The organism is Vibrio sp. 1CM7H (assembly GCF_023161645.1).
In the GTDB taxonomy this organism is placed as follows: domain Bacteria; phylum Pseudomonadota; class Gammaproteobacteria; order Enterobacterales; family Vibrionaceae; genus Vibrio; species Vibrio diabolicus.
Genome location: NZ_JALNTV010000005.1, coordinates 115,344 through 206,466, shown reverse-complemented (window position 1 = coordinate 206,466; position 91,123 = coordinate 115,344). Strand labels below are relative to the sequence as shown.

83 protein-coding genes and 1 tRNA gene (1 of these 84 running past the window's edge) are annotated in these 91,123 nt (G+C 45.3%); 37 read left to right on the top strand and 47 right to left on the bottom strand.

The window, feature by feature from the left end:
• Window positions 1-504: 504 nt before the first annotated feature.
• Window positions 505-1,377 carry a Tim44 domain-containing protein gene (locus MSG33_RS18390; protein WP_046874203.1) on the bottom strand — a complete coding sequence of 291 codons (873 nt, stop codon included), beginning with the start codon at window positions 1,375-1,377 and terminating at the stop codon, window positions 505-507.
• Window positions 1,378-1,755: 378 nt separating this feature from the next.
• Here MSG33_RS18390 and MSG33_RS18385 point away from each other — a divergent pair, with 378 nt between their 5' ends.
• From MSG33_RS18385 to MSG33_RS18375, 3 genes are all read left to right on the top strand, one after another.
• On the top strand, window positions 1,756-2,346 hold the full coding sequence (locus MSG33_RS18385) for a TetR-like C-terminal domain-containing protein (protein ID WP_006743255.1): 591 nt from the start codon (window positions 1,756-1,758) through the stop codon (window positions 2,344-2,346).
• A 13-nt stretch (window positions 2,347-2,359) separates the two neighbouring features.
• On the top strand, window positions 2,360-4,234 hold the full coding sequence (locus MSG33_RS18380) for an MFS transporter (RefSeq protein ID WP_248381682.1): 1,875 nt from the start codon (window positions 2,360-2,362) through the stop codon (window positions 4,232-4,234).
• Window positions 4,235-4,350: 116 nt separating this feature from the next.
• The gene (locus tag MSG33_RS18375) at window positions 4,351-5,286 is read left to right on the top strand and encodes a putative sulfate exporter family transporter (protein ID WP_006743254.1); all 936 of its coding nucleotides are present in this window, start codon (window positions 4,351-4,353) and stop codon (window positions 5,284-5,286) included.
• On the opposite strand, the gene MSG33_RS18370 is transcribed toward MSG33_RS18375, so the two are convergent.
• The 7 genes from MSG33_RS18370 to MSG33_RS18340 form a co-directional block, all read right to left on the bottom strand.
• Entirely contained in the window at window positions 5,276-5,464 is a 189-nt protein-coding gene (locus MSG33_RS18370) for a hypothetical protein (protein ID WP_012842016.1), read from the bottom strand. The two genes, MSG33_RS18375 and MSG33_RS18370, sit on opposite strands and share 11 nt — an antisense overlap.
• A 100-nt stretch (window positions 5,465-5,564) precedes the next feature.
• Entirely contained in the window at window positions 5,565-6,992 is a 1,428-nt protein-coding gene (gene menE, locus MSG33_RS18365) for an o-succinylbenzoate--CoA ligase (protein ID WP_248381680.1), read from the bottom strand.
• Window positions 6,977-7,966, bottom strand: a complete 990-nt coding sequence (gene menC / locus MSG33_RS18360) for an o-succinylbenzoate synthase (protein WP_248381678.1) — start codon at window positions 7,964-7,966, stop codon at window positions 6,977-6,979. The genes menE and menC overlap by 16 nt, the downstream gene beginning before the upstream one ends.
• Before the next feature lie 126 nt (window positions 7,967-8,092).
• Window positions 8,093-8,959 carry a 1,4-dihydroxy-2-naphthoyl-CoA synthase gene (gene menB, locus MSG33_RS18355; protein ID WP_012842018.1) on the bottom strand — a complete coding sequence of 289 codons (867 nt, stop codon included), beginning with the start codon at window positions 8,957-8,959 and terminating at the stop codon, window positions 8,093-8,095.
• Window positions 8,952-9,779, bottom strand: coding sequence for a 2-succinyl-6-hydroxy-2,4-cyclohexadiene-1-carboxylate synthase (menH, locus tag MSG33_RS18350; protein ID WP_248381677.1), 828 nt, complete (start codon window positions 9,777-9,779; stop codon window positions 8,952-8,954). The genes menB and menH overlap by 8 nt, the downstream gene beginning before the upstream one ends.
• The gene (gene menD, locus MSG33_RS18345; protein ID WP_248381675.1) at window positions 9,766-11,484 is read right to left on the bottom strand and encodes a 2-succinyl-5-enolpyruvyl-6-hydroxy-3-cyclohexene-1-carboxylic-acid synthase; all 1,719 of its coding nucleotides are present in this window, start codon (window positions 11,482-11,484) and stop codon (window positions 9,766-9,768) included. Before menD ends, menH begins: the two co-directional genes overlap by 14 nt.
• Complete coding sequence (locus MSG33_RS18340) at window positions 11,481-12,788, bottom strand: isochorismate synthase (protein ID WP_047009476.1); 1,308 nt, start codon at window positions 12,786-12,788, stop codon at window positions 11,481-11,483. The genes menD and MSG33_RS18340 overlap by 4 nt, the downstream gene beginning before the upstream one ends.
• 217 nt (window positions 12,789-13,005) lie before the next feature.
• On the opposite strand from MSG33_RS18340, the gene MSG33_RS18335 reads away from it, so the two are divergent.
• The 3 genes from MSG33_RS18335 to MSG33_RS18325 all read left to right on the top strand — a co-directional run bounded on the left by MSG33_RS18335 (window position 13,006) and on the right by MSG33_RS18325 (window position 16,233).
• Window positions 13,006-14,220, top strand: coding sequence for a pyridoxal phosphate-dependent aminotransferase (locus MSG33_RS18335; RefSeq protein ID WP_005390543.1), 1,215 nt, complete (start codon window positions 13,006-13,008; stop codon window positions 14,218-14,220).
• A 90-nt stretch (window positions 14,221-14,310) separates the two neighbouring features.
• Complete coding sequence (yfbR, locus tag MSG33_RS18330; RefSeq protein WP_248381687.1) at window positions 14,311-14,895, top strand: 5'-deoxynucleotidase; 585 nt, start codon at window positions 14,311-14,313, stop codon at window positions 14,893-14,895.
• A gap of 15 nt (window positions 14,896-14,910) precedes the next feature.
• Window positions 14,911-16,233 (top strand): anti-phage deoxyguanosine triphosphatase, encoded by a 1,323-nt coding sequence (locus MSG33_RS18325; protein ID WP_248381673.1) that lies wholly within the window; start codon window positions 14,911-14,913, stop codon window positions 16,231-16,233.
• Window positions 16,234-16,239: 6 nt separating this feature from the next.
• Here MSG33_RS18325 and MSG33_RS18320 read toward each other — a convergent pair whose 3' ends face one another.
• On the bottom strand, window positions 16,240-16,854 hold the full coding sequence (locus tag MSG33_RS18320; protein WP_005390535.1) for a DTW domain-containing protein: 615 nt from the start codon (window positions 16,852-16,854) through the stop codon (window positions 16,240-16,242).
• A 3-nt stretch (window positions 16,855-16,857) separates the two neighbouring features.
• Between MSG33_RS18320 and rrtA the strand changes: the two genes are divergently transcribed.
• Entirely contained in the window at window positions 16,858-17,409 is a 552-nt protein-coding gene (rrtA, locus tag MSG33_RS18315) for a rhombosortase (protein ID WP_005390532.1), read from the top strand.
• Window positions 17,410-17,507: 98 nt separating this feature from the next.
• Here rrtA and MSG33_RS18310 read toward each other — a convergent pair whose 3' ends face one another.
• From MSG33_RS18310 to tig, 7 genes are all read right to left on the bottom strand, one after another.
• On the bottom strand, window positions 17,508-17,792 hold the full coding sequence (locus tag MSG33_RS18310) for a ComEA family DNA-binding protein (protein ID WP_031780151.1): 285 nt from the start codon (window positions 17,790-17,792) through the stop codon (window positions 17,508-17,510).
• A gap of 225 nt (window positions 17,793-18,017) precedes the next feature.
• Window positions 18,018-19,877, bottom strand: a complete 1,860-nt coding sequence (gene ppiD / locus MSG33_RS18305) for a peptidylprolyl isomerase (protein WP_248381671.1) — start codon at window positions 19,875-19,877, stop codon at window positions 18,018-18,020.
• A 201-nt stretch (window positions 19,878-20,078) separates the two neighbouring features.
• On the bottom strand, window positions 20,079-20,351 hold the full coding sequence (locus MSG33_RS18300) for an HU family DNA-binding protein (RefSeq protein ID WP_005382341.1): 273 nt from the start codon (window positions 20,349-20,351) through the stop codon (window positions 20,079-20,081).
• A gap of 191 nt (window positions 20,352-20,542) precedes the next feature.
• Entirely contained in the window at window positions 20,543-22,894 is a 2,352-nt protein-coding gene (gene lon / locus MSG33_RS18295; protein WP_005390529.1) for an endopeptidase La, read from the bottom strand.
• Between the two features lie 129 nt (window positions 22,895-23,023).
• Entirely contained in the window at window positions 23,024-24,304 is a 1,281-nt protein-coding gene (gene clpX, locus MSG33_RS18290; RefSeq protein ID WP_005390528.1) for an ATP-dependent protease ATP-binding subunit ClpX, read from the bottom strand.
• A 70-nt stretch (window positions 24,305-24,374) separates the two neighbouring features.
• A complete protein-coding gene (gene clpP, locus MSG33_RS18285; RefSeq protein WP_005382347.1) occupies window positions 24,375-25,001 on the bottom strand; it encodes an ATP-dependent Clp endopeptidase proteolytic subunit ClpP in 627 nt (208 codons plus the stop codon).
• A 105-nt stretch (window positions 25,002-25,106) separates the two neighbouring features.
• Window positions 25,107-26,414 (bottom strand): trigger factor, encoded by a 1,308-nt coding sequence (gene tig / locus MSG33_RS18280; RefSeq protein WP_005390526.1) that lies wholly within the window; start codon window positions 26,412-26,414, stop codon window positions 25,107-25,109.
• Window positions 26,415-26,940: 526 nt separating this feature from the next.
• Between tig and MSG33_RS18270 the strand changes: the two genes are divergently transcribed.
• From MSG33_RS18270 to MSG33_RS18260, 3 genes are all read left to right on the top strand, one after another.
• Window positions 26,941-28,746: an ATP-binding protein gene (locus tag MSG33_RS18270; protein WP_248381669.1), complete on the top strand. Its 1,806-nt coding sequence runs from the start codon at window positions 26,941-26,943 to the stop codon at window positions 28,744-28,746.
• A 4-nt stretch (window positions 28,747-28,750) separates the two neighbouring features.
• Entirely contained in the window at window positions 28,751-30,088 is a 1,338-nt protein-coding gene (locus MSG33_RS18265; protein WP_005390512.1) for a sigma-54 dependent transcriptional regulator, read from the top strand.
• Window positions 30,089-30,166: 78 nt separating this feature from the next.
• Window positions 30,167-30,349, top strand: a complete 183-nt coding sequence (locus tag MSG33_RS18260; protein WP_046874352.1) for a hypothetical protein — start codon at window positions 30,167-30,169, stop codon at window positions 30,347-30,349.
• A 42-nt stretch (window positions 30,350-30,391) separates the two neighbouring features.
• Here MSG33_RS18260 and MSG33_RS18255 read toward each other — a convergent pair whose 3' ends face one another.
• From MSG33_RS18255 to MSG33_RS18215, 9 genes are all read right to left on the bottom strand, one after another.
• Entirely contained in the window at window positions 30,392-31,753 is a 1,362-nt protein-coding gene (locus MSG33_RS18255) for a TRAP transporter large permease (protein ID WP_005390510.1), read from the bottom strand.
• 3 nt (window positions 31,754-31,756) lie between these two features.
• Window positions 31,757-32,431, bottom strand: a complete 675-nt coding sequence (locus tag MSG33_RS18250; protein ID WP_005390505.1) for a TRAP transporter small permease — start codon at window positions 32,429-32,431, stop codon at window positions 31,757-31,759.
• Between the two features lie 70 nt (window positions 32,432-32,501).
• Window positions 32,502-33,500 carry a TRAP transporter substrate-binding protein gene (locus tag MSG33_RS18245; protein WP_005390503.1) on the bottom strand — a complete coding sequence of 333 codons (999 nt, stop codon included), beginning with the start codon at window positions 33,498-33,500 and terminating at the stop codon, window positions 32,502-32,504.
• Window positions 33,501-33,712: 212 nt separating this feature from the next.
• On the bottom strand, window positions 33,713-35,182 hold the full coding sequence (locus MSG33_RS18240; RefSeq protein ID WP_248381667.1) for a protein adenylyltransferase SelO: 1,470 nt from the start codon (window positions 35,180-35,182) through the stop codon (window positions 33,713-33,715).
• A 176-nt stretch (window positions 35,183-35,358) separates the two neighbouring features.
• Window positions 35,359-36,171: a hypothetical protein gene (locus tag MSG33_RS18235; RefSeq protein WP_005390499.1), complete on the bottom strand. Its 813-nt coding sequence runs from the start codon at window positions 36,169-36,171 to the stop codon at window positions 35,359-35,361.
• A gap of 174 nt (window positions 36,172-36,345) precedes the next feature.
• On the bottom strand, window positions 36,346-39,330 hold the full coding sequence (locus tag MSG33_RS18230; protein WP_248381665.1) for a M6 family metalloprotease domain-containing protein: 2,985 nt from the start codon (window positions 39,328-39,330) through the stop codon (window positions 36,346-36,348).
• A gap of 356 nt (window positions 39,331-39,686) precedes the next feature.
• On the bottom strand, window positions 39,687-41,054 hold the full coding sequence (locus MSG33_RS18225; protein ID WP_248381663.1) for a TrkH family potassium uptake protein: 1,368 nt from the start codon (window positions 41,052-41,054) through the stop codon (window positions 39,687-39,689).
• Window positions 41,051-41,713 carry a TrkA family potassium uptake protein gene (locus MSG33_RS18220; RefSeq protein WP_074191034.1) on the bottom strand — a complete coding sequence of 221 codons (663 nt, stop codon included), beginning with the start codon at window positions 41,711-41,713 and terminating at the stop codon, window positions 41,051-41,053. Before MSG33_RS18220 ends, MSG33_RS18225 begins: the two co-directional genes overlap by 4 nt.
• A gap of 253 nt (window positions 41,714-41,966) precedes the next feature.
• Window positions 41,967-43,175 (bottom strand): DEAD/DEAH box helicase, encoded by a 1,209-nt coding sequence (locus tag MSG33_RS18215; RefSeq protein ID WP_248381661.1) that lies wholly within the window; start codon window positions 43,173-43,175, stop codon window positions 41,967-41,969.
• Window positions 43,176-43,351: 176 nt separating this feature from the next.
• On the opposite strand from MSG33_RS18215, the gene MSG33_RS18210 reads away from it, so the two are divergent.
• Window positions 43,352-44,656, top strand: coding sequence for a hemolysin family protein (locus MSG33_RS18210; RefSeq protein ID WP_248381685.1), 1,305 nt, complete (start codon window positions 43,352-43,354; stop codon window positions 44,654-44,656).
• A 9-nt stretch (window positions 44,657-44,665) separates the two neighbouring features.
• On the opposite strand, the gene MSG33_RS18205 is transcribed toward MSG33_RS18210, so the two are convergent.
• The 4 genes from MSG33_RS18205 to MSG33_RS18190 form a co-directional block, all read right to left on the bottom strand.
• Window positions 44,666-45,406: a transglycosylase SLT domain-containing protein gene (locus MSG33_RS18205; RefSeq protein WP_079855598.1), complete on the bottom strand. Its 741-nt coding sequence runs from the start codon at window positions 45,404-45,406 to the stop codon at window positions 44,666-44,668.
• Window positions 45,407-45,626: 220 nt separating this feature from the next.
• Window positions 45,627-46,871 (bottom strand): NAD(P)/FAD-dependent oxidoreductase, encoded by a 1,245-nt coding sequence (locus MSG33_RS18200; protein WP_248381659.1) that lies wholly within the window; start codon window positions 46,869-46,871, stop codon window positions 45,627-45,629.
• A 7-nt stretch (window positions 46,872-46,878) separates the two neighbouring features.
• Window positions 46,879-47,946, bottom strand: a complete 1,068-nt coding sequence (locus MSG33_RS18195) for a methyltransferase (RefSeq protein WP_237283712.1) — start codon at window positions 47,944-47,946, stop codon at window positions 46,879-46,881.
• 27 nt (window positions 47,947-47,973) lie between these two features.
• Entirely contained in the window at window positions 47,974-48,372 is a 399-nt protein-coding gene (locus MSG33_RS18190; RefSeq protein ID WP_005390458.1) for a hypothetical protein, read from the bottom strand.
• Window positions 48,373-48,448: 76 nt separating this feature from the next.
• Here MSG33_RS18190 and MSG33_RS18185 point away from each other — a divergent pair, with 76 nt between their 5' ends.
• The 17 genes from MSG33_RS18185 to MSG33_RS18105 are packed head-to-tail and all read left to right on the top strand — an operon-like array spanning window position 48,449 to window position 63,663.
• Complete coding sequence (locus MSG33_RS18185) at window positions 48,449-49,177, top strand: beta-ketoacyl synthase chain length factor (protein WP_248381657.1); 729 nt, start codon at window positions 48,449-48,451, stop codon at window positions 49,175-49,177.
• A complete protein-coding gene (locus MSG33_RS18180; protein WP_006742871.1) occupies window positions 49,174-49,941 on the top strand; it encodes a lysophospholipid acyltransferase family protein in 768 nt (255 codons plus the stop codon). The genes MSG33_RS18185 and MSG33_RS18180 overlap by 4 nt, the downstream gene beginning before the upstream one ends.
• A 13-nt stretch (window positions 49,942-49,954) precedes the next feature.
• Window positions 49,955-50,215, top strand: a complete 261-nt coding sequence (locus MSG33_RS18175) for a phosphopantetheine-binding protein (protein ID WP_005382278.1) — start codon at window positions 49,955-49,957, stop codon at window positions 50,213-50,215.
• A gap of 15 nt (window positions 50,216-50,230) precedes the next feature.
• On the top strand, window positions 50,231-50,488 hold the full coding sequence (locus tag MSG33_RS18170; RefSeq protein ID WP_248381655.1) for an acyl carrier protein: 258 nt from the start codon (window positions 50,231-50,233) through the stop codon (window positions 50,486-50,488).
• Complete coding sequence (locus tag MSG33_RS18165) at window positions 50,488-51,048, top strand: hypothetical protein (RefSeq protein ID WP_145474319.1); 561 nt, start codon at window positions 50,488-50,490, stop codon at window positions 51,046-51,048. The genes MSG33_RS18170 and MSG33_RS18165 overlap by 1 nt, the downstream gene beginning before the upstream one ends.
• Window positions 51,049-51,052: 4 nt before the next feature.
• A complete protein-coding gene (locus MSG33_RS18160; protein ID WP_248381653.1) occupies window positions 51,053-52,453 on the top strand; it encodes an AMP-binding protein in 1,401 nt (466 codons plus the stop codon).
• 10 nt (window positions 52,454-52,463) lie between these two features.
• Complete coding sequence (locus MSG33_RS18155) at window positions 52,464-52,832, top strand: 3-hydroxyacyl-ACP dehydratase (protein ID WP_248381651.1); 369 nt, start codon at window positions 52,464-52,466, stop codon at window positions 52,830-52,832.
• Complete coding sequence (locus MSG33_RS18150; RefSeq protein WP_248381649.1) at window positions 52,825-54,528, top strand: glycosyltransferase family 2 protein; 1,704 nt, start codon at window positions 52,825-52,827, stop codon at window positions 54,526-54,528. The genes MSG33_RS18155 and MSG33_RS18150 overlap by 8 nt, the downstream gene beginning before the upstream one ends.
• Window positions 54,515-56,068, top strand: a complete 1,554-nt coding sequence (locus MSG33_RS18145; protein ID WP_248381647.1) for an aromatic amino acid ammonia-lyase — start codon at window positions 54,515-54,517, stop codon at window positions 56,066-56,068. Before MSG33_RS18150 ends, MSG33_RS18145 begins: the two co-directional genes overlap by 14 nt.
• A complete protein-coding gene (locus tag MSG33_RS18140) occupies window positions 56,068-56,514 on the top strand; it encodes an acyl-CoA thioesterase (RefSeq protein ID WP_005388315.1) in 447 nt (148 codons plus the stop codon). Before MSG33_RS18145 ends, MSG33_RS18140 begins: the two co-directional genes overlap by 1 nt.
• Window positions 56,514-57,134 carry an outer membrane lipoprotein carrier protein LolA gene (locus tag MSG33_RS18135; RefSeq protein ID WP_248381683.1) on the top strand — a complete coding sequence of 207 codons (621 nt, stop codon included), beginning with the start codon at window positions 56,514-56,516 and terminating at the stop codon, window positions 57,132-57,134. Before MSG33_RS18140 ends, MSG33_RS18135 begins: the two co-directional genes overlap by 1 nt.
• Complete coding sequence (locus tag MSG33_RS18130) at window positions 57,106-59,448, top strand: MMPL family transporter (RefSeq protein WP_248381645.1); 2,343 nt, start codon at window positions 57,106-57,108, stop codon at window positions 59,446-59,448. Before MSG33_RS18135 ends, MSG33_RS18130 begins: the two co-directional genes overlap by 29 nt.
• A complete protein-coding gene (locus MSG33_RS18125; RefSeq protein WP_104969184.1) occupies window positions 59,445-60,056 on the top strand; it encodes a DUF3261 domain-containing protein in 612 nt (203 codons plus the stop codon). The genes MSG33_RS18130 and MSG33_RS18125 overlap by 4 nt, the downstream gene beginning before the upstream one ends.
• 20 nt (window positions 60,057-60,076) lie before the next feature.
• Entirely contained in the window at window positions 60,077-61,264 is a 1,188-nt protein-coding gene (locus MSG33_RS18120; protein WP_213903594.1) for a beta-ketoacyl-[acyl-carrier-protein] synthase family protein, read from the top strand.
• Window positions 61,257-61,721, top strand: coding sequence for a hotdog family protein (locus MSG33_RS18115; protein WP_248381643.1), 465 nt, complete (start codon window positions 61,257-61,259; stop codon window positions 61,719-61,721). The genes MSG33_RS18120 and MSG33_RS18115 overlap by 8 nt, the downstream gene beginning before the upstream one ends.
• The gene (gene fabG / locus MSG33_RS18110) at window positions 61,718-62,443 is read left to right on the top strand and encodes a 3-oxoacyl-ACP reductase FabG (RefSeq protein WP_029837311.1); all 726 of its coding nucleotides are present in this window, start codon (window positions 61,718-61,720) and stop codon (window positions 62,441-62,443) included. The genes MSG33_RS18115 and fabG overlap by 4 nt, the downstream gene beginning before the upstream one ends.
• Window positions 62,440-63,663, top strand: a complete 1,224-nt coding sequence (locus MSG33_RS18105) for a beta-ketoacyl-ACP synthase (RefSeq protein ID WP_248381641.1) — start codon at window positions 62,440-62,442, stop codon at window positions 63,661-63,663. The genes fabG and MSG33_RS18105 overlap by 4 nt, the downstream gene beginning before the upstream one ends.
• 95 nt (window positions 63,664-63,758) lie before the next feature.
• Here MSG33_RS18105 and MSG33_RS18100 read toward each other — a convergent pair whose 3' ends face one another.
• A complete protein-coding gene (locus tag MSG33_RS18100) occupies window positions 63,759-65,450 on the bottom strand; it encodes a class I SAM-dependent methyltransferase (RefSeq protein ID WP_248381639.1) in 1,692 nt (563 codons plus the stop codon).
• 163 nt (window positions 65,451-65,613) lie between these two features.
• Window positions 65,614-65,690 (bottom strand) — tRNA-Arg (locus MSG33_RS18095).
• Window positions 65,691-65,893: 203 nt separating this feature from the next.
• On the opposite strand from MSG33_RS18095, the gene folD reads away from it, so the two are divergent.
• On the top strand, window positions 65,894-66,754 hold the full coding sequence (gene folD, locus MSG33_RS18090; protein ID WP_053807108.1) for a bifunctional methylenetetrahydrofolate dehydrogenase/methenyltetrahydrofolate cyclohydrolase FolD: 861 nt from the start codon (window positions 65,894-65,896) through the stop codon (window positions 66,752-66,754).
• A 67-nt stretch (window positions 66,755-66,821) separates the two neighbouring features.
• Here the strand turns inward: folD and MSG33_RS18085 are convergent, their stop codons facing one another.
• The 4 genes from MSG33_RS18085 to MSG33_RS18070 form a co-directional block, all read right to left on the bottom strand.
• Window positions 66,822-68,021, bottom strand: coding sequence for a NupC/NupG family nucleoside CNT transporter (locus MSG33_RS18085; protein WP_248381637.1), 1,200 nt, complete (start codon window positions 68,019-68,021; stop codon window positions 66,822-66,824).
• A gap of 257 nt (window positions 68,022-68,278) precedes the next feature.
• Window positions 68,279-69,223, bottom strand: a complete 945-nt coding sequence (locus MSG33_RS18080) for a LysR family transcriptional regulator (protein ID WP_203342194.1) — start codon at window positions 69,221-69,223, stop codon at window positions 68,279-68,281.
• A gap of 91 nt (window positions 69,224-69,314) precedes the next feature.
• On the bottom strand, window positions 69,315-70,286 hold the full coding sequence (locus tag MSG33_RS18075; RefSeq protein ID WP_048626139.1) for a lytic murein transglycosylase: 972 nt from the start codon (window positions 70,284-70,286) through the stop codon (window positions 69,315-69,317).
• Between the two features lie 48 nt (window positions 70,287-70,334).
• Window positions 70,335-70,616 carry a YcgL domain-containing protein gene (locus MSG33_RS18070; protein ID WP_005382303.1) on the bottom strand — a complete coding sequence of 94 codons (282 nt, stop codon included), beginning with the start codon at window positions 70,614-70,616 and terminating at the stop codon, window positions 70,335-70,337.
• A 197-nt stretch (window positions 70,617-70,813) separates the two neighbouring features.
• Here MSG33_RS18070 and minC point away from each other — a divergent pair, with 197 nt between their 5' ends.
• Genes minC through minE form a run of 3 tightly spaced genes read left to right on the top strand, consistent with a single transcriptional unit; the run spans window position 70,814 to window position 72,572 of the window.
• A complete protein-coding gene (gene minC / locus MSG33_RS18065) occupies window positions 70,814-71,476 on the top strand; it encodes a septum site-determining protein MinC (RefSeq protein ID WP_005382304.1) in 663 nt (220 codons plus the stop codon).
• Window positions 71,477-71,493: 17 nt separating this feature from the next.
• Window positions 71,494-72,306 (top strand): septum site-determining protein MinD, encoded by an 813-nt coding sequence (gene minD, locus MSG33_RS18060; protein WP_005388331.1) that lies wholly within the window; start codon window positions 71,494-71,496, stop codon window positions 72,304-72,306.
• Window positions 72,307-72,308: 2 nt separating this feature from the next.
• Entirely contained in the window at window positions 72,309-72,572 is a 264-nt protein-coding gene (minE, locus tag MSG33_RS18055) for a cell division topological specificity factor MinE (RefSeq protein ID WP_005396037.1), read from the top strand.
• A gap of 76 nt (window positions 72,573-72,648) precedes the next feature.
• Here minE and rnd read toward each other — a convergent pair whose 3' ends face one another.
• The 7 genes from rnd to MSG33_RS18020 all read right to left on the bottom strand — a co-directional run bounded on the left by rnd (window position 72,649) and on the right by MSG33_RS18020 (window position 80,142).
• The gene (rnd, locus tag MSG33_RS18050) at window positions 72,649-73,767 is read right to left on the bottom strand and encodes a ribonuclease D (protein WP_248381635.1); all 1,119 of its coding nucleotides are present in this window, start codon (window positions 73,765-73,767) and stop codon (window positions 72,649-72,651) included.
• A gap of 79 nt (window positions 73,768-73,846) precedes the next feature.
• Window positions 73,847-75,538 carry a long-chain-fatty-acid--CoA ligase FadD gene (fadD, locus tag MSG33_RS18045; protein WP_248381633.1) on the bottom strand — a complete coding sequence of 564 codons (1,692 nt, stop codon included), beginning with the start codon at window positions 75,536-75,538 and terminating at the stop codon, window positions 73,847-73,849.
• Window positions 75,539-75,644: 106 nt separating this feature from the next.
• Window positions 75,645-76,499 carry an alpha/beta hydrolase gene (locus MSG33_RS18040; protein ID WP_248381624.1) on the bottom strand — a complete coding sequence of 285 codons (855 nt, stop codon included), beginning with the start codon at window positions 76,497-76,499 and terminating at the stop codon, window positions 75,645-75,647.
• A gap of 6 nt (window positions 76,500-76,505) precedes the next feature.
• The gene (locus MSG33_RS18035; RefSeq protein WP_248381622.1) at window positions 76,506-77,063 is read right to left on the bottom strand and encodes a Slp family lipoprotein; all 558 of its coding nucleotides are present in this window, start codon (window positions 77,061-77,063) and stop codon (window positions 76,506-76,508) included.
• A gap of 41 nt (window positions 77,064-77,104) precedes the next feature.
• Window positions 77,105-77,410 (bottom strand): chromosome partitioning protein ParA, encoded by a 306-nt coding sequence (locus MSG33_RS18030; RefSeq protein WP_248381620.1) that lies wholly within the window; start codon window positions 77,408-77,410, stop codon window positions 77,105-77,107.
• Between the two features lie 60 nt (window positions 77,411-77,470).
• On the bottom strand, window positions 77,471-78,172 hold the full coding sequence (gene tsaB / locus MSG33_RS18025) for a tRNA (adenosine(37)-N6)-threonylcarbamoyltransferase complex dimerization subunit type 1 TsaB (RefSeq protein ID WP_005396049.1): 702 nt from the start codon (window positions 78,170-78,172) through the stop codon (window positions 77,471-77,473).
• A 29-nt stretch (window positions 78,173-78,201) separates the two neighbouring features.
• Window positions 78,202-80,142 (bottom strand): ATP-dependent DNA helicase, encoded by a 1,941-nt coding sequence (locus tag MSG33_RS18020; RefSeq protein ID WP_248381618.1) that lies wholly within the window; start codon window positions 80,140-80,142, stop codon window positions 78,202-78,204.
• A 218-nt stretch (window positions 80,143-80,360) separates the two neighbouring features.
• Here MSG33_RS18020 and purU point away from each other — a divergent pair, with 218 nt between their 5' ends.
• The 3 genes from purU (at window position 80,361) to MSG33_RS18005 (ending at window position 83,387) form a co-directional block, all read left to right on the top strand.
• Window positions 80,361-81,194, top strand: coding sequence for a formyltetrahydrofolate deformylase (gene purU, locus MSG33_RS18015; RefSeq protein WP_005382206.1), 834 nt, complete (start codon window positions 80,361-80,363; stop codon window positions 81,192-81,194).
• A 203-nt stretch (window positions 81,195-81,397) separates the two neighbouring features.
• Window positions 81,398-83,014 carry a trypsin-like serine protease gene (locus MSG33_RS18010; protein WP_248381616.1) on the top strand — a complete coding sequence of 539 codons (1,617 nt, stop codon included), beginning with the start codon at window positions 81,398-81,400 and terminating at the stop codon, window positions 83,012-83,014.
• A 4-nt stretch (window positions 83,015-83,018) separates the two neighbouring features.
• The gene (locus tag MSG33_RS18005) at window positions 83,019-83,387 is read left to right on the top strand and encodes a hypothetical protein (protein ID WP_104971400.1); all 369 of its coding nucleotides are present in this window, start codon (window positions 83,019-83,021) and stop codon (window positions 83,385-83,387) included.
• A 72-nt stretch (window positions 83,388-83,459) separates the two neighbouring features.
• On the opposite strand, the gene MSG33_RS18000 is transcribed toward MSG33_RS18005, so the two are convergent.
• Window positions 83,460-84,056, bottom strand: a complete 597-nt coding sequence (locus tag MSG33_RS18000) for a VOC family protein (RefSeq protein WP_248381614.1) — start codon at window positions 84,054-84,056, stop codon at window positions 83,460-83,462.
• A 220-nt stretch (window positions 84,057-84,276) separates the two neighbouring features.
• On the opposite strand from MSG33_RS18000, the gene argS reads away from it, so the two are divergent.
• On the top strand, window positions 84,277-86,010 hold the full coding sequence (gene argS / locus MSG33_RS17995; RefSeq protein WP_114322595.1) for an arginine--tRNA ligase: 1,734 nt from the start codon (window positions 84,277-84,279) through the stop codon (window positions 86,008-86,010).
• 126 nt (window positions 86,011-86,136) lie between these two features.
• The gene (locus MSG33_RS17990; protein WP_012842045.1) at window positions 86,137-86,565 is read left to right on the top strand and encodes an HIT domain-containing protein; all 429 of its coding nucleotides are present in this window, start codon (window positions 86,137-86,139) and stop codon (window positions 86,563-86,565) included.
• A gap of 93 nt (window positions 86,566-86,658) precedes the next feature.
• Here the strand turns inward: MSG33_RS17990 and MSG33_RS17985 are convergent, their stop codons facing one another.
• From MSG33_RS17985 to MSG33_RS17970, 4 genes are all read right to left on the bottom strand, one after another.
• Window positions 86,659-86,889, bottom strand: a complete 231-nt coding sequence (locus MSG33_RS17985; protein WP_005396058.1) for a FeoC-like transcriptional regulator — start codon at window positions 86,887-86,889, stop codon at window positions 86,659-86,661.
• The gene (feoB, locus tag MSG33_RS17980; RefSeq protein ID WP_065645451.1) at window positions 86,886-89,162 is read right to left on the bottom strand and encodes a Fe(2+) transporter permease subunit FeoB; all 2,277 of its coding nucleotides are present in this window, start codon (window positions 89,160-89,162) and stop codon (window positions 86,886-86,888) included. The genes MSG33_RS17985 and feoB overlap by 4 nt, the downstream gene beginning before the upstream one ends.
• The gene (locus tag MSG33_RS17975; RefSeq protein WP_005382190.1) at window positions 89,162-89,389 is read right to left on the bottom strand and encodes a FeoA family protein; all 228 of its coding nucleotides are present in this window, start codon (window positions 89,387-89,389) and stop codon (window positions 89,162-89,164) included. The genes feoB and MSG33_RS17975 overlap by 1 nt, the downstream gene beginning before the upstream one ends.
• Window positions 89,390-90,218: 829 nt before the next feature.
• Window positions 90,219-91,123, bottom strand: partial view of a helix-turn-helix domain-containing protein gene (locus MSG33_RS17970; protein ID WP_248381612.1) — the 3' end only. The gene runs 2,473 nt beyond the window's last position; only the last 905 of its 3,378 coding nucleotides appear in the window; the start codon falls outside the window, past its right edge — the gene reads right to left on this strand; it ends in the stop codon at window positions 90,219-90,221.

Sequence of the window (91,123 nt, the reverse complement as noted above, 5' to 3'; positions counted from 1 at the left end):
GAGTGGCCAAAGGGAGCAGACTGTAAATCTGCCGGCACTGCCTTCGATGGTTCGAATCCGTCCCCCTCCACCATATTGAAAAAGCCAGCTCATTGAGCTGGCTTTTTTCGTTTCGGACTCTTGATAAAGTAAAGTAACAAGCCCTTCCTTATTTAACCCAACTTCTTCGCTATTCTACCTCTGTTTGGATCCTACTTTAACAACTGGGCCGAAGCGAATCTCCGATGGACAAAGTTCGGATCTGGTAGTTGTAATACAAACAATGAACTAGCACTTTGTCCTTGTTTTATCGCAATGACCATAATGTGAATGCTAAAAACATTCAGTAAAACACTTGAGGACTGACTAGCAAAAAGATATTCGGCAGAGTTAAGCGCGAGCCATGATGAAGTCTCCATCTGGCAGGTTTTATAAAAACACCTTTCGTAAATACAAACGACAGATACAAAAAATCCCGCAGGGGGCGCGGGATTTTTATTAGTGACTAAATTGGTTTAAAGGTGACTAGCCTTGAATACCAACGATTAACCATGGTGCATTAGGCACAGTCAGGTCACGCTCTAGGTGCCAGATATCTTCGATTTCTTCTTCAACACCTTCTACTGTGTCACGGTAACGACCGCTAAACTGCAGGCTAAGCTGTGCTTTATTTGCATCGTAATCGGCACGGACGATCTCTGCATCAACGTACATTACATCAGTATGCTGCTCACCGTCGAGCTTCGCGCGCTCTGCTTTCAGATCTTCAAACAAGCTTGGAGAAACATATTCTTCAATGGTTTCCAGTTGATTGTGATTCCACGCACCTTGCAGGATTCGGTAGTGTTCACGAGAGCCGTTAATAAACGCTGCTTGGTCAAAGCCCGGTGGGTAGTTATGTGGTACGTCCGTTTGAGCGCCGAAACCACCAAAGCCACCATTATTTGTGTTTGGCTGTTGCTCAAAGTTTTGCATGTTTGGTTGCTCAAACTTAGATGCGTTACCACCAAATGCAGGTTGCTGACGATGCTGGTTCATACTGCCCTGCTTCGCACCTAGCATACCGCGCATTAATTTAAAGATGACAAAGGCAATCAAACCAATAATTAGGATATCCATAAATTGGATACCTTCAAAAGCACCGCCAAAGAATGCAGCAAGTAGACCACCAGCAAGAAGTCCGCCTAGCAGACCGCCCATTAAGCCTTTTTTACTTGAAGACTTCGCCGTCTGATCTTTGCCTACCGTATTGGTGTTTTGTTGCTGTTGTTTTGGTGCTGGCGCTGTTTTGTAGCTCTTACCGAAAGACTTACTGCCACCAAACTTCTTCGCTTCCGCGATAGGCGTTACAGCAACGGTAAACATCAACAGAGCAACAATAGAAAATAAACGTTTCATCGTTATCCTTAAAGTTAGCTATCTAAGATTGTGCTCTATCAGACGAAACAACGATTGTTTCAAACAGTAGCACGCCAAAGATGATTGTTGCGTCATCATACTCTGTATGCCTGTTGATGAAAACAGCTTACAGAAGCTGACATGTATCAGAATATTGCCAACGATACAGACCGCTCTCGGTTAACTTCGAGATACTTGGTTCGTTTAGAAATGCTGGGAATGAACTCGCTACTACTCGGGGATGTTTTACTTGAATTAGAATCAGTGACACAGCTCAGAATCCTGGACCTTGACGTCACTTGAGTATATTGCCTTGTTGACGGTTAATAGGTAGCTGACTATCATATTGAACGATGTTCAATAAAGCAGTTTGAGAGTATGGCGCGCAGAAACGATCACACCAGAGAAGAGTTAGTGAATTTGACTTTAACAACAGTCAAAAACTTTTTAGATGAGAATTCTTACCACGAACTCAGTCTTCGTAAAATAGCTAACATGATTGGTTACGTGCCAAGCACATTAGTCAACATTTTTGGCAACTATAACCTGTTACTTTTACACGTAGTCGCGCAAACTTTAGACGAACTCTCCCAAGAAGCATTGAAGGCGACCAATAGTAGTAAAGACGCTCATCAAGCTCTATTTGAACTGGCTTATTGCTACCACGATTTCGCTCAAAAGCACCCTTACCGTTGGCAGTTAGTCTTCGAGCACAACATGAATGGTGCAGAGCTTCCAGAATGGCATGCCAAACGTATCGACGGGATGACAGGAATGCTGGAGTCACTATTGGCTCAAATCGCACCACATCGTACCGAGTCCGAAGTGATTCAAGCGAGTCGAGTGCTTTGGTCTGGCGTACACGGCATTACTTTACTCAGTGTTGATGATAAATTTTTCTCTAGTGAACCAATTGATGGTAAAGAATTAATCAGTAACCTGCTTTCTAACTACCTCACAAACTGGTAACAAAGGATTATCCATGTCGTCCGACAGACAGCCGTCCTTACTTACGCAAAGAAAGTTCCTACCCTATTTCATTACTCAGTTTTTTGGCGCTTTCAACGACAATATTTTTAAAAACGTTTTGCTGCTGTTTGTCGCCTTCGCGGGATCCAGCGCACTACCTATTTCGAGCAACTTGTTCATCAATTTAGCGGCTGGCTTGTTCATTCTACCGTTCTTTCTATTCTCCGCTTCAGCTGGCGTATTAGCCGATAAATATGAAAAATCATGGTTTATTCGCAAGGTAAAGCTGTTTGAAATCGCCATCATGCTTTTGGGTGCCATTGGTTTTATAACCGAAAGTTATGGTGTACTTTTGCTGCTACTGTTCTTAATGGGCACACAGTCAGCATTCTTTGGACCGGTTAAATATGCCCTTTTGCCCCAAAAATTAAACGCGAAAGAGTTAGTGCCAGGCAACGCACTTGTTGAAGCTGGTACCTTTATCGCCATCCTTATTGGTACCCTAGGTGCTGGAATTATCGCCTCAGCAGACAACGCAAAATACCTTGCCGCATTTTGTGTCGTACTCTTTGCATTGTTGGGATACTTGTCGAGCCGATCAATACCCTTTGCAGCCGCCAGCGCACCTAATCTTTCTTTTCGTTGGCAACCGTACAAACAAACTAAACACACGCTATCCATCGCAAAATCAGATCGTGTTGTTTTTCAATGTATTATGGCGATAAGCTGGTTTTGGTTTTTAGGCGCCGCCTATCTAACCCAGTTCCCGAATTTCACCAAGATTTACCTAAATGGCACCGAGAGTGCGGTGTCTTTCTTACTTGCTCTGTTTTCTATTGGTATCGCGCTAGGGTCGCTACTTTGCAATTGGATCTCGAATCATCGTATCGAAGTCGGTATTGTGCCTATTGGCGCACTTGGCATTACGGTATTTGGGTACTTGATGGCAACCTCCATTCCAAGTGACCTACCTATCTTCCATGACTTTGTAGACTTCTTTAGATATGAGCCTTTTTGGCCATTATTTTTCTATCTATTGATGATTGGCGCCTCTGGCGGACTGTTTATCGTACCGCTTTACGCATTAATGCAACATAGAGCAAAGGAAACCGAGCGTGCACAAGTCATCGCAGGGCTCAACATCTTTAACTCTCTGTTTATGGTCGGCAGTGCTGTCTTAGGTATTGTGTGCCTGAGTGTAATCAAGATGACAATTCCTCAGTTGTTTGCATTGTTAGCCATTTTGAATTTCTTGGTCGCCGCTTACATTTTTTTGCAAATACCGATATTCGTTGTCCGTTTTGTGGTTTGGATGCTAACTCACACTATTTATCGAGTGAAACATAAAAACCTACATAACTTGCCAGAACAAGGCGGTGCGTTGATCGTATGTAATCACGTGAGCTATATGGACGCCTTGCTACTTAGCGCAGTATGCCCAAGGTTGATTCGTTTTGTGATGGAGGAAGATTACGCCAACCTACCTCCACTAAGACGCTTTTTACGCAGAACTGGGGTAATTCCAATTTCAGCGAGTAACAGAAACTCCATCAGGCGTGCATTTAATGATGTAGAAACTGCATTAAGCGAAGGACATATCGTCTGTATTTTCCCTGAAGGAAAATTAACTTCGGACGGTGAAATGAATGAATTCATGCGTGGCATTGATATTATTCTGCGTCGCAGCCCGGTACCTGTCATACCCGTGGCACTCAAAGGCTTATGGGGAAGCTATTTCAGCCGCGCGAAAGGCCGAGCATGTTGTGGCTTACCAACTCGATTTTGGTCAAAGCTAGAAATTGAAGCCGGACAGCCGGTTCCACCAAATGAAGCAACGGCAAAAACGATGTTCGATAGAGTGCATCAACTCAGAGGCGACTGGCGATAAAAATACATTTGAACACATGTTTAGAATAACTGAACATGTGTTCAAATCATTAAGACAAACTGACCACACTCAGTGCGATATACTCGCGCTTTCATTCATAACAGCGAATAAAAACCTTGAATAGAAACTACCTCTTGTTTGGATTGGCGTTACTCTTTTGCTTAACCCCTTTTGTCTCCTCTCCTATTGCCCTAGTTATTGGTTTTCTACTCGCAAGTTTTGGTTTTGTGCCTTCAGAACTGCCCATTGCTTCTTTTACTAAAAAGCTGTTGTCCTACTCGATTATTGGTTTAGGCTTTGGCATCAACTTTGAGCAAGCACTCTCTGTTACATCGGATGGTATCGGTCTGATTATCGCCACGATTACGGGCACACTGATCATAGGCACTATCATTGCCAGAATAATTAAGTTGGAGCGAGTAACCGCATACTTAATCTCGTCAGGTACAGCAATTTGTGGTGGTAGTGCAATTGCCGCGGTGGCACCAGCGATTAAAGCAAAAGACGAACAGATTGGATTAGCACTGGCAACGGTATTTGTCCTAAACTCCATCGCACTATTCGTGTTTCCTGTGGTTGGGCATGCTTTAGGGCTAGATCAACACACATTTGGTACATGGGCCGCGATTGCTATTCATGACACTTCTTCTGTTGTTGGGGCTGCCTCAGCGTACGGTGAAGAAGCACTAACTACAGCAACAACGTTAAAACTCGCACGAGCTTTGTGGATCATCCCTGTTGCACTGATCAGTGCCGTGATCTTTTCGAGAGACCAGAAAGAGAATGGAACGAAAAAGTTAGTTATTCCTTATTTCATTTTTTGGTACTGTGCAGCCATCGCGTTTAGCGACTTCTTCCCTCAATTTGAAATGGTCTATCACGGTATTTTCGTTGGAGCGAAACAAGCTTTGGTGGTGTGTCTGTTCCTGATTGGTTGCAGCATTTCAATTTCGAAGCTGAGGTCTGCTGGAGCTAAGCCACTGTTGTTTGGTGTAACTCTGTGGGTGTTAATTTCAACCACTTCTCTAAGTTGGTTATTGTTTAGATATTAGTGGTCTTCTCATCGTGTTGAGATGACGACGGCTCAAGTTTGCTGTTTTTGTATGTAACAACCAATGCGATAGCGATCAAAAAGGCCGTCAGCTCTGCAAGAGAGCGGGCGAGCCCTTCACTACTTATTGCAATACCAATTTGTAGTGCTACCGCCGTAATTAATACTAGCTTTACCATCCTGAACCTTATGCCTTTTCTCTCTTCGAAGAAGCATAATTATGATTCAGAGTTATAAGGATACGAAATTCCCTTTCTGACTAATACATAGCAAAATTGACTAATGCTGAATTGATGGCAATAGCCACTCCTTCACTACCTTCCGAGAAACTTTGATCCCACTTTCTAGTAGCACTTGTGGCATTAAATGGTATTCCACTGGCCATTTAAACTTCTCTAATTTGGATTGCAAATGCAGGTCATATTCCGCTTTGCTGCGCAAATCATTGGTCTGAATCACAGCAACAGGGCGATGACCAAATTCCGCATCTTCGACTGGAACCACTATGCTCTGCACCACGCCATCAATTTGGTTCAATGCTGCCTCAATCTCTTCACAATGAATGTTCTCACCACCAGAGATAAATTGATTGTCGGCACGGCCGATGATCTTTAACTCGTCACCTTGCCACTCACCGAGATCCTTGCTATCGAACCAGCCTTTCTCATCCAGAAACGGAGTAACATGACCTTGATGAAAATACCCTGCCGCCAATGTTTTACCACCGACAAAAATGCGTTGGTCAACCAACTTTATCTTACGGTGATTCAATACGTGTCCAGCATTACTGGTACTGTCAATTCTCTTTGCGGTAACGGTAGAGGCTGCTTCCGTCATCCCATAACCTAACCACGCCTCAATCCCTCGTCCTGTTGCTCGCAACGCCAACTCGTGAGCAACGTGGCTGCCGCCCAATAGCACATGCGTCAATGACAAGTGAGCATCATCATCCAATAGCCGTTTGAGTTGCGTTGCAACCAAAGAGGCGTGTGACACGCCCTGAATATCTTCGACAAGTTTTCCTGTACCGATTTTCAATGTCGCTCCGACATATAGCCAACGATATACAATCGCCAATCCAGAGACGTGATAAAGCGGAAGCGACAATAGCCAAGAATCTTGCTGAGTGAAAATGAACTCTTGCAACAAGCCTTCTGCGGATGCAAGGTGTTGTCGATGTGTATGAACCACAGCTTTAGGCTCCCCTGTCGAGCCAGAGGTAAATACCACAGAAGCGAGCCTGTCATGGTGATAGGCATCTTCAATCACCGCATCACGCTCTTGTTGTGAAACTAAGGGCGGTGAAAGCAATGTTGCCTTGAGTTTTTGTATATCATGTTCAGAAAAGGTCGAAGCGCACTCCTGAGCAAACCAGATAAACCGAGTTTGTTCAGGTTTATAAAGGGTCGCAAGTTTACTCTGTAACGTATCGAGTGGTTGTACCATGGTCAGCGCGGCAAGTGCGCCTAACTGCTTGGAAGCAAGATAAAACAGCAGAGTTTCGACTTGGTTTTTACCTACCAAAGTCAGCACATCTCCCCGCGTTACGCCCAAGTCATTCAAATAGTGAGCGTATTGGTCAATACGTACTGAGAGTTGTTGCCAGTTTAATGTTTCTGTTGGTGTCTTGAGCGCAATAGAAAAAGGGCTCGTTTGAGCCCAATATTTCCACGGTGCCTTCGCAACATTGTCTATGCAGAATGCCACACAATCTCCTGATCTTTCAGAGGAAGAACGGGAAGTTCACACTTAGGCCAGCCTTGCTCTAACTGAGCTTTGAATAGGCCAATCGTATCCAAACCTGGAACTTCATCAGGCAGCTGCCATTGGGCAAAGCGCGCTAATTGCGTTAAACCGAGACTGGATTCAATGCTCGAGCTAATAACCGCTTTCATCCCCAGTGACTTCGCCTTCTCTATCAGTGTAATACAAAAATCCACCGAACCAATGAGTGTGGGTTTGATGATGATCGTTTTCACACCAGTTAGATCTTCAAGACGGAAATCCTCTCGACGAACCGCATCTTGCAACGTTTCATCCCAAGCAATCGCAATACCAGTATTGATAGCAAAAGAGAGACTATCGCCAGGAGAGCGGCACGGCTCTTCCAAAAAGGTAATGCGCTGACGCAGAGACGGAGTAATGTATTTAGCAAACTGCTGCGCTTTTTCTGGTGTCCAAGCGCGGTTTGCATCAAGTCGAAGCGTTAATTGAGGGATAGATTCAAGGAAAAGGTTCACAAGCATGCCATCGCGAATTGGCTCATAAAGCCCGACTTTTACTTTCGCGACTTTCTCGCCTTCCATTTCGTTCAGCTTTGGAATGAGCTCGTCTGGGTCACCAGTACACAGCGGCGCTGTTTGATACTTACCTTGTTGGGGTAAGCCACCAGCTAACTCTAACTGTGCCATCGATAAACCAAACGCGACCGATGGATACATGTTGTCGTAATCCACATCCAATCCTGCTACCCAACGCTCCGCTTGTTCTTGTAGCTGAATACCAGCATCTTCGGTGCTCTCTAAACTAAAACCAGGAAGAGGAGCGACTTCTCCAAGCCCTATTTGGTCACCTTCAGAAAGCGCAACAACATAACCAACACGTTCAGTTAGCTTATTGTCTCGCAGGATGACACCACTATCCATGGGCAAGCTATAACGATAAATTTTCGCTTCACGCATAATTCGAGTCCTATGTAATGCCGTATATTTGAGCGTTCTGGCGAGCAATCCCACCAGCCTCCCAGAGGGCGAGGCGCTCAGGAAAAATGGAACAGAGGAGCTAAAACACTCCTCTTTTTATACGGATTATGGGTTACGAGGGAATTTGTCGAAGTCTGGGCGACGTTTCTCATTGAATGCGTTACGACCTTCTTGTCCTTCATCGGTCATGTAGAACATCATCGTTGCGTTACCCGCAAGCTCTTGAAGACCTGCTTGACCATCACAGTCCGCATTCAATGCAGCTTTCAGACAGCGTAGCGCCATTGGACTATGCTGAAGAACTTCACGACACCAACGAACGGTTTCTTTCTCTAGCTCTTCTAGCGGCACAACCGTGTTGACCAAGCCCATGTCTAACGCTTCTTGAGCATTGTAGAAACGACATAGGAACCAGATTTCGCGAGCTTTCTTTTGGCCTACGATACGAGCCATGTAAGATGCGCCCCAACCGCCGTCAAATGAACCCACTTTAGGGCCTGTTTGACCAAATTGAGCGTTGTCAGCCGCAATCGTTAGGTCACACATCATGTGCAGTACGTGACCACCGCCCACAGCCCAACCTGCTACCGATGCGATCACTGGTTTTGGACAAGTACGAATATCACGTTGGAAGTCCAATACGTTTAGGTGGTGTGTACCTTGGTCGTCTTTATAGCCGCCGTAGTCGCCACGGATCTTCTGGTCGCCGCCAGAACAGAATGCGTCTTCACCTAGACCTGTCAGAATGATCACGCCAACACCAGAGTCGTAACGCGCATCTGCCAACGCATCAATCATCTCTTTTACTGTTTGAGGGCGGAATGCATTACGCACTTGTGGGCGTGCAATGGTAATTTTCGCGATACCATCTTCAGATTTATGGTAGTGAATATCCTCGTATTTCTCGCTGCAATCTTTCCATTGAACCGGAGCGTAAAGTTCTTCTTCAGAAATGCCTACTGTTTTAGCCATGGTGATTCCCATTGTTCTCGTTACTCTCACCAAAGTGAGATTGAATTATTTGCTTAATATGCATCGCAAATTGTTGGGGCTGCTCTTGATGAACGTTATGTCCTGCGCCTTCAACTTGTCGATACGCCAACCCGCTACGTTGTGCCAGTTGGCTAAATTTTTGGTCTCTCGCGCCACACAAGTAATACATCGGTATATTCTGCTTTTTCAGTGTGGGCAACAAATACGCCTGCTTGGCTAACGATGTTGTCATCAGCATACTCGCGACCGCCGAGCCAAGATTATCACTTCGCTTCGCAATTAATGTTTGTCTTTGCTCATGGTTTAGTGAAGAAAACACCGCTTGCTGATACCAATCGTTCAAAACACGTTCAAGTGGTTCAATTTTGAAACGCTTTGCCCAGCGAACATCATTCTCCAATCTCACCTGTTTCTCTGACTCAGTTTGAAGCCCGAAGTTTCCCCCTTCCACAATTGCACCCACAATATTGAGATCTGGGAAGCATTGATTGGCAATACCATGCATCGCAATACGACCGCCCATCGAGTAACCAATCAAAATAAGTGGTTGTTGCGGAGGAAATAATAAAGATAGTGTGGAATTAAGAAGTTTGCAGCAATCATCGAGATCGTTGCACTTTGTAAACTGACTGCGACCATGCCCAGGAAGGTCTATAACGACTCGTTCAAACTGAGTCAGCTCATCCAAACAAGCTTGCCAATCAGCACCACTTCCTAAAAAGCCATGCAAAAACACCAGAGTGGGAAGATCACCACTTTGGTGTTTTTCAGTTGAAGAGAGACGCTCAGAGTGAAGCATGCAGGCTCTTATTAAATGCCTTTATCAACTCTGCGGCTTGGCTTGGTGGGGTTTGAACTTCCACCAGCAGTGTGCCTTGACCGCTCGAAAGGTGCTCGGCAACCATTGCTTGATACATTTCTAACGTAGTTGGCTTCTCATACTTTAAACCAAACTGTTTGGCTGCATGTTCAAACTGATAACCGTGGGGCATTTGGTAGTACGCAGTGCGATGCTCCTGAGGCACCGGTAACATATCGAAAATTGCGCCACCATCATTGTTTGTGACCACAAGCACCGTCGGCAGTTTATTGTGAGAAAACAGCGCTAGTGAATTGAGATCATACAGTGCTGATGTGTCACCAATATACATCAGTAACGGATTACCTCTTGCTCGCTGCACACCAGATGCGGTAGCAAACAAACCGTCAATTCCTGACGCGCCTCGGTTAGTGAACACTTCTACATCATCAAGTTTGCCGTACATATCGACAAGTCGAACAAACAAACTGTTACCCAAAAAGACATCAGCGTTTTTATTGCGCTCGTTGATGTCTACTGCCAACGCGATTTCATCAATGGCAGACGCTGAATCAGATAGGAAGGCTTCTTCGATACGTTGATGAACTCGCTTAACTCCATTCGCTAACCTATCAGCCCACCCAGCAAATATTGGCTTCTCAAAGCTAATGCGAGAAACCCAAGTTTGAGGAAGTTCAACCCAGTGCATTTGCGCCAGATGATTTTGGTTATTACGGTCCATACGCGGTGAGATATACCAGTATTGAACGTCTTTACTTTGTTGATTTTGCGAAACTTGTTTATCAATCCACTGGTTCAAACGTTTGGAGATGATTCGGCTACCAAATTGGATAATAAGTTCACAAGATTCAAGCTCGTTTGCGAACTCGGGAAGTTGAAGCCATACATCGTAATGCGCCCAATCCGAATTGAGACCACTTTGCGGGTCTGCAAGTACTGGCCATCCCATCTTTTGTGCAAATGCCTGCGCCGACTTCGCTTGTTCAAGCGGTAAGCTGCCAATCACAACCAAGCCTTTTTTATCCGCACAAGACGTGATGTGCGCCTGTGACAAGTGGCTAAAACGCTGGGTATAACTACCACTTCCTTTTCGCCATCCGGCTACCGAGTCTAAGTAGGTTTGATAATCCGCTTTTGCACCGTTGGAATACAAAGGCTCTGGAAATGCACAGTTAATATGAACAGCACTGCCTTGCAGTTGCTGAGTAAACATCACTTCGTCAACAGAGGTCAGCAACCAATTAAGCGATGTTGTTAAAGTTGGGCTTGGTAAATTCAAGCTGGCCGAGACATGATGTGAAAAAATACCCAACTGGTTAATCGCTTGGTTTGCGCCACAGCCAACGAGCTCCATCGGACGATCCGCAGTGAGCAGCACCAGCTTTTCACCAGTAAGCCTAGCCTCCGCAACGGCTGGTAATAAGTTCGCCACTGCCGTACCAGAGGTAACGATGATTGCCACTGGCTCTTGAGTAGCTTTCGCTAAGCCAAGAGCCATAAAGCCGAGACCACGCTCATCAAAGTGAGTATGAATAGAAAAATTGGACTGTTCTGCCGCCTCTAAAGTTAAAGGAGTAGAACGAGAGCCAGGAGCGATACAAACATGCTTAACGCCAAATCGCTGAAGCTCAATCAATATGGTTTCTGACCAAATTCGATTGAGCACCGCTTGGTCATGGTTCATGATGCAACTCCCAACGGAGGGTGATCAGAAATCAGCGTAAGTAACGTCGACATTTTCTTATCAAGTTCCGCCCACTCATGCTCTGCCACAGAGCCTGGCACAATACCTGCGCCCGCAAACAGTTGTACTTGGTCACCGAGCACAAGCGCGCTTCTGATCGCGACACAAAACTCTGCTCGTTCATGGCTTATGTACCCCATTGACCCCGCGTACCAGCCGCGTGCAAAGGGCTCATTATCAAGAATAAACTGCATGGATTCTTGTCGAGGTAAGCCAGCAACCGCCGCCGTCGGCTGAAGCGCCGATAACAACTGAACACCGTTTATGCCCGTCTTTAAGCTCGCGTGAATATTTCGCTTGAGATGTTGCACTTTTCGTAGCCTAACCAAACTTGCCTCGGCCTCCACTTCAACCGCTTCGGAATGCGGTGATAGGCGATCAATAATGTCATCAACTACGTATTGGTTTTCATTGAGGTTCTTTTCATCTTGGGATAACCAATTCGCCAACTCCATATCGTGAGTGGCATTGTCCCCTCGACCAATCGTGCCTGCTAACGCTTCGGTATGAAGTTCGTGCCCTACGCGAGAATACAAACGTTCTGGCGTAGAACCCATAAAGCTGTGTTTGCTGTCTAAGCTCAGCATGAAATGGAAACTATGATGGTTGTTTAAGTAACTCGCTTTCAGCAATTGTGCAGCGCTTAATGTGTTATCAAGCTGCACGGTAGAGCGACGCGCCAATACCACTTTCTTAAAATCATCATTCTTTATACCAGTCAGAACTTTATGAACTAACTCATTCCATTGAGGCTGACTTGGCGTATGAACAATAGAGCGGATGTGAGAAGAAATCGGAGCTAAGGTCGCGACCTCACAAACCAGTTTATTCAGTCCTGCTAGGGTTCGTGCTTTATCTTCTGAAATATTAACTGCGAGAGACCATTGTTGGTCAAAACGAATTAACTCAATTTGAGGCAAAAAGAAGAAAGAAGGCATACAGCGACGATTCTTCTCATGCTGGCCGTCAAAAGAGCGTCCGCCCCAGACTCGTTGCCCTTCACCTAGAATGGTATAAGCAGGGCCTGGCTCAACAAAAGCGTGTAATTGCCCTAGTGCAACGACCTCTTCACGAGTATCGCGGGACTGCCAGTAGAATTTAGGGAAAAGTGGTTGTGCATCAAGCCAATCAATAAATGAGAAATTAGGTTTCTCGCTCAGGGGCTCGACCAGACGTGTTTGATTGCCTTCCGCTTGCTGAACTCGCTCGATAATTCTCTTTACGGCTTGATGGAACTGTGACAAATCAACCTCGTAGTATGTGAGGATAAATGGTAACTGACGGCTACTCTAAGTTTAGACCCAAAGCAAATCAAGGTCGTATGCGATCTTTTGCAAAATCCTGTGATAGCAAACGAGCAAAACTTAACCAGCAAACAGATAATTTACAGATATATATTCTAATAAAAAACAAATTATTGTATTTTAATAAAGAAATTAACGAATTTTTAGGAATTATACAATGCAAAATATCGGGATGTCGTCAAAACTCGATAATGTCTGCTACGACATTAGGGGTCCTGTACTCAAACATGCTAAGCGCATGGAGGAAGAAGGGCATAAAATCCTAAAGCTAAACATTGGTAACCCTGCCCCATTTGGTTTTGACGCCCCTGATGAGATTTTAGTCGACGTGATTCGTAATCTGCCGACTTCTCAAGGCTATTGTGATTCCAAAGGCATTTACTCTGCTCGTAAAGCCGTGGTCCAACACTATCAACGTAAAGGTATCCGCTCTCTAGATGTCGAAGATGTGTATGTGGGTAACGGCGTGTCTGAGCTGATCGTGATGGCCATGCAAGCGCTATTAAACAATGGCGACGAAATGCTGATCCCAGCACCTGATTACCCGTTGTGGACAGCTTCAGTTGCACTATCAGGCGGTAAGCCGGTTCATTACCTATGTGATGAAGGTGCAGACTGGTACCCTGACCTTGAAGACATCAAAAAGAAAATCACACCGAAGACACGTGGCATTGTTCTGATCAACCCGAACAACCCGACAGGTGCGGTATACAGCCGTGACTTCCTACTTGAAGTGATTGAAATCGCGCGCCAGCACAAACTGATCATTTTCGCAGATGAGATCTACGACAAAGTGTTGTACGACGGTGCAACACATACCTCAGTCGCAACACTCACTGAAGACGTGCTAGTCATGACATTCAATGGCCTTTCAAAAGCCTACCGTGTTTGCGGTTTCCGTGGTGGCTGGATGTTCCTAACGGGGCCTAAACATCTAGCTCAAGGGTACGTGAATGGATTGGAGTTGCTTTCATCGATGCGTTTATGTGCAAACGTACCAATGCAACATGCGATTCAAACTGCGCTAGGTGGATACCAAAGTATTAATGAACTGATTTTACCTGGCGGACGCTTATTAGAGCAGCGCAACCGAGCGTATGAACTGATCAATCAGATTCCTGGTGTTTCTTGTGTCAAACCTAAGGGTGCGATGTACCTCTTCCCGAAAATCGACACTAAAATGTACAACATCAAGAACGATCAGCAGATGGTTTTAGATTTCTTAAAACAAGAGAAGGTCTTACTGGTGCAAGGTTCCGGCTTCAACTGGCCGAAACCAGACCATTTCCGCATCGTGACACTGCCGCACGTTGAAGATCTAGAAATCGCCATTGGACGTTTTGAGCGATTCCTATCAACCTACAGCCAGTAATGAATCACTGGTAGTAATTAGTGCTGATCTCTCATATGCTTAGAGGAACTCCTAGTGAGTTCCTTTTTTACACCAGAAACGGAGAAAGCCATGAAAGAAAGCCATTTTTTCGCTCACCTGGCTCGAATGAAGCTGATCCAACGCTGGCCTTTAATGCGGTCCGTCTCACCAGAAAACGTTTCAGAGCATAGCTTACAAGTTGCTTTTGTCGCTCATGCCCTTGCCCTAATTAAAAACAAAAAGTTCGGCGGCAACCTTAATCCAGAACGCATCGCGATTCTTGCCATGTACCATGACTCTAGCGAAGTATTAACGGGTGACCTTCCAACCCCAGTGAAGTATTACAACCCTGAAATTGCCAAAGAATATAAGAAGATAGAATCAGCAGCGGAACAAAAATTACTCTCAATGTTACCGGAAGAGTTCCAAGATGAATTTGCCCCCTACCTTCTTTCTCACTCTGCACACGAAGAGGACGCAAAAATCGTCAAGCAAGCCGACTCCATCTGTGCCTATTTAAAATGTCTCGAAGAACTAAGCGCAGGCAATCATGAGTTCGCTTTGGCAAAAAAACGCTTAGACATCACTTTGCAAGAACGTAAAACGCCTGAAATGGATTACTTCCTCAATACCTTTGCCCCAAGTTTCGAATTATCGTTAGATGAAATCAGTTAGCTTACGGAGATAATCGTGTCGTTTGAATTACACCCGCAATGGCAAGAGCGCCATGATGATGAGCATAAAATCCGTCGTGACGACCATCGGAGCCCGTACCAACGAGACCGAGCGCGCATTCTTCACTCGGCTGCATTTCGACGCTTACAAGCAAAAACCCAAGTACACGGCAATAGCTTGGAAGACTTTCACCGCAGCCGGTTAACACACTCCTTAGAAGCGTCACAACTCGGGACCGGTATCGTCGCCCAGTTAAAGAAAAAACAACCAGAGTTCCGTGATCTATTACCATCAGACAGCTTAATTGATTCATTATGTTTGGCGCACGACATCGGGCATCCTCCATACGGTCATGGGGGAGAAGTCGCTCTAAACTACGTAATGCGCGAACATGGCGGCTTCGAGGGGAACGCCCAAACCTTTCGTATCGTCACTAAGTTAGAGCCTTATACCGAGCATTTCGGAATGAATTTATCACGCCGCACACTGCTTGGTTTGATTAAGTACCCTGCCCTCATTAGTCAAACACGCTCCGTCAAGTTGCCTCAACCAGCTGAGCATCAACGTAAACTAAAAGCAAAAGATTGGAGCCCAGCTAAAGGCATTTATGATTGTGACAAAGACTTATTTGATTGGGTAATTGCGCCGCTTTCTGACAACGACAAGGCATTGCTTAGCTTAATGCGCTCAAAACCAGAATCGGAGTTTGAGCACAGTAAAACGCGCTTTAAATCACTCGATTGCTCAATCATGGAGCTAGCGGACGATATCGCCTACGGCGTTCATGATTTAGAAGATGCAATCGTGCTTGGTATGGTGACACGTCAGCAATGGCAAGAAGGCGCAGCAAGTCAATTAGCGGACTGTGGCGACCCGTGGTTTGAAGCACATATCGATTCCATCGGACAGATGCTATTTAGTGGTAAGCATCATGAGCGGAAAGATGCCATCGGTGGTATGGTTAACGCCCTGCTGACCAGCATTTCAATTAAGGCGGTGGATGAGCCTTTCAATAATCCATTACTGTCTTGGAATGCGTGTTTAGAGCCACAAATGGCACGTGCACTTGACGTACTCAAGCACTTTGTCAGTGCCTTTGTTATCCAAGTCCCGCAGGTCCAGATCGTTGAGTATAAGGGTCAGCAAATTATTATGGATATTTTTGAAGCGTTAACAGCAGACCCAGAGCGATTACTACCCGTTCATACAAAAGATCTGTGGTGTCAGGCGAAGAGCGAGAGCAATAAGATGAGAGTCATCGCCGATTACATTTCTGCTATGACCGATGGTCACGCGCAAAAGCTGCACCGCCAACTTTTCTCTTCCATCGTTCTTTAGTAACACTCAACCTTTCAGGTAATTCTTTTCAAATACGCCCGGCGGCATCTGGGCGATTTGGAATTCGATCATCTTTTCAAAGGCATGCATAAGCGGTGTAAAGTCTCTCTCGGGTTCAAGCAAGCGAAGCGAATGATAACCTGCCTCGACTGTCGATAAGCTATTCTCAGAGGGCGCTTTACGAATGGTGTAATGCCCTTGTAATTGCTTCGGTAATTGCACGGTTGGGAGTGGATGTAAATTGCTAGAAAGCTGCCACATTTTGTACGCTTTTTTCCACGTCCCATCGAGCAAAATCAAACGTATTTTCTTAGATACACTACGGCTCGCTTGATTAATTTCAGAGATGCATCGTGACTGTTCCGATGGGTAAAGAACAAAATGTTGATATGATTCATCCGCCAACAAGTGATTTAAGACATCATCACCAGAAAAGTCCTCTCCTATCAGACAAATACAGTTATCTAAACTCAAATTGAGAATCCGTGCCGTACCAAGCGGACGATGTTCTTCACTCGTGTGCTGAAGAATGATAAGTTCTACCTCGCTTGCCAACGGTACAATCCATTGGCAAATACACGCTTTTTGCGATTTTCCACAACGAGAACAATAACGAGACATAGAGTGAACCTTTATACCTTGCTGAGTATTATCAGCGTGATCTGTTTGATACTTCAATTCGAACCAATGGCAAGCCTAACCGAGTGGCACAGCTACAATATACGCCATGGCGAATGGTGGCGAATCGTAACAGGAAATCTCACACATACCAACTTTGCGCACTTAGGGATGAACCTGGCAGGATTGTGGATCATTACTTTTATTTTTCGTCCAAGCACTCGCAACTTCCTTATCGTTTTCTCACTCTTGTGCGCATTTGTTGGCGCAATGAATTTGTTTACCAACATGTCGGTGTACGTGGGATTATCTGGCGTACTACACGGACTATTTGGATTCTGGGCACTCAGAGAAGTCTTTGAAAGCAGAAGAAGCAGCTTGTTGTTGGTCGGCGGGCTTATTGCCAAAGTAGCATGGGAGCAGATCTATGGTCCATCAAGCAGCACTGCTGCGCTTATCGGCGCAAACGTTGCTATTGATGCTCATTTATTTGGCGCACTCGGTGGGTTAACAATGGCTCTAATGGAAAAAGGCTTTCGCCGTCGTTTATTCGGTTAAAAAATCCCGAACCACGAAAGAGGGGTTGGTTCGGGAAAGCAGTAATAGGGAAACAGATATTGTTCTGAATTCAGACTCAATATCTGAAATACATCAAGCTACAGTAAAATGCGGTCTTCGTTTTTCTTAACTGTCGCTTCACCAATGCCTTTTACGCTCTTCAAATCTGCTGCCGTTTTAAAAGGGCCATGCTCCTCGCGGTAGTCCACGATACTCTGCGCTTTCTTCTCACCAATACCTTTCAACATGGTCGCTATTTCTTCAGCAGAGGCCGTGTTGATATTTACGGTAATTTCAATTCCTTCATATTTGTCAGTGGCTGAATCCGCAGCCATGCTAAAAGGCGCAAAAACAAATAAGCACAATGTCAAAATCCATTTCATATTGAACATACAATCTCCAAAATAGTAGGCTAAAACCAGTCACCAGTAGCAAGTCACTATCCTGTTAACAAACCTAGATGACCCGATATTCGCAATGACTGGTATCACTTAAACGCGCACTAATTTAAGTAATGCTTATTGATGATTGAAGTTAATAAAGACAAAAATAAAACGGACCGCTTATGCGGTCCGTTTTAGTTAACATGCAAATTACACTAATTGTGCTTAGTTGCTCACAATAAAGTACTCAATGTCAGTGTTTGCGCGCAGTACAGCTAGCACAGATGATAGGTCTTGCTGAGAAGATGCTCGCTGCATTTGCATCGCAACTTGCTCTTCTAAATCACTATCTAGCTCAGCATTTACAGCATCAAGCTCGATGATAACAATGTTACCTTCAAGATCTTTAGACTGACCATATACTGGCTTACCATCGACTGGTTTTGCCATCGCGAATACCGTTGTTGCCAACGGAGAACGGCGATCTACTGTCTCTTGTTCACCAAATGCAAGGTTGTTTTCAGTAAGCACATCTGTCTTACCTTCTTTCAATGCAGCAACAACCTGTGTACCAAGTTCCATCGCATCTTGCTCACCCTTAACGCGAGATAGCTCTGCAATAACCTGATCTTTCACTTCTTCTAGTGGAAGAACCGTCTCATCACGTGCGTCTTCAACACGAACAACAATAATATGCTCAGGTGCAACTTCGATAGCTTCAGAGTTCAAGCCATCTTCTTTTACTTCAGGGCTAAGGATAGCTTGCATTACCGCAGGGTTACGAAGCACTTCAGGTGCGTCAACTTGAGAAATAAAGTCCGTTGTCTTCACTTCTTGGTTAACGGCTTGAGAAGCGTCATACAATGAGTCTGGGTATTCAAACGCTACGCGCTCAAGCTCACTTTGTAGCTCGTAGAATTGATCAACCGCTTGTTGGTCAACCATTTCTTGTTTGATTTCAGCGGCTACTTCTTCAAATGGCTTCGCCACAGAGTCTTTTAGCTCTTCAAGCTTGATAATATGGTAACCAAAGTCCGACTTTACTAGACCCGACGTATCGCCTGGATTCTTCAACGCGAATGCCGCTTCTTCAAAAGCAGGGTCCATCACATCACGCTCAATCCAACCTAAGTCACCGCCGTTTTCAGCGCTGCCAAAATCGTCAGATTTCTCTTGAGCAAGCGTTGCAAAGTCTGCACTCGCATTTAGCTCATCTAGGATAGCCTGCGCTTTTGCTTCATCGTCCCCTTCTACAAGAATATGAGCGACACGGCGCTGCTCTTCTGAAGAGTATTTGTTTAAGTGCTCATCGTAGTACTTTTTCACCTCAGCATCAGAAACATTAACTTGTTCCTTTAGCGCTTCAGCAGACAGTTCGATATAAGCGACTTTAACCTGCTCTGGGCGAGTAAAGTTGTCAGGGTTTGCTTTGTAGTACTGTTGAATTTCTTCGTCAGTCAATTCAATGTTTTTCGCAAACTCTGCTAAGTCGATTTTAATCGTGCGAATATCACGAGTTTGAGTGAACAGCTTACCTTCTGCCTGTACTTCACCTGGCAGAATAAATTCACTGTTTTGTAGTGCATTCAGCAGTTGTTCACGAACCAATTCACGACGCATGTACTCAGCAAAAGAGTCTGGCGAAAAGCCTGCACGACGCAGAGAAGCTTGATAGATCTCTTGATCGAACTGACCATTAGATTGGAATTGAGGCATGTCTAGAATCATGCTGCGAACTTGGGTGTCGCTGATTCGCAGACCTAAAGCTTCTGCTTGTTGGTCAAGCAACACGTCATTGATCATTCGATCTAAAACGGATTTGCGGAAAGATTCAACATATGCAGGGTCAGCCAGCATTTGAGAGAAGTAGTCACCCAACTGAGCTTGCATACGGTTACGCTCATTTTGGTATGCCATCTCGAACTCACCACGAGGAATCTCAGTGTTACCGACTTTCGCTGCAGAGTTGTTGTTACCACTAACGATGTAGCTACCCACACCTGCAAATACGAAAGACAGGATGATAAGCCCAAGGATAATTTTGACCGCGATGCTATTCACGCCTTCGCGTAGTCGATCCATCATAATTTAACTGCTCTCCACAATTGAAGCCTACTGCTTCTATCTAATAGAAATAATGGCGCAATAATATCAGAAAAAGAAATGCGCATCAGTATGATGCGCATAATTTAAGAAAGTTCGGCTCGAAGTTTGTAAATTTTTGTTCGAAACTTATTGTTTGAGCAAAAGTTAAGCAAATGGCCGGTTACAGAATTAACGCTGTGATTAGTTACAAGCGTCTTTCAGTGCTTTACCAGCTTTAAAAGCTGGTACTTTTGCTTCTGCGATTTGGATTTCTTCACCAGTTTTTGGGTTACGACCAGTACGTGCAGCACGAGTACGAACGCTGAATGTACCAAAGCCAACTAGAGCAACTTGATCACCAGACTGAAGAGTACCGCTTACTGCTTCGATGAATGCATCTAGAGCACGACCCGCTGACGCTTTAGAAATGTCTGCATTTTCTGCGATTTGTTCTACTAACTGAGTTTTATTCACTGTAATTTCCCCTTTGTGTCATCTGTGATTATTTTTGTGATGACTTTCGTTCCATTGTTAAGAAAATATGCTCCATCCCTTATTCGTCAAGGGCTGGCAGCTATCGAAACTAACTTAGCGCCCAAAAAAAACGCTGACAAGCCTTTTTAGACTTATCAGCGTAAACTTTTACTTATTTTTGCTGCACATCACTATTTTTGAGACTCAAACTCAACGCCCGTCGGGTCTCGCTCTAGTGCGACTTTCAGTACTTCATCAATCCACTGTACAGGGATGACTTCCAGATCAGCGATAACATTATCAGGAATCTCTTCCAAATCACGCTCGTTGTCTTTTGGAATTAGCACAGTCTTAATGCCGCCACGGTGTGCCGCAAGTAACTTCTCTTTTAGGCCACCGATAGGTAGGACTTCACCACGCAGTGTTATTTCACCCGTCATCGCTACCTCTGCTTTCACAGGGTTACCTGTCAGAGCAGAAACCAAGGCAGTACACATTGCAGTACCCGCACTTGGGCCATCTTTTGGCGTCGCGCCTTCCGGTACGTGCACGTGAATATCTTTCTTCTCGTAGAAGTCAGTATTGATACCCAGTTTTTCTGCACGAGAGCGAACTACTGTCATTGCGGCTTGGATAGACTCTTGCATCACGTCACCAAGAGAGCCCGTTTGCGTCAGCTTACCTTTACCTGGCATAGATTGAGTTTCAATCGTTAGCAGATCACCACCCACTTCTGTCCAAGCTAGACCTGTCACTTGACCAATTCGGTTACTTTCATCCGCTTTACCGTAATCGAAACGTTGAACACCCAAGTACTCTTTTAGGTTGTCCATCGTTACCGTTACTGACTTGATGTCTTTATCCAGCAAGATGTTCTTCACGGCTTTACGGCAGATCTTAGAGATCTCACGTTCTAAGTTACGGACACCCGCTTCACGAGTGTAATAACGGATGATGCCAATAATCGCAGAGTCTTCAATGATGATCTCATCCGGTTTTAGACCATTGCGCTTCACTTGCTTATCAACAAGGTGACGTTTTGCAATGTTCAGCTTCTCGTCTTCGGTGTAACCAGATAAACGAATAACTTCCATACGGTCTAACAATGGACCTGGAATGTTCATCGAGTTCGAGGTTGCAACGAACATAACGTCAGAAAGGTCGTAATCCACTTCTAAGTAGTGATCGTTGAACGAGTTATTCTGTTCAGGATCAAGTACTTCTAGTAGCGCTGATGCCGGATCGCCGCGCATATCTGAAGACATTTTGTCGATTTCGTCCAATAAGAACAATGGGTTCTTCACGCCAACTTTCGACATCTTCTGGATTAATTTACCTGGCAATGAGCCAATGTAAGTACGACGGTGACCGCGGATTTCTGCTTCATCACGTACACCACCCAGCGCCATACGAACGTACTTACGACCTGTAGCAGAAGCAATTGAACGACCAAGAGACGTTTTACCCACACCTGGAGGACCAACAAGACAAAGGATTGGACCTTTTAACTTATTGATTCGGTTTTGAACCGCCAAGTATTCAAGAATACGCTCTTTTACGCGCTCTAGACCGTAGTGGTCTTCATTAAGAATCTCTTCTGCTTTCGCTAAATTTTTCTTAACTTTTGAGCGTTTAGCCCAAGGCACGCTGACCATCCAATCGATGTAGCTACGAACCACTGTTGCTTCGGCAGACATCGGAGACATCATCTTAAGCTTTTGCAGCTCTTGCTCAGTCTTTTCACGTGCCTCTTGAGGCATTTTTGATTCGTCAATCTTCTTCTGCAGCGTTTCGAACTCGTCTGGTGCGTCTTCCATCTCACCAAGTTCTTTCTGAATCGCTTTCATTTGCTCATTCAGATAGTACTCACGCTGAGATTTTTCCATTTGCTTTTTAACGCGACCACGAATGCGTTTTTCAACTTGCAGCAAATCGATCTCTGATTCCATCTGGCCCATTAGGAATTCCAGACGCTCAGTGACATCAACAATTTCAAGTACTTGCTGCTTATCCACCAGCTTCAACGGCATATGAGCTGCAATAGTATCCGCTAAGCGAGCCGCTTCGTCGATACCGTTGAGTGAGGTGAGAACTTCTGGTGGAATCTTCTTGTTTAGCTTAATAAAGCCTTCAAACTGATTGATCGCACTGCGAACAATCACTTCTTGCTCACGCTCATCCAATTCTGGCGTAACCACAAATTCCGCTTCCGCTAGGAAGAAGTCACTCTCTTTAAAGTGATTGATTTTCGCACGTTGCTGGCCTTCAACCAGTACTTTTACTGTGCCATCCGGAAGCTTCAGTAGCTGGAGAATGGTGGCTACCGTACCTACTTCAAATAGGTCGTCAACCGTAGGCTCATCAGTATCAGCTTGCTTTTGTGCCACAAGAAGAACTTGTTTGTTGGTTTCCATCGCCGTTTCTAAACAGCTAATCGATTTCTCACGACCAACAAACAATGGAATAACCATGTGCGGGTAGACCACTACGTCACGTAGAGGTAGTACCGGGATCTCGATACGCTCGGAACGTTCCAAGTTCATATAATTCTCTCTTCCGCTTTCACGTTTACGTATTACTTATCGATTTATATGGGGGCTAATTGTTTGGATTCAATAAGAGAAATAAAAAAAGGAGGTAATTACTTACCTCCCTTTTCATTACGGCTGAATTTATTCTGCTCCAGCGGCCTGATTGTCTGAGTTGCTATAAATAAGCAATGGCTCTGACTCACCATTGATGACGGACTCATCAATCACGACCTTACTTACGTCTGTCGCAGATGGCAGTTCGTACATGGTTTCCAGTAATACGCCTTCAAGGATCGAGCGTAAACCACGAGCACCTGTCTTACGCTCCATTGCTTTCTTAGCGATAGCGCGCAGCGCATCTTCTCGGAACTCAAGTTCGGCGTTTTCAAGCTCAAACAATGCTGCGTATTGCTTGGTTAATGCGTTCTTCGGTTCACATAGGATCTGAATCAACGCTTCTTCATCAAGCTCAGTCAGTGTTGTTGTCACAGGAAGACGACCAATGAATTCTGGAATGAGTCCGTACTTCACTAAATCCTCAGGCTCAACCTGAGTAAATAGCTCACCCACGGTCTTCGATTCGTTTTTAGAACGAACTTCAGCACCGAAGCCAATACCTGTACCTGTTGCAACACGCTGCTCAATCACCTTATCTAGGCCAGCAAATGCACCACCACAGATGAACAGGATCTTCGACGTGTCCACTTGTAGGAATTCTTGCTGAGGGTGCTTACGACCACCTTGAGGTGGAACCGAAGCAACCGTACCTTCGATAAGTTTTAGTAGCGCCTGCTGAACACCTTCACCAGATACGTCACGCGTAATAGATGGGTTTTCAGCTTTGCGTGAAATTTTATCAATTTCATCAATGTAAACGATGCCGCGTTCAGCTTTAGCTACATCGTAATCACATTTTTGCAGAAGCTTTTGGATGATGTTTTCAACGTCTTCACCCACATAACCGGCCTCGGTTAGTGTGGTTGCGTCTGCCATTGTAAATGGCACATCCAAGAATCGAGCTAATGTCTCAGCAAGTAGTGTTTTACCGCTACCTGTTGGGCCAATTAGAAGGATGTTACTTTTACCAAGCTCTACACCTTCACTCGTTGTATCACCATTGCGTAAACGCTTGTAGTGGTTATATACCGCAACTGCGAGCACTTTTTTCGCGTAATCTTGCCCGATCACATAGTCATCAAGGTGTTCACGGATCTGTTTTGGCGTTGGTAACGCTTCAGATTCTTTCTTAGGGAGAACATCCTTGATTTCTTCGCGAATAATATCGTTACATAAGTCGACACACTCGTCGCAAATGTACACTGACGGACCTGCGATTAGCTTGCGAACTTCGTGCTGACTTTTGCCGCAGAAAGAACAGTACAGCAATTTACCGCTGCCACTTTCTTTGCTTTTATCTGTCATTCGCTAACCTCTTAGCCTTTACTCTTCATGAATGAGTGTATATCAATTTTTGCCAAAATGCGCTGGCTAATTACTCGCCGCGGTGGCTTAACACTGCATCCACGATACCGTATTCCACAGCCTGCTCTGATGACATGAAGTTATCACGATCAGTATCGCGCTCAATGACTTCAAGAGGTTGGCCAGTATGTTCTGCTAACAACTTGTTTAGCTTCTGCTTAATGGTCAGGATTTCCTGAGCATGGATTTGGATATCAGAAGCTTGACCCTGGAAACCACCCAATGGTTGGTGGATCATTACACGAGAGTTAGGCAGTACGTAACGCTTACCTGGCGCACCACCCGCTAACAGGAAGGCACCCATTGAACATGCTTGACCCATACATACAGTGCTCACATTTGGCTTAATAAACTGCATGGTATCGTAGATAGACATACCAGCTGTTACGCTGCCGCCTGGCGAGTTGATGTATAGGAAAATATCTTTATCTGGATTTTCAGATTCTAGGAAAAGTAGCTGAGCCACGACAAGGTTTGCCATGTGGTCTTCCACTTGACCCGTTAAAAAAATCACGCGCTCTTTCAGCAGACGTGAGTAGATGTCGTAAGAGCGTTCGCCGCGGGAAGTTTGTTCAACCACCATTGGTACTAGCGCGTCCATAATTGGCGACATTGCATTTTTTTCTTGGTAGCTCATATTCTTATGTCCCTAAAATAAATGGCCCGGATGATGACTATCATACGGACCATTGTTAGCAGAATAGTTAACGTTAAGTCAACCTTCTACGCAAGATATTGCTTATTAAGCAGCAGGTTGTTGTTGGTTAAGTAGCTCGTTGAAGCCTACTTCTTTCTCAGAAACCTGTGCTTTAGCGATGATCGCGTCGATTGCTTGCTCTTCTAGAGCTACATTGCGCATGTTGTTCATCATTTCTTCGTTTTGCTCGTAGTAAGCAATAACTTCTGATGGATCTTCGTATGCAGTAGCCATTTCTTCAATTAGAGCTTTAACTTTCTCGTCGTCCGCTTTTAGCTCTTCAGACTTGATTACTTCACCTAGTAGAAGACCAACTACTACGCGACGTTTAGCTTGCTCTTCGAACAGCTCACGTGGAAGCTGAGCAGCAGCTTCTGGGTTACCACCGAAGCGTTGTGCAGCTTGTTGACGTAGAACTTGGATTTCTTGCTCGATAAGCGCTGATGGTACGTTGATGTCGTTTTGCTCAACTAGACCGTCAATCGCTTGCTCTTTGATGCGGTTCTTAACAGCTTGCTTAAGCTCGCGTTCCATGTTTTTACGAACTTCAGCTTTAAGTGCTTCAACACCGCCTTCAACAACACCGAACTTAGCAACGAACTCGTCGTTTAGTTCTGGTAGTTCACGAGCTTCAACTTTGTTCACTTTGATTGCGAACTTAGCTGCTTTACCTTTTAGGTTTTCAGCGTGGTAATCTTCTGGGAAAGTCACATCGATGTCGAATTCCATACCTGCAGTTTTACCTGCGATACCGTCTTCGAAACCAGGAATCATGCGACCAGCGCCCATTTCTAGTGGGAAGTTCTCAGCTTTACCGCCCTCGAATTCTTCACCGTCGATAGAACCAACGAAGTCAATGCTTACGCGTTTGCCATCTTCTGCTGCTTCTTCAACTTCAACCCAAGTAGCTTGTTGCTTACGTAGAGTATCGATCATCTCTTCTACGTCTGCGTCTTTAACTTCAGTTAGCGGTTTTTCAACAGTGATGTTTTCTAGGCCTTTAAGCTCAACTTCTGGGTAAACTTCAAAAGTTGCAGTGAAAACTAGGTCTGAACCTTCTTTGTTTTCTACAGGAGCGAAAGTTGGAGCGCCAGCTGGGTTGATTTTCTCTTTAACGATAGCTTCGATGAAGTGGCGTTGCATAACTTCACCAAGAACGTCTTGACGTACTGCTTTGCCGTACATCTTAGCAACCATTTTTAGAGGCACTTTACCCTTACGGAAACCATCGAAACGACGGTTTTTAGCGATGTTGCGTAGTTCAGCTGTTACAGCGTCTTCGATGTTTGCAGCTGGAACAGTAATGTTTAGACGGCGCTCTAGGCCCTCTAGCGTTTCAACAGTAACTTGCATTATATATAAACCTCTAAAGTGGCTCGGTTTTCCGAGCGTATGAGCGAAACTCAGCGGAGCTTACGCTTCATCCTTGTGTAGTGTTCTGTCCGAACACCTAATTTAAATCGAGTATCGATACTGTTTGTCAGTACCGGACTAATCAGTGATATCTTCGATAAAATTACCAAAGGTATCTCCTATTAGCCTCAGGACAGAATTTTTAGACGCGACATTCTAGCGATCTGTCGCAACCCTGTCGAGCCAATAGCCACTATGTGGACATTGTCTGCGCTAAATTCTCGAATGCTGACCCATTTTTTCTTCAAAAATGCGATTCAAACACCGTCTAAGTATCGTCAGCATATCTAGAATGGGGACAATAGCGACTTTTTCAAGAGAATCGACCGGTTTTTTTATCGAAAAGCCTAAAAAGAGATCTTGCTCTTGTTTTACTCCACAGAGTTGAAAACTAAATCCCTAATCCTCCCTACAAACTATTAACATTTTCTTACGTGACCAAAGGAAAGGGTTAAGGAGTGTAATGATGTCGCAAAAAAACCGGATTCTGCTGACTTTTTTTGCCTTCTATTTCCTTTGCGCAATCATAGGTGGTCATTGGGTTTGGCAGACTAGTTATCAATCATTGCTTGATAAACACCAGTCCCAACTTGAGCAATTTTCTAGTCATATTAAAAACAAACTCGATAAATACGCCCATATCCCTAACCTTCTGGCCAAAGATGACCCTCTCCATCAAGCGTTACTGCATCCAAATAACAGTGCCCAACTGGAACTCACCAATCGGTATTTAGAATCCGTTAATGACGTGATTGAAGCGGCAGATACCTATTTAATCGATCAATGGGGTACGACGGTCGCGGCCAGCAACTGGCGTAAAGAGCGATCTTTTATTGGACGAAATTTTGCGTTCCGCCCTTATTTCAAACAAGCAATCGTTGGGGAACGAAGCCAATACTACGCGCTGGGTTCGACTTCGGGTAAGCGTGGCTACTACTATTCTTATCCGATCATATACGCGGGCGGCGTCCTTGGTGTGGTCGTGGTTAAGATGGACTTGAGTAAGATAGAAGACAACTGGCAGCAGCCAAATAGTGTGTTCGTCGCGAGCGATCCGCACGGGATTGTTTTCATGAGCAGCCGAAGCGATTGGCTACTCAAAAGCTTACAACCACTGACTGAGAATGAAAGAAAACAAGTTTGGGCAAGCCGACAATATCTTGATGAGCCAATTGAAACTCTAGGATTGGTGGGCAATGTGGAGGAAACGCATTCTGAGCTTAAACAAGGTTACCCATATAACAAAGGGACCTTGGTGGTCTCTTCGTTGCCCCTACCAGAGCTCAAGCTGACCATCCGTGTACTATCTCCCAAGCAGTCTATCGTCTGGCTCACAATGGGTTACATTTTTGTACTTACTCTTGCATTCACCGTATTGTTTTTAATTGGCCAGCTCATCTATCACCGTCAACAACGCCACTTACAACTTGAGAGAATTCAACAAGAGGCCAATCAAAAACTTGAATATCAAGTCATGGCTCGCACCGCAGAATTGCAAGCAGAAATCGCCCAGAGAATAGAAACCGAACAAACACTTCGCCTAACGCAAGACGAACTCGTTCAAGCTGCGAAACTAGCAGTATTAGGGCAAATGTCAGCCAGTATCAGTCATGAACTGAATAATCCACTTGCGGCCATTCGCAGCTTTGCTGAAAACGGCAAGCTGTTCCTCCAAAAAGAAAAATATGAGCGAGTGGAAGATAATCTAACTCGTATCTCAGCCCTCACTGATCGTATGGCAAACATCAGTCAGCAGCTTCGTTCTTTCGCTAAAAAAACCAGTGGAAACGAGCTGGCTCAATCTCGTTTGTTTCCAGTAATTGCCTCAGTCAAAGAGCTGATGAAACCCGCACTTAAATCTGCACGTGTCACGCTAGAAACTCAGGTACCAGAGCACGATGTTGAAGTTCAGATCAATATCATTCAACTTGAACAAGTGTTGGTTAATTTACTGACCAATGCGATAGAGGCTCTCAAAGAGCAACAAGACAAACAAGTACAGTTATCCATAGAGCAAGACGAACATGCCGGTTTGGTTTGGATTCATGTAGATGACAATGGTCCAGGGCTTGGAGATTTCTCACTTTCGGACTTATGTGAGCCTTTCCTAACTACCAAACAAAATGGGTTAGGTTTAGGACTCTCTATCTCGCAACAAATCTTAGCCAGTATGAACGGAAGATTATGTGCCCAAAACCGAGAACAAGGCGGAGCTCGATTTTCATTGTGTTTACCTATCGCTCCTAACAACACAGAAAAATCAAAAGGATGAGATCATGTGTCAGGTGTTTTTTATTGATGATGAAGCCGATCTTAGACTGGCAATAGAACAAACGTTTGAATTGGCAGATATCGATGCCACATTCTTTCCAGACGCTGAATCTGCCTTACTAGCCATTAAGCAGGGAGCCGAGCCAGGTGTGGTGATTACCGATATTTGCTTACCCGGTATTTCAGGGATGGATTTACTGAATACCCTTGTACGAAAAGACACCCATCTTCCCGTGATTATGATTACTGGTCATGGCGATATCTCAATGGCAGTTAATGCGTTACACCAAGGAGCGTATGATTTTATCGAAAAGCCATTCCCACCTGAGCACCTAGTTGAAACCGTCAAGCGCGCCATTGAGAAGCGCCAATTAACGGTTGAAAACGAGAAGTTACGCCTGTCTCTCAAGGCAAGTAAAACGCTCGGACCTCGTGTTATCGGAGAAACGTCTAGCATTCAAATGTTACGCGAAACCATTGCTCACATCGCCGATACTGATGCAGATATCTTATTGTTTGGCGAGACTGGTACAGGTAAAGAGTTAATCGCCCGCTCTTTGCATGAGCAAAGTTCTCGACGGAACCAAAACTTTGTCGCAGTAAATTGTGGTGCAGTACCAGAGAATTTGATTGAGAGCGAACTCTACGGGCATGAAAAAGGCGCATTTACTGGCGCAGAAAGCCGCCGTATCGGTAAGTTTGAATTTGCTCAAGGCGGTACACTTTTCTTGGATGAAATCGAGTCAATGCCAATCCAAGCCCAAATCCGTTTACTGAGAGTACTGCAAGAGCGTGTGATTGAGCGTGTCGGCTCGAATGAACTCTTGCCCTTAGATATTCGAGTAATTGCCGCAACCAAAGTCGATTTGAAACGCGCTGCTGAAGAGGGAACCTTTCGCCAAGATCTTTACTATCGACTGAATGTGGTTACCTTAGATCTCCCGCCACTGCGTGAACGGAAAGAAGACATCCCTGCCCTCTTCCATCATTTCCTATTGGTAGCGGCTTCACGTTACGGTAAAAGCTCTCCTAGCTTGTCATCCCACGACCTCGCCCAACTGATGAACCATGACTGGCCAGGCAATGTTCGCGAGCTAAGAAATGCAGCAGAGCGTTTCGTGCTATTGGGTAAATTAATTCAGTTAGGAGAATCGACTCCGGTTGCCAAGCCTTCTTCAAGTCTTGCAGAACAAGTTGCAGAGTTCGAGAGAGCAGCCATTGAAGGTGCATTACTGGAAAATAACGGCAGCATTAAACAGACAATGGCGCAATTGAATGTGCCTCGAAAAACTCTGTATGACAAAATGCAACGCTATCAAATAGATAAAGAGCTCTATAAATAAAACGATTCTCAAGGATTGGTATTATATCCAACTTGAATCATAATTTTTAATAATTGATTCATCATGGTTGTTACGGATATGAACGAGAAAGTGAGAATACCGATCATTACAGATACCGTGATGGTAGACGGGCAATATCAAGAAGAGAGACGTTCAGGCGAGGAGCGGCGCAAGAATAAAAAGAAGTGGCGAAGCTACGAGCGGCGAGTCCACCCAGACCCTCGTAGGCCTAACTACAAACCCATAGACGAAGAGGTGTGAATCATCACACCTCTTTTGTTTTTCTTCAAATATCTGGTGCCATTACTTAGTAATGATTTCTGGCCCCATCAAGGTCGTTGGTAACCAAGTCGACACCCATGGCACGTACGTTACAATAATGAGGAATAGGAACATCACCGCCACCCATGGCAGTGCGGCTTTTACTACATTCATCATCGACATTTTGGCGACACCTGCAGTAACAAACAAGTTAAGCCCAACAGGTGGTGTTATCATACCTATCTCCATATTCACCACCATCATAATACCTAAGTGAATTGGGTCGATCCCCAGTGCTATCGCAATTGGGAACACCAGTGGTGCAACAATGATCAATAAGCCTGATGGCTCCATAAATTGACCACCAATCAACAGCAATACGTTCACCACAATCAAGAAGGTGATTGGTCCTAAACCAGCTGACATCATTGACTCTGTGATCATTTGCGGGATGCGTTCTTCCGTGAGAACGTGCTTCAAAATTAACGCATTGGCAATAATGAAAAGCAGCATGATGGTGAGTTTACCCGCTTCATACAGCGTGTGTTTGGTGTCTTTATGAACGAAGGTGTGAAAAATTTTGACTAATGCAGGCTTAGTATTTTGCTTATCAGCAAATGGCCCCATGTCTTTGTATACAAAGTTGGCAATAAAGAACGAGTACACAGCAGCAACTGCAGCGGCTTCTGTTGGGGTGAAAATACCGCCATAAATACCACCGAGAATGATCACCACCAGCAACAAGCCCCAGCTTGCATCCTTAGCTGCATCAAACGTCTCTTTCCAACCGACAAATGGTTGTTTTGGCAGGTTCTTAATACGGGCAGCAATATAGATCGCTATCATCAGCATGACGCCAGCCAACAAACCCGGTATCACACCACCGAGGAACATACGTCCAACTGATACATCAGTCGCGGCAGCGTAAACTACCATAACGATAGACGGCGGAATCAAAATCCCTAGCGTACCTGCGTTACAAATTACGCCGGCCGCAAACTCTTTTGAGTAACCGTTTTTGATCATACCTGCGATAACGATGCTACCTATGGCAACAACCGTTGCTGGAGATGAACCTGATAGCGCGGCAAACATCATACACGCGACAACCGAAGCCATCGCTAAACCACCACGGAACCAGCCTACAATAGCAATCGCGAAACGAATGATCCGTTTTGCTACACCACCTGTCGACATAAAGCTTGAAGCTAAAATGAAGAATGGAATTGCTAATAGAGTGTAGTGTCCAGCAAATGCATTAAACAACGTTTGAGCAACAGACGCCAAAGACGCATCCGAATGAATCAAAAGGAAAAGAATACTGGAAAGACCCAGAGAAACTGCGATTGGCACGCCGACGAGCATGAAACCAATCACCATCAAAAATAGAAATAAGATATCCATGGCTTATTGCTCCTTGCTCTTAGAATTGTCTGAGGCCTTTGGAGCCATAAGATCACCGGCATCACTCATCTCTTCTTGAAGCGCCTCTAGCTCTTCTTCCGCTTCATGCCCTGCAATCAGTCGATCGAGCTTTCCGGTAGCAATTTGCCATGTTGCCTGAGCAAATCTCAGCGTTAGCAACGCCATACCAAGCGGCAAAGCGAAATAAGGAATAAAACGTGGCAGCTTTTCGTAACGCTCTCCCTCGTTTAACCAATCCGCCATAAACTGAAGCATTTCCGGCATTGGAATATCATCCGTTTCATACCACGCTCGGTCTGTGGCGAACGGATACCAGTAGTTCCAAGAGCCAATTAAAAGCAAAATAGAGAAGGCTAAACAGCATATTGCAGCGAATAACGCCAAGGCTTTTCGTTTGCCCTCTGGCACTATGTTGATAATCACATCAACACCAATATGAAAGTGTTTTTTCACACCGTAAGAAGCGCCGACCAACACCATCCATGCGAACATAAAGACGGTGAGCTCAAGCGCCCAAAGAATATTGTCGTTAAAGACATAACGAAAGATGACATTGGCAAAGGTTAACAAGGTCATGGCACCTAGGAAGAAAGCAATCAAAGTCTCTTCAATGGCATCGGTGATTCGTCCAGCCTTGGCAAAAAAAGTCTGTTCCATAATTACATCACGTCGTCTGTAGGGGAAAAGAGCCCCCTCTAATCGAGAGGGCTAAGCGTGCTAGGCGTTATTATTTTTGGTTAGAAGCCAAAGCGGCTTCGATTAGGTCAGAACCAATGTCTTTTTCAAACTTCTTCCATACTGGCTGAAGTGCAGTGACCCATTCTTGGCGCTGTTCTGGCGTTAACGTGCGAACCACACCACCAGCTTCGATGATGTTGTTTTTGTTCGCAAGGTTCACTTTGGTCGACTCAGCATTACGCTGCGCTGTCACCTCTTGGATGATTGTGTTTAGCTGCTCGCGCTGATCGTCTGGTAAGTTTTTCCAGAAGTCGTTTGACGTCACTACTAGGTAATCCAGAATCCCGTGGTTCGTTTCCGTAATGCCATCTTGAACTTCGAAGAACTTTTTGCCGTAGATGTTTGACCAAGTATTTTCTTGACCATCAATAACCTTAGTTTGCAGGCCACCGTACACTTCTTTGAATGACATTTTTTGCGGGTTTGCGCCTAGCTGTTCAAACTGAGCAACGAGAACGTCAGAAGCTTGAACACGGAACTTAAGCCCTTCAGCATCGGCTGGAGAAATGAGCGGCTTGTTGGCTGACATTTGCTTCATGCCATTATGCCAAAACGCAATACCTTGTAGGCCACGTCGTTTCATTGAGTTTTTCAGCTTTTCACCGGCTTCAGAGTTTTGGAAGCGGTCAACAGCGTCGACATCGTCGAATAAGAAAGGCAGATCGAAAAGGCGGTACTTTTTGGTGAATTTCTCAAACTTAGAAAGAGAAGGTGCAGCGAGTTGAACATCACCATTTAGTAGTGCTTCCAACACCTTATCATCATCGTAAAGCGTTGAGTTCGGAAACACCTGCATACAGACTTTACCGTTCATCTCTTCGTTAACGCGTTTTTCAAGTAACGAAGCCGCAATACCTTTTGGGTGTTTGTCCGCGTTCGTTACATGGCTGAACTTGATGACCGTTTCACCTGGGTCACAATTCGCGGCAGCGTTAAAGCTCGTTACAGCAAGCGCAGAGACAGATAGTAGAGTTAGAGGCTTAAACATTATTATTCTCCTTGTTGAATCACATCCCATCCCGTCCATGAATAACTAGGTATTAGGCGATGGGTACGGATGTTCAACAAAGAGCAATTAATGGACCATGTTAAAATTCATATGCATTTCAATAAATTAACAAAGCCCATTAACATGAACACAGAGTATAACGAGTGAATTCCACCCAAGAAAAAGATTCAAATGGGTGGGAAATGACCCATTTATGAAGAACAGCTTATCTCCATTTTCTTCCCCCATTCCGGTGGCAATTTCGCGTAATCATCAAACTCGGGTTGCTCATCAAATGGGCGCTTTAACAGTTCGGCCAATCGGTGTAATTCACTAAAGTCCCCTTCTTCCGCTTTATCAATGGCCAACTGAGCCAAGTAGTTACGCAAGATGTATTTGGGATTGGCTTGACGCATCTGTTCGCAACGCTGTTCGGCTGAAATCAGCTCCCCTAGTTCATCAACCTCTAGCTCACATCGAGCTAAGTACAGATCAAGCCAAGCTCGCGCAGCTTCTCGGTCTAGAAACAAGTCGATTACGGCTTGAGAAGAATCAGTATCAAGATTTGAAAGCGTTCTAAAGAAGCGAGTGTAATCCGTTTTATTTTGGTGAAGGAGCTCAAACATTGCTTCAAATAAACGTCCATCTTCCGCGATCTTGGTTTTTAAACCCAACTTCTCACGCATTAGGCGGCTGAACTGCTGACTCAACCGGACTTCAAATTGACTCAACGACGCTTCTAAATCTTCTCGCTCAACGAGTGGCGATAGCGCATGCGCGAGTGCTGATAGGTTCCAAAGCGCAATTCTTGGCTGTTGGTCAAATGCATAACGACCTTGGTAGTCGGAATGATTACAAATATATCCCGGCTCATAATCATCAAGAAAACCAAACGGGCCGTAATCAAACGTTTGACCAAGGATCGACATGTTATCGGTGTTCATTACCCCATGAGCAAACCCATACGCTTGCCAATAAGCAATCATGTCCGCTGTTTTCTGAACAATTTCACCAAACATTGCAGCGTATGGCTTCTCTGCCGATGCACAATCAGCAAAATGCCACTCGATCACTTTGTCCGCCAGCAACTTTTGCTCTGCCAATTGATTGGTATAGAAAAAATGCTCGAAATGGCCAAAACGCACGTGGGTCTCCGCCATACGAATCAACATTGCGCCGAATTCTGTTTTCTCGCGATAAACCGGCGTGTCACTGACCATCATGCCAAGAGCACGAGTCGTCGGGATCCCAAGCCCCACCATGGCTTCACTACATAAATACTCACGAATGGTTGAGCGCAACACCGCCCTGCCGTCCCCCATTCGCGAGTAGGGGGTTAGCCCCGCGCCTTTAAGGTGAATATCAAACCAAGTGCCATCTTGATGCTCAATTTCCGCCAACAGCAATCCACGTCCATCGCCCAAGTCTGGGTTGTAAACGCCAAACTGATGTCCTGCGTATTTCATCGCCAAAGGACGAAACGGTTCGAATTCGCTTTGCCCAGAAAAAACCGCCAATAGCTCATCGCTTTGCTCTGCTGGTAAACCAAACTGCTGCGCAAACTCACTATTCCAAGCGACCCAACGAGTATTATCCAAGGGTTGCGGCTCGACCAAAGTATAGAAAGCTGACGGTAATTGACTAAAGCGATGGGTGAAACAGACCCGTTGCCAAATGGACATGTGGGGTTCCTTAATAAAAAGAAGTACTGCTGTCAGTATACGTGTGAACGTCACTGTCATTCAGCCATGAAATGGGCATGGGTATTTTGCGTGAATAACGTGAAGGCGGTAGGAAGGTATTAACCCGCTGCATACCACCTCACAAACGGAAGTGGCATGTAAAAGCGATCAAATGATTAAGCGGAAAACTCTTCACCCGTTTTTGGTGGCTCTGATGGTGTATCAAAACGAGCGCGTTCAATATCCACGACCGTTTTATAGCTCAACGATAACAAAGCCAACTGGTACGCACCGAAAATACCATAGGCAACCCCCACAAGACTCAGCATGAAGAGGTTAGTAAAGTGACTAAAGATAAGCTGACTGAGCAATCCCGCGCCCAATGGAATTAAGCCCATCAAAATGAATACTTGTTTGTTGTATGGTCTGCTTTGGTTCCACGAACGACGCAAGCTGCGCGGCTGATGATCCATTGCGGTCGCTGGCAACACGAACGACCAGCGCGCCATCACCCAATAGCCCGGAATGCTTGCAACCGTTGTGATAAACGCCATGGCGACAAAATCAGGTTCACCACTTTCTGCAATATAGAGAAACGACAACACAAAGATTGGGATACCAATGACGAGCATCATCATCAACCCAAATAATATCCACCAGCCAATGAAACGGAATTCTCTGGCTGACAAGCGAAATACATCCAACGCTGAGTGCATGTAATCGCCAACCAAATAAATTCGGTGTACACGCACAGCCGCCATCGCGGCAACAAGTGGGTATAAAATGATTGTGACGAAATAAAATCCCGCGATGTTTCCTTCTTGAGCGTTCGCTTGATCTTGCCCCGTCATTTCAGGATACATAAACACAAAAATTGAGTGCACGATGATCAATGGAATACAAGCAATGACAATTGCGAGTAGGTTCCTTCTGACCATCACTGCTGCTTCTCGGCATATTGCCGAAACAGAAAAGTCCTCGGTTGACATACAACATCCTTAATTTATAAAAATCTGCCCATAGGGTAACCGCTGAATAGAAAAATCGCTTTAAAAATAATGAGAAACACATCTCATAAGATAATGAGAGATACTAGGAAGTAAAACAGGCACAAAAAATAAGCCACTCAATGTGAGTGGCTTATACCGTAATTCGATACCGTTTTAGACGCGGCGTCGCCAGCCCAATGCAACGAGTAACATCAGAGCCCAATAAGAAACACTGCCGCTACCTTCAGAGTTCTTGAATGTCGTTGTTTTCAAGGAAGCGACAACCGTAACGGTCACTTCACCTATTGCGGTAGCACCGTTGCCATCTGAAACCGTGTATTGCAGCTTGATGTTATCAACCGCACTATCCGGAGCTTGAAAACGAATTTTACCATTCTCTACACTCGCACTTCCCACGCCCGTTAGGTTCTGTACGCTTTCTACAACCAGTTTATCGCCATTCACATCCGAATCATTGCCAGCAGCATCAATCACAATGCTTTCACCAACGGCAACGGTCGCCGTATCTGCTAACGTGACTGGCGCTGCGTTTTGCATGGTTAAATTGACGGTAGCACTGGAGGTTTCATTACTTGGATCAGTAACAGTTAGACGGAATGTCAGAACCTCACCCGCTTTTATACCTTGAGGCACTGTAAAGCTTGCCGTAGCACTGGTCGAATTTCCGATAGAAACTGAAGTACCAGCCAATTGCTCCCATCGGTAGTTCAACACATCGCCATCCGCATCTGTGCTGTTTGCCGCCGACAATGTTACTTTCTGTCCAGCAGTAATCTTTTGGCTATCCACATCGATGAGCGCTTTTGGTGCTTCATTACTACCAAGTACTTCGACCTGCACGCTCACAACCGAAGACGAATACACGCCGTCCGTAGACAGCAAACGATATTGGAAGCTGTCCAAACCAACGAAGTTAGCTTCAGGTTGGTATTGGTTGCCAGAAATGGTGCCGTGCTCAGGCTTCTGCACAATGTCCACATTGAACTGATATCCTATGGCCATGAAATCATTGTCCATCAGGTTCAGATCGATTGGCGTATTCTTATCGGTTTGCAGTGAATCAGCTTTCGCTTCAACAATGTTGTTCGCCTCCACATTCAAGAGTGCTGCGAACGGAACATAAGAGAATCCGGCTTGCTCTAAACCAAACGTACCTATCTCGTTGTAATTACCAGTCCACATTACAGGCAGAGATGATTTTTCAGTTTTTAGTAAGCGGCCAAAGTCAAAGTTCGATTCAAATTCACCGCCTTCTAATTCCACTACTAACAGGTGCTGACCCGCACTTAATTGGCTTGGTTGAGGGAATAAAATTCGGGATGGCTTTTGGAAGCTACCTTGCTGTAAAAGTTCAGCATTGTTCTGATCCAATATTAATCGGTAGCCCACGTTACCTGAGAATGGGAATCGCCATACTCGATAAGTCATGTCACTTTGAGCGCTATTGCTTTGCGCGTAAAGTTGAAGACCATCAAGCTTTGTCTCAGCATTCAAATCCAATGATACCGCCAGAGTGTTACTGCCACTTGCGTACACATAACCTTGGTGAAGAGAGTTCAACCATGCCGATTTATTTGGCTCGTTTATATGCTCAAGAGAAAAACTGCCGCCGTTGGTATTGCTGGCAATGTTGGAAATACGAACCCCAGTATCAAACCCGGCGATCGCTCTCAGATCCGGGGTCGATGTATCTGAAATGACATTGCCACCATTAGGATACAAATCGCCGGCATCACTGCTTCCATCATGTTCTAACTCATCCAGACCGTCGGCCTGCATGATTTGAACCTGCATCGCGCCAACATCGTTAAAGCGATTTTGGACATTAACCGACGTCGCTAGTATGCCTTCTGCCGCCAATGCTCGGTCGTAACCGCTAAAGGTACGGTTTTCCAAATAAACGCGTGGGCCAAACTCTTTCAAGTACGGGTCGAGATACACCAGTTTGACATCGTCGTTATTCACGGAAATAGGCATCGGGCTTTCATGAGTGATCGTTGGTACAACGAAACCAGCGGCGTGTTTACTCCAGGCGCTCATGTTCACTGGCGTGTCTCCTGCGTATGAGTCTCCCGGTTTCTGTGCCCATGAACCACCACCCATCACGCCCCAAGAACCGATCGAGGCATCACTGTTCCTTGCGTACAAATCCGGCAAGCCAAGCATTAAATGGCCAAGCTCATGTACGATCACGCCTAACGTCGCTTGATGATCAACTTGGTAGTCAGCAAACACACAGTAATCGGCAATTTTTTTGCCATCTAAGGTCACATCATCGTGAGAGAATTTATGCGGCCAAATAGAAGGACGATCAAGGAATCCGGTTGAACGGTCGCCACCAGCAAAAATAAACATCACTGACAACTCTGACGGTTCTACGGTACCATTTTGATTGCTGTCGTAAGCCGAAAGATTAAAGTACGGATCCAGTTTTTGATACGCTTCGGTGAAGACCGCATTCAACTTGGCAGTACAAGTCTTGTCAGTTGAGCTAGAGTGGCAATTTGGGTGGCTTTGCGCCACGGTCACATTGATCACACCATCATTCGCGGTACCATAACTCTCAATCGCAGGGACAACTTTGAATTTCCCTTGAGAGTTTTTATCAAAATAATCGACAACGCTTTGGCCATCGGTATTAAACACACGTTGTTCGAAGTCATGCACCATTGCTTGGTCATCAAAGGAGACTTGCACAACCAACAGTGGTTGTTGCTTCACCGATGAGTTACTCATCGCCTGATAACCTTGCGCCGAACGCAATAGATTTTGGCGCGCCATCGGTTCAATGGTTTTTAGAGAAGATAACTGCGGCTTAACTTGTAGATCCGGGCGAAACTTCGCCGATTCAGGCGCATCACTCGATTGAGTTTTAGCAACACCCGTCGAGCGTAACGTTGGGATGTCTGACTCGCGCTGAATCTGTGCAAAAAACCAAATGCCATCTTCATGAACCAAGGCATTACCTTGTTTATCTTCAAACCAGTGGAAATCGGCAGTACCGCGCAAAATTGCCTCACTAGAGGTACCATCGCTCAACGCAATAGTATGCCAAACTGGTGATGGCGGAGTAGTTGCCATGCTCTTACCTGCAAGAAGCGCAGTTAGCATAGTCAAGGCGAGTGTGTTGAATTTCAAAGTACGGCTCCATCTTTTCGATTCGTTTAATACCAAGCACAGCCAGTACACAATAGCCCATAAACATAGAATTAGGTTGAGTGGCTAACGACTAAGGCTGGTATCAATTCGCTCAGATAACACAATATTATTTAGCATCACGTTACAAAAGCGTCGGATGCCCAAATGCTTTTGTAAGTGTGGCTTCCGAGGGTATAAATTGAGTGAATGAATAGTATCGAAACAAAAGGAAGAAGAAATAAACTTCTGCGACTTTGTAGATAAAATTGGGCAACGTCCCACATATTTTATAAATGTACGAGCACTGCTATTAATCAGTGCTCGTTATGGTCGGTGGGGTGCAGATAAACACTACTTTACCCTGTAAGAACGGCGTCTTCTGGGTATTTGATTAAGGTAGGTTCAGGGCGGGCCAACATGTAGGCAAGCGTGAGTGGCCCGATACGACCAATGATCATTACCACGATCATAATGTACTTGCCAGGTTCAGAAAGCTCTGCCGTCAAACCAGCGGTAAGTCCTACCGTCGCAAATGCGGAAATGGTTTCAAACATGACCTTATCAAAGCTTGCCTTCTCTGTGAGCATCAATAAAAACATCGCGCTTGTCAGAATGGCGCCGCTCACAACGATAATGGCAAGTGACTTAGTCACGGTTTGCCAGTTTACGGTTCGTTTAAACATAACCACATGTTTCTTTTGGCGCAAAAAGGTCCACGTAGCCATGAACGCAACGGCAAATGTGGAAACCTTAATGCCGCCCCCCGTTGAGGTGGACCCAGCACCAATCGACATCAGAACAATCATGATCAATAAAGCTGGCTGGGTAAACTGCGCCAAGTCGACACTGTTGAACCCGGCCGTCCGAGCACTAGCGGATTGGAAGAATGCCGCCAACCATTGACCAGCCAAAGGTAACGATTCCATTGTATTTGGATTACTCCGCTCGAGTAACCAAAACATCACCGTCCCAACAAAGAGCAATATCGGTGTCGCGATAAGCATGATTTTGGTATGAAGATGCAAAAAGTGGAAACCTTTACGCCAGTTCAGCCAGATGTCTCCGACAACAGTAAAACCAAGCCCACCAAAAATGAATAACCCGGCCAGGGTAAAGATAACCAGCGGGTCATTCACAAAGCTCATCATACTGTCTGAAAACAGAGCAAACCCTGCGTTGTTAAACGCAGAAATCGCATGAAATAACGCGTAAAACATGCCAGTTTGCCAGCCCATTTCAGGAACCCAACGAACGGAAAGGAAAATAAACCCAATAGATTCCGCGACAAGCGCAAAAATCACAATCCGCTTCACCAGTCGGTTTAAATTGACCTGTCGGTCTTGCCCTAGTGCTTCTTTCGCTAACGCCTGCTGGCGTAAGCTTAAACGCACACCAAACATATAGAGTAAAACCGCCGACAACGTCATCTGCCCCAATCCACCGATTTGCATTAAAAACATCAGCAAGATTTTCCCGGCTAACGTAAAGTGTTGCCCGGTATCGACAACACCAAGCCCTGTCACACTGATGGCGGATGTTGCGGTAAACAAAGCGTCCGTTATCGAAAGGCCTGTAACAGAAAAAACTGGCAAGGTTAACAGCACGGCAGAAGGCAGCAACACACCGAGAAAACTCAGCAATATAATCCGCGGCTCGTTACCCTTTGCTTTTTCTCGTTTACCATCTGGCGCGTAAAAAACGCCTTTTTGATGAAACTGCGTCATAGTGATTTTAATTTATTTGCCAGCGCATCTTGCGGGCCAACCACAATAATGAGATCGCCAATTTCCAGCTTGGTATTAAGGTCTGGCGCCTTGGTAATTTCTGGGCCCCGTTTAAACCCGAGTACTTGCACACCGTCGACTTTGCACAGTGCTAGGTCACTTAATGTCTTACTCATCCAACGAGATCCAATCACAAACTCCGTCATGGCTAAGCCACTACCTAAAGGGTGGAACTCAAGAACCCGTTTATCGAGCATTTTACGCGCGACACGTATCCCCATGTCACGTTCAGGCATGATAATGTGGTCCGCACCAATCTTTTGCAGGACACGCGCTTGAAATCGATCGTTGGCTTTAACCCATACTGACTTCACTCCCGCTTCTTTGGCGATCAGTGTGGCGAGAATACTAGCGTTAACGTCCGCTCCGATAGCAATCATCACCATGTCGTAATCATCAAGCTTAAGCTCAGCAACCGTCTCTTCGTGAGTACAATTAGCCACAATTGCCTGACTAACAAAACTGGCAGCTTCTTTAACTCTGTCTTCGTTGATATCAACCGCTAAAACTTGAGCTCCTGAATCTTGTAGCTCTTTACATACTGCCAAACCAAATCGGCCAAGACCAATAACGGCGAATTGCTTATCACCTGTTTTCATTTATGCCTCATCTTATGCATTCACTAGCAAGCAAAAAAGTCTGCGCCCATTCCTAACCTTGTGCAAACCTGAGGACAGAGAATTGACAAAAGCTTTACGAAAGCTGACTCACTTTGAGTGTTAAGCGTATGACATAAATTAACTTTTTTCCTCATTACGGCATAAAAGCCAACACTGTCAACCCATGAGTGAATCTCCCTAAAACGCAAAAAGCCGCAACAATGCGGCTTTTGGATCGTAGAGATAAAACAGACTATTTTGATTCGCGCTTATCGTGCGGTTTACGCTTGTTCTTAGGTACGTAATTTAAAATAGAAATCGGCACTGGCTTTCTTGGTGCAAAGCCGTCAATTTCCACTCGCTCTAGCAAGTGCCCTAAACGGCTCTCGATCATACAAAGGTTTTTAAAGTCATCTTTTGAGACTAATGAGATCGCTTCACCTTGTGCGCCAGCACGACCAGTACGACCAATACGGTGTACATATTCATCTGCTGGATACGGTAAGTCGTAGTTAATAACAACGGGCAAGTTATCGATATCAATACCGCGCGCTGCAACACCAGTTGCGACTAGGTACTGGATTTCACCGGCTTTGAACTTTTCTATTAATTCTTGGCGAACACGCTGATTACGGCCACTGTGAAACGCTTCAGCCACAATGCCGCGCTTTTCAAGTTGGCTAACAAGCTTGGCAGCACCGTGTTTGGTTTCAATAAATACCAGTACTTGTGACCAGTCGTTTTCTTTGAGCATGAGACTTAACAGCGACGACTTCATGTCCTTATCGACGGTGGTGATCCACTGTTTGATGTTCGACTTAGATGCACTGTGTTTTGCAATCGTGATCTCTTCAGGATCAATAATCGCGTTTTTCGCCAAATCACGAACAGGGTTAGATAGCGTTGCCGAGAACAGCAGACTTTGAACATGTTCTGGCATGCAATCAACGATCTTATCGATCGCATCGATGAATCCCATGTCCAACATTTTGTCCGCTTCATCAAGCACTAGCATTTCCACTTCATCAAAGTGAATAGCGCGTTGACCGTACAGGTCAATCAAACGTCCCGGCGTACTTACCACAATATCGACACCCTCGATCAAAGCTTGTTTTTGTGGCGCATAATCCACACCACCAAACATCGCCATTGAGCGCAGCGGTAAGTTTTTACCATAAGCTTCAATGCTTTGATGAACCTGAAGCGCGAGTTCGCGTGTGGGCGTAAGAATAATAGCGCGAGCGCGTTTTTTACGTTGCGTTTCGCCTTGACTAAGCTTTTCTAAGATTGGTAGAACAAAACTGGCCGTTTTACCTGTCCCCGTTTGTGCTGCAGCAATTAAGTTGCTACCACGCAGTACGATTGGAATGGCTTTTTGCTGGATAGAGGTCGGTTTTTCATAACCTAGCGCTTTTACTGCATCAGTAATCGATGCGCTTAAACCAAGCTTAGAAAATGGCATAGAAACGTCTCAACAGAGGAAATGGGCGCGTAGTGTATCAGAATCCCAGTGAAGTAACAGAAGGATTCATGCACGTAGAGCCCGATATTAGAGCGCTGCATGATTTACTCGCAACATCACATTTCTTGCGCGTGAATCTAGTTATGCTGCTAACGTGTACATTACTGGGAAACGTTATGGACGTATTACTGCTGGTTGGATTAATCGCACTCAATGGCGCGTTTGCTATGTCAGAGATCGCTCTAGTCGCAGCCAAAAGCGGAAGGCTAAAATTAATTGCAGAACACAACGCCTCTGCCGCTTTAGCGCTCGAACTTAAAAACAATCCGACTCAGTTTCTTTCCACGATCCAAATAGGCATTACCGTCATCGGGCTATTAAGTGGTATTTTTGGTGAAGCAACGCTTTCAGTACCATTCGAAAATTGGTTAGTAACCCAAGGGCTAGAAAGAGAGATAGCCACGGTACTTTCAACGATGAGCGTCGTGCTCATGATCACCTACTTCGCGATTGTGGTGGGAGAACTCGTTCCCAAGCGCTTTGCACAAAACAACGCAGAAACCATCGCTATTATCGTAGCTTATCCGATCCACTGGCTCGCCAAGCTCACCACTCCTTTTGTCTTCTTATTGACGTTTTCAACCGATACTTTTCTCCGATTATTGCGCCAAAACGACAGCAACGGTGAGATTGTTACCGAGGAGGATATTTTTGCTATTGTTAGCGAAGGCTCTGAGTCCGGTGCGATTGAGCCACAAGAGCAATTGATGATTCGCAACTTACTCCACCTTAACGATCGTTTAGCATTATCGCTAATGACACCACGGTGCGATATCCATTACCTGGATGCCAACCAACCTATTGATGTCATCCTTACTGACCTTCGCCAAACCCAACACTCCGTATGGCCAGTCTGTAAGGGTGGTTTGGACAATATTATTGGCACCATTTCATCCAAAGTCCTGCTCGATGAATATGACGAATTGTCTATCATTAAACTGGCTAAACAGCTCAAGCGTCCGCGTTTTGTACCCGAGTCTATGAAAGGGTTACCTCTCCTTAACTACATGCAACAAACCAGTGCAGAAATGGTCTTTATTGTCGATGAGTATGGTGATGTACAAGGCCTAGTAACCCTTTACGACTTGTTAAAGTCGATTGCTGGAGAACTGGGCATGGCGCCACAGCAAGTGTGGGCCAAACAACAAAAAGATGGCAGTTGGTTGATGGACGCGTTGATCCCGCTCAATGAGCTCAAGAATAAACTCGAACTGAGCAGCATAGAAGGCGAAGAGCGAGAAGGCTTTCAAACATTAAATGGGCTTTTGACATGGCTTTATGGTCGAGTCCCAAATGTTGGGGAGCACATTCACTACCAAGGTTGGCGATTTGACATACTCCTCGTTAAAAAACATCGCATTATGCAAGTCAGAGTCACCAAAGACACCGATACATCAACCAACAATAGCGAAGTGGAATAAAGCACGGCCCTATCCCATCAAATTGGGCTGTAAACCTTTCTCTAGTTTTTTCCGTACTTTATAGGAAACATCATTAAGCGTGATTTTTCCTGTATTGTGACGATCGATACCCGCATTTTGTCGGTATGCAATCGAGCCTTGCTTGAACAAAACGAAAGAAGACGGTTTGCCAATCGCAGCAGGATAGAGAATTGCCATATACGCATCTTCCAAGCTATTGATTTTATGGCGATATGGCCAGTAATAGGCTTTTACATAGTCAAGTTGCTCAACCGCGCTCATCCTCGCAAGAGTTTTCGTACTCACTCCTAATGACTCAGCGGTAGAGGGCATAAATTGAATTAACCCTGTCGCCCCACTTCCTGAACCATTTTTGATGCTTGGACTGAAGGTTTCAGCGGTTTCAAATGCCATGCAGGCCATCAGATGATTAGGGTTGATCTCCAGCTCTTCACTAATACGGATGACTTTGCATTTGAACTCTGGAGAAACTTTGCCTCCCCACGCCACCGCGTTCTCGGGATCAACAACCGAAGAGACCGTTGACGCGTCGTGTTCTTTGACAATTCGAGAAAGTAAAGGAAGTGTTTGGCGCAGTCGATGGTTCGAACTCACCAAGCGAATTGATTTGGCAAGAAACTTATCTTTTTTTTGGTGCAGTTTTTGGAACTTTACTAATTTATACAGTTGCTTATAAACCGTTTTCACAACGAAGCCGGATTTAGGGAACACTCCCAAAATGTAATCCATTTCCTACACGTTTAATATAAATATCAGCAACAATGAGTATGTATGTGATCATAATCACTATAAATTTTCTCAAATTCGATACACCTCGAAACAAGTGGTCAAGATGTCTCCAGTAAGCTCGAAGTACAAATAAAAAGGTATTGTCGAGAATAAAAAAGGTCTTACCAATTTCTCGGTAAGACCTAGGTTTACGCATCCTCAGCTAAGAGAATTTATACTCTTACAGTTCCGCTTCTCGAACCAGCTCAGCGAGCGTCGACAAACGTTGTTCGCTTTGTTTTACGTAAGGGTTGTTTGTATCCCAAGCGTACCCAGCCAAAATCGCGCTAATCATCTGCTTAATACGTGGATTCGGGTTTTGGTAGAAAATCACATCTTGCAATGTGCCGTTGTACCACCCCTCCACATAAGTACGGAATGTGTTCACCCCCACCATCAAGCGTTCCGAATACTCTTCTTGCCAGTCAACCACTTCACCATTTAATTGACGAGCTACGCAATCGGCCGCAAATTCCGCCGACTTCATGGCAATGGTGACACCAGATGAAAACACAGGATCAAGAAACTCGCCGGCATTACCAAGCAGCGCGTAGTTTTCTGTCGCTAAGCGTTTGACGTTCGCTGAATAGCCACCCAACTCTCCTGCTGGATTTGGGTACTTCGCGTTTCGCAACAAAGAAGCCAACCCCGGCTCTTCATTCGCCAACTGCTGCAAAGCTGCAAGCTTATCTTCTGGGTATTGCTCGAAAAACTCAGGCTCACCCACCACACCAAACGAACACGTACCATTCGAGAATGGAATTAGCCAGTACCACACATCGTGATTTTCAGGATGCACGGAAATCAGAATTTTATTACGATCGTACTCTGGCTCTTGTGGAGAGATACGATCTTCAATGTGAGTAAATATCGCTTTTCTTGGAGGAAGACAAGAAGGCTCTTCAAGATCCAACAAGCGTGGCAAAACACGGCCAAAACCACTCGCATCCAAAACAAAATCAGCTTCGATTTGATAGGTCTGTTTATCCGGCCCAACAACTTCTAAGCGCGATTTTTTGCCTTCAAACGCCAAGCTAACTAGCTCATGTTGATAACGAATATCGACGCCCTGCTCTGCGGCACTGTCGGCGAGCACTTTATCAAAACTGGCACGTTGCACCTGAAACGTCGTACCTGGCCCTGGGGTATATTTGTCCGTAAAATCGAACTGGGTGTAAACACCATTGCGACGAAATGCAGCGCCATCTTTATATTGGAAGCCAAACTGCTTTACCGCATTGGTCATTCCGGCTTGCTCGACAACCTCCATACATGCAGGAAGCAGGCTTTCTCCGATAGAGAAACGTGGAAAGGTGGCTTTTTCTATGACAACGACATCTATGCCACGCGATTTTAATAACGCAGAAACGGTGGAGCCAGATGGGCCCGCTCCTACGACGACAACTTGCTTGAGCTCTGTTTTCATTCTGAATTTAGTTTGCTTGTAGTTTTAATAAGGTGTGACCAAGGCCAATGTTGTCGGTTCTTTCGGCGACAGATAAACCGGCCGCTTCGACAATTTCTAAGAAATCATCACTGCGATAAAAACGACTATTGCCGTTGGCTAAACAGGTAAAGTAGAGAGAGGTTGCATTAAGACTATAGGAAGCACCCGCGTATTTTTGGGCATCCCAAAATAGCTCCAATACGTAAATAGTATCTCCCTTCGTTAACTGGGCTTTGACTTTTTTAAGGATATTTAGGATCTCAATTGGTGAAAAGCAATCCAAGAACTGGCTCATCCACCATACGTCAGCATGCTCAGGCAATGTTTGTGCTTTATCAAGCATGTTGGCAGGGTATGGACGTACACGCTCGGCGAACTGGTTTTCAGAGACATTTGACATCGCCACTTCTAATTGCTGCGGCAAATCGACAATAGTAACTTCAACATCAGGATCATGCTTACAACACTGAATAGCCCATTTCCCGGTATTTCCACCAATATCCACGAGGTGCTTTGGCTTGCTTGCAAACACTTCTTTAAGCAGTAATGGAAACGAGCGATCCGAATAGAAGTGATCGAACTTAAACCAACTCTGTTTGGCTTGGTCTGGCAGCGTCGACAGACCTTGATAAATCGTCTCCCAATTGCCCAACTCTTTCAAACCTGAAGGCTTACCTTCTTGAATCGCTTCCGTCAAATGCATCATCGCGGCGTAACAGACATCAGCCGTAAAATCCATGTTTGCGTTCGTCATACCATCGTGAAGAAGGTAAAAACCAAGGTTCGCAAGCGAATAGTTAGGTCTTTCCCATAAAACAATATGTGCGCTAATCGCCATATCCAACAATACTTTGACACCATATTCTGACACGCCCGTTTTCTCGGCAATGTCCGTGGCACTCATGCCTTGTGGACCGGCGCTGTCTAGCGCGGCTAAAATACCTAAATCTCGGAGCGTTCTGGCGGTCTGGAACACGATTGGTGCAAAAGATAACTTCTGAGCTTCTGTTTTTGCTTCAAAAGCATTAAAAGGGTCATTATTTTGATTTAACACGGAAAAACCTAACTGCAATTAATATTTTTATTGTTTAGACTGAGAGCCTAACAATGCAATAGCTCGTTGAATATCAACATTCAAGTTGTTTATCCAACGATTGTAATTGCGATGGATTTTGCCATCACTGGCTTTTAGATTTACTGAGTTGAGATAAATAATTGAGTAATATTTGTTGTTATATGGAATTTTTACTTCTGCAAAGTGTTTACGAACGTGAATTTTTGCAATAAGAACGCCTGGGCTTACTTCTTCAATCGTCCAACCTCGGTTGGTTGCCGATTGCACAATGGCCATTTTTACTTGTTTATTTTGAAGATCATAAGCAACTGGAGTATCCTCCACATTCATTACAGGTTGTACTCGTCCACAACCGACAAGAAGCAAAGTTAATAATAACGAGACATACAGCTTAAAACGCGACATGATAATTTCCTTTTTATTATGACTTTGGGTAAAGCCCAATTTGTATCGAGCTGTAAAATAAACAATTTAACCCAATATGCCAAACTCGAAGATCAACATTTCGTTCAATATTGATGCGTGGACAGCGAATTCATTCGGTTTATCCGAATCCAATGAATGGAAACAATGGGCAACAGAGATAAAATGGCCAGAAGATGGCAAAATCAATGTTGCAGATATTCCTGCGATGATGCGCAGAAGAATGAGTCCACTTAGCAAACTGGCAGTGCAAACGGCAATCGAATTGCTTAATCAACATCAGGTTGATTACCTCGTATTTTCGAGTCGTCATGGCGAATTGCATCGCAGTGTTGCGTTAGTTAAAGATATTATTAACGGTGAAGAAGCGTCTCCGATGGCTTTTTCTCAGTCAGTGCATAATACCGCCGCAGGGCTTGCCACTATTGCAACCAAACAGCCCATCCCCCTAACTTCGATCGCTGCGGCAGAAAACACATTCCAAAGTGCAATATTAGAAGCATGGCTGTTTTTGTCCGACAATCCTGACAAAAAAGTTCTGCTTGTTGATTTTGATGAGCCTATGCCTGACTCTTATTTAGAATATGAAAACCAACAATACCAAGGGTTTGGACTCGGCTTGATACTTTCTCATGGAGATGGCTTCACGGTGCAAAGCGGCATCAGTACAAAATGCTCAAACCACCCGTTGCCACAAGGCTTAGCGTTTTTGCAACACTACTTGTCAGATGAAAATAAGTGGACTATTCACGCTCCGCAACAAATTTGGGAATGGCAAAAGCAATGAGTCGCTTAAATCAGTATTGGCGTGTGCTAGCAACCGGCTTTTGTTTTTCAGTATTTGGGTTAGGTGGTTTAGCACTGAGCTTCATTGTTATTCCGACCATTCGTATTTTCGTTTCGGATCAAACGGAACGTGAATATAAAGTTCAAGGTGCCATTCGATATTCATTCAACACCTTTTGTAAATTGATGAAGTTAAGTGGAGCAATCGATTACGAAATTATTGGTGCCGATATTCTTCAACAAGATCGTAATTGTTTAATTGTTGCCAACCATCCTAGTTTAATCGATTACGTTCTCATCGCTTCACAATTAAATCGCTGCGACTGTTTAGTAAAATCGGCAATATGGTCGAATCCTTTTATGAAGCACATCGTAAAAGCAGCCGGATATATTCCCAATGAAGCGCCGGATGATTTATTAGCACTTTGTGATGAACGATTTAACAAAGGCAACGTGTTGCTTATATTTCCTGAAGGGACAAGAACAACACCAGGTGTAGAACCAAAATTACAACGCGGCGCAGCACAAATTGCGGTAAGAACAGAACGAGATTTAAGGGTTGTCCATATTACGGTAACGCCAAGTTTCCTCACAAAAGAGAAAAAATGGTATCAAGTACCGGCAACAAAGCCTTTTTTCAGGGTTGAAGTTAAGGATAAAGTTGAGATTGACCCTTTTATAAAGCAAACTACGTCGCCGACAATAGCGGCGCGACGCTTACAACAGCACCTAGCTGAAAACATTTTTCCAGAAAACTTTTATTAATAAGCAGGTCCCAGTGGAACAGTTACACAACGACATTAAGCAACTTATTATTGATGCTTTAAACCTTGAAGATTTAACCGTAGATGATATTGAAACGGATGCACCACTTTTTGGTGATGGACTTGGCTTAGATTCTATCGATGCACTTGAGCTTGGACTCGCAATTAAAAAACAATACAACATCGTTATTGATGCCGACGACTCAAACACGCGCGAACACTTTGCTTCTGTAGCAAACCTAGCGAAATACGTTTCTTCTCAAACTAATGAATAAGTTGTAGGTATATTCATGACTGATGTAAATAAAGATCAAGTATTTGAACAAGTTAAAGATGCGCTTGTTGAGCTGTTCGAAATTGACGCAGCCGACATTCAGTCAGATGCGCACTTATACCAAGATCTCGACCTTGATAGCATTGACGCCGTTGATTTGGTCGTACACCTACAGAATGTCACTGGCAAAAAAATCAAGCCAGCAGAGTTTAGTGCTGTAAGAACCGTTGACGATGTGGTTAACGCCGTCACTAAGTTATTGAAGGAAAGTTAATGCGCCAATTGCTGACTGGTCTGTCTGCAATTGTACTGTTTGCCTACCCCTTCGCCGTCTATTTCGGTATAGATAAATTTGGCTTGAACTTAGTCGGGGGCTTGTTAATTGCTGCGTTACTTTTGCGTGTTTTCGTCGCAAATAAGACCCCACTAAAAGAGTTTAAATTCTTGGCGCTCGCTACGGGCGCTGTTGGCATTGTTCTAATTACACTTGGCATGGTGTTTAAACAACACGGGTGGCTTCAGTTTTACCCTGTGGTTGTCAATGTATGTATGCTGTGTGTCTTTGGACTGAGCTTAAAACAGCCGCAATCAATCATTGAAAGGCTTGCTCGCTTGCAAGAGCCTGACCTTCCGGCTAGTGGCGTGGCTTACACACGCAAAGTCACGATGGTTTGGTGCGTTTTTTTTGTACTGAATGCCGCTTTTGCGCTCTATACCTGTTTCCTACCAGTAAAAATATGGACGCTTTATAACGGCCTCATCAGCTACTTACTTGCTGGTGGCTTGTTCGCTGGAGAATGGATCGTGCGTCAATTTGTTCGAAAGGAACACTAATCGTATGAATACAACGTATTCGAACTTTACCTCCCTAGCGACCTTGTTCATCGCAGAGCGGTCTGAGCAATCCCCTGTCTCTTACGATCGCGATACGGTTATCACTTGGGGTGATTTCCAGAAGCACGTCGTAACGCTTGCTCAGCAGTTAGAAACCCAGCCAACGCAAAACATTGCGTTGTGTTTTGGCAACAGCTACCTGTTTGCCGTTGGCTTTTTTGCTTGTTGCCACGCAGGAAAATCCATTGTATTGCCTGGTAATTACCAACCAGAAGCACTCAAAGAACTCAGTGAGCACTACGATTTATTGCTGCACGATGCCGATGTCTCTGTTCCAGAACAGGTGAGTTCACTCCTAGTAAAAGCTCAATCATTGGTAGACATCACCTTGATTCACGAGCAACAGGTAGACCAACCTTATGTTTGGCGTGAATTGAATCTGGCACAAATACCAGTGACGCTATTCACTTCTGGTTCAAGCGGCAAACCAAAAGCCATTGAAAAAACGCTGAAACAGCTCGATGTCGAAGTGTCTATTCTAGACAACCTATGGGGCGACACGGTTGCCAACACACGCGTTGAAAGCACCGTCTCTCATCAACACATTTACGGCTTGCTGTTCCGCGTATTGTGGCCTTTGTGCTCTGCACGTCCATTTTCAGCACACAACCTTGAGTTCCCAGAGCAAATTGTCCATCACGCCGATGCTGACACCACGCTAGTAAGCAGCCCTGCGTTACTAAAACGACTCAGTGAAGAGCATAATCCGGTTGCGATTCGGTGCGTATTTTCTTCTGGTGGCCCCCTGCCAAACCAAGCCGCGCAACACAGCCAGCTGTTGTTTGGGTCACTTCCTATTGAAGTCTTTGGCAGCACAGAAACCGGCGGCATCGCTTACCGTCAGCAGCACGTAGCCAGCACTCCTTGGACGTTATTCCCTGGTGTTGAAGCCGAGCTTAACCATGAAAATTGTTTAAAGCTCCGCTCGCCACACATTGATGAAAACACTTGGTACCAAACTGCGGATGAATGCTATTTCCATGATAGTATTTCTTTTGAATTGCGTGGACGCACTGACCGAATCGTCAAAGTCGAAGAAAAGCGTATTTCCCTTGTCGAAGTGGAAAAACGTTTAGAGCAACTGCCGTGGGTTCAAGAAAGCGTGGTGATCCCAATGGAAGAATCTGGTCGCCTCACATTAGTCTCGATCATCGTACTTAACGATAAAGGCGGTGATGTGCTTAATGAACTTGGTAAAGGCAAGTTTTGGCTTGAGCTTCGCAAGGCACTGCGCAATTGGTTAGAACCGATCGCTATCCCGAGAAAATTCCGAGTGGTCGACGAAATTCCATTGAACAGCCAAGGCAAACGCCAAGTTGCTGAAATTGAAAAATTATTCCAATAAAGCTAGTAACATGGAAAAAAGAAAACCAACTATTCAGAATATTGAAGTGAGTGACCACACCGCAGAGCTGTCGCTGCGTGTGGATGCTGACATCTTAGATTTCCAAGGTCATTTCAGTCACTTTCCTCTTTTACCCGGCGTCACTCAAATTGACTGGGCGTTGTTCTACGCCGTTCAACATTTGAACACCCCCAAGGTATTTAAAGGAATGGAAGTCATCAAATTTCAAGAGCCGATTCTGCCAAACACCGACGTTTGTCTCTCACTCTCTTGGGACAATGAGCGCGAGAAATTGACCTTTAAGTACACATCGAAAAACGGTGAAACCTTGGTGACTCACTCTTCAGGCAAAATGAAACTGGGTGAGTCACGTGAGTGATTACCGTCCCTGCTTTTTAATTCCTTGCTACAACCACGGCAGCACAATTGCAGACGTGGTTGCATCGTTATCCTCTTTCGATTTGCCAGTGCTGGTCGTGGACGACGGCAGTAATGAAGACACCAAACAAGCGCTTTCAGCGTTGAGTGAGCAAGGGCTGATAAAACTGATTAGTTTGAGTGAAAACCAAGGCAAAGGTGGCGCGGTGATGGCTGGCCTACATCAAGCTCACCAACTTGGTTTTACGCACACCATTCAAATCGACGCAGACGGTCAACACGACCTAGAAGCATTGCCGAAGTTGCTCAGCGCCAGCAAAACAAAACCAGATAACCTGATTTCGGGCCAACCGATATACGACGAGAGCGTACCTAAATCCCGTTTGTATGGTCGCTACGCTACGCACGTTTGGGTGTGGATAGAAACCTTGTCACTGTCTATCAAAGACAGCATGTGCGGTTTTCGCGCCTACCCAGTGGCGAAAACGGTCGCCGTGTTGAACAAGTACAACATCGGCAAACGCATGGATTTTGATATCGAAATTCTGGTGCGAATGTACTGGGAAGGCGTCGATATTGATTTTGTTCCAACTCGCGTGATCTACCCTGAAGGTGGCATTTCCCACTTCGACGCATTGTGGGATAACGTCAAGATAAGCTGGATGCACACTCGCCTATTTTTTGGCATGTTGCCGCGCATTCCTTCGCTACTCGCCAAAAAGCGCCGTCACACAGATGACAGCAATACCCACTGGTCGAAACGAAAAGAACAAGGCACAATTTTAGGCATCAAAACCTTGCTCGCGGTTTACCGCTTGTTCGGTAGAAAAGCGTTCGACCTGATTTTAAAGCTAGTCATGCGCTACTACCACTTCACGGGTAAATCAGCCCGCGAAGCGTCTGAGATTTACCTGCAAAACTTGCAGCGCTACGCAGCGCAGCAGAACATCGCGCTACCAAAACAGTTGGACAGCTATCATCATCTGCTTTCTTTTGGGCGAACCATGCTCGACAAACTGGCAGCATGGCAAGGTGACTTTAACGTCGATAACCTAACCATTCACGGCCAGCATCATTTCGAAGAGATGGCGCAGAAAAAACAAGGCGTGCTCATTTTAGGCTCGCACCTTGGCAATATCGAACTCTGCCGCGCGCTTGGTCGTCGACACTCTCATGTCAAAATCAATGCCTTGGTATTTACCCAACACGCTGAACAATTTAATGCGGTAATGAAGGCGGTAAACCCAAATTCGGAACTGAATCTGATTCAAGTCAGCTCAATGGGACCAGACACCGCGATTCTGCTTCAACAAAAAATCGAGCAAGGCGAATGGGTAGTGATCGTTGGCGATCGCACTTCCACCAGCAAAGAAAATCGTGTCATTTGGGCAGATTTTCTTGGTAAACCCGCACCATTCCCGCAAGGCCCATTCATGCTGGCCTCGGTATTAAAAGCGCCGGTTTACCTACTCTTCGGCCTACGCGACGACGAAGCAAACACTCCGCATTTTAATGTGTACTTTGAACACTTTAGTGACCAAATCACGCTACCACGCAAGGAGCGTCAGCAGGCACTAGAACGCGTTGTTCAACAGTACGCACAAAGATTAGAACACCACACACTGCAAGCGCCGTTACAGTGGTACAACTTTTTTAACTTCTGGACTTTAAGTAATCAGCCACATGACAAACAATAATAATCACAACATCACTTTTGGTGCCCAATCTTTAACCATCGAAGATGTCGTTGCCATTGCTCAAGGTGCAAAGGCAAACATGAACACCTCGCCAGAATTTACCGCGAAAATTGATCGTGGCGTGGCGTTTCTGGAACGATTACTGAAAGAAGAAGGCGTTATTTACGGCGTGACTACGGGTTACGGCGATTCATGTACTGTGGCGATTCCACCTGCTCTTGTGGATGAACTTCCGTTGCACCTTACGCGCTTCCATGGCTGTGGCTTAGGTCAAATCCTTTCTCATGAACAAGCTCGCGCGGTGTTGGCGACACGTTTATGTTCATTGTCGCAAGGCGTATCTGGCGTGTCTCACGATCTGTTGAACCAAATCGTTACGCTTATCAATCACGACATTGCGCCGCGTATTCCACAGGAAGGCTCGGTGGGCGCAAGTGGCGATTTGACGCCTCTGTCGTACCTAGCGGCGACCTTAATTGGCGAGCGTGAAGTGCTTTACAAAGGCGATGTGCGACCAACACAAGAAGTGTTTGCAGAGCTGGGCATTGAGCCAATTCGCCTAAAACCAAAAGAAGGTTTGGCGTTAATGAACGGTACATCCGTGATGACTGCCCTCGCCTGTCTTGCCTACAAACGCGCAGAATACCTAGCGCAGCTTTGCACCAAGATTACCGCGATGGCCTCTGTGGGTATGCAAGGTAATGACTTCCACTTTGATGAAGCGTTGTTTGCGGTAAAACCTCACCCTGGTCAACAGCAAGTTGCGGCTTGGCTGCGTGATGATCTCAATGCTGAACGTCCGCCACGCAATAGCGACCGACTGCAAGATCGTTACTCGCTGCGTTGTGCGCCACACGTGATTGGCATGGTTCAAGACTCACTGCCTTGGCTACGTCAATTGATTGAGAATGAACTAAATAGTGCCAATGACAATCCAATTATCGATGGCGACAACGAGCGCGTTCTGCACGGCGGTCACTTCTACGGTGGTCATATCGCAATGGCGATGGACACATTGAAAGTGAACATTGCCAACTTAGCTGATTTACTGGACCGTCAGATGGCGCAACTGATGGATTACAAGTTCAATAACGGCCTGCCGTTTAACTTAACCGGTGCAGAAGGCGAACGTAAACCGATCAACCACGGCTTTAAAGCGGTTCAGATTGGTATCTCAGCTTGGACGGCAGAAGCGTTGAAAAACACCATGCCAGCGAGCGTTTTTTCTCGCTCAACCGAATGTCACAACCAAGACAAAGTGAGCATGGGCACCATTGCGGCTCGTGATTGTCTACGCGTACTTGAGTTAACAGAGCAAGTTGCTGCGGCTTCACTCCTAGCAAGCGTTCAAGCGGTTGAGATTCGTCGCCGTCATAACGAATTGGACGAACACCACATGAGTCAGAGTTTGCGAGTAATTCGTGACGCCGTACTGAGCGAGTTTGAATTTGTGATTGAAGATCGCCCGTTAGAACAAGATTTGCGTCATTTCATTGAACGCATTCAGCAACGTCATTGGCCACTCTACGCGGAGGTATAATGCAAGAGCAGGTTCTCTACCCATTAGAAGCGGAGGTGACTATGGTCACCTCATTCCAAGATGCTGACCCGATGGGCGTGATATATCACGGCAACTTCTTTCGGTATTTTGAAGAAGCGCGTCGTGTGCTGATGGAGAAGATCCAATACAGCTATCGCGATATGCAAGACTCTGGGTACATGTGGCCGATCATCGACACGCGCGTTAAATACGTGAAGGCGATTCCGTTTAATCACACCATTCGTATTACCGCGCAACTCACTGAGTGGGAAAACCGCTTGCGTGTGGATTACGTGATTTACGACGCCGAAACGAATCAACGTATGTGCAAAGCGCATACAACGCAAGTCGCCGTATCCATTGAAAAGCAAGAGATGTGCTTTGTGTCTCCAGCAGTCTTTTTAGATAAAGTAGAGCAATGGCACAACCATGGGAGCCTGAACTAATGCAAAAGTGGTTACTCTCTTTTTTGCTGATATTTTCTGTTCCAGCACTGGCCACACCTACAGCAAATGTAACGGATTTGGCATCGCTTCAACAGCAGTTGTCTCAGCATGAAATCGTACGCGGAGATTTTACGCAGCAGCGTCATCTGGAAATGTTTAGTCAACCTTTAACCTCTAAAGGTCAGTTCACACTGAGCAAAACACATGGCTTGTTGTGGCAACAAACAGAACCTTTCGCAGTCAATTTGGTATTGACGGAAAACAAACTTCGTCAGACTTTTGCCGACCAAGCACCGAAAACGATCTCTGCACAAGAAAACCCAATGGCGTTCTACTTTAGCCATGTGTTTTTATCCGTGTTCCACGGGGATACTTCTGCACTGCAAGAACAATTCGCACTCGATTTTTCAGTTGAGAACAATCAGTGGCAGCTCGTTTTAGTGCCAAAACAGTCGCCATTAAATGCGGTGTTTCAATCCATCACCCTTTCCGGTAAAACGCATATTGATAGCCTAACCCTGCAAGAGCTGCGCGGCGATAAGACCGAAATCACGTTTACGAACCAGACCTCTCTACCTCAGGAACTCACGGATGCCGAAGACGCTCAATTCCGTTTCTAAACTCAGTCTCGGCACTCATACCTTTGCTCTGGTTTGGCTCAATCTCGTTGTTTTAGCGGGCGCGTTGCTACTCAAACAATGGGTTTGGAGTGCAGAATCTCCGATTGAGACCAACATTTTAAAACTGCTGCCTAAGAACCAACAAAACCCGGTGGCTGAGCAAGCCTTTGAGTCGGTCTCGGCAAGTATGAGCGACAAAGTCATTTTCGTGATCACAGCGCCGGACAAAAATGCCCTTTTTGCAGCGGCCGCTGAATTTGATAAGGGGTTACGCCAAAGTAATCATTTTCGCGATGTGGTGGGAAAAATCTCACCTCAAGAACAGCAAGCTTGGGCGAGTTACTACTTTAAGCACCGCTTCCAATTGCTGACGCCTGAACAACGAGAGCGTTTAAGCCAAAATCCAGAACAGCAAGTGCAGCATGTGATTCAGTCGCTGTACAACCCGTTTTCTGGAGTGACCGGGCAAGAGTTACAAAATGACCCTTTCTTGCTATTTCGTGATTATTTAAGCCAAGTTACCCAGCAATCGTCCTCTTTCCGATTGGATAACGGCTATCTGTCCGTCGAAAAAGACGGTGCTCAATACTTGCTTATTACTGCCGAGCTAAAAGACTCACCTTATAGCCTAACTGGGCAGCTTGCAGTCCCTGATATTCAAGCGCTAGAACAAGGCGTCGCGCAGAAATATGGCGCTGAAGTCGCACATACTGGCGTTCTATTTTACGCCGACTTTGGTACGCAAAGTGCAAAATCGGAGATCAGTACCATCGGTGTATTCTCTCTACTCGGTATCATTGCATTGTTCTTGCTGGTCTTTCGTAGTGTAATGCCTCTGTCTCTCGCACTGCTTTCCATCACCATTGGTTTGCTCGTTGCGTTGTCCGTTACGACGTGGATTTTTGGAAAAGTCCATCTGTTCAGCTTAGTGTTTGGCGCAAGTTTAATCGGTGTGTCTATCGACTACGCATTCCACTACCTAACGGAACGTCTTGCGGCGGGAAATGAATGGGATAGCGAGCAAGGGTTAAAGCATATTTTCATAGCGATCACACTTGGCTTAATCACCAGTTTGATCGGCTATTTGGGCATGTTAGTGGCACCGTTTCCTGGTTTGCAGCAGCTTGCGCTGTTTTCATCCATTGGTCTGATTGCGGCTTACATCACCGTGGTGGCTTGGTATCCGATACTGGCTCGTAACCCATCGCGCACCATTTCGACTTTACCGGGACAATCACTGTTGGCGAAATGGTTAACGCTTTGGAATCAACCTCGAATTAAAGTCGGATTACCGATGTTATGTGTGGTTGCGAGTGGCTTTTTCTTGCTGCAATTGAACTACGATGACGACATTCGTCTGCTGCAAACGATGCCGAACGATCTCAAGCAGCAAGAAACCTTGATTACGACGCTCAGTGGCATGCAATCTTCGCAGCAAATGTTGGTCGTTACCGCCGACGATGACGAAAACCTAATGAAAAAGCTGGAGTCTTTGACGCCAACTTTAGAAGCGTGGAAAGCGGACAGCACCATCGAAAGCTACCAGAGTCTGAGTCGCTACTTGAGCTCAGTGGAACGTCAGCAACAAGACTATCAATTGATTCGCGATCTTTACGCGACACAATCCAGCCCACTTGCTTCCGGGCTGAGCTTAAGTAAAAAGCCTAAAATGGACGCCGACTTTATCCCTGTCACGGTTGAGCAGTACTTGCAAAACCCGGTATCAGCACCTGTACGTTTTCTTCATTTGGGTAAGATCAAAGGAAAATCGGCAACGGTTGTGGTGTTAAACCAATTGCAAGACTCCGCCGTTGTTAAGGCATTTTCCAAATCACAGTCTGATGTTGTCTACCTAAACAAAGCTGAAGAAATATCCACCCTATTTGGTGAATACCGAATCAAAATCATGGAGCTATTGGTAGCCGCCAGTGCTGTGATCGTTCTGGTGTTAATCAAGCGGTACGGTCTGCAACACAGTTGGCGAGTTTTACTGCCATCATTGATTGCTTGCGCCTGCGGTCTGGCAACTGCTGTCGCGATGGGAACAGCGTTAAACCTGTTCAACTTGCTTGGCTTGGTGCTCATTCTTGGGATCGGAATCGATTACACTCTGTTCTTTGCCGAGAAAGCCCGCAGCGTGAGCACACTATTGGCGATCACCCTTTCGGCAATAACTACTGTGCTGTCATTTGGGTTGCTGTCACTAAGCCAAACTCACGCGATTCACAGTTTCGGCATTACGGTGTTAAGTGGTATTTTTGTCGCTTGGCTGCTCTCTCCGATTGCGATTAAAACAGAGGAAACGACGTCATGATTTTTAACCATGCTTTTCGCTGCGCGACGTTAATCGCACTGAGTCTGTTTTTAAGTGCATGTAGCTTGGTACCTCACCAATCGACGCCTCAGGTCGATATTGCCGAGCACACCCAAGTTAGCTTGCCCACTCCCGCCAGCTTGGGTTATCAGTTGACTGCCAGTCAGTTGATTACGGCTTCTTGGGCAATAGATGGCAAACCCACATCTGAGCAACTTCCGGTACAACTGCAAGTGACCAACAACGAAGTGGTGCTGGCAGGCTTCTCATCCTGGGGGACGAGAGTACTCTCACTGTCTTACGATGGAGAACAAATTCAAACCGAAGTGCTCAACGGTTTACAAGGTTCGCTACCGCAGCCAGAACAGGTATTATTTAACCTGATGATCACGCTCTGGCCGAGTTCCGCTTGGGAAGGCTCGTTAAATGAGGTAAGGTGGCGAATTATTGATAAAAATAATTCTCGCGCCATCTTTGATAGCGACGGTGAAAAGATCATTGAGATTCAATACAGCTCTTCTAACAAGTTAGAGGGTAAGATTGATTTTCATCACCTCAAACATCAGTTTTCAATTTCTATTCAAACACTGCAACATCAGATTAATTAAGAACAATTTAGAATAACAATATGCCTATTCGCTCTTCTCAACCTTTGTATATTCAGGCCTGTGGCTTTCACTCTGCCATGGGACAAGATGACGCGCTCATCCACCAGTGTTTATCGGGAGCGAAGCCATCCAACATGGTGGTTGACCGAGATATTTTAAATTCAGGCCGCCAAACAGTAATCGGTCGAATCGCACAGACGTTACCGCAATTACCACCCGCACTCAGCCAGTTTGATACGAGAAACAACCGCCTCGCACTTTCGGCTTTGCAGCAAATCGAAGGCGACGTGCGTGACGCCATTGCTAAATATGGCCGTGACCGTATCGCAGTCGTGATCGGCACCAGCACATCTGGCATTTCAGATGGCGAAATCGCATTTGGTGAAAAGCTGGCAAAGGGTAATTTTCCTGCCGACTACCATTACACCAAACAAGAGCTTGGCAACTGCAGCGATTTTATTGCCGCCTACTTTGATTTGAGCGGCCCACATTACTCAGTTTCAACCGCCTGTTCTTCTAGTGGTCGTGTCTTTTTAACCGCGCAACGCCTGATTCGCTCTGGCATTGTTGATGCGGTTATTGTAGGTGGTGTGGATACCATTTGTCGCCTCACACTAAACGGCTTTAACGGTTTAGAAGCACTATCCGATACTCTTTGTAAACCGTTTGACCAACATCGCAACGGCATCAATATCGGCGAAGCCGCAGCATTAATGTTGCTAAGCAAAACACCTGCGCCCGTTGCTCTTCTCGGAGCTGGCGACAGCTCAGACGCACACCATATTTCCGCACCACATCCAGAAGGGTTAGGCGCAGAAGAAGCGATGAAAAAAGCGTTGGCCAATGCAGGACTTACAGCGCAAGACATTGGTTACATCAACGCGCATGGCACAGCAACGCCGTTAAACGATGCGATGGAAAGCAAAGCCATTCATCGCTGCTTTGGAGACTCCGTTCCCGTAAGCTCGACAAAGCCACTTACCGGACACACATTAGGCGCAGCAAGTGCAACGGAAGCCGCTATCGCTTGGCATATTCTCAAGTACAACCTTGATTTGCCAATACAACACTGCGAAACCAAAGCAGACGATATCCATATATCGTTAGTTGAGACGCCAACCAAACTGGGTAACAAAGCGATTCTCAGCAACTCTTTTGCTTTTGGTGGCAATAATATTAGTCTTATTTTTGGTTACGCTCATGACTAAACTTCCTCCCATCGAACAACTTTTGCCACACGACAAACCAATGATCTTGGTCGATCGTGCTTTAGATGTTCAACAAGATACGATTCACTGCCAGGTTGATATCGCAGAACACAACCCGTTCTTCGACTCGGCCTCTCAAACTGTGCCAGCTTACGTTGGCATTGAGTTTATGGCGCAATCTGTCGCGGCGTGGTCTGGTTACCACGCATTAATGAAAGAACAAGCGCCACCGATTGGCTTTTTACTTGGTAGCCGTCGATACACGTCTGAATGCGATACGTTTTCTCGCGGACAGATGCTCGATGTGTATGCTGAAAAAGTTATGGAAGATAACGGTATGGCGGTTTTTTCAGCCCGTATTGAGCTACAAAGAACTGTTGTAGCGACTTGCCAATTGAACGTTTACGTTCCATCAGAAGAAAAATTACAAGAAATGAAAATCAGGAGTCAACAATGACCCGACAAGTCCTCGTTACAGGTGCCAGCAAAGGCATCGGTAAAGCCATTGCCGTTCAATTAGCCAAAGATGGTTTCCAAATCATTGTCCATTACATGGGCGATCAACAAGGCGCGCAAGACACCCTAAACACCATCGAACAGCATGGTGGTAGCGGTCGTCTTATCCAATTCGACATCAGTGACCGTGCAGATTGTCGTGAGAAGCTAGAAGCCGATATCGCCGAACACGGCGCTTACTATGGCGTCGTAAACAACGCTGGCATCACAAAAGATACCGCTTTCCCTGCGATGACCGAAGAAGAATGGGATGGTGTGATTCATACCAACTTAGATAGCTTCTACAACGTTCTTCACCCTTGTGTTATGCCAATGGTGCAAAAGCGCAAAGGCGGCCGAATTGTTACCCTTGCATCAGTCTCTGGCCTAATGGGTAATCGTGGCCAAACCAACTACAGCGCAGCAAAAGCGGGCGTAATTGGTGCGACAAAATCACTCGCACTTGAACTGGCAAAACGCAAAATCACCGTTAACTGCGTTGCACCGGGACTTATCGACACAGGCATGGTAGACGAACACGTAAAAGAACACGCGATGCCGCAAATTCCTTTGCGCCGCATGGGAGAGCCAGAAGAAGTTGCTGGTTTAGTCAGTTACCTTATGTCTGACATCGCAGGCTATGTAACTCGCCAAGTCATTTCGGTAAACGGAGGCCTAGTATGAGCCGTCGAGTTGTTGTAACCGGAATGTCAGGTGTGACTGCGTTTGGTAACGATTGGCAATCTGTCGAGCCAAAACTGCGTGACTGCCAGAACGCGACGCAATACATGCCTTCTTACGAACAGTATGATGGCTTGAACACCAAGCTCGCGGCACCCATTTTAGATTTTGATCTGCCAAAGCACTACAAGCGCAAACAAGTACGTGGCATGGGGCGCGTTTCCAAATTAGCGACCGTCGCGACAGAAAACGCACTAAGCCAAGCAGGTTTGATTGGTAACGACGTGCTAACCAACGGTCAAACGGGTATCGCATACGGCTCATCAACAGGTAGTACCGACGCAATCGGCGCATTTGGTGTCATGCTGAATGAGAAAACCACTAAAGCGATCACCGCAACGACTTACGTGCAGATGATGCCGCACACTACGGCAGTGAACGTTGGTCTATTTTTCGGTTTGAAAGGCCGAGTGATCCCAACCAGCAGTGCATGTACCTCTGGCAGCCAAGCAATTGGCTATGCCTACGAAGCGATCAAACACGGCTACCAAACGGTCATGGTTGCTGGTGGCGCTGAAGAATTGTGCCCAACGGAATCCGCTGTCTTCGATACCCTTTTTGCTACCAGTCTGAAGAATGAAGACCCGAAAAGCACACCAAGACCTTATGACTCCGATCGCGATGGTTTGGTGATTGGTGAAGGTGCGGGAACGCTGGTTCTGGAAGAGTACGAACACGCCGTCGCTCGTGGCGCGAAAATCTATGCAGAAATCATCGGTTTTGCCAGCAACTGTGATGCCGCACACGTCACTCAACCACAGATGGAAACCATGCAAATCTGTATGGAAATGGCTTTGCAAAACGCGGGGATTACTGCTGAGAAGATCGACTATGTATCTGCTCACGGCACTGCCACCGACCGCGGCGATATTGCAGAAAGCAACGCAACAGCGAATGCTCTGGGCAAAGTGCCAATCAGCTCACTCAAGAGTTACTTTGGCCACACACTAGGCGCGTGTGGCGCAATTGAAGCGTGGCTAGGTTTAGAAATGATGCACACGGGTTGGTTCAACCCAACGCTCAACCTAGAAAACCTCGACGAGCAATGTGGCGATTTAGACTACATTGCCGGACAAGGCCGAGAGCTGGACGTGAGATATTTGATGAGTAACAACTTCGCCTTTGGCGGCATCAACACCTCCATCATCTTTAAAAAGATGTAATGCCCTTAGTAAATGCAAAAGCGCTGGTTAACCAGCGCTTTTTTGTTAGTTACCAATCAAACTTCATTTATCACGAGGTAATAGCAAACGAGATATTACCATTCCGCGATACACAGGCGACTTTTAACACCACGAATTTGTAATCCCATCGCTTCAAAGACATGCTCAAAATCTTGGCAAGATGCTGGCACATTAGGTAGCGACAATGAAGCCTCGGTAAAAAATGTCCGACTCAAATTATCCGCCTCTCCCCAAGCTAACTGCCACCAATCCAAAATTCGCGGCTTGGATGCGTTTAATCGATAGCTAGCAGGAATACGATCACGCTTGTTTAGGTTTTCAACCTTAGATGTTGGTAGTAAGTTCCACTTATCATTGTTGGGCCAATAAGCAAATGGCAAACAGTGATCAACGTGATACTCATTTCGTAATTTGCTTCCACTCCATACACTGACAATGTCGCAATGGCTGAGCTTCAACTGTTCAATTCTCTTTCGCACGACTCGCGTATCATGGTCTTTATCAATCCAGACCAAACAATCGTGATACGTTTGCAGTGGAATACCCCGCTCTTGATTAGACTGAAATCGTTGCATTTCCATAATCCATTGGTTGACTACCAGCGGCTCAATCCAAGAGTTATACAATCGAAAACAATCCCAAAGGCTTTCATCCAACACAAACAGCCCATAGCTTTCGAGGAACTCACTATCCACAACAATTGAGCCTTTAGGCTTTTTAGCTGAACGAATCATTTCAAAGTAAGGGTTTGATTTATCGCCCTGATAGGTAAAGGCGACGGGGCCATCTTTTATGGTTTTTAAGCTATCTTTTATTGCTTTATCCAGCGCCACTGCGTCTTCGCCAAAAAATGTCGCGCCTATAGCAAGATCATCAGGACTTAAATGGGAAAGCCTGCCCCAACCTTCCGGCTTGATAAATCCTAGCCCTTTAGACGAGTTCGAGCTTTGCTGGATGTTCTCTTTATCGATTAAACGCTTAAATTGACGAATCCAATATAAGCCAACTAACCCTAATGGGATGGCAACTTTACCTTCGCTGCGATCAACCACTGCACCAGAATGAGCGTCTGCAATACGTAGTAAAGTACGCAGTAGTGCGAGTTTATAGGTAGCCGATTTGGAATCATTGACGATAATGTGGCGAACCTTATTCAGATCACCAGAACCATCATCAGGCAAAGACATCACTACCGTTTGCCAAGATACGCCCGTTCGCTTTAACTGATCATCATCGAGAGATACGTTTCTCACCATTAACGCGCTATTCTTTGCAAACTTTTCGAGCTCTTCAACCGATACCGGATAAGCTTTACGACCGTCAGAAAAGTCACCGTGACGGAGGCTAATCACCAATCGACCATTAGGCGCTAACAAATTTGCAAGTTTGCGAAATGCACGTTCACGGTGCGTAGGCGCAAGATGCATCCATACCGCACTGATAAGAATTAAATCGAAGCGAAAGCCAAGATTAATGGTTTTCTCAAGCTTAGGTAATGCATCTTCAAGCCAAGTAACGGAATCGCCACAGTATGACTTACCAAGCCTTAGAAGTGCTTGAGCAGGCTCAATCGCAATAACTTCACACCCATGTTCAGCCATCCATTTCGCGTCTCGACCAGAGCCCGCGCCAACATCTAACACGCGATCTCCAGCCTGGGGCCAGAAAACTCTCCAACTCGCGTGGACATCCTCAAACTGGAGCGATGTGTATTGCTTCGCGAAAGAGTCGGCGTGTTGGTCATAAAAATTAGAAGTGGCAGGCATAAAGACTAACGAAAGATAATTAATATGCGTCCATATTAATTGCTAGAAATTGCAATGGCTAGAATACCATTCAAAAGTTGTAGATAGAGTGGTAATTACAGCCAAAAACCTAAAAACGACAAAGCCCCGACAACTCAAAGAGTTATCGGGGCTTTTGAATAAATGGCACGCCCTATTGGATTCGAACCAATGACCACATCCTTAGAAGGGACGTGCTCTATCCAGCTGAGCTAAGGGCGCGCTACAGGGACAGGATTATACGAGTTCAAACGGGTAAATCAACGGGTTTTCATAACATTCTGATCTGAATGCCTAAAAAAAGTCCATCAAAACGCTTAATGTTCAAAAACACCACAAGGCAAACGTTTGCGTATGGATGTTAATAAGAAATTCTGCGACAATGCGCCGCAGATAATTTGCCTTCTTAATTTATAAGGAAAGTCATGACTGCTCAAAATATAGACGGAACTCTCATTTCCCAAACTGTTCGCTCCGAAGTGGCTGCACGTGTTAAAGCGCGTGTTGAAGCTGGGCTACGTGCTCCTGGTTTAGCAGTGGTTCTAGTTGGTGAAGATCCTGCTTCTCAGGTTTATGTCGGCAGCAAACGCCGCGCATGTGAAGAAGTTGGGTTTGTTTCTAAGTCTTTTGACCTTCCTGCGTCTAGCTCAGAAGAAGAGTTACTAGCGCTGATTGATGAATTAAACAACGATGATGAAATTGACGGAATTCTAGTGCAATTACCCCTTCCTGCGGGCATCGACACAACACATATTTTAGAGCGCATTCACCCAGAGAAAGACGTGGATGGCTTCCACCCTTACAACGTTGGTCGTCTTGCGCAACGTATTCCAAAGCTTCGCTCTTGCACGCCAAAGGGCATCATTACCCTACTCGACCGTTACAACATTGAGCTACGTGGTAAACATGCTGTTGTGGTCGGTGCATCAAACATTGTTGGTCGTCCAATGACACTTGAGCTGCTGCTTGCGGGCTGCACGACAACAACATGTCACCGTTTTACCAAAGACCTAGAGAGTCATGTACGTCAAGCTGACGTTGTCGTGGTTGCGGTTGGTAAGCCAAACTTCATCCCTGGAGAGTGGATTAAGAAAGGTGCAGTGGTTATCGATGTCGGCATTAACCGTCTTGATTCAGGCAAGCTAGTTGGCGACGTGGAATACGATAAAGCACGTGAAAGTGCGAGCTTTATTACTCCTGTCCCTGGTGGTGTTGGCCCAATGACCGTCGCAAGCTTAATTGAGAACACGATGCTCGCTTGCGAACAGTTCCACACGGACAAATAACGTAAACTTCAGATACGAAAAAGGCTCCGCAAGGAGCCTTTTTGCTAATTTTAGATATCTATTTCAATTACAGACTTAAAATCACGCCCGCAATCGAAGCGCTCATTAAGTTCGCCATCACACCAGCGATAATCGCACGGAAACCATGCTTAGAAACAAATGCACGCTTTTCTGGTACCAATGAGCCCAACCCACCAATCAGCATCGCCATGCTTGAGATGTTTGCAAAACCACACAAAGCAAACGTCACGATTGCTTGTGAGTGTTCACTGAGTTGAGACTTCACTTCAGCAAGCTGGATGAAGGCAACGAACTCATTCACCACAACCTTATTACCAATCAGCGAGCCTGCTGTGGTTGCTTCTTGCCATGGTACACCTAATAACCAAGCGACAGGTGCGAATACATAACCTAGGATCAGCTCGAAGCTTAGTGGCGTCCCAACAAGGTCACCAATCCAACCTAGCATGCCGTTTAACATTGCAATGACACTGATGAAAGCCAATAGCGTACCACCTACCGATACAGCAATGCGTACACCCGCCATGGCACCATCGGCTAATGCTTCTACTACGTTGGTTGCACGTGGAATTTCAACTTGGCTAATGTCGATATCTGCTGCTTTATCCGTATCTTCTGGCATTAAAATTTTTGCCATCAGCAAGCCCGCAGGTGCCGACATAAATGCAGCAGCAATAAGATAGTTAAGGTCGACGCCCAGTGATGCGTAACCGACCAACGTTCCACCAGCAACAGAAGCCAAACCACCTGTCATCACCGCAAAGAACTGCGAGTCAGTCATGTGCTTTAGGTATGGCTTTACCATCAATGGCGCTTCAATGGTGCCAACAAAAATATTCGCCGTTGCAGACAAAGACTCCGCGCGACCGATACCCAGCAGCTTTTGAATACCGCCACCGATAAAGTTGATGATTTTTGGCATCACACCAATGTGATAAAGACCTGAGATAAGAGAGGAAAAGAAAACGATTATACCCAGAACATTGATCGCAAAGGTGAAGCCCCCTGTCGCCAAATTACCGAATAAAAACGCAATGCCCTCTTGACCATAGTTGATCAAATTCGACACTACGCTGCTCACTGAATTCAGCGCATCTCGTCCTGCTGGTACATATAAAACCAACAACGCAAACAGTACCTGCAAAGCAAACGCAAACGACACTGTTCTCAGCTTTATATTTTTTCTATTTGTAGAAAGTAGCCATGCTACGAATAGTATGGCTACGATACCAATAATTGAGTTCATAAAATGAATCCGACAGAAGGGGGATATGGAAGGCACCGGATTGTATAGCGGACTCAAAATGCTGCAAGTTGAGGATGTTAACAGTGTGAAAAGTTTAAGCGCCCAATAATTGACCTTAATTATAAGGCATTGAATTATATAAATATAAACGTTTGCTTATTTTTATTGTTTCTATATGGAAAAGATGTTTCTAGTTCTGGAAAAATTTTTGTGAAGTGAATCACCTTATGTGCCGTTCAATAACGTCATTGATCCTGTTACTTAGGAATAGATATGTAAGGCGCTAGACGTTGATCCCAATGACACGGGTTACCGATCTTCTGTTTGATGAAGTTAATCACTGCGGATATTTTTTTGGGCATATGTTGGCGGCTTGGATACACCGCATAAAACGGCATCGACTGGCTTGCTTTCCAGTCCGGTAACAACTGTATTAACTTACCCGTTCTAAACTCATCACCCAGTAAGTAAGTGGCAAGGTAGGCAATGCCCCAACCTGCAATAGCGGCATCCCGAACGGCTTCTGCCAGATCCACTGAATAGTTGCCCGAAACTTTTACGTTCAACTCCTGCTGATCTTTAGTAAACGCCCACCCCGTATAGTCACGCTCCCAGCTTCTGTATATAAGACAGTTGTGAGAAGACAAGTCATCCGGCTCTGTTGGCGTATCATGTTTCAATAAGTAATCTGGTGATGCCGCCACAACAAACTGGCAATCCGTCAAACGCTGCGCAATGTAGCCTTCAGGCAAATGCTCGTTGTTGGTCACCCATAAATCGAGCCCTTCGGCTAACATATCGACCTTATAGTCAAACAAATGCACCTCCACTTGAAGTTGAGGATACAGTTCGCGCAACTCTTGAATTGCAGGGATAATGTGCAAGGTACCGAATGATTGCGACAAACCAAGACGCACTAAGCCTGCCACTTCATCCCGCTGGGTTTCCATCTCTAATGTGGCACTGCTCACCGCTTGTACTACTTGCTCACAGTGATGAAAAAAGGTTTTCCCTGCCTCAGTCGGCGTAAAGCTTCGCGTAGTGCGTTGAACAAGCTTGATATCAAGAGAGGCTTCTAGCTGGCTCAACTGCTTACTCACATGAGACACCGACACGCCTAAGCTCTTTGCAGCCGCTGTGAAGCTTTTATGTTTAAGAAGAGCGGAGAAGATCACCATTTGTGCAGCACGTTCAGATAACACGCTTTACCTCGATTTGATTATAGGAAAAACAAAGGACTCCGAAGAGCCCTCATATTGAATACTGGATGCCAAGTGATTATTTGATAACAGCTCAGTATTTAATTCGGTCAGCCAAGTGACTCACGGCGAGTGCGAAGTAGTAAGAGCGGTTCCACTTCATCAGTACGTTGTAGTTATTGTAAACCAGATACGTACGACCATTTTCGTCGTCCGGCATGATCAACCATGCTTTGATGTCTTCATCCAGTTTTGGCAACGGACTACCGTCGTATTTTGTGATGCCAAGTTTGCTCCACTCCTGAAGGTATTTACCTTTTTCAGCTGTGCGCCCTTCTAAGCTGCGATCAATGCCTTTAGGAACTTTCACTTGGCGACCCCAAGTGTATTTGTCATCCCAGCCGGACTTGCTCAAATAGTTAGCGGTTGATGCAAATACGTCGGCTTCAGATTGCCAAATGTCTTTTTTACCATCCCCGTTGCCGTCAGCGGCAAAACGTAGGAAAGAGCTTGGCATAAATTGACACTGTCCCATCGCACCAGCCCAAGAACCTTTAAAATTATCTAGCTCGATATGGCCTTGATCGAGGATCTGCAATGCCGACATGGTCTCTTTACGGAAAAACTCTTCACGACGACCTTCAAATGCCATTGTCGACAACGCGTCAATCACTTTGAAGTTACCCGTAAATTTACCAAAGTTACTTTCTACACCCCACAGCGCCACGATAAAGCGAGGCTGCACACCGTACTCATCGCCTATACGCTTTAGCTCGGTGTAATGCTCTTTATAGAGTTGTCTTGCTTGCTTCACCTTCCATTCAGGCACCGCGCGAGGAATGTATTCATCCAACGTCAGTTTCTTCTCTGGCTGGTTTCGGTCCGCTTTTACTGCTCGAGGCTTGTACTCAACATTCGCAAAAGCAGCACTAATGACCTGCTCTGAGATACCTTTATCACGCGCTTCAGCACGCAGCTTATTCAAGTATTCATCGAAACCCTCGCTACTTGCAAAAGCCGAGGTACACACACCAACGCTAAGCATGGTAGCCAGTATTTTTTTCATATTGCCCTCCTTGAGCAAGGCAGAAATCCCAGATGAAAAACGATGACGTTATTCGCCTTTCTGCTGGGCTTTTTGTTCTTTGTACTTTTCTAGTAGGTTCTCCGGCGGAGGCGGAACCTGCAAAAAGAAGCCATCATTTTGCAATGAAGCCTTCACTTTTTCGATATCAACTTGTGCCAATTTACGGCCATCAAGTTTAATCGTCATAACAGCGATAGGCTTACCGAACATCTGCATTAAGGTGTCAGGAACCTGTGAAAAATCATCCTTTTTCGGAATATAGAGATAAGTACCTTCTTTTTTCGAGCTTTTATAAATAGAACAAAGCATGACACGCCTTTTATGCTGATTTAGCCGCGTTGAGTGCGGATTAGGTTGAAAACGTCAAATTCTCGCAAACTTAATAGCAAATTTGAGATTAATTCACCTATTTGCCCACGAGAGAACTTGCTGCGTCAAAGGATGAAATATAACATGACAGACCTAGTTTAAGGCAACGCTCTTTCAATAAAGGCAAGAAGTCCACGATGACCCATTCACCAGACCTTAAAGGTAGCAGTTTTACATTGTCAGTTTTACACCTTTCTGACAATGAGATCGCAAAGACTGTCGAATTTTTGCAAGAAAAAGTTTCTCAAGCACCTTCTTTTTTTGCATCCGCGCCTTTGGTAATCAATATAGCAAAAGTACAAGGCGACATTGATTTCCCTAAGCTTAAACAAGGCATCTCAGATGCTGGTTTTATTCCGGTCGGTGTAACGGGCTGTAAAGACAAGCGTGTACAAAATCTTGCTTCCGAAGCTGGCTTCGCCATTATGTCGGCAAGCAAATCACCAAGCCAGGCGCCAGCCAAAATGGCACCAACGAAAGTAGTTCGCACGCCTGTTCGATCAGGACAACAGATCTACGCGAAAGATGGTGATTTGGTGGTGTTAGCGCACGTAAGTGCTGGTGCTGAAGTCATCGCTGACGGCTCTATTCATATCCATGGCACACTTCGAGGCCGTGCGATTGCAGGCGCAAGTGGTCAGCAGGAAGCGCGTATTATTTGCCACGATTTACAAGCAGAACTGGTATCCATTGCGGGTGACTACTGGTTAAGCGATCAAATTGAAAGCGAGTACTGGCAAAAGAAAGTAATGATCAGTAAAGCCGATGAATCATTACATTTAGAAGTTCTCGCGATTTAATCTAAAAAGGAAAAAAAATGGCACGCATTATTGTAGTAACGTCTGGTAAAGGTGGCGTTGGTAAAACCACTTCAAGCGCAGCCATCGCCTCTGGTCTAGCTCTGAAGGGAAAAAAGACCGCGGTGATCGATTTTGATATCGGTTTGCGTAACCTCGACCTAATCATGGGCTGTGAGCGCCGTGTCGTGTATGACTTTGTAAACGTCATTAACGGCGAAGCGACATTAAACCAAGCGCTGATCAAAGATAAGCGCACGGACAATCTATTCATTCTTCCTGCTTCTCAAACTCGTGATAAAGACGCACTGACAAAAGATGGTGTTCAGCGCGTATTCGGCGAACTTGATGAAATGGGCTTTGATTTCATTATTTGTGATTCACCAGCAGGTATCGAACAAGGCGCATTGATGGCCTTGTACTACGCCGATGAAGCCATTGTCACAACGAATCCAGAAGTCTCTTCTGTGCGTGACTCTGACCGCATTCTAGGTATTTTAGATTCTAAGTCCCTGCGCGCAGAACAAGGGCTAGAGCCAGTAAAACAGCACCTGCTACTGACTCGCTACAACCCATCTCGCGTCACTCAAGGCGAAATGCTAAGCGTTGAGGACGTAGAGGAGATCTTACATATTCCACTACTGGGCGTGATTCCAGAAAGCCAAGCCGTGCTTAACGCGTCAAACAAAGGTGTGCCAGTCACTTTTGACGATAACACCGATGCAGGTATGGCTTACTCTGACACCGTTGATCGCTTATTAGGCAATCAGGTTGAATTTCGTTTCCTTACTGAGGAGAAGAAAGGACTCTTTAAACGACTCTTTGGAGGCTAGACATGTCATTATTAGAATTTTTCCGCCCACAGAAGAAAACTTCTGCGAATCTAGCTAAAGAGCGTTTGCAAATCATTGTTGCTGAGCGCCGCAGCCAAAATGATCCTGCGCCTTCTTACTTGCCTCAATTGAAAGAGGACATCTTGAAGGTGATCAGTAAGTACGTGGCAATTGATCCAAATATGGTTGACTTAACATTTGAGCACAAAGACGACGATATCTCAGTTCTTGAGCTCAATGTGAAGCTACCAGACGACGAGAAGTAATCAGTTTCTCTCGCGAGACGAATACTCTAATTAGAACGAAAAAGGTTGGCATCGAGGCCAACCTTTTAATCATTCATTATTTTAACGCTTTATTCATCTTATCGCCCAGCAGGTCCAAACGCCAGCCCTGCATCAAGTCAGGCAACACTTCTGGATCGCGATCTTTTTTCCACACCCAACTGATCAGCTGATTAATCTGCTTTTTAGAAGCAAGGAACTCCGTTGCTAAGCCAGACTTCTGCGACGCCGATTTCACTATGTCTTTCATATTTTTGAAGACTTGTTTGTAACCTGGATAATCCATTAAGCGTTCAATTTTCGCCGGATACTCTTCAGAAGGAGTTTGCTTCGCTTGTTTAACAATCGCGGCAATCTTCGCGCCATGGCGGTTAATCGCTCGAATATCAATATCTTCCGCTTCCATCTTCTTAAAGTTAGTTAAGCCAAGACGAGCGACTGTTAACAGGTCACCTTCTTTGAAGATAAAATTCAGCGCTAAATCTCGTTTGATTGCTTCACGGTAACGCCACGTCGCTAGAGGCTTTAAAATCGCCAGTTCAGAAGGTTTTAACTGCCAAGCACCTTTAATATCAAGGTAGGCATTCTCCTCATTAGTGACGCGAATGCGTTTTGAAACCAACAAATCACTTTCTTGTTGTACGGCTTCCCACCAACCTGCTTGCGTCACCTTATCGAGCAGCTTTTCGTATAACGGTAACAAGTAATGAACATCTGCGGCAGCATAATCTAATTGCTTTTGTGTCAGTGGACGAGCCATCCAGTCAGTACGTGATTCACTTTTGTCTAGCTCAACACCTAAATATTCTTCCACCAGCGTTGCAAAGCCTGTTGATAGACCGTGGCCAAGAAAGGCCGCCATCAACTGAGTATCTACCATAGGGAACGGCGTACAACCAAATGCATTTTGGAAAACTTCTAAATCTTCACCGCAGGCATGCAGCACTTTTAACACGGAAGTATCTTTTAATAGCGCTACGAACGGCGTCATATCCGTTAATTCGGTCGGATCAATCAGCGAGAGGCGATTACCATCGAAAAGCTGAATCAGACCTAACTGCGGGTAGAAAGTGCGAATACGGACGAATTCGGTATCCAGCATCACTACATCTGCCCCTCGGGCGTGAATGCAAACTTCTTCTAGGTCTTTGTTTTTGGTAATAATTTGATAATTCACATACTTCTCGCTATAAAAAATGCCAGCAAAACGCTGGCATTCTATCATTTTTTAAATCTCTCGACTCGACGAAATCGGCTTATGCGCTTTTCTTCGCAAGTTCAGCGTCATTCTCTTCGCGTAGAACACGACGCAAGATCTTACCGACATTGGTTTTAGGTAAGTCTTCACGGAACTCAACCAACTTAGGTACTTTGTAGCCAGTTAAGTGCTGACGACAATGCGTAATCACTTCATCTTTGGTCAAGCTCGGGTCGCGCTTCACGACGTAGATCTTCACTAATTCACCAGAGACTTCGTGCGGTTGACCAATAGCAGCCACTTCAAGGACTTTGCCGTGTAGCGCTACAACGTCTTCGATTTCGTTCGGGTAAACATTAAAGCCTGATACTAAGATCATGTCTTTCTTACGGTCAACGATGTGCAAGAAGCCTTCGTCATCGAACTTAACAATGTCGCCCGTTGATAGCCAACCGTCTTCGTTGATCGTATCTTTCGTTGCTTCAGGTCGTTGCCAGTAGCCTTGCATAACCTGAGGACCACGAACTTGAAGTTCACCAGTTTCAGTATTCGCAAGAGCGTTGCCTTCTTCGTCCACAATGCGAACTTCCGTTGATGGCACAGGCAGACCAATCGATCCATTGTATTCAACAAGGTCATGCGGGTATGCCGCAACCAATGGAGAACACTCGGTTAGGCCGTAACCTTCTAGTAGGTAACAACCCGTGGTCTTTTGCCATCTTTCTGCTACTGAGCGCTGCACTGCCATGCCGCCGCCAACGGCTAAACGTAGGTTACTGAAATCCAACTCGTGGAAGTCTTCGTTGTTGATCAAAGCATTAAATAAGGTGTTCACGCCCGTAATCGCAGTAAACGGATGCTTTTGTAGTTCTTTCACGAACCCTGGAATATCTCTAGGGTTCGTAATAAGTAGGTTACGGCCACCCATTTCGACAAACAGTAAACAGTTTACGGTAAGAGCAAATACGTGATACAGCGGTAACGCTGTCACGACTAACTCGCGCCCCGGAGATAAAACCGGCCCGTACGCGCCTTTCGCCTGTAAAACGTTCGCAATCATATTACGGTGAGTCAGAATCGCACCTTTCGCGACGCCTGTCGTACCGCCCGTGTATTGCAGGAATGCAATGTCATCCCCAGACATAAACGGTTTAACGTATTGTAGACGACGACCTTTACGTAGAGCCTGACGCATTGAGATTGCACCAGGTAAATCGTACTTAGGCACCATGCCCTTAACGTACTTCACGACAAAATCGACAATCGTACCTTTCGCTCGTGGCAGCATTTGACCAAGGCTGGTTAACACCACGTGTTTAACTGGTGTTTTATCGACGATTTGTTCTAGCGTGTTCGCAAAGTTAGATACAATCACAATCGTCGTCGCACCTGAGTCATTCAATTGGTGCTCAAGTTCACGAGGAGTGTAAAGTGGGTTAACGTTTACGGCGATACAACCTGCACGCAAAATACCAAACAACGCCACTGGGTATTGCAGTAGGTTTGGCATCATCAGAGCAACACGGTCACCCTTTTGCAGTTTTAACTCGTTTTGCAGATACGCTGCGAATGCGCGACTACGCTCTTCCAATTTACGGAAGGTCATAACCGAGCCCATGTTCATGAATGCTGGTTGGTCTGCATATTTTTGTATAGACTGCTCAAACATTTCTACCAAAGACTCATATTGCTCTGGATTAATGGTTTCAGGTACGTCACTTGGATAACGTGAAAGCCATGGTTTATCCACGATGTTACTCCTCGTTTATAACTGGCTAAAAAATAGCGTCCTTTTTATTTTGAAAGCTATTACAGCACAGCGAACGTGCTTGAGCACGCAACTCTCAAACACTTGTTTAAATTTTGTTAACTACACCAAGAATTCGCGTTGCGACCTCGAGTATTTGCTCTAAATGACAGTGATGACCACCCTTGACAGAAACCACTTGCGGCGGGTTCTCTCCCCAATCAGCTTGGTTAGATGGTAAATTCTGAAATCCTTGATCGCCTAATACGATCAAATGAGGACAACGTATTTGGCTGGTAATCGAGTTAGCATGCGCTTGCGCCATTCGGTAAAGCGACGCACATTTTAACTTGGCGTCATGCCGCCAATACCATTTATCTCCTCGCTGCTCCGTTCCTCGCTCGACTATCGGCAGAAGCTGCTCAGCGGTTAATTGGTTGGCTTGCACGCGTAATTTTAACGCCAGATCGAAGGAGGCAATGGCTCGCTCTGGCTTGTTGTGCTGTCTTACTCGACTTAAAACGCCATCGCGAAGACGAGGCAAACTGTTAGTAGGATCTTCAGTAAGAGGTCCTGCTCCCTCAATTTGCACAAGAGCTTCGACCTGCTCTGGAAACGCAGCACTATAGCAACTTGCGATTAAAGCACCAAGTGAATGCCCTACTAATATCAGTCTGTTTGGCGATAATTCGTCCAACAACTGATATAAATCGGCAATATAGTCGTGAAAGGGGTAATAGTTATCGTGAGATTTATGACTCGATAAACCGTGACCAAAATGATCGATGGCGAGGAGGTGTAAGTGAGGATTAAGTTGGTTCAACTGCTCCATGAGCGCTTTAAAGCTGCCCGCATTATCTAACCACCCATGAAGAAAAACGACTGACAAGTCAGCCGTTTTCTCGTTCCCTATCTCAAGGGCTGCCATTTTGCCGGCAGGAAGCTCGAATTGACGCTCATGCATCGCAGATTATTTGACCTGTTTTATCACTTTACCGTCTTGTGGGAAATCATTACGCCACATGCGGCAGTTAATCGAGTAACATGGGTAAAAGTAGGTTGGCGAGTCATACATGCGTAAACGTTCTTCAATTTTCCACAAACGGTAGCCTTGCCCCTTAATGATCGGGAATACGTATTCGTGCTCACCAATCTTTCCTTCTTCTTCTCCGGCGCCTTTACCTACAACCGTCAACAAGCGGCCTTCACTAAAGGCGACGGGCTCTAAATAGCCATCAAAATAGGCGACAAAACGTCCCGTTGGCTCTTCATCAATATCCGGTTTACCAGATTTACTGATTGGTAGGTTTACGATTTCTAGACGGGTTTTATCTTTGAAGTTATCCACTTTAGCGATGATTCCACCAAGACGAACATCTTCACTCACTTGCCCCTGAGACTCAGCGAAAGCTTTATAATCAGTAACGACTTGTTCTGTGCTGGCATTTAACTCCTCTGGCAACGAGCTACACGCAGACAAACCAACCGTAGCAAATAATGCGAGAAAAAACCGTCCAAAAACCTTCATAAACCACCTTTCAATATTAGTAACCCCAAGCTGGGGAGATCTCACACGTAAATATCGACACCAAGTAATTGAGCCAGTTCCTCTTTTTTAGTTCGATTCATGACATCCATGTACTGCTCCATTGCTTTACGTGCGCTCCCTTCAGGAAAGTCATATTGCACTTGAGCTCGGTGAATTTGGGACTCATCCACGTGTTTTATGGAGTGCGCCACAGCGTTAGCAACCTTTGAAGGCTGACCTACAGGCTGCTTTGTTTGTGATTTATCTACCTGCTTATTTTTGCTGACTTTATTAGTGCGATTTGCACCGGGAATCAAAGAAGGAGGCAAGCCATTAATCGACGCCATAGCACTCCATAAAAATACAGGGCAAACGCCCTGCTTTTTGTCAGGTTAATGAAAAACGGACTATTCGCGACCAGGAAGTTTTTTCCATGTCACATTATCGCGTAGATAAACTGGGCTAGAATCTTCTACCGGCACAGTATTACCCTTTTTAAATTCTTGTTCAGCAAGAATCACGATGTCTTGTGAATCAGGGTACAGAACCTCGCCATGCGTCAAATTAAATGGTAGGTCTGCTAATACTTCTTGGTATGCATCCCAACCAGTACCTGCTGTCGTCCACATTTTGTCGTCTGCCTGTGCTTCTTCAGTTAGACGTGCTGGTGGAATAACACACTCTTCATCAATACCAACCCATTCACCATTGTCTTGACGAGAATAGCGCGCCCAATAAACTTCACTCATACGTGCATCAATGGCAACAGCGACATTGGTCACACCATGTAAACGATGGCTACCTTGAGCCATCGCAGCCAGCGTTGAAACGCCGATCATAGGCAAGTCAGCGCCGAACGCCAAACCTTGTGCGATACCAATACCGATACGAACGCCAGTAAAGCTACCTGGACCACGTCCAAACGCTAACGCATCTAGCTCTTGTAGAGTCAGGCCAGCTTCTTTAAGTACTTCATCAACCATTGGCAGTACTTTTTTGGTGTGATCGCGTGGTGCAACCGCGCTACGTGAAATCACTTGATCATTAGCCAACAACGCAACTGAACAGTTTTCAGTCGCTGTATCGATAGCAAGAATTTTTGCGCTCATTTAACTCTCTACAACTCTCATTTATTGGGTTATGCCTCAGCACTTGCGTCTGTGACAGATTGTTCTGCTTTCAGGAATGCTTTGATTCCATCTAAGTCTCGCGTTCTTGGGATAGGTGGTAGACTTCCAAGGAAAATACCACCGTAGTCTCGCGTGACGAGGCGATTATCACAAATGATCAACGCACCGTGATCCTTCTGATCTCGAATTAATCGCCCTACACCCTGCTTTAACGTAATCACTGCATCCGGGATTTGTACTTCAGCAAATGGTTCACCGCCACGTAATCGACAATCCTCGATACGGGCTTTGAGTAACGGATCGTCAGGGGCGGTAAACGGTAATTTGTCGATAATAACACAGCTCAGCGCATCACCTCTAACATCAATCCCTTCCCAGAAGGCGCCTGTCGCCACGAGTAAAGCGTTACCCAGTTCCATAAACTCCGCCAAGGTTTTCTGCTTACTCATCTCCCCTTGCATTAACACAGGCAGCTCAAGTACTTCTCGGAACTTCTCACCTAGTTCACGCATCATGCTGTGCGAGGTACATAAAAAGAAGCAGCGACCATCATTTTCTTCAATCACCGGAGCAAGCATTCGGACTAACTTATCCGCTAAGCCGTTACTGTTTGGCTCTGGCAGATACCTTGGCACACAAAGGCGCGCTTGTTTTTGATAATCAAAGGGGGACGGCAGAGAAAATTGCTTTGTAGGCTTGAGGCCAAGGCGCTCAGTAAAGTGCTTGAAGTCGCCCGATACGGCTAGAGTTGCTGACGTGAAAATCCACGCGCCTTGTTTAATCTCTATTTGCTCATGGAACTTGTCCGCGACAGAAAGAGGCGTAATGTGCAGAGCGAAATGACGAGGCGAGGTATCGTACCAGTATGAGTAACCGGTAATATCGACATCACATACCCGGTCGATGCGGCCTTTGATCAAATTGGCTCGTTCAAAGGCGGTATCCAGTAATTGACTGCGCCCTAAGGCTATTTTGAGTACATCAATCGCCAATTCGAGGCTATCTATTAAGCGCAATAATTCTCGCTTAATAGACCCTGATTGCAACGCCTCACGCCAGTTGCCACGAAAGCCTGGCTCACCCAGTACAATCCGCATGTCCATTGCGCTTTGCATGAGTTTGTCGCCCACTTTTTGCAATTGACGCATATCTTTGGCTTCGGTGCGGTAGGCTATTTCAATGTCTTTGGCAAGATCATGAATTTGACGGCTTGAAACTGACTGGCCGAAATATTCGCTCGCAATATCTGGCAACTGATGAGCCTCATCAAAAATAAACACATCGGCTTCTGGAATCAGTTCGCCAAATCCTGTTTCTTTGATCGCTAAGTCAGCAAGAAATAAGTGATGGTTCACCACAACAATGTCGGAATCCATGGCTCGCTTACGCGCTTTCAGTACAAAGCAATCGGTGTAGCTCGGACACTCTTTACCTAAACAGTTATCATTGGTTGAAGTGATGGTTGGAATGATCATGCTGTCTTCTGGCAGATCATCACAATCACCAAGGTCACCTGTTTTGGTTTCTGATGACCAAGCACGCACTTTAACCAATTGAGTTAATAGCGTCGGGTCAGATTCATTAGTATGGCTTTCGACCATTTGGCGGCTCAAGCGATCCAAACACAGATAATTAGAACGCCCTTTTAATAACGCCACTTGACCATAAAAACCAAGCGCATTGACCATGAGCGGTAAGTCCCGATGGTACAACTGCTCTTGCAAGTTTTTCGAGCCTGTACTGATGATCACTTTTTTACCACTCAACAGCGCAGGGACTAGGTATGCGAAGGTCTTACCGGTTCCGGTTCCTGCCTCCACCACCAACTGGGTTTGATCTTTGATCGCACTACTGACGGCTTCCGCCATATCGATTTGTGGCTGACGAGCTTGAAAGCCAGGAATGGCCTTACCTAACGCGCCATCAGAGGAAAAAGTTTTTGCGATCATGCTTGGTATTGAGTTTGAAAAATTATCGAGAGTATATCAGAGGAATAGGAGTGACATCAGCCCACAATCTGGCCAGCTTGCGGCGATGCACGGATATTTTGTTGAAACCAACGTAAGAATAGATTATTTATGGTGAAACATGGCAGTACAGTTACACCCGCCTGGGAATAATAACAAATTCGTACGCTAAAATATTAATGCATGGAAGTACCTGATTTATGGAAAAGAAAACACTGTTGACCCACTGTTCTGACGCCCCGGGTCTCATCTCAAAAATCACTAACATCTGTTACAAGCACCAACTCAACATCGTTCACAATAACGAATTTGTTGATAATACCAGTGGCCACTTTTTCATGAGAACGGAGTTGGAGGGATACTTCAACGATCAAACGTTTCTTGCCGATTTGGACCAAGCACTCCCGCAAGGTGCTAAGCGTAAATTGGTTGGCTCTCGCCGTAAGCGCATCGTCATTCTCGTCACAAAAGAAGCGCATTGTTTAGGCGATATTCTGATGAAAACCTACGACGGAAGCCTAGATGTTGAGATCGCCGCTGTGGTAGGGAATTACGACAAACTGCAAACTCTCACTGAACGCTTCGACATTCCTTACCACCACGTGACCCATGAAAACCTTAGCCGTGAAGAACACGAGCAGAAGATGTTAGAGGTGATCGACCAATACGATGCTGACTTTTTGGTGTTAGCTAAATACATGCGCGTATTGACGCCTACGTTTGTTGAGAAATACCACCACAAAATCATTAATATTCATCACAGCTTCTTACCTGCTTTTATTGGCGCTAAGCCATATCAACAAGCTTACGATCGCGGTGTGAAAATCATCGGTGCAACGGCACACTTCGTGACTAATGATTTAGATGAAGGGCCGATCATCAAGCAAGACGTAATTCCTGTCGACCATACATTCAATGCCCAAGATATGGCACAAGCGGGACGCGATGTAGAAAAGAATGTGTTGAGCAAAGCGTTGAATAAAGTCATTAACGACCACGTCTTTGTTTATGGAAATAAAACAGTGATCCTGTAATCCCTCCGCACTAGTTACAACGAGAATGAAACCCGTCCAACTTGGCGGGTTTCATCTTTTCAGGGATATCCCCCGACTCTAACCATCAAAATTAAACCGATATATTATAATTTTTCATTTCACTACAACTATTTACTGAGAGAATGATTCCGTTTATCATTTGGTCCCCTTATAATAAACCACGTTAATATTACGGAATTAAAATGAAAAAAACGTTAGTGGCTTTTCTGATTGGGCTGACTTTGCCAGCAACCACAATCGCAGATACTCTTAAGCCTGTTCAGAATGATGTATCCACTCGCATTATTGGCGGCGAGCCAGCTAATACTTCCGACTGGAAGTTTATTGCTTCACTGGTCCGTAAAGGACAGCCAACATCTATTGGTCACTTCTGCGGCGGTAGTTTCCTTGGTGGAAAATACGTATTAACTGCTGCGCACTGTGTGGAAGGTCTTAATGCGGACGATATTGACATCGCTCTTGGTCTTTATGATCAAAACAACGAGTCTCACGCGCAGCGCATCGCGGTTAACAATATCTATTCACATAATGAATATAACAGCAATACAACGAACAATGACATCGCTCTTATCGAATTAGAACGCAATGTCGATAGCGCGACTATCGATCTGGCAACGCCAGAACTTTTAGATAGCGTACGTGTGGGAGACAAGTTGCACGTAGCTGGATGGGGAAATACGTCCACGACAGACCGAGTATACCCAACCGTTTTACAACAAGTTGATTTGGAATACGTAGATCGAGCTACCTGCCAAAACCTACCAGGAAACTACTCTAATGTATCAGATGACGGCATTTGCGCCGGATACTATTGGGGAGGTAAAGATAGCTGCCAAGGAGATAGCGGCGGTCCGCTCATCGTTGACGATAACGGCATCAACAAATTATTAGGGGTGGTCAGTTGGGGTGATGGATGTGCTCAACCAAATGCTTATGGTGTTTACGCAAACGTCGCTCATTTTCAGCACAACGGCTGGATAGATAGTCATCGTAATACTATCAGCTACACTCAGTATCGAGATCTTCATTTCGTTGAGCGAAAAGCGCAGCAAGAGACCTTTACTATTCGTAATGACGAGGTGAATACGCCAATCAACATCACGGGCGTTACCCTAACAAGCGGAATCAGCCTCGCCAAAAATACCTGTACTGCGACACTGGCACCATCTCAGAGCTGTCAAATTACGGTAGGCTACTACCCAAGCTACTCGCACTCAGTTGAAACGATTGAAGTCTCTACTGATCATCCGAAACTATCTAAACTTTCGACTACCTTAATATATAGTGGTATTGATAAAGCAAGCAGCTCATTGAGCAGTGCCGTTACGCTAGCTGGCGCAAACGTGTACACCAATGAACACGCTTGGACCGCTGAAAATGGTGAACTTCAATCAGCAGACATGGGAACGTCTGCTGGCGCATCCATCTTGTATTTAACCGATCTTCCAAAAGGCAAACTATCAATGGACTTTAAAGTCTTGTCAGATGGTTTCGATGTTTTTGTCGTTTACGTCAATGGCCAAGAGTATGACTACACTCGCCAGCTTCTTGAGTACAATGAACTTTCTATCGATCTTTACCGGAAGTCAAACACGGTTACTTTTGCTTATCTGAAAAACTACGAGTTTAGCGGTGGTTACAACGCGCAAGCGTATATTCGCAATATCAAGATGTCAGTTAGTTCAGATAACACTAGCGAGAGCAGCGTAACAACAACATCGAGTTCAGGCGGCAGCTTCTCAATTAGCCTACTAATGTTGCTAGCTGCAGGTCCTTTCCTGCGTCGCAAAAAAGGATAACAAGATGCAATATATACTCAAAACAATGCTGCTTGGTTTGAGCTCAATCAGCTTAGTCGCTTGCTCGGCAAATACAGAAATGCAGCAAGGTCAAGAGTCTGAACACCAAGCAATCATGGTAGAAGCGTACCGAACTAGCGATAGTCAAATTTCATTTATCGCCGAGTCTAATGGCTGCAGTAAGAACGATGACTTTAGCTTAAAAATAGAGCAAAACTCTTCAACGGAAGCCCTGCTCACAATCGTCAGGAACAAAGTGGATCATTGTAAACGAATGCCGTTTCCAAAGACTTTCACACTAACTCTAGACGAAGAGTTGAAAGGCAAAAAGCTTTCCATTACCAACCCAAAAAGCAAGTCACCGGCTAAATAGTGATTCGCTTACGAAAGGGAGCCTCGGCTCCCTTTTTGCCTCTCGCAACTCAGCAATTTTCACTCTAGCGTTTTACGCCTGCTCAGACTCCACAATACGCTTAAGTGAATGCGGGTGCAGCTTGATACAAATGCCTTGGTACTTAAACGCCACGGTTGGGTTGTTCAAGCGTTCGCCTTCCCCTTTCGGGCTCGACAATTTGATCTTCACACCCAGCTCTTTTAACTCATCAAAACGCGCGCCAAACGCTGGGTAAGTGTGTTTCAAATCAGCAAGAAACTCATCTGCGGTTTCGGCATGAGACGGAATCACAAACTCCACATGTTCCCAGCTTTCATTTGGGTAGATTTTGCCTTCCGCAGGGTATGGCAGCTCCAGACACTCAATCTTCCAGCCACGGCTTTCCAACACTTTGTCGAATTCGATAACGATGATTGGGCGACCGTTTATTTTCGCTTGTGAAATCACCTTACCGTATTGATTCCATGCTTCATGCGCGGCTTTCGCTGTTTCAGTATCATTAATACGCAGCGCAATATGGTCAGCTTGAGCAAAGCTCAGATCCAGTTTTAACAGGGTTGCAAGCTCTTCAATCTTCGCCATAAATGCGTCCAGATCTTGGATCATCAATTTAGGCGCTAGGCGTTTTTCAACTAGTTGAGTCGTCATTGTGGCTCTCTTATGGGGCGATTTATCTCATTACTCTGAGCGCAATAGTAAACGCAAACCAAACCACATTTCCATTCAATCGAAAAAGTATAAATTTCCCCAATTCCTCTCTGTATGAAAAGCAATAAAGTTGTTATGATTAGCCCCATTTTTGTGAACTCTAACAGAGCTCGGCGTACATTCTGCCGAGTTCTTTGTCCTTGAATTGAAGGAAACGCGTGTGAATATCCAAGCACTTATTAATGACAAAGTATCTCAGGCTCTAGAAGCCGCTGGCGCACCTGCAGGCAGTCCTGCAGCCGTTCGCCAATCAGCAAAGCCACAATTTGGTGATTACCAAGCAAACGGCGTAATGGGCGTTGCTAAAAAACTGGGTACTAACCCTCGAGAATTTGCACAGAAAGTACTGGATGTTCTAGACCTAGATGGTATTGCGAGCAAAACAGAAATCGCTGGCCCTGGTTTCATCAACATTTTCCTAAGCGAAGAGTTCCTTGCGAAACAAGCCGACGCGGCGCTAGCAGACGAACGTCTTGGCGTAGCTAAAGAAGAAGCGCAAACCATCGTTGCCGACTACTCTGCACCAAACGTAGCAAAAGAAATGCACGTAGGTCACCTGCGTTCAACCATCATCGGTGATGCAGTGGTACGTACGCTTGAGTTCTTAGGTCACAAAGTGATCCGCGCGAACCACATCGGTGACTGGGGTACTCAGTTCGGTATGCTTATCGCAAACCTTGAGCGTGTACAACAAGAGTCTGGCGAAGTTTCTATGGAACTTGCGGACCTTGAAGGCTTCTACCGCGAATCGAAAAAGCTGTACGATGAAGATGAAGAGTTCGCAGTAAAGGCGCGAAACTACGTGGTAAAACTGCAAAGCGGTGACGAGTACTGTGCAGAAATGTGGAAAAAACTCGTTGATGTAACCATGATCCAAAACCAGCGCAACTACGACCGTCTAAACGTGTCACTGACTCGTGACGACGTAATGGGCGAAAGCATGTACAACGACATGCTTCCTAAGATCGTTGCAGACCTAAAAGAACAAGGCCTTGCCGTTGAAGATGATGGCGCGCAAGTTGTATTCCTAGATGAATACAAGAACAAAGATGGCGAACCAATGGGCGTTATCGTTCAAAAACGCGATGGCGGTTTCCTATACACAACAACAGACATCGCATGTGCAAAATATCGTTATGAAGAGCTAAGCGCAGACCGTGTGCTTTACTTCATCGACTCACGTCAGCACCAACACCTAATGCAAGCTTGGACGATTGTTCGTAAAGCGGGCTACGTGCCTGAGTCTGTATCTCTTGAGCACCACGCGTTCGGCATGATGCTGGGTAAAGACGGAAAGCCATTCAAGACTCGTGCGGGTGGTACCGTTCGTTTGGCAGATCTTCTGGATGAAGCAGAAGTTCGCGCAGCACAGCTGATCGAATCTAAAAACCCTGAACTAGATGCAGACGAAAAAGAGAAGATCTCTAAAACAGTTGCAATGGCAGCGGTTAAATACTCTGACTTATCTAAACACCGTACGACTGACTACGTGTTCGATTGGGACAACATGTTAGCGTTTGAAGGCAACACAGCACCATACATGCAATATGCATACACTCGTGTAGCTTCAATTTTCGCTAAAGCTGGTGTTGCTATGGATGCTCTCCAAGGTGACATCAAAATCACTGATGAGAAAGAGAAAGCACTTATTGCTAAACTTATGCAGTTCGAAGAAGCGGTGCAATCTGTTGCTCGCGAAGGCCAACCACACATCATGTGTAGCTACCTATTCGAACTAGCAGGTCAGTTCTCTAGCTTCTACGAAGCGTGCCCTATCCTAGTTGCTGAAGACGAAGCAGTGAAACAAAGCCGTCTGAAACTAGCTGCGCTAACAGCGAAGACCATCAAGCAAGGTCTGTCTCTACTGGGTATCGATACTCTAGAGCGTATGTAATCCGCTTTTACGTAGTTAGCTTAAGTAGCACAAGCTAAATGATGACAAAGGTTGACGTGAAAGCGCCAACCTTTTGTTTTATCTGTCGTATACTAATTCAAACTAAAAATTAATCGGACAGCAATAATGAGTTTTGAACTTCATCCTCAATTGGCAAAAGACACTTCGGTGATTGGTCACTTCCCACTTTGCGTCGCGCTTCTTCATAAAGATAATGCTGTGCCATGGGTTATCTTGGTGCCTAAACGCGAAAATTTGAAAGAGCTACACCACTTACCAATGCAAGAGCAACAACAGTTTTTGCTCGAATCTCAAGCGGTAAGCCAAGCACTCGAAGCGACATTCCGCCCAGACAAGTTAAACCTTGGCGCCCTAGGTAACATGGTGCCACAGCTGCACATTCACCATATTGCGCGCTTTAAAGACGATATGGCATGGCCAGGACCAGTTTGGGGGAATACAAAAGGAGAGTTTCGTACTGACGAAGAACAAGAAGAGATTCTTAACCGAATTCGTAATGTGTTGTCGTTAAGCTCTATCTTCCGTAAAGCGTAACCGTTATATAACTTTTAATTCAGGTAGAAAGTAAAAAGCCGCATCATTGCTGATGCGGCTTTGTTGTTTGTGCGCGACGGTTCATTGCTCCTACTACATGGTTACGGTAAGTGACAAACCATCGTGCTTCGTGACTGCATAGCGTATTCGCGTTATATGATGAGCTTTATTTGTATCTACCAAGCGAGAAATGCGACCTTTGTTAATCCATACACTTAACATGGCGTCTGCACCGTCTTCACTCATTCCGAACTGTTTTGCTAGCTCAGATTGGGAAACCGTTCCTTTTTCGGCAATATATTGATAAAGCTCTTTTAAAATCATACGACTTGCGCCTCAAACTCACCTTGATGTTTCTTGCCTACGCGCTTGAAAACGCGGTACGTGCCAAAGAAAATCGCAATAATTGTGGCAATCCAAACGCCGCTGGTGATAGGGCTATCAGCGAAATGCATAAGCTGATGATAGAAAGTCGCACTCAAGTACGCGAGCCCCATTGTCCATACCGCTATAAAGCGCGCAAAGTTATTGCCGAATTCTCGAACATAGGCACCCATCGCAGCCACACAAGGAGTGTAAAGTAAGATAAAAATTAGGTACGCAAAAGCAGCATGACCAGAAACAAATTTCTCTTTTATGTTACCAAAGATCGATTCATCAATTTCTTGCTCCTCTGCGACTGCATGAGAATCTGCTAAATCACCGACGTCAATCCCCAGAGGATCAGAATAGCTCAGCCCTGCTAGGTTTTCAGGAATGCTCATCACCGCTTCTTCTAGGCTACCCATAAGATCAAATTCTGCATCCTCTCCATCGGTTGGCGTAGTATATAAGCTGTTCAATGTGCCCACGACTGCCTCTTTCGCGAAGATACCAGTAATAATACCAACCGTTGCTGGCCAGTTATCCTCTTGAATACCAATTGGTGCAAACACTGGCGTCACAACCTGAGCGGCTTTTGATAGAACCGATTTATCACTGTCTTCATTACCGAATGTACCGTCAGTTCCTAGCGAGTTGAGGAAGCTCAAGATAGCAACAACCACAACGATGGTTTTACCTGCACCCAGTACGAAACGCTTAAGTTTTTGCCAAGTTTTGATCACGACGTTCTGCAATGTCGGAAGCTCATAGTCAGGCATTTCCATCACCAAGCTATCACTGCTGCCAGGATACAGCGTGTGCTTGAGGAACAAACCGGTAAACACCGCGGCGACAATACCAAGTAGGTAAAGTGCAAACACAATGTTTTGACCAGAGCCTGGGAAGAAAGCGGCAGCAAATAAAGCGTACACAGGTAAGCGAGCACCACATGACATAAACGGTGCCATCGACGCAGCCAACTTGCGCTCACGCTCTTGGTCTAGCGTGCGCGTTGCCATGATTGACGGAACGTTACAGCCAAAACCAAGAACCAAAGGGACAAACGCTTTACCCGGCAAGCCGATTTTCTGCATCACTTTATCAAGCACAAACGCGGCGCGTGCCATGTAACCCGAGCTCTCAAGCACAGCAAGGAATAAGTACAAACACGCAATGACCGGGATAAAGGTCGCAACTGTTTGAATACCGCCGCCTAAACCATCAGCAATCACCGTAACTAGCCATACGGGGAGGTGACCATCTAATAAGTGATGTCCACCATCAACCAGCAATGCGCCTACACCAATGTCAAAAAAGTCGATAAATGCACTACCGATGTTAATCGAGAACATAAACATCAAGTACATAACCACAAAGAAGAATGGGATCCCAATCCACTTGTTCAAAATAAACTGGTCGAGTTTTTCAGTCACGCTACGGCTTAATTTGCCTTCGCTTCGGCGAACTTTTTTACACTGTTCATGCAGGTATGTGTACTTGGTATCCGCGACATGCAAATCGATATCCAAGTCTAAAGTCGCAATGACTTCCAATACTTTGCTTCTATCAATATCGGAAAGGCTATTGAGAACCATCGTGTCTTTTTCAAGCGCACGAATCGCTAATGCACGATGGGCGACGGTTTGATCGTTAAAAAGTGCGGAAACAGTTTGAATCGCCGACTCCATCTTTTCACCGTAATGCAAAGATAGCTCTTTAAGCGCGACCCCTTGAACGATGGACTTATGAAGTTTTTCTTTAAACTCTGCAACTTGAGTTTTATTGGTTGCAGATAAACTTACTACAGGACAACCTAACGTTTTCTCAAGCTCTGAAACGTTAATCATTTGACGTTCACGTTTTAGCGCATCCATTTTGTTGAGAACAACAATCATAGGACGGCCAAGTTCGCGAAGTTGCAACGTCATATATAAGCTGCGCTCTAAACTCGTGGCATCAACCACGTTGATAATGAGATCGGCAGGATGAGTTAGAACCGCACGCGATGCAATGGATTCGTCAATACTATTGCTATCATTACCACTGTCTAACGAGTAAATACCAGGAAGGTCAGTGAGCAAAAACTCGTCACCCGCATGTTTGAATTGTCCCGTTTTCTTTTCAACGGTGACGCCTGCCCAGTTACCAACTTGCTGTTTTGCGCCAGTCAAACCATTAAATAGCGTCGTTTTACCACTATTAGGATTACCTACGGTAAGCACTTGATATTGCATTACACTCGCTCCACTTCAATTTTCTGAGCAATGGTTTCTCGCAATGCGACAGACACACCACGGACTTCGACTTGTAAAGGATCGCCCATTGGAGCACGTCGAATCACTTTGACTTCTGTATTGGGAAGCAGCCCCATTACCATGAGTTTCTTTCTGATATCTGATGAAAGACCATCTAACAACCGAATCGTCACCGTATCGCCAGGATTAATCTCTGATAACTTCATAGTGGCCCTTAAGAGTATTGCTAATGAGAAATATTATTATTTAATAAGTTTAGGCTGCCAATATTACTCTCCTATAACCCTTCAATCCTTGTGTGAAATCAAAGATTTCATAAATGTTTTCATGCTTTCAAACGTCAACTCCGTAAATTTCCTCTCGTTATTTACGTCAAAATTAACAATTAAAAATCACGACCAATGAAATAAAAATGTCACAAACAAATGGTAAAGATAAAAATCTCCACACAAAACAACAGGTTAGATGAAATTTAAAACTTTGTCGTTTTTCTCATATCAACATGGCGTTATTTTTATAAGAAAAATAAGTAACCTCTCGTATAGTTACTCCATCGAGAGGGCAACCTCTCAAATGAATTCCAGAGGTGGCATGGCAACATGTCACTCCGGCAGCAAGCGAAGGTGTCATTGACACCCGTGGTATAGTCCCCCCGGCTATACCACGATATTTTTTTTCATCTCTCTCTAAACTCTTTATCTTATCCACCTTTTCAGCACAGTTCTGTTTTCACGAATTTCGCATACCCCCACTACTCAAATGAACCAACGCACTCTAGATACAAAAATACAACCATTCATCTATTTGTCGCCGTAGGTAAATCCGTCCTCTTAAGCCATGTATGGTTATAGCTAAGAACAGCGCTACTAACAGATAGAGCGTGACCGTGCTTACGTATTGAGAATGGATTTGTAGGCTAGATGTGATGAAGAAGCAATGAGAATCACTGCATTGGTAGCTCTAGCAATAGTAGAGCACTATAAGCAGCTCCCCAGTCTTTTGAATATTCACTAGGGAGTGTGTAATGAGTTTTTTTTAGTTGGTTTCTTGGCTTTCTTGAGTCAAAGCAAACTTGGAAGGAGGCAAACCAAAATGCAATTTAAACTTTTGGCTAAAGTAAGAAGGATCATTAAAGCCGCAGTTAAACGCTACTTCGCTGATTTTCTCGCCCGCTAATAACTGCTCACACGCCGTTTCTAAACGAACTTCGGTTACATAATCTTTTAACGTTCTTGACGAGGCTGATTTAAAGCGCCTCTGTAAAGAGCGTTCTGACATGAACAGCATTTTAGCCGCTAAAGCAGTACCAAACTCAGGGTCATGGTAATGCTCAGCCACCAGCTGATAGACTTTTTGCAACCATTCTTTCTCTGGGGTCACTTTATCTTCGACGATAGGTTCAGACTCAAATTCCTGCAAAGATTCATCCACATAACTCATCTCTTTCGCAGTTGGCCATGTAATTTCGATTTTATTTTGAGCGTCGGAAGTAAACACCGCCAAGTATCCTCCACTCGTGGTCACTAACTGGGCAAGATGATCAATACTCAATTCAGAGTGGTTCATATTAGATGGACGCCCGGTCGTGACTTTATTAGGCAGTTGCGTCCCATAATCAAGAAAACTCAATGAAACAATATCATTGCCCTCTTCTAGCATGATTCTCACCGTTTGGCCTCGGAAAGAACGCTTGATGATATTGGCAAAAATGCTGTTGAAGATAACATCAAGGTTAAAGCTTTCCAGAGCAATTCGACTTGTTTTTCTCTCATCTTCAAGCTCCACCATAATCCCAGCCTTCGCAAAATCATCTTGCCATACATCAACCACCGATTGAGTTATCTGACTCAAATTGTAATTGTGACTGCCGCCGCTAGCTTCGCCAGGAACACTTTTTAACTCATTTAATTGCCATGTCGTTTTCGCCAGATGATCTTCCG

Excerpts from the sequence above, each read along its gene's own strand:
- MSG33_RS18390 (WP_046874203.1), bottom strand. The coding sequence starts at position 1,377 with ATGAAACGTTTATTTTCTATTGTTGCTCTGTTGATGTTTACCGTTGCT.
- MSG33_RS18385 (WP_006743255.1), top strand. The coding sequence starts at position 1,756 with ATGGCGCGCAGAAACGATCACACCAGAGAAGAGTTAGTGAATTTGACT.
- MSG33_RS18380 (WP_248381682.1), top strand. The coding sequence starts at position 2,360 with ATGTCGTCCGACAGACAGCCGTCCTTACTTACGCAAAGAAAGTTCCTA.
- MSG33_RS18370 (WP_012842016.1), bottom strand. The coding sequence starts at position 5,464 with ATGGTAAAGCTAGTATTAATTACGGCGGTAGCACTACAAATTGGTATT.
- menC (WP_248381678.1), bottom strand. The coding sequence starts at position 7,966 with ATGCGTGAAGCGAAAATTTATCGTTATAGCTTGCCCATGGATAGTGGT.
- menB (WP_012842018.1), bottom strand. The coding sequence starts at position 8,959 with ATGGCTAAAACAGTAGGCATTTCTGAAGAAGAACTTTACGCTCCGGTT.
- menH (WP_248381677.1), bottom strand. The coding sequence starts at position 9,779 with ATGCTTCACTCTGAGCGTCTCTCTTCAACTGAAAAACACCAAAGTGGT.
- menD (WP_248381675.1), bottom strand. The coding sequence starts at position 11,484 with ATGAACCATGACCAAGCGGTGCTCAATCGAATTTGGTCAGAAACCATA.
- MSG33_RS18335 (WP_005390543.1), top strand. The coding sequence starts at position 13,006 with ATGCAAAATATCGGGATGTCGTCAAAACTCGATAATGTCTGCTACGAC.
- yfbR (WP_248381687.1), top strand. The coding sequence starts at position 14,311 with ATGAAAGAAAGCCATTTTTTCGCTCACCTGGCTCGAATGAAGCTGATC.
- MSG33_RS18320 (WP_005390535.1), bottom strand. The coding sequence starts at position 16,854 with ATGTCTCGTTATTGTTCTCGTTGTGGAAAATCGCAAAAAGCGTGTATT.
- MSG33_RS18310 (WP_031780151.1), bottom strand. The coding sequence starts at position 17,792 with ATGAAATGGATTTTGACATTGTGCTTATTTGTTTTTGCGCCTTTTAGC.
- ppiD (WP_248381671.1), bottom strand. The coding sequence starts at position 19,877 with ATGATGGATCGACTACGCGAAGGCGTGAATAGCATCGCGGTCAAAATT.
- lon (WP_005390529.1), bottom strand. The coding sequence starts at position 22,894 with ATGAACTTGGAACGTTCCGAGCGTATCGAGATCCCGGTACTACCTCTA.
- clpX (WP_005390528.1), bottom strand. The coding sequence starts at position 24,304 with ATGACAGATAAAAGCAAAGAAAGTGGCAGCGGTAAATTGCTGTACTGT.
- clpP (WP_005382347.1), bottom strand. The coding sequence starts at position 25,001 with ATGAGCTACCAAGAAAAAAATGCAATGTCGCCAATTATGGACGCGCTA.
- tig (WP_005390526.1), bottom strand. The coding sequence starts at position 26,414 with ATGCAAGTTACTGTTGAAACGCTAGAGGGCCTAGAGCGCCGTCTAAAC.
- MSG33_RS18270 (WP_248381669.1), top strand. The coding sequence starts at position 26,941 with ATGTCGCAAAAAAACCGGATTCTGCTGACTTTTTTTGCCTTCTATTTC.
- MSG33_RS18265 (WP_005390512.1), top strand. The coding sequence starts at position 28,751 with ATGTGTCAGGTGTTTTTTATTGATGATGAAGCCGATCTTAGACTGGCA.
- MSG33_RS18260 (WP_046874352.1), top strand. The coding sequence starts at position 30,167 with ATGAACGAGAAAGTGAGAATACCGATCATTACAGATACCGTGATGGTA.
- MSG33_RS18255 (WP_005390510.1), bottom strand. The coding sequence starts at position 31,753 with ATGGATATCTTATTTCTATTTTTGATGGTGATTGGTTTCATGCTCGTC.
- MSG33_RS18250 (WP_005390505.1), bottom strand. The coding sequence starts at position 32,431 with ATGGAACAGACTTTTTTTGCCAAGGCTGGACGAATCACCGATGCCATT.
- MSG33_RS18245 (WP_005390503.1), bottom strand. The coding sequence starts at position 33,500 with ATGTTTAAGCCTCTAACTCTACTATCTGTCTCTGCGCTTGCTGTAACG.
- MSG33_RS18240 (WP_248381667.1), bottom strand. The coding sequence starts at position 35,182 with ATGTCCATTTGGCAACGGGTCTGTTTCACCCATCGCTTTAGTCAATTA.
- MSG33_RS18235 (WP_005390499.1), bottom strand. The coding sequence starts at position 36,171 with ATGTCAACCGAGGACTTTTCTGTTTCGGCAATATGCCGAGAAGCAGCA.
- MSG33_RS18225 (WP_248381663.1), bottom strand. The coding sequence starts at position 41,054 with ATGACGCAGTTTCATCAAAAAGGCGTTTTTTACGCGCCAGATGGTAAA.
- MSG33_RS18220 (WP_074191034.1), bottom strand. The coding sequence starts at position 41,713 with ATGAAAACAGGTGATAAGCAATTCGCCGTTATTGGTCTTGGCCGATTT.
- MSG33_RS18215 (WP_248381661.1), bottom strand. The coding sequence starts at position 43,175 with ATGCCATTTTCTAAGCTTGGTTTAAGCGCATCGATTACTGATGCAGTA.
- MSG33_RS18210 (WP_248381685.1), top strand. The coding sequence starts at position 43,352 with ATGGACGTATTACTGCTGGTTGGATTAATCGCACTCAATGGCGCGTTT.
- MSG33_RS18205 (WP_079855598.1), bottom strand. The coding sequence starts at position 45,406 with ATGGATTACATTTTGGGAGTGTTCCCTAAATCCGGCTTCGTTGTGAAA.
- MSG33_RS18200 (WP_248381659.1), bottom strand. The coding sequence starts at position 46,871 with ATGAAAACAGAGCTCAAGCAAGTTGTCGTCGTAGGAGCGGGCCCATCT.
- MSG33_RS18190 (WP_005390458.1), bottom strand. The coding sequence starts at position 48,372 with ATGTCGCGTTTTAAGCTGTATGTCTCGTTATTATTAACTTTGCTTCTT.
- MSG33_RS18185 (WP_248381657.1), top strand. The coding sequence starts at position 48,449 with ATGCCAAACTCGAAGATCAACATTTCGTTCAATATTGATGCGTGGACA.
- MSG33_RS18180 (WP_006742871.1), top strand. The coding sequence starts at position 49,174 with ATGAGTCGCTTAAATCAGTATTGGCGTGTGCTAGCAACCGGCTTTTGT.
- MSG33_RS18170 (WP_248381655.1), top strand. The coding sequence starts at position 50,231 with ATGACTGATGTAAATAAAGATCAAGTATTTGAACAAGTTAAAGATGCG.
- MSG33_RS18165 (WP_145474319.1), top strand. The coding sequence starts at position 50,488 with ATGCGCCAATTGCTGACTGGTCTGTCTGCAATTGTACTGTTTGCCTAC.
- MSG33_RS18160 (WP_248381653.1), top strand. The coding sequence starts at position 51,053 with ATGAATACAACGTATTCGAACTTTACCTCCCTAGCGACCTTGTTCATC.
- MSG33_RS18155 (WP_248381651.1), top strand. The coding sequence starts at position 52,464 with ATGGAAAAAAGAAAACCAACTATTCAGAATATTGAAGTGAGTGACCAC.
- MSG33_RS18145 (WP_248381647.1), top strand. The coding sequence starts at position 54,515 with ATGACAAACAATAATAATCACAACATCACTTTTGGTGCCCAATCTTTA.
- MSG33_RS18140 (WP_005388315.1), top strand. The coding sequence starts at position 56,068 with ATGCAAGAGCAGGTTCTCTACCCATTAGAAGCGGAGGTGACTATGGTC.
- MSG33_RS18135 (WP_248381683.1), top strand. The coding sequence starts at position 56,514 with ATGCAAAAGTGGTTACTCTCTTTTTTGCTGATATTTTCTGTTCCAGCA.
- MSG33_RS18130 (WP_248381645.1), top strand. The coding sequence starts at position 57,106 with ATGCCGAAGACGCTCAATTCCGTTTCTAAACTCAGTCTCGGCACTCAT.
- MSG33_RS18125 (WP_104969184.1), top strand. The coding sequence starts at position 59,445 with ATGATTTTTAACCATGCTTTTCGCTGCGCGACGTTAATCGCACTGAGT.
- MSG33_RS18120 (WP_213903594.1), top strand. The coding sequence starts at position 60,077 with ATGCCTATTCGCTCTTCTCAACCTTTGTATATTCAGGCCTGTGGCTTT.
- MSG33_RS18115 (WP_248381643.1), top strand. The coding sequence starts at position 61,257 with ATGACTAAACTTCCTCCCATCGAACAACTTTTGCCACACGACAAACCA.
- fabG (WP_029837311.1), top strand. The coding sequence starts at position 61,718 with ATGACCCGACAAGTCCTCGTTACAGGTGCCAGCAAAGGCATCGGTAAA.
- MSG33_RS18105 (WP_248381641.1), top strand. The coding sequence starts at position 62,440 with ATGAGCCGTCGAGTTGTTGTAACCGGAATGTCAGGTGTGACTGCGTTT.
- MSG33_RS18100 (WP_248381639.1), bottom strand. The coding sequence starts at position 65,450 with ATGCCTGCCACTTCTAATTTTTATGACCAACACGCCGACTCTTTCGCG.
- folD (WP_053807108.1), top strand. The coding sequence starts at position 65,894 with ATGACTGCTCAAAATATAGACGGAACTCTCATTTCCCAAACTGTTCGC.
- MSG33_RS18085 (WP_248381637.1), bottom strand. The coding sequence starts at position 68,021 with ATGAACTCAATTATTGGTATCGTAGCCATACTATTCGTAGCATGGCTA.
- MSG33_RS18075 (WP_048626139.1), bottom strand. The coding sequence starts at position 70,286 with ATGAAAAAAATACTGGCTACCATGCTTAGCGTTGGTGTGTGTACCTCG.
- MSG33_RS18070 (WP_005382303.1), bottom strand. The coding sequence starts at position 70,616 with ATGCTTTGTTCTATTTATAAAAGCTCGAAAAAAGAAGGTACTTATCTC.
- minC (WP_005382304.1), top strand. The coding sequence starts at position 70,814 with ATGACCCATTCACCAGACCTTAAAGGTAGCAGTTTTACATTGTCAGTT.
- minD (WP_005388331.1), top strand. The coding sequence starts at position 71,494 with ATGGCACGCATTATTGTAGTAACGTCTGGTAAAGGTGGCGTTGGTAAA.
- minE (WP_005396037.1), top strand. The coding sequence starts at position 72,309 with ATGTCATTATTAGAATTTTTCCGCCCACAGAAGAAAACTTCTGCGAAT.
- MSG33_RS18040 (WP_248381624.1), bottom strand. The coding sequence starts at position 76,499 with ATGCATGAGCGTCAATTCGAGCTTCCTGCCGGCAAAATGGCAGCCCTT.
- MSG33_RS18035 (WP_248381622.1), bottom strand. The coding sequence starts at position 77,063 with ATGAAGGTTTTTGGACGGTTTTTTCTCGCATTATTTGCTACGGTTGGT.
- MSG33_RS18030 (WP_248381620.1), bottom strand. The coding sequence starts at position 77,410 with ATGGCGTCGATTAATGGCTTGCCTCCTTCTTTGATTCCCGGTGCAAAT.
- tsaB (WP_005396049.1), bottom strand. The coding sequence starts at position 78,172 with ATGAGCGCAAAAATTCTTGCTATCGATACAGCGACTGAAAACTGTTCA.
- MSG33_RS18020 (WP_248381618.1), bottom strand. The coding sequence starts at position 80,142 with ATGATCGCAAAAACTTTTTCCTCTGATGGCGCGTTAGGTAAGGCCATT.
- purU (WP_005382206.1), top strand. The coding sequence starts at position 80,361 with ATGGAAAAGAAAACACTGTTGACCCACTGTTCTGACGCCCCGGGTCTC.
- MSG33_RS18010 (WP_248381616.1), top strand. The coding sequence starts at position 81,398 with ATGAAAAAAACGTTAGTGGCTTTTCTGATTGGGCTGACTTTGCCAGCA.
- MSG33_RS18005 (WP_104971400.1), top strand. The coding sequence starts at position 83,019 with ATGCAATATATACTCAAAACAATGCTGCTTGGTTTGAGCTCAATCAGC.
- MSG33_RS18000 (WP_248381614.1), bottom strand. The coding sequence starts at position 84,056 with ATGACGACTCAACTAGTTGAAAAACGCCTAGCGCCTAAATTGATGATC.
- MSG33_RS17990 (WP_012842045.1), top strand. The coding sequence starts at position 86,137 with ATGAGTTTTGAACTTCATCCTCAATTGGCAAAAGACACTTCGGTGATT.
- MSG33_RS17985 (WP_005396058.1), bottom strand. The coding sequence starts at position 86,889 with ATGATTTTAAAAGAGCTTTATCAATATATTGCCGAAAAAGGAACGGTT.
- feoB (WP_065645451.1), bottom strand. The coding sequence starts at position 89,162 with ATGCAATATCAAGTGCTTACCGTAGGTAATCCTAATAGTGGTAAAACG.
- MSG33_RS17975 (WP_005382190.1), bottom strand. The coding sequence starts at position 89,389 with ATGAAGTTATCAGAGATTAATCCTGGCGATACGGTGACGATTCGGTTG.